This is a genomic window from Leeuwenhoekiella blandensis MED217, from assembly GCF_000152985.1.
GTDB lineage: Bacteria > Bacteroidota > Bacteroidia > Flavobacteriales > Flavobacteriaceae > Leeuwenhoekiella > Leeuwenhoekiella blandensis.
The window spans coordinates 3,778,866-3,894,208 of record NZ_CH672395.1; the positions used below are offsets into that span (position 1 = coordinate 3,778,866).

109 protein-coding genes, 1 tRNA gene and 2 pseudogenes are annotated in these 115,343 nt (G+C 41.3%); 51 read left to right on the top strand and 61 right to left on the bottom strand.

Going from position 1 to position 115,343, the window contains the following annotated elements; genetic code table 11:
- Positions 1-282 precede the first annotated feature (282 nt).
- Complete coding sequence (locus tag MED217_RS16245) at positions 283-720, bottom strand: retropepsin-like aspartic protease (protein ID WP_009781641.1); 438 nt, start codon at positions 718-720, stop codon at positions 283-285.
- 102 nt (positions 721-822) lie between these two features.
- Between MED217_RS16245 and MED217_RS16250 the strand changes: the two genes are divergently transcribed.
- The 9 genes from MED217_RS16250 to MED217_RS16290 all read left to right on the top strand — a co-directional run bounded on the left by MED217_RS16250 (position 823) and on the right by MED217_RS16290 (position 7,231).
- Positions 823-1,593, top strand: coding sequence for a TatD family hydrolase (locus MED217_RS16250; protein WP_009781642.1), 771 nt, complete (start codon positions 823-825; stop codon positions 1,591-1,593).
- A 45-nt stretch (positions 1,594-1,638) separates the two neighbouring features.
- Entirely contained in the window at positions 1,639-2,775 is a 1,137-nt protein-coding gene (locus MED217_RS16255) for a 1-acyl-sn-glycerol-3-phosphate acyltransferase (RefSeq protein ID WP_040532980.1), read from the top strand.
- Positions 2,759-3,784 (top strand): asparaginase, encoded by a 1,026-nt coding sequence (locus MED217_RS16260; RefSeq protein ID WP_040532982.1) that lies wholly within the window; start codon positions 2,759-2,761, stop codon positions 3,782-3,784. Before MED217_RS16255 ends, MED217_RS16260 begins: the two co-directional genes overlap by 17 nt.
- Positions 3,785-3,876: 92 nt before the next feature.
- A tRNA-Ser gene (locus MED217_RS16265) sits at positions 3,877-3,964 on the top strand.
- A gap of 74 nt (positions 3,965-4,038) precedes the next feature.
- Complete coding sequence (locus MED217_RS16270; protein WP_009781645.1) at positions 4,039-4,830, top strand: MotA/TolQ/ExbB proton channel family protein; 792 nt, start codon at positions 4,039-4,041, stop codon at positions 4,828-4,830.
- Positions 4,831-4,858: 28 nt separating this feature from the next.
- Positions 4,859-5,299 (top strand): hypothetical protein, encoded by a 441-nt coding sequence (locus MED217_RS16275; protein WP_009781646.1) that lies wholly within the window; start codon positions 4,859-4,861, stop codon positions 5,297-5,299.
- A 9-nt stretch (positions 5,300-5,308) separates the two neighbouring features.
- Entirely contained in the window at positions 5,309-5,914 is a 606-nt protein-coding gene (locus MED217_RS16280; RefSeq protein ID WP_009781647.1) for an ExbD/TolR family protein, read from the top strand.
- 21 nt (positions 5,915-5,935) lie between these two features.
- Positions 5,936-6,418 carry an ExbD/TolR family protein gene (locus tag MED217_RS16285; protein WP_009781648.1) on the top strand — a complete coding sequence of 161 codons (483 nt, stop codon included), beginning with the start codon at positions 5,936-5,938 and terminating at the stop codon, positions 6,416-6,418.
- Positions 6,419-6,520: 102 nt separating this feature from the next.
- Positions 6,521-7,231: a porin family protein gene (locus MED217_RS16290; RefSeq protein ID WP_009781649.1), complete on the top strand. Its 711-nt coding sequence runs from the start codon at positions 6,521-6,523 to the stop codon at positions 7,229-7,231.
- Here MED217_RS16290 and MED217_RS16295 read toward each other — a convergent pair.
- The 13 genes from MED217_RS16295 to pyrH form a co-directional block, all read right to left on the bottom strand.
- Positions 7,219-7,827: a hypothetical protein gene (locus MED217_RS16295; protein ID WP_009781650.1), complete on the bottom strand. Its 609-nt coding sequence runs from the start codon at positions 7,825-7,827 to the stop codon at positions 7,219-7,221. The genes MED217_RS16290 and MED217_RS16295 overlap by 13 nt on opposite strands.
- Complete coding sequence (gene rpoN / locus MED217_RS16300; RefSeq protein WP_040533778.1) at positions 7,827-9,281, bottom strand: RNA polymerase factor sigma-54; 1,455 nt, start codon at positions 9,279-9,281, stop codon at positions 7,827-7,829. Before rpoN ends, MED217_RS16295 begins: the two co-directional genes overlap by 1 nt.
- Before the next feature lie 147 nt (positions 9,282-9,428).
- Positions 9,429-10,064 carry a response regulator transcription factor gene (locus MED217_RS16305; RefSeq protein ID WP_009781652.1) on the bottom strand — a complete coding sequence of 212 codons (636 nt, stop codon included), beginning with the start codon at positions 10,062-10,064 and terminating at the stop codon, positions 9,429-9,431.
- Positions 10,065-10,067: 3 nt separating this feature from the next.
- Positions 10,068-10,826, bottom strand: a complete 759-nt coding sequence (locus MED217_RS16310) for a sensor histidine kinase (protein WP_009781653.1) — start codon at positions 10,824-10,826, stop codon at positions 10,068-10,070.
- A 2-nt stretch (positions 10,827-10,828) separates the two neighbouring features.
- Entirely contained in the window at positions 10,829-11,548 is a 720-nt protein-coding gene (locus MED217_RS16315) for a hypothetical protein (protein ID WP_154648966.1), read from the bottom strand.
- A 38-nt stretch (positions 11,549-11,586) separates the two neighbouring features.
- Complete coding sequence (locus tag MED217_RS16320) at positions 11,587-12,321, bottom strand: hypothetical protein (protein ID WP_009781655.1); 735 nt, start codon at positions 12,319-12,321, stop codon at positions 11,587-11,589.
- A 60-nt stretch (positions 12,322-12,381) separates the two neighbouring features.
- On the bottom strand, positions 12,382-13,101 hold the full coding sequence (locus MED217_RS16325) for a hypothetical protein (RefSeq protein WP_009781656.1): 720 nt from the start codon (positions 13,099-13,101) through the stop codon (positions 12,382-12,384).
- A 70-nt stretch (positions 13,102-13,171) separates the two neighbouring features.
- Positions 13,172-13,798, bottom strand: coding sequence for a hypothetical protein (locus MED217_RS16330; RefSeq protein ID WP_009781657.1), 627 nt, complete (start codon positions 13,796-13,798; stop codon positions 13,172-13,174).
- A gap of 157 nt (positions 13,799-13,955) precedes the next feature.
- Positions 13,956-15,395: an asparagine--tRNA ligase gene (gene asnS, locus MED217_RS16335; RefSeq protein ID WP_009781658.1), complete on the bottom strand. Its 1,440-nt coding sequence runs from the start codon at positions 15,393-15,395 to the stop codon at positions 13,956-13,958.
- Positions 15,396-15,515: 120 nt separating this feature from the next.
- Complete coding sequence (locus MED217_RS16340) at positions 15,516-17,927, bottom strand: efflux RND transporter permease subunit (protein ID WP_009781659.1); 2,412 nt, start codon at positions 17,925-17,927, stop codon at positions 15,516-15,518.
- Positions 17,928-18,060: 133 nt separating this feature from the next.
- Positions 18,061-20,208, bottom strand: coding sequence for a DUF5686 family protein (locus MED217_RS16345; RefSeq protein ID WP_009781660.1), 2,148 nt, complete (start codon positions 20,206-20,208; stop codon positions 18,061-18,063).
- 79 nt (positions 20,209-20,287) lie between these two features.
- Complete coding sequence (gene frr, locus MED217_RS16350) at positions 20,288-20,851, bottom strand: ribosome recycling factor (protein WP_009781661.1); 564 nt, start codon at positions 20,849-20,851, stop codon at positions 20,288-20,290.
- 48 nt (positions 20,852-20,899) lie between these two features.
- Positions 20,900-21,607: a UMP kinase gene (gene pyrH / locus MED217_RS16355; RefSeq protein WP_009781662.1), complete on the bottom strand. Its 708-nt coding sequence runs from the start codon at positions 21,605-21,607 to the stop codon at positions 20,900-20,902.
- A 244-nt stretch (positions 21,608-21,851) separates the two neighbouring features.
- Here pyrH and MED217_RS16360 point away from each other — a divergent pair, with 244 nt between their 5' ends.
- The 7 genes from MED217_RS16360 to MED217_RS16390 all read left to right on the top strand — a co-directional run bounded on the left by MED217_RS16360 (position 21,852) and on the right by MED217_RS16390 (position 26,852).
- Complete coding sequence (locus MED217_RS16360) at positions 21,852-22,340, top strand: hypothetical protein (protein ID WP_009781663.1); 489 nt, start codon at positions 21,852-21,854, stop codon at positions 22,338-22,340.
- A gap of 571 nt (positions 22,341-22,911) precedes the next feature.
- Positions 22,912-23,418 (top strand): hypothetical protein, encoded by a 507-nt coding sequence (locus MED217_RS16365; protein ID WP_154648967.1) that lies wholly within the window; start codon positions 22,912-22,914, stop codon positions 23,416-23,418.
- 597 nt (positions 23,419-24,015) lie between these two features.
- The gene (locus MED217_RS16370) at positions 24,016-24,246 is read left to right on the top strand and encodes a hypothetical protein (protein ID WP_009781665.1); all 231 of its coding nucleotides are present in this window, start codon (positions 24,016-24,018) and stop codon (positions 24,244-24,246) included.
- Between the two features lies 1 nt (position 24,247).
- Entirely contained in the window at positions 24,248-24,850 is a 603-nt protein-coding gene (locus MED217_RS16375; protein WP_009781666.1) for a hypothetical protein, read from the top strand.
- Between the two features lie 10 nt (positions 24,851-24,860).
- Entirely contained in the window at positions 24,861-25,508 is a 648-nt protein-coding gene (locus MED217_RS16380; protein ID WP_040532988.1) for a hypothetical protein, read from the top strand.
- Positions 25,509-25,805: 297 nt separating this feature from the next.
- Positions 25,806-26,267 carry a hypothetical protein gene (locus tag MED217_RS16385; RefSeq protein WP_154648968.1) on the top strand — a complete coding sequence of 154 codons (462 nt, stop codon included), beginning with the start codon at positions 25,806-25,808 and terminating at the stop codon, positions 26,265-26,267.
- A gap of 39 nt (positions 26,268-26,306) precedes the next feature.
- Complete coding sequence (locus MED217_RS16390) at positions 26,307-26,852, top strand: hypothetical protein (protein ID WP_009781670.1); 546 nt, start codon at positions 26,307-26,309, stop codon at positions 26,850-26,852.
- Positions 26,853-27,128: 276 nt separating this feature from the next.
- Here MED217_RS16390 and tsf read toward each other — a convergent pair whose 3' ends face one another.
- The 4 genes from tsf to rplM all read right to left on the bottom strand — a co-directional run bounded on the left by tsf (position 27,129) and on the right by rplM (position 30,010).
- Complete coding sequence (gene tsf, locus MED217_RS16395; RefSeq protein WP_009781671.1) at positions 27,129-28,094, bottom strand: translation elongation factor Ts; 966 nt, start codon at positions 28,092-28,094, stop codon at positions 27,129-27,131.
- A 96-nt stretch (positions 28,095-28,190) separates the two neighbouring features.
- The gene (gene rpsB / locus MED217_RS16400) at positions 28,191-28,976 is read right to left on the bottom strand and encodes a 30S ribosomal protein S2 (protein ID WP_009781672.1); all 786 of its coding nucleotides are present in this window, start codon (positions 28,974-28,976) and stop codon (positions 28,191-28,193) included.
- A 191-nt stretch (positions 28,977-29,167) separates the two neighbouring features.
- Positions 29,168-29,554, bottom strand: a complete 387-nt coding sequence (rpsI, locus tag MED217_RS16405; protein ID WP_009781673.1) for a 30S ribosomal protein S9 — start codon at positions 29,552-29,554, stop codon at positions 29,168-29,170.
- On the bottom strand, positions 29,555-30,010 hold the full coding sequence (gene rplM, locus MED217_RS16410) for a 50S ribosomal protein L13 (protein ID WP_009781674.1): 456 nt from the start codon (positions 30,008-30,010) through the stop codon (positions 29,555-29,557).
- A gap of 591 nt (positions 30,011-30,601) precedes the next feature.
- On the opposite strand from rplM, the gene MED217_RS16415 reads away from it, so the two are divergent.
- Positions 30,602-31,294 carry a hypothetical protein gene (locus tag MED217_RS16415; protein WP_154648969.1) on the top strand — a complete coding sequence of 231 codons (693 nt, stop codon included), beginning with the start codon at positions 30,602-30,604 and terminating at the stop codon, positions 31,292-31,294.
- A gap of 3 nt (positions 31,295-31,297) precedes the next feature.
- The gene (locus MED217_RS16420; protein ID WP_009781676.1) at positions 31,298-32,878 is read left to right on the top strand and encodes a hypothetical protein; all 1,581 of its coding nucleotides are present in this window, start codon (positions 31,298-31,300) and stop codon (positions 32,876-32,878) included.
- 154 nt (positions 32,879-33,032) lie between these two features.
- Here MED217_RS16420 and MED217_RS16425 read toward each other — a convergent pair whose 3' ends face one another.
- Both MED217_RS16425 and polA read right to left on the bottom strand, forming a co-directional pair.
- Positions 33,033-33,857 (bottom strand): DUF3667 domain-containing protein, encoded by an 825-nt coding sequence (locus tag MED217_RS16425; protein WP_009781677.1) that lies wholly within the window; start codon positions 33,855-33,857, stop codon positions 33,033-33,035.
- A gap of 56 nt (positions 33,858-33,913) precedes the next feature.
- On the bottom strand, positions 33,914-36,760 hold the full coding sequence (gene polA / locus MED217_RS16430) for a DNA polymerase I (RefSeq protein ID WP_009781678.1): 2,847 nt from the start codon (positions 36,758-36,760) through the stop codon (positions 33,914-33,916).
- A 149-nt stretch (positions 36,761-36,909) separates the two neighbouring features.
- Here polA and MED217_RS16435 point away from each other — a divergent pair, with 149 nt between their 5' ends.
- Positions 36,910-37,209, top strand: coding sequence for a hypothetical protein (locus tag MED217_RS16435; RefSeq protein ID WP_009781679.1), 300 nt, complete (start codon positions 36,910-36,912; stop codon positions 37,207-37,209).
- A gap of 65 nt (positions 37,210-37,274) precedes the next feature.
- Here MED217_RS16435 and odhB read toward each other — a convergent pair whose 3' ends face one another.
- On the bottom strand, positions 37,275-38,510 hold the full coding sequence (gene odhB / locus MED217_RS16440; protein ID WP_009781680.1) for a 2-oxoglutarate dehydrogenase complex dihydrolipoyllysine-residue succinyltransferase: 1,236 nt from the start codon (positions 38,508-38,510) through the stop codon (positions 37,275-37,277).
- A 48-nt stretch (positions 38,511-38,558) separates the two neighbouring features.
- Complete coding sequence (locus tag MED217_RS16445; RefSeq protein WP_009781681.1) at positions 38,559-41,327, bottom strand: 2-oxoglutarate dehydrogenase E1 component; 2,769 nt, start codon at positions 41,325-41,327, stop codon at positions 38,559-38,561.
- Between the two features lie 166 nt (positions 41,328-41,493).
- Here MED217_RS16445 and MED217_RS16450 point away from each other — a divergent pair, with 166 nt between their 5' ends.
- The gene (locus tag MED217_RS16450; RefSeq protein WP_009781682.1) at positions 41,494-42,009 is read left to right on the top strand and encodes a hypothetical protein; all 516 of its coding nucleotides are present in this window, start codon (positions 41,494-41,496) and stop codon (positions 42,007-42,009) included.
- On the opposite strand, the gene MED217_RS16455 is transcribed toward MED217_RS16450, so the two are convergent.
- Positions 41,993-42,331, bottom strand: a complete 339-nt coding sequence (locus MED217_RS16455) for a hypothetical protein (protein WP_009781683.1) — start codon at positions 42,329-42,331, stop codon at positions 41,993-41,995. The two genes, MED217_RS16450 and MED217_RS16455, sit on opposite strands and share 17 nt — an antisense overlap.
- 7 nt (positions 42,332-42,338) lie before the next feature.
- Positions 42,339-43,313, bottom strand: a complete 975-nt coding sequence (locus MED217_RS16460; RefSeq protein WP_009781684.1) for a polyprenyl synthetase family protein — start codon at positions 43,311-43,313, stop codon at positions 42,339-42,341.
- 162 nt (positions 43,314-43,475) lie between these two features.
- On the opposite strand from MED217_RS16460, the gene MED217_RS16465 reads away from it, so the two are divergent.
- From MED217_RS16465 to aspS, 5 genes are all read left to right on the top strand, one after another.
- Complete coding sequence (locus MED217_RS16465) at positions 43,476-44,081, top strand: TetR/AcrR family transcriptional regulator (RefSeq protein WP_040532990.1); 606 nt, start codon at positions 43,476-43,478, stop codon at positions 44,079-44,081.
- A complete protein-coding gene (locus tag MED217_RS16470) occupies positions 44,081-45,460 on the top strand; it encodes a TolC family protein (RefSeq protein ID WP_009781686.1) in 1,380 nt (459 codons plus the stop codon). Before MED217_RS16465 ends, MED217_RS16470 begins: the two co-directional genes overlap by 1 nt.
- A gap of 25 nt (positions 45,461-45,485) precedes the next feature.
- On the top strand, positions 45,486-46,661 hold the full coding sequence (locus MED217_RS16475) for an efflux RND transporter periplasmic adaptor subunit (protein WP_009781687.1): 1,176 nt from the start codon (positions 45,486-45,488) through the stop codon (positions 46,659-46,661).
- Position 46,662: 1 nt separating this feature from the next.
- Positions 46,663-50,172 (top strand): efflux RND transporter permease subunit, encoded by a 3,510-nt coding sequence (locus MED217_RS16480; RefSeq protein ID WP_009781688.1) that lies wholly within the window; start codon positions 46,663-46,665, stop codon positions 50,170-50,172.
- Positions 50,173-50,397: 225 nt separating this feature from the next.
- Complete coding sequence (gene aspS / locus MED217_RS16485) at positions 50,398-52,146, top strand: aspartate--tRNA ligase (protein WP_009781689.1); 1,749 nt, start codon at positions 50,398-50,400, stop codon at positions 52,144-52,146.
- A gap of 159 nt (positions 52,147-52,305) precedes the next feature.
- Here aspS and MED217_RS16490 read toward each other — a convergent pair whose 3' ends face one another.
- Both MED217_RS16490 and MED217_RS16495 read right to left on the bottom strand, forming a co-directional pair.
- Positions 52,306-53,523, bottom strand: a complete 1,218-nt coding sequence (locus tag MED217_RS16490; RefSeq protein WP_009781690.1) for a hypothetical protein — start codon at positions 53,521-53,523, stop codon at positions 52,306-52,308.
- A 38-nt stretch (positions 53,524-53,561) separates the two neighbouring features.
- Positions 53,562-56,348, bottom strand: a complete 2,787-nt coding sequence (locus MED217_RS16495) for a TonB-dependent receptor (RefSeq protein ID WP_009781691.1) — start codon at positions 56,346-56,348, stop codon at positions 53,562-53,564.
- 188 nt (positions 56,349-56,536) lie between these two features.
- Between MED217_RS16495 and MED217_RS16500 the strand changes: the two genes are divergently transcribed.
- The gene (locus MED217_RS16500; RefSeq protein ID WP_040533779.1) at positions 56,537-57,868 is read left to right on the top strand and encodes a deoxyguanosinetriphosphate triphosphohydrolase; all 1,332 of its coding nucleotides are present in this window, start codon (positions 56,537-56,539) and stop codon (positions 57,866-57,868) included.
- Here the strand turns inward: MED217_RS16500 and MED217_RS16505 are convergent.
- Positions 57,861-59,633: a 1-deoxy-D-xylulose-5-phosphate synthase gene (locus MED217_RS16505; protein WP_009781693.1), complete on the bottom strand. Its 1,773-nt coding sequence runs from the start codon at positions 59,631-59,633 to the stop codon at positions 57,861-57,863. The two genes, MED217_RS16500 and MED217_RS16505, sit on opposite strands and share 8 nt — an antisense overlap.
- A 96-nt stretch (positions 59,634-59,729) precedes the next feature.
- Between MED217_RS16505 and MED217_RS16510 the strand changes: the two genes are divergently transcribed.
- Genes MED217_RS16510 through MED217_RS16520 form a run of 3 tightly spaced genes read left to right on the top strand, consistent with a single transcriptional unit; the run spans position 59,730 to position 62,775 of the window.
- Positions 59,730-60,185: a nucleoside deaminase gene (locus MED217_RS16510; protein WP_009781695.1), complete on the top strand. Its 456-nt coding sequence runs from the start codon at positions 59,730-59,732 to the stop codon at positions 60,183-60,185.
- A 17-nt stretch (positions 60,186-60,202) separates the two neighbouring features.
- A complete protein-coding gene (locus MED217_RS16515) occupies positions 60,203-62,107 on the top strand; it encodes a DUF294 nucleotidyltransferase-like domain-containing protein (protein ID WP_009781696.1) in 1,905 nt (634 codons plus the stop codon).
- A gap of 2 nt (positions 62,108-62,109) precedes the next feature.
- Positions 62,110-62,775 (top strand): 3'-5' exonuclease, encoded by a 666-nt coding sequence (locus MED217_RS16520; protein WP_009781697.1) that lies wholly within the window; start codon positions 62,110-62,112, stop codon positions 62,773-62,775.
- Here MED217_RS16520 and MED217_RS16525 read toward each other — a convergent pair.
- The 3 genes from MED217_RS16525 to MED217_RS16535 form a co-directional block, all read right to left on the bottom strand.
- Positions 62,768-63,352: a hypothetical protein gene (locus tag MED217_RS16525; RefSeq protein ID WP_009781698.1), complete on the bottom strand. Its 585-nt coding sequence runs from the start codon at positions 63,350-63,352 to the stop codon at positions 62,768-62,770. The two genes, MED217_RS16520 and MED217_RS16525, sit on opposite strands and share 8 nt — an antisense overlap.
- The gene (locus MED217_RS16530) at positions 63,339-63,818 is read right to left on the bottom strand and encodes an ankyrin repeat domain-containing protein (RefSeq protein WP_009781699.1); all 480 of its coding nucleotides are present in this window, start codon (positions 63,816-63,818) and stop codon (positions 63,339-63,341) included. Before MED217_RS16530 ends, MED217_RS16525 begins: the two co-directional genes overlap by 14 nt.
- Positions 63,819-63,900: 82 nt before the next feature.
- The gene (locus MED217_RS16535; RefSeq protein WP_009781700.1) at positions 63,901-65,394 is read right to left on the bottom strand and encodes a catalase; all 1,494 of its coding nucleotides are present in this window, start codon (positions 65,392-65,394) and stop codon (positions 63,901-63,903) included.
- A 154-nt stretch (positions 65,395-65,548) separates the two neighbouring features.
- Here MED217_RS16535 and MED217_RS16540 point away from each other — a divergent pair, with 154 nt between their 5' ends.
- On the top strand, positions 65,549-66,712 hold the full coding sequence (locus MED217_RS16540; RefSeq protein ID WP_009781701.1) for a serine hydrolase domain-containing protein: 1,164 nt from the start codon (positions 65,549-65,551) through the stop codon (positions 66,710-66,712).
- Between the two features lie 322 nt (positions 66,713-67,034).
- Here MED217_RS16540 and MED217_RS16545 read toward each other — a convergent pair whose 3' ends face one another.
- From MED217_RS16545 to MED217_RS16575, 7 genes are all read right to left on the bottom strand, one after another.
- On the bottom strand, positions 67,035-67,499 hold the full coding sequence (locus MED217_RS16545; RefSeq protein WP_040532993.1) for a hypothetical protein: 465 nt from the start codon (positions 67,497-67,499) through the stop codon (positions 67,035-67,037).
- A 9-nt stretch (positions 67,500-67,508) separates the two neighbouring features.
- Entirely contained in the window at positions 67,509-68,507 is a 999-nt protein-coding gene (locus tag MED217_RS16550) for a hypothetical protein (RefSeq protein ID WP_154648970.1), read from the bottom strand.
- Between the two features lie 791 nt (positions 68,508-69,298).
- Entirely contained in the window at positions 69,299-70,138 is an 840-nt protein-coding gene (locus MED217_RS16555; protein ID WP_009781704.1) for an FKBP-type peptidyl-prolyl cis-trans isomerase, read from the bottom strand.
- Between the two features lie 1,041 nt (positions 70,139-71,179).
- Positions 71,180-72,025 (bottom strand): FKBP-type peptidyl-prolyl cis-trans isomerase, encoded by an 846-nt coding sequence (locus tag MED217_RS16560; RefSeq protein WP_009781705.1) that lies wholly within the window; start codon positions 72,023-72,025, stop codon positions 71,180-71,182.
- Between the two features lie 1,270 nt (positions 72,026-73,295).
- Positions 73,296-73,661 (bottom strand): hypothetical protein, encoded by a 366-nt coding sequence (locus MED217_RS16565; RefSeq protein WP_009781707.1) that lies wholly within the window; start codon positions 73,659-73,661, stop codon positions 73,296-73,298.
- On the bottom strand, positions 73,627-74,112 hold the full coding sequence (locus MED217_RS16570; protein WP_154648971.1) for a hypothetical protein: 486 nt from the start codon (positions 74,110-74,112) through the stop codon (positions 73,627-73,629). Before MED217_RS16570 ends, MED217_RS16565 begins: the two co-directional genes overlap by 35 nt.
- A 48-nt stretch (positions 74,113-74,160) precedes the next feature.
- On the bottom strand, positions 74,161-74,394 hold the full coding sequence (locus MED217_RS16575; protein WP_009781709.1) for a hypothetical protein: 234 nt from the start codon (positions 74,392-74,394) through the stop codon (positions 74,161-74,163).
- Between the two features lie 32 nt (positions 74,395-74,426).
- On the opposite strand from MED217_RS16575, the pseudogene MED217_RS19400 reads away from it, so the two are divergent.
- Positions 74,427-74,534 (top strand): annotated as a pseudogene (locus tag MED217_RS19400) (IS110 family transposase); the annotation flags it as partial.
- Positions 74,535-74,573: 39 nt separating this feature from the next.
- Here MED217_RS19400 and MED217_RS16580 read toward each other — a convergent pair.
- Together MED217_RS16580 and MED217_RS16585 are read right to left on the bottom strand one after the other, a co-directional pair.
- Entirely contained in the window at positions 74,574-75,623 is a 1,050-nt protein-coding gene (locus MED217_RS16580) for an LPO_1073/Vpar_1526 family protein (RefSeq protein ID WP_040533002.1), read from the bottom strand.
- Positions 75,610-76,068: a hypothetical protein gene (locus tag MED217_RS16585; RefSeq protein ID WP_154648972.1), complete on the bottom strand. Its 459-nt coding sequence runs from the start codon at positions 76,066-76,068 to the stop codon at positions 75,610-75,612. The genes MED217_RS16580 and MED217_RS16585 overlap by 14 nt, the downstream gene beginning before the upstream one ends.
- A 398-nt stretch (positions 76,069-76,466) precedes the next feature.
- Between MED217_RS16585 and MED217_RS16590 the strand changes: the two genes are divergently transcribed.
- The 3 genes from MED217_RS16590 to MED217_RS16600 all read left to right on the top strand — a co-directional run bounded on the left by MED217_RS16590 (position 76,467) and on the right by MED217_RS16600 (position 79,842).
- Positions 76,467-76,976 (top strand): DUF1440 domain-containing protein, encoded by a 510-nt coding sequence (locus MED217_RS16590; RefSeq protein ID WP_009781713.1) that lies wholly within the window; start codon positions 76,467-76,469, stop codon positions 76,974-76,976.
- Between the two features lie 160 nt (positions 76,977-77,136).
- Complete coding sequence (locus tag MED217_RS16595) at positions 77,137-79,305, top strand: FUSC family protein (protein ID WP_050759338.1); 2,169 nt, start codon at positions 77,137-77,139, stop codon at positions 79,303-79,305.
- 36 nt (positions 79,306-79,341) lie between these two features.
- Positions 79,342-79,842: a hypothetical protein gene (locus MED217_RS16600; RefSeq protein ID WP_009781716.1), complete on the top strand. Its 501-nt coding sequence runs from the start codon at positions 79,342-79,344 to the stop codon at positions 79,840-79,842.
- Here the strand turns inward: MED217_RS16600 and MED217_RS16605 are convergent.
- Together MED217_RS16605 and MED217_RS16610 are read right to left on the bottom strand one after the other, a co-directional pair.
- Entirely contained in the window at positions 79,839-80,975 is a 1,137-nt protein-coding gene (locus tag MED217_RS16605) for a methionine aminotransferase (protein WP_009781717.1), read from the bottom strand. The two genes, MED217_RS16600 and MED217_RS16605, sit on opposite strands and share 4 nt — an antisense overlap.
- The gene (locus MED217_RS16610) at positions 80,965-81,546 is read right to left on the bottom strand and encodes a DUF3109 family protein (RefSeq protein WP_040533783.1); all 582 of its coding nucleotides are present in this window, start codon (positions 81,544-81,546) and stop codon (positions 80,965-80,967) included. Before MED217_RS16610 ends, MED217_RS16605 begins: the two co-directional genes overlap by 11 nt.
- A gap of 204 nt (positions 81,547-81,750) precedes the next feature.
- Here MED217_RS16610 and MED217_RS16615 point away from each other — a divergent pair, with 204 nt between their 5' ends.
- Both MED217_RS16615 and MED217_RS16620 read left to right on the top strand, forming a co-directional pair.
- The gene (locus MED217_RS16615) at positions 81,751-82,323 is read left to right on the top strand and encodes a MarC family protein (protein WP_009781719.1); all 573 of its coding nucleotides are present in this window, start codon (positions 81,751-81,753) and stop codon (positions 82,321-82,323) included.
- Between the two features lie 9 nt (positions 82,324-82,332).
- Entirely contained in the window at positions 82,333-82,557 is a 225-nt protein-coding gene (locus tag MED217_RS16620; RefSeq protein ID WP_009781720.1) for a hypothetical protein, read from the top strand.
- A 26-nt stretch (positions 82,558-82,583) separates the two neighbouring features.
- Here the strand turns inward: MED217_RS16620 and MED217_RS16625 are convergent, their stop codons facing one another.
- The 4 genes from MED217_RS16625 to MED217_RS16640 form a co-directional block, all read right to left on the bottom strand.
- Complete coding sequence (locus MED217_RS16625) at positions 82,584-82,877, bottom strand: hypothetical protein (protein WP_009781721.1); 294 nt, start codon at positions 82,875-82,877, stop codon at positions 82,584-82,586.
- A gap of 2 nt (positions 82,878-82,879) precedes the next feature.
- Positions 82,880-84,469: a S41 family peptidase gene (locus MED217_RS16630; RefSeq protein ID WP_009781722.1), complete on the bottom strand. Its 1,590-nt coding sequence runs from the start codon at positions 84,467-84,469 to the stop codon at positions 82,880-82,882.
- The gene (locus tag MED217_RS16635; protein WP_009781723.1) at positions 84,470-84,910 is read right to left on the bottom strand and encodes a deoxycytidylate deaminase; all 441 of its coding nucleotides are present in this window, start codon (positions 84,908-84,910) and stop codon (positions 84,470-84,472) included.
- Between the two features lie 86 nt (positions 84,911-84,996).
- Positions 84,997-85,581: a HupE/UreJ family protein gene (locus MED217_RS16640; RefSeq protein WP_009781724.1), complete on the bottom strand. Its 585-nt coding sequence runs from the start codon at positions 85,579-85,581 to the stop codon at positions 84,997-84,999.
- 129 nt (positions 85,582-85,710) lie between these two features.
- On the opposite strand from MED217_RS16640, the gene MED217_RS16645 reads away from it, so the two are divergent.
- Complete coding sequence (locus MED217_RS16645) at positions 85,711-86,157, top strand: hypothetical protein (RefSeq protein WP_009781725.1); 447 nt, start codon at positions 85,711-85,713, stop codon at positions 86,155-86,157.
- Positions 86,150-87,154, top strand: coding sequence for a YihY/virulence factor BrkB family protein (locus MED217_RS16650; RefSeq protein WP_009781726.1), 1,005 nt, complete (start codon positions 86,150-86,152; stop codon positions 87,152-87,154). The genes MED217_RS16645 and MED217_RS16650 overlap by 8 nt, the downstream gene beginning before the upstream one ends.
- On the opposite strand, the gene MED217_RS16655 is transcribed toward MED217_RS16650, so the two are convergent.
- Positions 87,151-88,209, bottom strand: coding sequence for an endonuclease/exonuclease/phosphatase family protein (locus MED217_RS16655; RefSeq protein WP_040533006.1), 1,059 nt, complete (start codon positions 88,207-88,209; stop codon positions 87,151-87,153). The two genes, MED217_RS16650 and MED217_RS16655, sit on opposite strands and share 4 nt — an antisense overlap.
- 87 nt (positions 88,210-88,296) lie before the next feature.
- On the opposite strand from MED217_RS16655, the gene MED217_RS16660 reads away from it, so the two are divergent.
- The 9 genes from MED217_RS16660 to MED217_RS16700 all read left to right on the top strand — a co-directional run bounded on the left by MED217_RS16660 (position 88,297) and on the right by MED217_RS16700 (position 99,345).
- Positions 88,297-91,137, top strand: coding sequence for a TonB-dependent receptor (locus tag MED217_RS16660; protein ID WP_009781728.1), 2,841 nt, complete (start codon positions 88,297-88,299; stop codon positions 91,135-91,137).
- A gap of 36 nt (positions 91,138-91,173) precedes the next feature.
- Positions 91,174-92,580, top strand: coding sequence for a DUF5689 domain-containing protein (locus MED217_RS16665; RefSeq protein ID WP_009781729.1), 1,407 nt, complete (start codon positions 91,174-91,176; stop codon positions 92,578-92,580).
- A gap of 41 nt (positions 92,581-92,621) precedes the next feature.
- Positions 92,622-93,281 (top strand): peptide deformylase, encoded by a 660-nt coding sequence (locus MED217_RS16670; RefSeq protein ID WP_009781730.1) that lies wholly within the window; start codon positions 92,622-92,624, stop codon positions 93,279-93,281.
- 74 nt (positions 93,282-93,355) lie between these two features.
- Positions 93,356-93,943 (top strand): hypothetical protein, encoded by a 588-nt coding sequence (locus MED217_RS16675; protein ID WP_009781731.1) that lies wholly within the window; start codon positions 93,356-93,358, stop codon positions 93,941-93,943.
- Positions 93,943-95,805: a sensor histidine kinase gene (locus MED217_RS16680; RefSeq protein ID WP_009781732.1), complete on the top strand. Its 1,863-nt coding sequence runs from the start codon at positions 93,943-93,945 to the stop codon at positions 95,803-95,805. Before MED217_RS16675 ends, MED217_RS16680 begins: the two co-directional genes overlap by 1 nt.
- Positions 95,802-96,428, top strand: a complete 627-nt coding sequence (locus MED217_RS16685) for a response regulator (protein WP_009781733.1) — start codon at positions 95,802-95,804, stop codon at positions 96,426-96,428. Before MED217_RS16680 ends, MED217_RS16685 begins: the two co-directional genes overlap by 4 nt.
- A 108-nt stretch (positions 96,429-96,536) precedes the next feature.
- Entirely contained in the window at positions 96,537-97,853 is a 1,317-nt protein-coding gene (locus tag MED217_RS16690) for a DUF5723 family protein (protein ID WP_040533787.1), read from the top strand.
- 14 nt (positions 97,854-97,867) lie between these two features.
- The gene (locus MED217_RS16695; protein ID WP_040533008.1) at positions 97,868-98,941 is read left to right on the top strand and encodes a hypothetical protein; all 1,074 of its coding nucleotides are present in this window, start codon (positions 97,868-97,870) and stop codon (positions 98,939-98,941) included.
- Between the two features lie 89 nt (positions 98,942-99,030).
- Positions 99,031-99,345, top strand: coding sequence for a DUF1456 family protein (locus MED217_RS16700; protein WP_009781736.1), 315 nt, complete (start codon positions 99,031-99,033; stop codon positions 99,343-99,345).
- On the opposite strand, the gene MED217_RS16705 is transcribed toward MED217_RS16700, so the two are convergent.
- Positions 99,342-100,289 carry an endonuclease/exonuclease/phosphatase family protein gene (locus MED217_RS16705; protein WP_009781737.1) on the bottom strand — a complete coding sequence of 316 codons (948 nt, stop codon included), beginning with the start codon at positions 100,287-100,289 and terminating at the stop codon, positions 99,342-99,344. The two genes, MED217_RS16700 and MED217_RS16705, sit on opposite strands and share 4 nt — an antisense overlap.
- A gap of 78 nt (positions 100,290-100,367) precedes the next feature.
- Here MED217_RS16705 and hflX point away from each other — a divergent pair, with 78 nt between their 5' ends.
- The gene (hflX, locus tag MED217_RS16710; protein WP_009781738.1) at positions 100,368-101,588 is read left to right on the top strand and encodes a GTPase HflX; all 1,221 of its coding nucleotides are present in this window, start codon (positions 100,368-100,370) and stop codon (positions 101,586-101,588) included.
- A gap of 169 nt (positions 101,589-101,757) precedes the next feature.
- On the opposite strand, the gene MED217_RS16715 is transcribed toward hflX, so the two are convergent.
- From MED217_RS16715 to MED217_RS16765, 11 genes and pseudogenes are all read right to left on the bottom strand, one after another.
- Positions 101,758-102,642 carry a DUF3078 domain-containing protein gene (locus MED217_RS16715; protein ID WP_009781739.1) on the bottom strand — a complete coding sequence of 295 codons (885 nt, stop codon included), beginning with the start codon at positions 102,640-102,642 and terminating at the stop codon, positions 101,758-101,760.
- An 82-nt stretch (positions 102,643-102,724) separates the two neighbouring features.
- A complete protein-coding gene (locus MED217_RS16720) occupies positions 102,725-103,234 on the bottom strand; it encodes a DUF2480 family protein (RefSeq protein ID WP_009781740.1) in 510 nt (169 codons plus the stop codon).
- A 14-nt stretch (positions 103,235-103,248) separates the two neighbouring features.
- Positions 103,249-103,578, bottom strand: a complete 330-nt coding sequence (locus MED217_RS16725; protein ID WP_009781741.1) for a DUF59 domain-containing protein — start codon at positions 103,576-103,578, stop codon at positions 103,249-103,251.
- A 99-nt stretch (positions 103,579-103,677) separates the two neighbouring features.
- Positions 103,678-104,106, bottom strand: a complete 429-nt coding sequence (locus tag MED217_RS16730) for a SufE family protein (protein ID WP_009781742.1) — start codon at positions 104,104-104,106, stop codon at positions 103,678-103,680.
- Between the two features lie 11 nt (positions 104,107-104,117).
- Positions 104,118-104,513: an META domain-containing protein gene (locus MED217_RS16735; protein WP_009781743.1), complete on the bottom strand. Its 396-nt coding sequence runs from the start codon at positions 104,511-104,513 to the stop codon at positions 104,118-104,120.
- 65 nt (positions 104,514-104,578) lie between these two features.
- On the bottom strand, positions 104,579-105,817 hold the full coding sequence (locus tag MED217_RS16740) for an aminotransferase class V-fold PLP-dependent enzyme (RefSeq protein ID WP_009781744.1): 1,239 nt from the start codon (positions 105,815-105,817) through the stop codon (positions 104,579-104,581).
- 45 nt (positions 105,818-105,862) lie between these two features.
- Positions 105,863-107,176, bottom strand: coding sequence for a Fe-S cluster assembly protein SufD (gene sufD, locus MED217_RS16745; protein ID WP_009781745.1), 1,314 nt, complete (start codon positions 107,174-107,176; stop codon positions 105,863-105,865).
- Positions 107,177-107,206: 30 nt separating this feature from the next.
- Positions 107,207-107,605, bottom strand: a pseudogene (locus tag MED217_RS19060) (four helix bundle protein).
- 27 nt (positions 107,606-107,632) lie between these two features.
- Positions 107,633-108,385: a Fe-S cluster assembly ATPase SufC gene (sufC, locus tag MED217_RS16755; protein WP_009781747.1), complete on the bottom strand. Its 753-nt coding sequence runs from the start codon at positions 108,383-108,385 to the stop codon at positions 107,633-107,635.
- A 53-nt stretch (positions 108,386-108,438) separates the two neighbouring features.
- Entirely contained in the window at positions 108,439-109,884 is a 1,446-nt protein-coding gene (sufB, locus tag MED217_RS16760) for a Fe-S cluster assembly protein SufB (RefSeq protein ID WP_009781748.1), read from the bottom strand.
- A gap of 42 nt (positions 109,885-109,926) precedes the next feature.
- Positions 109,927-110,256 (bottom strand): HesB/IscA family protein, encoded by a 330-nt coding sequence (locus MED217_RS16765; RefSeq protein ID WP_009781749.1) that lies wholly within the window; start codon positions 110,254-110,256, stop codon positions 109,927-109,929.
- 239 nt (positions 110,257-110,495) lie between these two features.
- Here MED217_RS16765 and thiL point away from each other — a divergent pair, with 239 nt between their 5' ends.
- Positions 110,496-111,548, top strand: a complete 1,053-nt coding sequence (thiL, locus tag MED217_RS16770; protein WP_009781750.1) for a thiamine-phosphate kinase — start codon at positions 110,496-110,498, stop codon at positions 111,546-111,548.
- Here the strand turns inward: thiL and MED217_RS16775 are convergent, their stop codons facing one another.
- Positions 111,549-111,794, bottom strand: a complete 246-nt coding sequence (locus MED217_RS16775) for a hypothetical protein (RefSeq protein WP_009781751.1) — start codon at positions 111,792-111,794, stop codon at positions 111,549-111,551. It lies immediately after the preceding gene.
- A 198-nt stretch (positions 111,795-111,992) separates the two neighbouring features.
- Positions 111,993-112,766 carry an alpha/beta fold hydrolase gene (locus MED217_RS16780; protein ID WP_009781752.1) on the bottom strand — a complete coding sequence of 258 codons (774 nt, stop codon included), beginning with the start codon at positions 112,764-112,766 and terminating at the stop codon, positions 111,993-111,995.
- Positions 112,767-112,802: 36 nt separating this feature from the next.
- Here MED217_RS16780 and brnQ point away from each other — a divergent pair, with 36 nt between their 5' ends.
- Together brnQ and MED217_RS19150 are read left to right on the top strand one after the other, a co-directional pair.
- Positions 112,803-114,095 carry a branched-chain amino acid transport system II carrier protein gene (gene brnQ / locus MED217_RS16785; RefSeq protein ID WP_009781753.1) on the top strand — a complete coding sequence of 431 codons (1,293 nt, stop codon included), beginning with the start codon at positions 112,803-112,805 and terminating at the stop codon, positions 114,093-114,095.
- Positions 114,095-114,247, top strand: coding sequence for a hypothetical protein (locus tag MED217_RS19150; RefSeq protein ID WP_009781754.1), 153 nt, complete (start codon positions 114,095-114,097; stop codon positions 114,245-114,247). The genes brnQ and MED217_RS19150 overlap by 1 nt, the downstream gene beginning before the upstream one ends.
- Before the next feature lie 153 nt (positions 114,248-114,400).
- On the opposite strand, the gene MED217_RS16790 is transcribed toward MED217_RS19150, so the two are convergent.
- Positions 114,401-115,009, bottom strand: a complete 609-nt coding sequence (locus MED217_RS16790; protein ID WP_009781755.1) for a superoxide dismutase — start codon at positions 115,007-115,009, stop codon at positions 114,401-114,403.
- Positions 115,010-115,343: the final 334 nt, after the last annotated feature.

Genomic DNA, 115,343 nt, shown 5'->3' on the forward strand with positions numbered 1-115,343 from the left:
CTCCCCAGTTTTACAGGTATTTTAACGCTCTGAATTTTCAGAACGAAAAAAATACCTTAGCTTTGTTCGACGCCATTATGGTGAAAAATATATAAGATTGTTGTAATTGACTTGTAATAATCAATTATGATTTGGGGTGAAAGCCAGCTCTTGCAGCTGGCTTTCTTTATTTAGAATATTTTAGACTGAATAACATTAAATCATCTTTTAATCAGACGTTCAAGCTAACTTCCTACTGAAAAATAAAAACGGGGTGCAGAGCGAGGGGGTAAACGAAAATGCCTATTTTAAGTACAAGCAGTTGTATTGATAATCAATTACAGCCTTTCCTTTTTTTAAAATATCTGCACCAATGATTCCGCTTACAGGATTTGCTTCATGATTGATCAATGCTTGATTTACATGAGAGAGATCAAATAGGACAATAGAAACATCCTTTGTAGACCAGTTGTCGATTTCAATTAAATTATCTTGGGAGATCTGCGTAAGCATATCAATCGCACCGGCCCCGGCAGCTTTCACTTCGCTTTCTTCAGCAAAAAGTTTAAAATGCTCCAGATCCTCAAATCCGATACAGGTATTAGACGCACCGGTGTCTAAAATAAATTCACCCGAAACCCCGTTGATACGCGCTTCAAATTTAAGATGCCCCGTACCTACAGGATTTAGTTTAATACGCTTGTAGCCTTTTTTTGTAAGATGCTGTCGCAATGATGCCATAACAATAATTCTATTTTCAAACTTAAAGCAATTTAAATGGCAAGGCTTTAAATATTCTATAAAGTTTGGTGCACCAAGCCGGCTATTTTAAATTTGCAGACTATGTTTATAGATACACACACTCACTTATATAGTGATTCATTCAAAGAAGATCGTGACGCTATAATAGAGCGCGCTATCAATCAATCAATTAACCAATTTATACTTCCTGCAATCGACTCAACCTACACCGATTCTATGTGGGATTTAAAAGAAAAGTATCCTGAAGCCATGCATATTATGGCCGGTTTACACCCAACCCATGTAGATCCTTTAAGTGTTTCTGAAGAGCTAGATCACGTTAAAAAGCAACTCGAGTCAAAAGACTTATGTGCGGTAGGTGAAATTGGCGTAGACCTTTATTGGGATTCTTCAACTAAAGATTTGCAGCAGGAAGCCTTTGCACAACAAATACGATGGGCTAAAGAATATGACCTGCCAATAGCTATTCACTGCAGAGATGCTTTTAAAGAGGTTTTTGAAGTTTTAGAAGCCGAAAAAAGCGATAAACTAAGAGGCGTTTTTCACTGCTTTACAGGAACTATTGAAGACGCACACAAGGCCATTGGCTACAATCTCAAATTAGGAATTGGCGGAGTGGTCACTTTTAAAAATGGGAAAATCGATCAATTTTTGAACGAGATCGACTTAGAGCATATTGTTCTTGAAACCGATGCGCCTTATCTGGCACCAAAACCTTTTAGAGGAAAAAGAAATGAAAGCGCCTACTTGCTTCACATTGCCGAAAAGCTCTCTGAAATCTATCAAGTACCATTAGCAAAAATTGAAGAAACGACTACAAATAATGCTAAAAAGCTATTTAAACTTGATTGATCTTTAAAATATTTCGTTCTTTACGCCTCAACAAAAAATGAAATTGTGTCAAAATTTGACTCTATAAGGCCGTATCACGATTCTGAAGTTCACGAAGTGCTTCAAACGTTTCACCGGCACCCCATGTTTCAGGCGTTATTACAATTTACTTTTCCTGATAAATCAGCAGAAGAGATAAAGTCGGTCATAGACGAATGTTATTCGATCTTTGATTTTCAAAGTAAGGTTATTTACAAGTCGGTGCACAAGGTTATGGAAAAAAGCACCGATGGTTTTTCGACTTCAGGCTTTGACGAACTTGAGCGTGATAAACCGTATTTCTACCTTTCGAATCATAGGGATATCATTTTAGACACCTCGTTCATCAATGTAGCATTATACGATCACGAGTTGATTATGACCGCTTCGGCTATTGGAGACAATCTCGTGCAAAAATCGTTTTTGATGGCTTTAGCGAAACTCAATCGTAGCTTTTTAGTCGAACGAAGTCTTAGCCCTCGCGAAATGCTCCTCAGCTCTAAGAAACTTTCAGAATATTTAAAGTTTCTTTTAAGTGAAAACCAATCCATTTGGATGGCGCAGCGCGAAGGCCGCACAAAAGATGGTAGTGATAAAACTCAACAAGGTGTTTTAAAAATGGTTGCAATGGCTCGTGGTGAACAATCTGCGCTTCAGTATCTCAAAAGTTTGAATATTAGACCGGTTGCAATTTCTTACGAATTTGACCCGACCGATATTTTAAAAGTTCCTGAACTTATCGCCAAGAGTGAAGACACGGCCTATATTAAAAGCAACAACGAGGATTTCAACAGTATTCTAAGAGGAGCTCTAGGTACCAAAAAGCGCATACATATCGCCGCCGGTAAACTCAGCGAGGAAACCTTTGACGAGATCGAAGGTCTTGACCTTTCTGAAAATGACAAATTGCAAGAGCTTGCCCGACGTATTGATAAAGAAATCTATCGCATTTATAAATTGTGGCCCTCAAATTATGTGGCTTATGATTTATACTATAATACAGATCGATTTGCACACACCTATACCGATCGTGACAAGCGCAGTTTTGAACGCCGCTTTGAACGCAGAGTAGATCCTAATAGCGCGATTGCACGTGAGAGTTTCTTACTTATGTATGCTAATCCGGTCATAAACAAACTCAAAAGTATTGAGCAGACAGCCTAAAATACTACTCATATACACCGGTGGTACCATAGGAATGATCAAAGATTTTGAAACCGGTGCTTTGAAGGCATTTGATTTTAATGATCTACTCAAAAAAATTCCTGAATTACGCCTTTTAGACTGTGAAATAGAAACCACAGGTTTTGAACAGCCCATAGACAGTTCAAATATGAACCCAAAATTATGGGTAGCACTCTGCGACATCATTGAAGAAAATTACGAGCGTTGTGATGGTTTTGTTATTCTACACGGAAGCGACACGATGAGCTACACGGCTTCTGCGTTAAGTTTTATGCTCGAAAACCTTTCAAAACCTGTTATTTTCACGGGTTCACAGCTGCCCATAGGAGATTTGCGCACAGATGCCAAAGAAAATCTCATAACTGCAATTCAGATCGCTGCATTAAAAAAGAATAAACGTTCCTATATAAATGAAGTCGGTCTTTATTTTGAATACAAACTTTACAGAGGAAACCGAAGCTCTAAAATTAGTGCTGAGCATTTTGAAGCCTTCAAGTCTCCTAATTATCCTCCCTTAGCAACTTCGGGAGTACATTTAACTATAGAAGATGACAAACTTTTTCCGACAAACCGAAAGAAGCTTTTAGTCCATCGCAACTTAAAAACCGACTTATTAGTCATTCATCTTTACCCGGGAATCGATGAAAAACTATTGACTTCTACCTTTGAAAATACCGATTACAGCGGCGTTATTTTGTTAACATTTGGCTCCGGAAATAGCACTACAGTACCTTGGTTTACCCGTTTGTTGAAAAAAATTATTCAAAGAAACATTCCCGTTGTAAACATAACACAGTGCACTTGGGGCAGTGTTCAAATGGGTAATTATGAGACGAGTACAACCCTTAAAAATATAGGTGTTATTTCTGGAAAAGACCTCACTATTGAAGCTGCAATTACAAAAATGATGTATCTAAACAGTCAAAATTTGTCTCCAAAGGTCTTTAAGACTATATTTGAAACATCGCTAAGAGGAGAAATGAGTTAATGAGAAGAAGTTCATCTAAAACTCAAACCTTTTGGAAATCGATATTTTTTTTGTTAATTGGCAACCTTTTGAGAAAAGGCTTCGGCCTAAAAAGAGAGGTGGCCGAGTGGTCGAAGGCGCACGCCTGGAAAGTGTGTATACGTCAAAAGCGTATCGAGGGTTCGAATCCCTTCCTCTCTGCTATTTTTTAATAATTGAATAATTAATTTTATATCTTTATCCCTTTACTAACTAAATTTTTAAGATCAAAAGCAATGAAAAGAGTATTTTCTATTCTAGTTATCACAGCTGTAATCGCGTTAGGCAATCTTACAGCTCAAGCAAATACTGCACCTCTTATGACTGTTAACACAACAGCTATAGCAGCGGCAGTTCAAGAAGAAGCAGACGAGGCAGTAGCCGATGAGACTGAGTCTTTATCCTTTACACAAGAGTTAAAAAAGCGTTTTATAGAAGGTGGTCCTGGATTTATGGGTATCGTTCTTTTATGTCTTATTTTAGGTCTTGCAATTGCAATTGAGCGTATTATTTACCTAAACCTTGCAACTACTAACACATCTAAATTAGCACAAGACGTAGAAGATGCTCTTAACAGTGGTGGTATCGAGGCTGCTAAAGAAGTTTGCCGTAACACCAGAGGTCCTGTTGCTTCTATCTACTATCAAGGTCTTGACCGTGTAGACGAAGGTGTTGATGCTGCTGAAAAAGCTGTTGTAGCTTACGGTGGTGTTCAAATGGGTCTATTAGAGAAAAACGTTTCTTGGGTATCTTTATTTATTGCACTTGCACCGATGCTTGGTTTCATGGGTACGGTAATTGGTATGATCCAGGCGTTTGATAAGATTGAAGCTGCAGGTGATATGCAACCTTCTCTTGTTGCGGGTGGTATTAAAGTAGCACTTTTAACAACAGTATTCGGTCTTATTGTTGCGATTATTCTTCAAATCTTCTATAACTATATCATCGCTAAGATCGATAGTATCGTAAACGATATGGAAGATGCTTCTATCACTTTGATAGATATGCTTGTACGTTACAAGAAGTAATAATCCCTCATAAATACATAAACAGATTATGTTACATAAAATATTAAAAATTATTGCACTCATCCTGTCTGTTCTTGGAGCGATCTGGCTCGTGAGAATCATCCTTGCAGGTGATACCGCAATAACAGATTCAGCAGAATTACAAGATAGCTTGGTAACACCATTCATCTTGATCGCATATGCAACCATTGCAATAGCCATAGTATTCGTTTTAGTTTTCGTTCTTAAGAACTTATTCAGCAGCGGATCGTCTTTAAAAGGCACTTTAATAGGTCTTGGCGCGTTTCTTGCAGTAGTTGTCATATCATATGGTTTAGCTTCAGGAGAAGAAGTTCAGCTACGTGACGGTGAAGTACTTTCAGCAAGTGCAGTGCGCTGGGTAGAAGCAGGTATTTATGCGTTCTATATCTTGGCGATTGTTGCAATTGGTGCGATGGTATTTTCAGGTGTTAAGAAATTAGCTAAATAAAAAACTATTATGGCAAAAAGATCAGCTCCAGAAGTGAATGCAGGTTCGATGGCAGACATTGCCTTCTTACTCCTCATTTTCTTCCTGGTAACCACAACAATTGAAACCGACAGCGGTATTAGCCGTAAATTACCACCAGAGATGGATGAGAATCAACCACCTCCACCGGTAATTAAAGAGCGTAACCTATTTACAGTAATTGTAAACAGTAATGATGAATTACTTGTTGAAGATGAAGTAATGGAGCTTAAAGACTTGAGAGCTGCTGCGATTGAGTTCTTGGACAATGGTGCAGAAAACTGTTCTTATTGTCAAGGAGCAAAAGATCCTAATTCATCTGTAAATCCTACTAAGGCAGTTATTTCTTTGGTAAACAACAGAGGAACATCTTACAAGCGTTACATCGCCGTTCAAAACGAACTTGTTGCAGCGTATAACGAATTACGTAATCGTGTTGCTCAACAGCGTTTTGGCGAATCTTTCATTGAGATGGAAAACCGCTACAACGACGCCAGAACTTCTGATGCGAATAAAGAGAAACTTAAGCCAAAACTTGAGGAAATTAGAGATCTTTATCCAGAGAAATTATCTGAAGCAGAGCCTAAGAAGAGTTAACAACATTTAATACAACAATTTATGTCTAAGTTTAATAAGAAAAAAAGTGGTGATTTACCAGCTATTTCTACAGCATCGCTGCCGGATATAGTTTTCATGTTACTTTTCTTCTTTATGGTTGCGACTGTAATGAGAGAAAACACATTGATGGTAAAAAACAATTTACCTACTGCAAATCAAATTGAGAAACTTGACAAAAAAGACCTTGTAATGTACATCTATGCAGGTGAGCCTGTAGATCGCTTTCAAGGTACTTACGGGACTTCTGCTAAAATTCAGTTGAATGATAAATTTGCAGATGTTTCTGAAATTCAAGACTTTATTTATCAAGAGCGTGCAAGCAAGCGGGAGGAACTTGTTCCTTTCTTAACTACAGCGCTTAAAGTAGATGGAGATAGTAAAATGGGACTTATTTCTGATATCAAACAGGAATTACGTACCGCAAATGCTTTGAAAATTAATTATGTTACCAAGTCTGGTAACGCAGTTGAAAACAACAATTAATACTCTTTAGAGTTAATTGCATATCTCTTAAAATTTAAGAAAACGTCCTGAGCATTTCAGGGCGTTTTTTTGTTACTTTAAATCAAAATCCACTGCTCTTAGATGAAGCGTATCCTTCTCGTCATATTCGTACTCTTCGGTTTTTCTGAATTTGCCCAAGCGCAAGATTCTTTAGTAACCACCATAGACACGACTTCCTTATATTCTAAATACAGAGAAGATCAATTTTACCTTGGGCTTACCTTTAATCTCTTAACCAATAAGCCAGAAGGGATGGAACAAAACGGCTTTAGTGGAGGTCTACAGTTTGGCTATATACGTGATATGCCCATCAATAAACAGCGTAACTGGGCGATTGGTCTTGGTGCAGGTATTTCTATGAACACCTATAACCAAAATTTATTCGTTGGAGAAACGCCTTCTGAAGAAAGCATTTTTCAAGTCATAGAAAATCAAACCAATTACAATAAAAACTGGTTTACCACCTATTTAGTCGAAGCACCGCTACAGCTACGCTGGCGCACTTCTACGGCAACCACATACAAGTTTTGGAGGATTTATACCGGAGTTCAGTTAGGATACATGTATGCCTATAAATTTTACTTTGAGCAACCTAACAATCAAGTGACTCAAACAGACGTTCCGGAATTCGATCGTTTTAGAATGGGACTTACTTTTTCTTTTGGGTATGATACGTTCAATTTCTATTTCTACTACAATATCAATCCTATGTTTAATGATTCGGCTCAGATTAACGGAAGTCCGATAGAGTTGAACAGTCTCAAGCTAGGCTTGATGTTTTACATTTTGTAGAAATAAAACACGAGCAGTTGCGGCAAACCGCCTACCAAAACCCCAACTATCAACTCTGTCATAGTATGCGCCTTTAGCTCCAATCTGGAAGCAGCAGTTAAACCGATCGCAATTACCAGTGCCCCAATGATCATCAAGTAGTTTGCATTATAGATCATACTCAAGGCCATTACAAAAAACAGCACACCGGCAATGCCCACCATATGCAAACTGGTCTTGAAGTTCAATAAACTTAAAATAAAGGCTGTAGCGGCAGTAATAAGAATCCCCAAGAAGAATATATAAAGTTCCGGAAATTCGTAGCCATTGATAATGATACGCACAATGAGCAGCAGCAAACCTATTTGTACAAGAAGTGGGATACGACGCTCTTTCACTTCTTTTAAATGCACAGAACTCACCAGTTTTACACTTTCTAGTAAAAAGTAGAACAATACCGGCACAACGATCGTAAGTATGCTTATCGCAAATAATTTAGCATACATAAAAGATGGTGGTACAAACTTAGGCGTAACCGAAAAATAGATAACCACACCAAGCAACGGCATAAAAAGCGGATGCATTAGGACTGAAAAAAAGCGTAAAAAATACTTCATTAAATCTCTTTTCTTAGTCTGGCAACAGGAACATCTAACTGCTCCCGATATTTAGCAACCGTTCGTCGTGCAATAGGATATCCTTTTTCCTTCAAGATTTTCGCCAACTTATCATCGGTAAGCGGCTTACGCTTATCTTCTTCTTGTATTGTGATCTCTAAAATCTTTTTGATCTCACGCGTTGAAACCTCCTCACCCTGATCGTTAGTCATGCTCTCACTAAAAAATTCTTTGATCAACTTTGTTCCGTAAGGGGTGTCTACATATTTACTATTGGCCACACGAGAAACAGTAGAAACATCCATCTCGATCTCATCGGCAATATCTTTTAGGATCATCGGGCGTAAATTGCGTTCATCGCCGGTAAGAAAATATTCCTTTTGATACTCCATAATGGCGCTCATAGTCACAAAAAGTGTCTGTTGGCGCTGTCTGATGGCTTCAATGAACCATTTTGCAGCATCTAACTTTTGCTTAATAAACATTACCGCGTCTTTTTGCGCCTTACTCTTTTCTTTAGCAGCTTTGTATCCTTTGAGCATATTAGTATACTCCCGAGAAACATGCATTTCTGGTGCATTACGACCATTCAAGGTAAGCTCTAATTCACCATCCCGAATATTGATCGTAAAATCAGGAATCACATGCTCTACCACTTTTGTATTTCCGGCGTAAGAACCGCCTGGTTTTGGATTGAGATGTTCAATTTCATCAATCGCATCTCTCAATTGATCTTCAGTAATATCAAATTTTGAAAGTAAGCGTGAGTAATGCTTTTTACTAAAATGATCAAAGGCATCAGTCAAAATATCTTTGGCCAGCGCAACAGCTTCGGTCTCTTCTTTGCGTTTTAACTGAATCAATAAACATTCTTCAAGACTACGCGCCCCCACTCCTGCGGGATCGAGATTCTGCACGATCTTCAAGATCTTTTCGAGATCCTCTTCCGTAGTATAAATATTCTGTGTAAAGGCAAGGTCATCCATGAGATCGACAAGTTCACGCCTTAAATACCCACTCTCGTCTACGCTCCCTATCAAAAATTCTGCAATTTGCATTTGCTCCTCATTGAGTCGGTAGGTATGCAACTGACTCATCAAATGCTGTGTAAACGAAGTTCCCGATGCATAAGGCACTTGCCGCTCTTCATCATCTGCGCTATAATTATTGCTGTTTAAACGATAACTGGGGATCTCATCATCAGACAGGTAATCATCAACATCGATCTCGGTCTCGATTTTTTCAGAATCATAGTCCTCATCGCTGCTGTTATCAAACTCCTCAAATTCATCTTTAGCATTCTCTTTCCCGCTGTCGAGCGCAGGATTTTCTTCAAGCTCTTGCTTTACGCGTTGCTCAAAAGCCTGCGTAGGCAATTGTATTAGCTTCATCAGCTGTATTTGCTGAGGCGAAAGCTTTTGTGAAAGTTTAAATTTGAGTTGTTGTTTTAGCATAAAGAGTATAACATCGGTTATTACAAAAATAAAAAAATGCATCTACCGATGCATCAGAATGTTTTGTTAACAGAAATCAGGCTTAATTTTTGCTTGTATATAGCCTAGGTTTAAATCAACACCTGTCAAATAAGGCCTTAACCCACATTAAGGAATAAAAATATTATTCTTGATCGCATAGATCACGAGGCCGGTACGGTTTTTTAAACCCAGTTTTTGAAATACAGCTTCGCGATAACCTTCGACAGTTTTTGGACTTAAAAACATTTTTTCTGCAATTTGTTTGTAGGTCATTTCGGTACAAGCGTGCTTTATAAATTCGATCTCGCGCTCTTTTAGTACAATTTCCTCTTCGGTTTTACTTTCAGTTTTATTTACAATACGTTCTACTGTATTGGTATAATAAAAGCCTTGCGTCATCACTTCATTTAACGCCAGCTCGAGAATATTCTTTCGGGTATCTTTAAGCAAATAACCCTTGGCTCCGGCGCGAATCATTTGCAGTACGACACCTTCTTCTTCCTCAATAGATAGTGCCAAAACTTTAATCTCAGGATAATGTTTTTGTAAAAAAGTAGTCGCTTCTATACCTCCCATAACCGGCATCTTAACATCCATAAGCACGATGTCTGGACGATTATCTGGGTTAGCCTCTACAAAGTTTATAAACTCTTGCCCGTTTTGCGCAACATTGACCACTTCAAAATTTGAAAATTGACGCACCAATCCTGCGATAGCTTCAGAAAGCAAGGTATGATCATCTACAATAGCTACTTTATACATAATTTAATCTAATGGATAATTTAATTTTAACTGTGTTCCCGCTCCTTCTATCGAACTGATTCTCGCATGTGCTCCGATCAATTCTGCTCGTTTATCAATGTTACTCAAGCCAATTCCTTTTTGCAACAAACGCTCTGAATCAAAGCCTATTCCGTCGTCGAGAGCTGTAACCTCTAGCGCATCTGCTTTAAAATGAACGCGTATTTGCAATGTAGAAGCCTTAGAATGTTTCATCGTATTGCTCATAAATTCCTGTACAATTCTAAACAATACAATTTCAACTTTCGGGTTGATGGCAACAGGATCACCGATGACATCATAATCTGCCGAAAGAAATTTTAAGCGGTTAAAGCGAGCCACTTCGTTTTCTAAGGACTTTAGAAGCGACTGACCGTTAATCGCTTCCGGGTTGATTGATTTTGACAACGCCCTGAGCTCATTTAAGCCCGTTCCTATCGTTTCTGCAACTTCAAGCATTTCTTCCCCACCTTCTACATTTTGTGCTTTAATTTTGGCTAATGTGAGCAACTGACCAATATTATCGTGCAATTCCCAACTGATATTACGCAAAGTTTCTTCACGTATCTCTATTTGGGTTTCCGCAATGGCGCGTTCGTAGCGTTTTTCGGCTTCAATTTGCTCGCGCAGCAAACTGTTTTTACGCTTCATAAATACTGAAAACAGGACAAAAATGATCACCGCCAGTAAAAACAACACCAATAAGACCACTAGAATGACTAAAAGCTGCGTATCCTGATCCATAGTTATTGCATTAAATAGTTTGAAGATTTAGCTCTATAAAAACCGTAAGCAAAAATTAAATAAGAAATACAATAAGCCCAAAAGCTAGCATCTCTTATGATTTTATAAAATGCATTAAGACTGTCTGAAGCATCTGTTATTTTATACCAACCTACATATATAGCCACAGAAGCAGGGAGTTGAACAACCGTACTTATCACAAGACCAACACTTATATAAATCAAAACATGGTCTTGTATTTTGCTCAAATCTGCGCTATTTATTGTTTCAACCAAATATAAAAGAACAACCACAAGCAGAAGCATATCACCGGTTACTGCTGAAAATAGCGGTTTTTGATAAAGAAAATTACTTGTTGCTACAAAATAGATATACGTCAAAAGCCACACAGCATAAAAAGCGACCACTGTATTTTTGAATGAACGTTTATTCAAGTATTTGAAATACATCCAAAAGAGTGCTGAAAAATAAATCAAGTATCTCAGGTTGTAAAATGCGGTATTTCTCTCGGCAAGATTAGCAACCAAAACAAAAGCAGCCACTACCTCATTCAAGAAGTTATATCCCAAAAAAAGAATAAAAACGACGATTGGTGTTTTAGAGAACTTTTTCCAATAGCACAACCCAACTACAAACGAAAGCAGCTCGAGTGCAGTCATGGTCATCGTGGATGGATTGCTCAAAATGAACTCTAAACGTTCCTGTGATATTTCTAAATCCAATCTTCTCTAATTCTTAAATCCTAAATTAATTATTTGACCTACTGTGTTAAACTCATACTTGGTGCTTTTGCTCTATAGAAACCATAAGCAAAAATGAAATACATTAAAGCCCCAGCAAAAGTGCCCACATTTCTTAAAATCTGATAAAATTCCATTCTCGGTCCCGTATCCTTCCCTATTTTCTCCCACCCCACAAATGATGTAACTGAAGTTGGAATACTAATTACCAAATAAACCAAAAGCCCTAAGCCTAGATAAATAATCATGTTGTCTTGCAGCTTTGAAATAGTTGAAGCATTAATGACTTCTATAAAAACAAATAAAACACTGATCATCGTAAGAAAATCACCGAGAACCGTTGAGAACAATGCATATTCTAAAACTAGATTTTTGATAAATAACTGATACACAAAGCTTAGCGACCAAACACTATAAAAGAGAACAACGGCAAGTTTCAGCCTTTTTCGTATTAGGTATTTATAAAAAATGTAAAAATGAACACTAAAGTAAATGACTTGATGCACATTATAAAAAATGGTATTGTTATTACTCAAGCCACTAACGTAATAGGCTAAAGCAGCCATTTCGTTAAAGAAATTATATCCTAGAAATAGAATAAACCACCTTATAGGCGTTTGTTTAAACTTATTCCAATAAATCAATCCGAAAACGAAACTCAGCAATTCAGCAAAATCAGAAATCATTATTCCTGGATTTGTAACAAAGTACCCAATACGGTCTTGCCAATCAGCTATAATCAATAGTTCATTCAATCCTTTTAATTCTTTGATATTTTGCTAAAAATCAATCTTAACACTTTAGGCTCTTATAAATTAAGGACCCTTAGAACGATAAAACCCAAACATAAAAACGAAATACATTATGCAGGAAGCTACAAAGCTTACTTGCTTTATGGTATTAAAAAAGTCATTCCTAGAATCTGAATATTCTGTTATTTGCGCCCAACCTACGTGTATCGTAATCAGGACAGGAAGTTGCACCACAGCTTCTAAAAGCAAACCCAAACTGAGATAGGTAAAAAAATCATTTTGTATCCCTCTGACAGATCGCTGACTGATACTTTCTACAAAATAAAAAAGTATAATTCCCATTAGAAAAAAGCCTCCTAACACTCCAGGTACTAAAGCAAACTGAATCCAAAAATTAGAGACAGAAAGCCAGTAAACGTAAACGAACAACCAGATAACCGATAGTCCTATTATCGCCTTTCTAAACTTTGATCTTTCAAGTTTATTATAATAGAGACTAAATAACAGACCGAAATAAATTAGATAACGAAAATTGTAAAAAATCATGTTTGAATCGGCTACCCACTCCAATACATAGAAAACCGCCGCGGCCATTTCATTAAAAAAATTATAGCCTAGAAACAAAATAAACCATTTTACAGTTGAATTTTTGAATTTCCCCCAATAGATCAGCCCAACTGCAAAAGCAATTAACTCCAATGAATTCATAATCCAAAGCATTGGATTATCTAAAATAATAGACAGCTTTCTTTCTGAAACGGTCTGAGCGATTGCTATAATCAAAAACGATGATTTCAAGTTTTGAAAAACTAATTTGTTTGGCTGCACAAAAGAAGCCTGAACTTAATCTATATTAAAAATCAAACTCATTCGCCGGAGGTGGTGGAGCAAGCGTGCCTAAATCACCAGATAAGGACTCTGTATCTCCTTCTGCAGTCATTCCTCCAGAAGAACTTAGAACAGTCCCTACAGCTACTGCTTTCTTAGTTCCATCAGGTAGATTAAGAATAGCGAAGCTCACAGTATCTTTTGTACCATTAGGCAAATCAAGTAATGCGGCAGGATTGAAAAACACAGTTGCTTTGCCAGCATCTTTCTTAGCCGATTTTTTATTTTTACCAAAGTACACACGCAAATCTGTAATTTCAACACCTGCAGAATCAGCTTGTTGCTTAATATATGCCATATATTTTTGCATTTCTGAGAACGAAAAACTCACATAGCGTGTTGCCTTTTTGTACCTCACATCCTCTTCAGGGATGGTATCGCCTTCTTCGGTAATGTTTTCTGCAAGCTCGATAAGTTCAACACGACTGTTACCGTAATTTTTATATAAGGAATCTGCGCTAGCTAAAGGAATAATATTAGACGGAGCGCCTAGAATTGGTGCTTCATCTCCCTCGCAATCGCAAGGTTCATCACAAGAAGTCATTAAAAATGCAGCCGTAAGCACTGCTGCAACAAGGGTAGTTTTTTTCATAAATTGATTAATTGTTAGTTAGGTGTAAAATAGACATCTTTTTTTTCACTAGGAAAAAACTCCTTTAAAAAGGGTGTTTTTCCCCGTAGCTGATTGCAAAACAAAAAAAAGCCCGATTTAAAAATTAAATCGGGCTTTTTTGAATCTATTTATCTCCTTAGAATTCTGCGTTTTGAGGAAAACGTGGATAAGGTATCACGTCTCTAATATTAGTCATTCCGGTTGCGAATAATACCAGACGCTCAAAACCGAGACCAAAACCACTGTGCACACAACTACCAAAACGACGGGTGTCTAGATACCACCACAGTTCTTCTTCTGGGATGTCTAGCGCTGCCATTTTCTCTTGCAACACTTCTAAACGCTCTTCTCGCTGCGAACCTCCAACGATCTCACCAATTCCCGGGAAGAGAATATCCATCGCGCGTACGGTTTTACCGTCTTCGTTGAGACGCATATAAAAGGCTTTGATATTTGCAGGATAGTCAAATAAGATCACCGGGCACTTGAAGTGCTTCTCTACAAGAAAACGCTCGTGCTCACTTTGCAAGTCGGCACCCCATGCTTCAATAGGATATTTGAACTTTTTCTTTTTATTTGGTTTTGAATTCTTAAGAATTTCGATTGCCTCTGTGTAGCTCACGCGCTTAAAGTTATTCTCCAAAACAAACTTCAACTTCTCACGTAACGGCATTGGCGCACGCTCTGCTTCGGGCTTGCTCTTATCTTCCTGAATCAATCGGTTTTCTAAAAACTTTAGATCATCCTGGCAGTTATCCATCACAAACTGAATCACGTATTTGATAAAGTCTTCCGCCAGATCCATATTCATATCCAGATCGCAAAATGCAACTTCCGGCTCGATCATCCAGAATTCTGCAAGGTGACGGCTCGTGTTTGAATTTTCAGCTCTAAAGGTTGGTCCAAAAGTGTAAATCTGTCCCAGACCTAACGCATAGGTTTCTCCTTCTAACTGACCAGAAACCGTCAAATTGGTTTCCTTTCCGAAGAAATCCTTTTTATAATCAATGTTTCCGTCTTCATCCTTCGGCGGATTTTTCATGTCTAAAGCCGTTACTTTAAACATTTCACCCGCACCTTCTGCATCACTACCGGTTACAATCGGAGTATTTACATAATAAAAACCTTCTTTCTGAAAGTATTGATGCACGGCAAAACTCAATTGCGAACGCAAACGCATCACTGCTCCAAAGGTATTGGTACGTACGCGCAAATGGGCCTGCTCGCGCAACTTCTCTAACGTATGACGCTTAGGCGACAAGATGGTTTTCTTTACCTCTTCAGGATCTGCATCCCCAAGAATTTTAATTTCCTTAGCTTCAACTTCAACAGCTTGACCACCACCTTGACTTTCGATAAGATTTCCGGTCACGGCAATCGCAGCACCTACGGTAATACGTTTTAAAAGCTCAGGATCTGTATTTTCAAAATCAACTACACACTGTAAATTATTAAGCGTAGAACCATCATTTAGCGCAATAAAACGGTTGGCTCTAAACGACCTCACCCATCCTTTTACGGTAAGTTCGTGCCCCTTGGGCTCTTCTTTTAAAATGTGTACAATTGTTTTTCTCATAGTTATAGAATCAAAACGTCGCTAGACGTGATTTGCTTAGTTCTGTAATTAATCGTGATAAGCGACAAAGATAAATTTTACATCAGACTGGCACAAAACTGGCTAAAAATTTAAACAGAATTATTCTTTATCTAATTCTGCAAGCACTTCTTCATCTTCCACTTCGTCCAGAATCTGGATCGCCGGCTTTTTAAAGTCTTCTTTATTGGCAATATTTCGCTCTAGCGAAAGCAACAAAGAAGGAAGCAATAACAAGTTAGATAACATCGCAAAGATCAAGGTTACCGAAACCAGGCCTCCTAAGGCAACGGTACCACCGAAGCTACTGATCATAAATACCGAAAATCCAAAGAACAAGACGATAGAAGTATAAAACATACTCACGCCGGCTTCTTTTACCGAAGCATACACCGAACGCTTGATCTTCCACCCGCTACTTTTAAGTTCCTGACGGTATTTGGCCAAAAAGTGAATGGTATCATCTACCGAAATCCCAAAAGCAATACTAAATACCAAAATAGTTGAAGGTTTTATAGGCACGCCCAAAAAGCCCATCAATCCGGCGGTGATCAACAACGGCAGTAAATTTGGGATCAAAGAAACCAAGATCATTTTAAACGACCGGAACATAAAGGCCATAAATATGGAGATCAATAAAATGGCCAGCGACAAACTGATGATCAGGTTATTGATCAAATAATTGGTCCCTTTTTGAAAAACTAAAGCCTTTCCTGTCAAGGTAACGTCAAACTTATCTTCAGGAAAAAGAATACTTATTTTGTTGTATAAATTGTCTTCTACGATTTCCATACGATCGGTACCAATATCTTGCATAAAGGTCGTCATACGTGCATATTGACCGGTAGAATCTATGTAACTGTCCAGCAGCCCGGCTTCATTAGAGAAGCTTTGTGCGTAAGGCAAAATAAAGTTGCGCTCGTTTGAAGTGGGCAATTGATAATACTGAGGATCGCCATTATAGAATGCTTGCTTTCCATATTTTACCAGATTTACAATAGAAATAGGTTTAGAAAGCTCTGGAGTTTCTGAGATGGTTGTTGCCAGCTCGTCCATACGTTTTAATGTTGGCAACTTCATCACGCCTTTAGGACGCTTGGTATCGATCAACACCTCAAGCGGCATAATCCCGTCAAACTCGCTTTCAAAGAATTTAATGTCTTTGTAAAACGTAGTTTTCTTCGGCATATCTTCAATAAGACTTCCTGAAACTTTAATCTGATAAATACCTATCATACTTGCGATAAGCAAAATCACGGTGCTGATGTAAATCGTTATACGGCGATCGCGCACCATACGCTCAATCCAGTTTACAAAACCCTCGATCCAGGTTTTACCCAAATGTTTTAAATGACGCTCTTTTGGCGGCGACATGTAGCTGTAAATAATAGGAATAATGAGTAAACTCAGTAAAAATATCGCCAGGATATTTATCGAAGCGACGATACCAAATTCCTTAAGCAGCGAACTCTGCGTCAAAATAAACGTTGCAAAACCTGAAGCGGTCGTAATGTTGGTCATCAAGGTCGCGTTACCTACTTTGGTAATCACGCGCTGAAGCGCCTTGATCTTATTCCCATGATTTTTATATTCCTGCTGGTATTTATTGATCAAAAAGATACAGTTAGGAATCCCAATCACAATAATTAATGGCGGAATTAACGCCGTAAGCACGGTAATCTCATAACCTAATAAACCAAGAAAACCAAACGCCCACATCACCCCGATCACCACGGTGATCATAGAAATAAAGGTCGCGCGATAGGATCTAAAAAAGAAGAAAAAGATAAGTGAGGTTACCAGAAGTGCGCCACCTACAAACCAACCGATCTCACTTATGATCGTTGCACTGTTGAGTGTGCGTATATACGGCATCCCGCTGGTATGCACTGTGATGTCCGTTTCTTCTTCAAACTGATCGATCAACGGAATAAGATCTTCTACGATAAAATCTCGCCGCGCAGCGGTATTGACGATGTCTTTTTTGAGATAAACAGCACTGCGTATGGTACCCGTCTCCTTGTTATAGATCAAGCCCTCATAAAACGGCAAGTCTTTAAAAAGCTTTTTCTTTAAAGCTTCTGCCTGAACTTTAGTATTTACAGATCCTTCAACAAAAGGAACCATTTCAAAACGCTTAGGCTCCTCTTGCTTTTCAAGCAGCTTTAAATCCTTCAAAGAAACCGAAAGCGCAACCGCGTCAAAACTATTGATCGTATCGGAAAGCGCGTTCCACTTATTAAGCACTTCAGGAGTAAAAAGTGTTGAATCTTTTATTCCGAATACGATAAGGTTTCCTTCTTCACCAAACTGATCAAGAAATTTATTGTATTCCAGATTGACTTCGTGATCATCCGGCAGCAGGTTTGCTTCGGTATAGGTAAAGCGCATGTATTTCCATTGCGTTCCTAAAAACACCGTAAAACCGGCAACCAGAAAAAGAATAAAGAGTCTGTTGCGTAAAATGAGGCGTGCTACACCGTTCCAAAATCCGTAACCCAAAAGCTTGGTCATCGTCCTAATTTAAGAGGCGCAAAGATACTCATTTAAGAGCGAATAGCCTTTGCTATAAATCAAAAACAAAACCTACAAAGCAGTCAAGGCATTGACTTGAAGATTTCTATGGAATTTCTACCTAAAAATGAAGCTACAACTGAAGGTTGAAGGTAAACTTGAAGGCGATATTATCGGCAAAACTTGGCAAATGATAAGCCCCGTAGCGATAAGTTAAACTTGTTCCAAAACCAAAGAGGATCTTGTTGATCTCAAAACCGCTTTCCATAAAGCCTTTATCAAGTTTATTAAAACTCACCTCTTGATGGCGCTCGATATCAGAAATATCACCAATAGCATATCGCGTGATGAACACCATTTCTGGCTTAAATTTTTCACCTAAATTAAACGGTCGCAAATGATGCTTGATCTGTAAAGAGGCGATTCGATCTGAAAAAAACTCCCCGAAATACATCGTCTCAAAACTATTTACCCCCGCAACCGAAAAACGCTGCATAATGGTTTCTTTGGTGGGTGCATTGGGATACGCGTGAAAAAGATGAGTAAGCGGCACATCGCCAAACGCCATTTTTCCTTCTACTAAAAACTCGGTGGTAGATTTATTGAGTCGTTCTACCTGATAATAGAATTTGGCACCCACGCGAGTAAAATCAAAATCACCGTTGAATAAACCCGAAATTCCCTTAGATACCTGCGCAGTCACTTTAGGATAACCATCATAGATCTCAACGGTTCCCTTTTCTGAGCGCATAAACTTACTCGACGGACTCCAACGGACTCCAAAAGTAGCTTCGGTGATATCATACTCACTATACGATTCGTCTCCCAGCACAAAACGATAGGCTTCCGTTTGCAGTACATTGGTTTTGGCAAATTGAAATTCTGAAAGAATCTTTGGTGTGATTTGATATTCTTGATTCAGCCGATACGTTTTATAATCAAAAAATTGCGTGATGTTTACCAGACGCGGCTCAAACAAAGAATACACCCGGCGATCTGTCAAATAATTAAAGCTTCCTACTTCTTGCAAATCGTCGTTATAGGTAAAACTCAACCAGGCGCCGTGCGATTCATTCAACAGGATCCCACCTCCTATTCCATATTTTAAAACCTGATCTTTAAAACCATAAGCTGCATAACCTTCTAACCTAAAATTCTTTGAAAAATCAGCATTCGTAACTCCTCCTAAGCCTAACCGCAACCCTTCATAATTGTTATATTTTACGGGATAGGTAAGATCAAAATCAAAGAAATCTACCGTGTAATAGCCAATTCCAAAATTATTGATCACCGCCAGACGGCGTTCTATATTTTGGGTTTCGACAATGTTATTGAGGTAATCAAAACTATTAAGATCTCGCTGGGTTAAGGCTTGCTCCCGATAGCGTTTCCAAAATGTTTCAGGCTTCTTATCGGCATCTTCCATCACCTCGATCGCAAGATTGGGATGCTCCAACTTTTCTTTTTCTGAAAGATCAAAGTTGGCATTATAAGAAGTAGAAAGTAAGTAACGCCCCTCGATAGCTTCTTTTACCGGATTATTCTCAATCGTCCCTACGGAAACTTTTCCTCTAAAAAGTGACAACCTTTTTGAGGTTTCACCCTTTTCAATATACAATTTACTACTAAGCGGAAGGTAAACCTCTTCCTCTGGCAAGTATTTATAATACTGCTCGATGCGTGCTACCAGCTCATCATCTATGCCTATGTGCACTTTTTGAATCGCCAGAGTTTGAGTATCGAGATACAATATCCCTACAAGTCCGGGAATCGTTTGTGGCCGCTTAGGCTGAAAAGCAATTGCCAAACTCTTTCGATCTAAAATGGTCGTATCACCGACAAACTGATAGTTATAATTTTTAAGTCCGCGAGAAGATAAAGGCCCTGCATATCGATAATTGAAGATCACAAAATCCTCGTCATAGAAGGAACGTGACTGAAGCGTGATCCCTAAAGTCTCATACCGCGGTTCGTCAAAGCCCGCCATATTAAAACCAAGCACTTCTTCTTTAAATCCGTGATGAGCATTAAATGTATTTTTTGAAACTTTCTCGGTAAAAAAGGAATGCGCATTGGTCTCACGTTCTAGCGAGTCTGTGATAATGGTTTTCTCGTAGGTGGTATAGCTAAAATGATCAAGACGTTCCTGCGGATTATTTTTAGCAGCATTGCTTATTGCCAATTGCATCAGCGAATCTACATCTATGGTATTTTGCTGTCCAAATAAAGAATTTGAAAGCGCAAAAAGCAAAAACAAACAGAAAATAAGCGGTTTAGCCATTATCAATCAAGAACTTAAAATTAAAAATACTATAAAAAAAGCGACCCGAGGGTCGCTCTTAATAAGAGTTTAACGTCTGTTAGACCGTAAGTATTTCCTTTTCTTTAACTGCTAGAAGTTCATCTATCCTCTTGATGTATTTATCGGTTAGATCTTGCACGTCTACCTCTGCGTTACTGCAAATATCTTCAGCAAGACCATCCTTCTCTAATTTCTTAATATCGTTGTTGGCATTTTTGCGATCGTTACGCACGCCTACTTTTGCATCTTCAGCTTCAGCTTTAGCCTGCTTAACCAAATCTCTACGACGTTCCTCGGTAAGTGGCGGCACATTGATGATCACGCTTTCTCCATTATTCATTGGGTTGAAACCAAGATTAGCATTCATAATCGCTTTTTCGATCTCTTGAATCATCGATTTTTCCCAAGGTTGAATAGAAATAGTTCTCCCGTCTGGAGTGTTTACGTTTGCCACCTGTGCCAATGGCGTTTGACTACCGTAGTAATCAACCATCACACTACCTAACATTGAAGGGCTCGCCTTACCTGCGCGAATGTTTGCAAACTGTTTTTTCAAATGATTTACGGCATTTTGCATCGCTTCTTCGGTGCCGTCTAATATAAATTGAATGTCTTCGTTCATAGCCTTATTAATTCATTGATTTTTTTCAAACCAACCAAAAATACTAAATTATAAATTTACGGTAGTACCTATATTTTCACCATCTACAACCTTGAGTAAATTACCCTGTTTGTTCATGTCAAAAACAATGATAGGCAACTCGTTTTCCTGGCTCAACGTAAATGCAGTGGTATCCATAACCTTCAAACCTTTTTGAAGCACATCTTCAAAACTGATGAAATCAAATTTCACAGCTTCTTTATCCTTTTCAGGATCGCTGGTGTAAATACCGTCTACGCGTGTTCCCTTTAAGATCACATCTGCGTGAATTTCGATCGCTCTTAGAACTGCAGCAGAATCTGTAGTAAAATAAGGGTTTCCTGTACCACCACCAAAGATCACCACACGCCCTTTTTCCAGATGACGTATAGCACGACGTCTAATAAAGGGTTCTGCAACTTCATTGATCTTCACTGCACTTTGTAACCGGGTTTGAATCCCTGCTTCTTCAAGCGCGCTTTGCAATGCCAAACCGTTGATCACGGTGGCCAGCATCCCCATATGATCCCCTTGTACGCGATCCATCCCGCGGCTGGCTCCGGCAACACCTCTAAAGATATTTCCGCCACCAATAACAATAGCAACCTGCACCCCTTTATCAAGCACTTGCTTTATTTCTTCGGCATACTCTGCCAGTCTATCAGGATCTATACCGTACTGGCGTTTTCCCATTAATGCTTCACCTGATAATTTTAAAAGAATGCGTTTGTATTGCATGGCGTAGATAAGTTTTGGACAAATATAAGGTTAAATTGGTTTGTGGTAAAAGGTTAAAATACCTGTGTAGCTTATTTAAAAAAATAACAACTTTTAAAGCACTCCCTACAGCTTCATTTACAATTACGTTAAACGCTCATTATGATGAAAAAAAAATTACGTACAAGGTTTAAGCCTCATTTTACTGGTTTGCATAAGCTTTTGGCTCTTTCAAAGCTGTGAAAGGGACGACACATCGTATCCTTTGCAACTTGAACAAAAGGAGATAAAAACCGTTTCTCCTAAAAATGCCAGTGCCTATCTCAACGGTTTTAGGGAATCTAAATCTAAACATTCAGGTAACTATATAGTAGGTATTGCTGATACCGTCTTGATGGAGGACATTTCAAATACTTCTGAGCAACTTGCAGTAATTCCGGCTAAGACCGTTCACCGCAATTTAAAAAGCAGAATTCTTCTTTTGGAGATAGACGGAAAAGTTGAAAGTGTAGTTTTTAGCACACACGCTTATGACAGCTCAACAGCGGAGTTGTTCTCTGGCGAAATTTTGATCACAGATCTGGAAGGGAATTTTATTGACGCTTTTGAAATTATATCGGGAAAAATCAATGTTCAATATCTCAAAAGGAAAGCAGACAGCACTAAAGCATTACAGTCTAAAGGAATTGTAGATGATGAGAATGATGATTGTGGCGATGGGTGTCCATTTTCTGTTTGTAGTTGGTGCGGTTAACTTGAAGAAGTCGTTATTACATCATCACCATCATCTGATAATTACACCTTATCTATTGACTGGCTTTACTCACAAGGATCTAATGGCACTACTGATGCTGCTTGTGAAGTAGGCTGCGATAATTATTGGAGTTTTGGAGACGATAATGAAGGTGGTGGGGGAGGTTCTACCAGTAGTACTTGGAAAATAGTTGATCAAAAAAGAAATACACTTTGCGGTAAGAATACTTGGAGTAAAATTGGCGAGGCTTCGGTTGCCAATATAACGGGTTTAGGTTTACGAGCAAGTAATGGAAGAATAACCTACAACGTAGAATTACAAACTTTATGCATTACTATTCCAAATACAATTACTGCTCACGCATCAGATCGATTTAATAATGCGTGGAATTTAACAATGACCGAAATAAACACCTATCTACAGAATTTACGAGGCATTACCGTAATAAATGAAACAGTATTAAGAAATTTAATTCTAGAATTCTTACCTATAAATTTGAATATCAACCAACCTGGCAGTTCTTATAAAGTTGGCGGATGTTCTGGAGCACCAATAACTAAAGCTCAATACTGTGATTAAATCTTTAATTTTAATATTTTGTTTATTTAACCCTATACAAATGACATTGCTGCCCGAAGACTACCTAGGAGAAGGCGTAGATTCTTTTTCTCAATTTAAACACAAAAAGGAATTTTACGGTATACGCTCGTATTCAGATACACTATCCAAACATTATTTCGGGAAAGAAATTACTTCAATTACAGTTTCTACTGATATGAAAGATATCATTTACGCTGTAGATATATATCCCAAAGAATATCTTGACGGCAATTTTCTTAATCAGCTTATCAAAGTATATGGCCTTCCAGATTTGATTCAAAAAAGAAAAGTTATTAAATCAATCGAAACGAATGAAAATGATTTTATGAAATTTGAAAAAATACAATATAATATCATAAACTGTCAATTAGATGAAAAACCTAACGAAATAAAATGGACAAAATTAGGATTTGATATAATAGTTCACCCGGAGGGACTCAACGGAAATGGTACAATAAGGTTCATTACTACTAAATAAAAGTCAACAAAGGCTGCTAGTTGGCAGCCTTTGTATTACTAAAAAATTATTGACGCCTTAAAGATTGTACAGGGTAATGTCAGAGTTCAATTTTTGAACCCCGAAAAGAATAAAACTAAAAATTTATATAGTAAAATTACTGTTAACGAAGACTATAGCTGTTCTGATTGCACTTTTTCTGAATATGATTAGTATCAACTTGAAGAAGTCGTTATTACATCATCACCATCATCTGATAATTACACCTTATCTATTGACTGGCTTTACTCTCAAGGATCTAATGGCACTACTGATGTTGCTTGTGAAGTAGGCTGCGATAATTATTGGAGTTTTGGAGACGATAATGAAGGTGGTGGGGGTTCTTCGGATAATAATACTGCAGAAAACCCTCCGCCGAGTTGTAAGAGTTTTGATTTTAAGAAAGTCACTCAGAATAGTCAAGAAGCGAATGTTAGAAATATTCATTTTAATATCGTATTAGTAGAGGTTATAAATGGTGTCAAATTTAAATTTGACAAACATATCAGTCTATCTAAACCAACAAATTTCTCCGGTCCAATTTTTGACCGTTTTGATAATGAAATAAGTTTTAACTTAATGGCCACAGTATCAGCAAGAGCTTTAGCAGAAGCAATGGAAAATACTGTTGCAAAGTTTGCAGGTGCTGAGGTTTCTACTACTACCGTAGAATATTGGTTTCGTGATGAACTTAAACGGATTTATTCACTAGGTGTCCCCGGAGGACGAGTTAGATATAATCATAGCGCCAATCCCGGAGATATTAGTGAATATGTAGTTACAATAGGTGGAAAAGATTCTTGTTTATAATATGAATAAAATTCAAACTTTCAAGGAAAAATTAAATAAAAGCATTGAAACATATTATCCTTATAATATCGATTACTATACTCAAGAAATTGAATACAAAAATTCAATTGAATACAAAAATTTTGTAAAGAAAGTCGAAAACAGACCTAATGAAATTGGATTATCTCAAGAATTAGAGAAAATCACCTCTATGTTAAGGTCCTTTTACAATTTTAAATTTCAAGATATGACTATCCCACACCATCTTGACCCGTGTTTCAATTTTCAGATTTCTAAAATTACTAATGGTAATTATTATTTAATTATTTTACTTAGAAGTGTAATAAGTCCCATCTATTTTTTACGGGCTTTTACTTGTCGTGTAAACGCAGAAAAAAATAAATCAACATCGCCACTTATACAAATAGAAGATCCATTTGTAAGTGAAATAAGAAATGAATTTGAGGAGATTAATAATTATTTGTCAAACAATCTAAGATTAACACCTTTCCCTCCGAGTTATTATCACGTAACACTACCTAATTACTCTTCTCCTGAAAGGTCTATTGGAAATCTTAAAATATTCCAAGCTCTTTTTATTGACCAGGATATATATTTTGAATAAAAAACAAACTATGAAAATAATATATTTTATTCTTATTATGTCTACTTCACACAATTTGTCAAGTCAAAACTTAGAAGGTAAATGGCTACTAGTGGTTGATGAAACCACCTATACTGTTCCCTCTTGTATCATACTAGAATATGAAAATAATACAGAAAGAGTATACGAATTTAACAAAGTCATAAATGAATTCCCAGTTGAGATAGACTCTTTAAAGAAGACCATCAAAAAAGATAGCCAAACAGAATTTTACAGAATCATTGACAATAATTGTTTAGAAATTATTACAGAAGAAAACGGCAGTACGAAATATAATCCACGATTTGTAAGAATAACTCCTACTGTTTTGCTAAATCCTTTTGACCTTACAAAAACACTTTCTTTTAAAGAAATTTCAGGAAACTCAAAAAATATTAAGGATACCATAACGATAAACAAGTCTGATTTATCACCGAGAGCTAAAACATTTTCCAATTACAAGTTTGAGGATTCATTTTTAAAAATTGTAAGCTGGCAAAACACTTACTTTTTAGCACTTAAAAAGGGAAAAAAATATCAAAAAATATGGCCTCTTCAAGAAATTGGCGAAGATTATTTCATTTTATACGGAAAAGCAAATGCTAAGGCACCTATAAAATATATGCTAATTAAAAATTAAACTGCTCCAAATTCATAAACACAGAGGGTTATTTTATAAATCGTCTAAACCTCAAAAGGAAAGCAGACAGCACTTAAGCATTACAGTCTAAAGGAATTGTAGATGAAGAGAATGATGATTGTGGTGATGGGTGTCCATTTTCTGTTTGTAGTTGGTGTGGTGAACTTGAAGAAGTCGTTATTACATCATCACCATCATCTGATAATTACACGTTATCTATTGACTGGTAATACTCTCAAGGATCTAATGGCTCTACTGATGCTGCTTGTGAAGTAGGCTGCGATAATTATTGGAGTTTTGGAGACGATAATGAAGGTGGTGGGTTTTTTTAATTGTTACATCCCCGGGGATTTAAACGGCGATTGCGTTATTAATGAAGAGGATGAGCGAATTCTATTTGCAGATTGTTCAAGTTGGGAATATTCACTTATAAATGGTGTTAGAGCAGCTGCTATTGATAGCATTAACGATATGTGGGTAACTTCATTTAGTGGTGAAGTTCACATAAATTGGCTTGACAGTCCAATTCTATACTCTACCATGCCATTAGGAATGACAAACGCAAGAGCCCAAACTCTATCTGCTGAAGCAGCAGATCTTGCTGGGGACGATTTAAGCGCATGGCTTGAGAGTTCTCCTAAAAAAGACGATACACAAGTATATTACAAGTGGTTGGAATTTTCACAAGCTCGCATGAAAGCTAAAGGAGGGTCAGTCTCATCTAACAATTTATATAATCTTTCGATTGAGCCTAAGTAGTTTAGAACTACTTTATTATCGATCAAAACGTGCGACTAAATGATTTATTTTTTTATTTATTTCAATATGATGTTCATCAATACACCTGAAGCTTTAATTGGTAAAAACCTTAAAACATTGAAGCATTATGAAGAAGTAGAAACTTCAGACGAGAATATTAAATCAGGAATCAGGCGTTTTAGATCTGAGGATGAGTTATTTTTTTTAGATGAAAAAATAGAAGAGTTTCATTGCGAAGTTGACACTGATAGTAAAATTATAAGTGTAAAATTTCGAATAAAAGAGGCTATTCTACAAATGAATTATAGAAATAAATTTATAGATGTATTTGGCGAACCGGATGCAAGTTTTTGTATAGGTGAAATAGCTAAATCTTCGGAAACGAAATTATCTAACGGTGCCGTAAGCAGCAGTGCAGTCATAATTCCGAAAAAGTGTGATTTCTTTGATAATTCCGTATTAGCTACAGTTTGGAAGCTAGATAATAATGTATTCTTAGAATTTACACATCCACAATCAAGATCTACATTTCCAAGAGCCTATATTAACATTACTAAATCTAGCAAATGGGTTGAAATGAAATAATTGCCATTTACTTGATAATGATTCATCAGCCTGTTTTAGTGATTTTGGAAAGAGTAAACTACCTCAAGGCAAGCTTATGAGGCAGTAGTTGGAAACGAATTTCCAATTTCAAAGCAAGCCTCGGAGTATCAAACCCTTTGGCGGAGCCAATAATTTAAAATATGTTCCTTGCAACTGTTTACATCAAGGAAATTAGCAATAGTTTTTAGTTATTTCTAAGCATAAAAAAAGGCTGCCAATGGGCAGCCTTTTAAATTTTTTGAGTGGATAAAACCCTTAAGCTAAGCTTACGCGTTTAAATCCTACTACTCTTGCATCACCTTTGCTCTCTACATATTTAGCAACGTTCAAGCTTTCATCCATGATGAATACCTGATCTAGTAATGCTTTCTCATTATCTAGCGTAGTATTGTCTGAAACGAAACGCTCTAATTTACCAGGAACGATACGATCCCAGATTTTTTCTGGCTTTCCTTCAGCTTTAAGCTCTGCTTTGATATCTTCTTCTGCCTTAGCCATAACTTCTGGAGTTAATTGAGACATAGAGATGTATTGTGGTACGTTCTTTTGGGTTTTACCTAAACGACCTAACTCGATATTTTCTTTTTCGATCTCAGCGATACGCGCTTCAGTTTCTGAAGCAACAAATTCTGGATCAAAATCTTTGTAAGATAACGTAGTTGCTCCCATAGAAGCTACCTGCATAGAAACCGCTTTAGCAACTTCTTCAGCGTTATCTGTAGCTTCAGATAAACCAGTTAAAGCACCAATTTTGTTACCGTGTACATAAGCACCGATGAATGCTGCTTCTAACACTTCAAAACCACCTATTTCTAGTTTCTCACCAATAACACCGGTTTGCTCGATCAATTTTTCTTCAACAGTCATCCCTTTAAAGTCTGCTGCTAAGAATGCTTCTTTTGAGTCAAAGTTGATTGCGATATCTCCAAGTTCGTTTGCTAACTCTACGTAAGAATCATTTTTAGCAACGAAATCGGTCTCACAGTTTAATGAAAACACAACACCTCTGGTATTTGCATCATTAATTTTTGCAATTACAACTCCTTCACTAGAGTCGCGATCTGCTCTTTTTTCTGCAACTTTTTGTCCTTTTTTACGAAGAACTTCAATTGCTTTGTCAAAATCACCTTCAGCTTCTACGAGTGCATTTTTACAATCCATCATACCAGCTCCGGTAGCCTTTCTCAGTTTATTTACATCTGCGGCTGTTATTTTTGCCATTTTAAATACGTTTTATGAGTTAAAACAAAAGTCGTTTAGTTTAGTGCAAAATTGCAGTATACTAAACGACTTTACTTATTATCAAATTGTTAAATACTATTCTTCTTCGTCGTTAGCTACAGCTTTAGCTTTTGCCTTAGCAGGCTTAGCCGCTTTATCTTTCTTACCTTCTGCAGATTTTTCTTTACCTGCTTTACGCTCAGAAAGACCTTCTACGATAGCATCAGCAACGTTAGAAATGATTTTCTCAATAGATTTTGAAGCGTCATCATTAGATGGGATAGCATAATCAACCTGACGTGGATCAGAGTTGGTATCAACCATCGCAAAGATTGGAATGTTTAATTTTTGAGCTTCTTTAATCGCAATGTGTTCACGCTTGATGTCAACTACAAATAAAGCACCCGGAAGACGTGTCATATCCTCGATAGAACCTAAGTTCTTCTCAAGCTTCTCACGCATACGGTTCATTTGTAATTGCTCTTTTTTAGACAAGCTATCAAAACGACCGTCTTGTTTCATACGATCTACAGTTTGCATTTTCTTAACCGCTTTACGTATAGTTACGAAGTTGGTTAACATACCTCCAGGCCAACGCTCTGTGATGTAAGGCATTTTTGCACGAGTTGCTTGCTCAGCAACAATTTCTTTAGCTTGTTTTTTGGTAGCTACAAAAAGTATTTTTCTACCTGAAGCTGCAATTTTACTCAAAGCTTCTGAAGCTTCGTTAAGTTTTGCAGCAGTTTTGTATAGATTGATGATGTGGATACCATTGCGCTCCATGTAGATGTAAGGCGCCATGTTTGGATCCCATCTTCTGGTAAGGTGACCAAAGTGTACACCTGCATCCAGTAAATCCTTTACATTTTCTGTTTTTGCCATTTTGACTTTAGTTTACGTTCCCGTTGTAGTAGCAATATGCAAGTGGTCTTCTAGTGAATCGCCAAGCACATTTAGATGCTAAACTAATTTCCTGATCACTCAGGACAACGACTTAATTTTTAATTAATTTCTTTTCGCTTTCAAAAACTGAATGAAAAATAAATTCCATAAAGATTGAAACACGATTCTTGTTAACGTTTTGAGAATTGGAATTTCTTACGCGCTTTCTTCTGACCGAATTTCTTACGCTCTACCATTCTTGGATCTCTTGTTAACAAACCTTCAGGCTTAAGGATAAGTCTGTTTTCTGCGTCTACTTCGCACATCGCTCTAGAAAGAGCTAGACGTACAGCTTCTGCCTGACCTGTGATACCACCACCATATACATTTACTTTTACGTCAAAGTTTTTGTCGTTTTCAGTCATTACTAATGGCTGATTAACTTTGTACTGTAAAGTTCCTGTAGTGAAGTAGTTATTAAGCTCACGCTTATTAACGGTAATATTACCAGAACCAGGAGCTAAATAAACACGAGCAACGGCGGTCTTTCTACGACCAATTTTGTGAATTACTTCCATTTACTTGAGTTCGTTAATGTTAATTGCTTTAGGTTTTTGCGCTTCCTGCCCGTGTTCTGCACCGGCATAAACCTTTAAATTGCGATAGATCGCACTACCTAATTTGTTTTTAGGCAACATTCCTTTTACTGCATTCTCAACAAGACGCGCAGGGTCTTTGCTGTACAATTCTTTTGCAGTAAGGCTTCTTTGACCACCAGGATAACCCGTATGACGGATGTAAGACTTCGCGTCCCACTTTTTACCTGTTAAGTTGATTTTAGAGGCGTTGATAACAACAACATTGTCTCCGCAATCAACGTGTGGTGTGTAGTTAGGCTTGTACTTCCCGCGCAACAATTTTGCCACGATGGTAGACATACGACCTAACGTTTGTCCTTCAGCATCAACAACAACCCACTCTTTGTTTACGGTGTTTTTGTTGGCAGATACTGTTTTGTAACTTAATGTGTCCACACTGTTTTATTTAATTATTAAACATTCCATTTCCTGCCTTCAAGCACTCGCGCGTGAAAACAGGGGTGCAAATGTACAATTATATATTTATATAGCAAACGGTGGTTTACGAATAATTTTTAGCCTTAACATTCAGCTAGATAAGCGCTTAAGGAAGCCGTACTGAAAACTCTGGTTAACGTTCATTCGTATCGGACTCACCCCTCCTTAAACATGCTTGTTTCTATTTAAGTAAATCTTTAAAGGTTTCTCTCTTAAATCTGGATTTTAAGTCAAACAAAGCAACTGTCTCAATACTTATTTTCATCAAACACTTGCGCTTTTATAAGACCTCCTATTATAAAAAGCTTAAAATCAACACATCTGGTAGTTTTTTGAATTATCAACAATTACAAAGACTCTAATTATCTATCTCACAAATAAGCCAACACAAAAAAGTGGTTATTTGTGAAATTGTCAATTTCCATAGGATAACTACACTCATAAAAACTTGATTATCAACATGTAAAATACCCTTTATTAGGTATTTCTTAACAAAAAAGCACCTTCTACTTTTGAAAGAGAATCAACTACTCACTTAAAAAACAGACCGTGAAAAAACTATTATTAACCTTGCTGCTATGCATCCCGCTATTTACTAATGCTCAAATGAGTATAGCCTTATTAGACCCTAGCGCTTCTGAATTTGAACCCCGGTATGCATTAGCAATAAATGGGTCGAGCTTAGGAGGTGGATTAGAAGTTGCCCGCTCCATTTCTGAAAAATTCAATCTTAGAATACGCGCTAATAGCTTTAATTTTAAAAATCTAGACTATTCTGTAGACATTGGCAATACAGGTACATTAGACCTTAGTGGGAATGCCCGTATGTTAGAGACAGACTTGTCTTTAGAATTTCTTCCTTTTAAAAAAGCCAGTTTCAAACTTGTAGGTGGACTAGGCTATTTTTTTAATGCGCTCGGCTCGGTAAATGCCTTATACGCCCAGCCTGTAAATTTTGGTCAAATTACAATCACACCTGACCAGTTTGGCACCGCTGACCTCAAACTGGATTACAGTGGTCTATCTCCATATCTGGGTTTAGGATTTGGGAGAGCTGTACCTAAAAACCGAGTTGGCTTAAGCGTTGAGCTAGGCACATTTTATTTATCTGAGCCGGACCTCATTATAGATGCTACAAAAATGTTATCGCCTCTTGCCGATCAAGCACCCAGCATAGAACTAAACATCTCCGACTATCGCTGGTATCCATTTTTAAACTTAAAACTTGCTGTAAAAATTTAAATCATGAAGTACATTAAACTACTCTTACTCACTCTCATTCTAAGTCATATCATCTCTTCTTGTGAAAAATCACCCGAGGAAATTTTTGATGATATCACAGTTACCATCAATCCTGATTTTATAGAATATTCTTTACAGATTCAATTTATTGATGCTGCTGACCCTGCAAAAACAATTGAAGACCTCTCAATTACTATTTTAGGTGCTAATAAAGACGCTATTTTAGAATCTTCTGGAGAACAAAACTTTCAAGTAATTGACGGCAGAACGTTTCTAACCCTAAAACCTGAGCTCGCTCCCAGTGGACCTGATGCACAAATATTCTTCCAAATTCTAGCTGAAGCACCGGGATACTTACCCGTAAACACTGACGCATTTTTTGATTATGACGAAAAAGATAAAAACCTAATCGTTACTATGATCAATACCGAAAATCCGCCAGAAGGTGTTGGATATATAAGCACACAGGTTACATTAGAAGGAAACGCGCTACCTGAAGATTTTGACCTTACTCTTGATCCAGGTAGCTCTAAAGCAACTGGCGCCACACTTGTACTTGAAGAAGGCACTCAATTTAAGGATGCATCCGGATCTGTGCTTTCAGGCAGTAATCTACAAATACAACTCACCCATTTTGATCCTTTTGGAGATGCAGCTTTAAATGCTTATCCCGGTGGTTTTACTCCCGAATCAGTCATAGGGCCAAGCGGATCATCAGAAGATATCGTTTTTGATACCGCCGGTTTTGCATCAATCAATATGCAGGTGGACGGAACCAAAGTCAAAGAATTTACAAAGCCTTTAAAAATTATAATGGACATAGACGAGGAACTGAATATGTTCAACACAGACACACCTCTTAAAACCGGAGACCAAATCCCTGTATGGAGTTATGAGATTGAAGATAACACTTGGCAATTTGAAAAGAACACTACAATACAGGAGGATTCAGGAAAATTAAGCGCAACATTCACTACTACGCATTTATCGTGGTATAATCTTGATTTTTATGGAAGCAGATGTAGATATGCAAATCCTATCAAAATAAATGCTCCTAATCTTTCTAGCACGTATTTTTATATCGAATTAGTCTCTCCATACACTCAGCGTACCATAAAAGCAAGATCAGTATATTTGAGAGATGGACAGAATCTTAACTTTAGGAATTGTCCCAATTTCCCAGTTATTTATAAGGTTTACTCACGAAACGGATGGTACAACAAAGGGGACCTCTTATTTGAAAGTGATGCCACCAATTTATGTGCACAAGAGCTTACCATAACTATTCCTCCGGAATCAATTCCTACTCCAGTAAGCATCGATCTCACCTTCACCTGCAGTGATAAAAACTTTGCGATTAAACCTTCCTATGGGTTTTATTACAAAGAGGTGGGGACACGGTACTGGAACTACGCTTATATGACTAATGGGAAAGCATCAAGTTCACTTATCAAAAAAGGAGATGTCGTTGAGTTTTGGATCTATATTGCAGGGCGCGTTGTGCGCTTTGAGCAAACAGTTGGAGAAGAAAATACTATTATCAATCACGAAATAGACGCAGCAATTTGTGATCAATACCTATAAGTATTGTAGTTGTTTTATATTTGGAGTGCTTCAAATAAGTACTCCAAATTTTAAATTCTCTATATTATTTTTGTCAGACAAGGGTGAACATAAATTAAAATCTGAAGCTCAAAACATTTTCAAATATTAATTCATTTACTTCAAACTAGATATTTTATACTGTTTGCTGCTGCTGAATCATTTCTTTAAAAAGTTCCGGATCGATAAGCAAGGTGAGAACCACAACAGCCACGCTTATTACCACATACAGCACCAAGAGCAACAGTAAGAAGAAAAGCGTTCTCAAAATAATTCCCTTAATGCTTAATTGATATAGCCTTTTATAAACATAAGCATTGTAGCCAATGTAAATAAGCACCGTAAACAGTCCAAATGACAAGTAATCTCCTCCAGCAATCAAAACGGTAAGTCCTATCAGGGTGGTTACAATAGAAAGATGCGAATACGTGTATAACTGAATGATTAAATGCTCGGTATAATTATGTTTACGCAAAGTCAAAAACGCTACAAATCCCATTAAAGCAAGAAAGGGTATCGTAGCAAACATAATCAAAGGCTGGTACTCCATGGTAGAGTCTTGAATCGCCTGAGAAATAGCATTGGGGTTACCTCCTATAGCACCCATTTGCTCAACCACTTCAGGGTAAAACTTTTTAAGTACAAAGACCTGTAATCCTGAAATAGTAATCGCTATTGTAAAATAGCTGAAGGCATTAAAATATCTTTTACGCAATCCGGCTAAAAACCCATCGATCACTTTTTCCGGTCTTACAAACAAGTCTTTGAAGGTACGCAGAAAGGTATTATCAATATTGAAAACCCGTTCCCCGGCTTCTTTCACAATACGCTTTGGAGTAAACCGTTCTTCAATTTTTTTGGCACCACAAATATTACAGAAGAAGTCTTTATCAGTTAAAGGGTTCCCACAATTCAAACAAGAAGTAACAGGCGTAAACGTGACGTTTTTTTCGGGCAGCATGAGTTCTGTATTATTTTAGAAAATTATTAAAATTTCCTAACACTCACTATACTTAATTAATGCGCATCCAACCAGTTATCGCCAAGACCTACTTCCACATCAAGAGGAACATCTAGTTTGAATGCATGTTCCATTTCAGATTTTATAAGTTCCTGTACTTCCTCCAATTCTGATTTGTAAACATCAAATACCAATTCATCATGAACCTGAAGTAACATTTTGGTTCTTAATCCTTTATCCTTGAGTTTATGGTGTATTTTGATCATTGCGATTTTAATGATATCTGCAGCGCTCCCTTGAATAGGTGCATTTACCGCATTACGCTCTGCAGCACCACGTACCACAGCATTGCTACTATTAATATCTTTTAAATAACGACGACGACCTAAAACCGTAGACACATAACCATTCTCGCGTGCAAAGTCTACTTGCTCGCTCATATAATTGCGCAATTTAGGGTAGGTCTTATAATAGGTATCTATAAGCTCTTTACTTTCGCTACGGGTAAGATCGGTTTGATTGCTCAACCCAAAAGCTGAAACACCATAAATAATCCCAAAATTCACGGTTTTTGCATTACTACGTTGTTCTCGCGTCACCTCATCAATAGGCACATTAAAGACTTTTGCAGCAGTAGATGCGTGAATATCTTCTCCTTCTTGAAAGGCCTTCATCATCGTTTCTTCCTGACTCAACGCAGCGATAATGCGCAATTCAATTTGTGAGTAATCGGCAGCAAGTAGAACGTAGTCTTCATTGCGCGGCACAAAAGCCTTACGCACCTGACGCCCGCGTTCGGTACGGATAGGAATATTCTGCAAGTTTGGATTGTTTGAACTCAGTCGGCCGGTTGCTGCTACGGTCTGCATATAATCGGTGTGTACGCGGCCGGTTTTTGCATTTACCTGTGCAGGCAGCGCATCAACATAGGTACTCTTAAGCTTAGAAAGTCCGCGGTAATCAAGTACGTGCTGCACGATCTCGTGGTCTGGAGCTAAATAAGACAGCACATCTTCTGCAGTAGAATATTGCCCCGTACGGGTTTTCTTCGGTTTATCTACCAACTTTAATTTGTCAAATAAAATTTCACCCAATTGCTTTGGCGAACCAATATTGAATTCTTCTCCCGCTTCTTCATAAATGCTTTTCTCCAGCGAAGCGATATCATTATTAAGCGCTTCAGAAAGACTGCCTAAAAATTCTTGATCCAGATTGATTCCCTCTAATTCCATATCTGCTAAAACCTGCACTAACGGAATTTCGATCTCGTCAAACAGCTTTTGCGTATTGGCCTCACCCAATTCTTTTTGAAAATGCTCTTTCAGCTGAAGCGTTACATCTGCATCTTCAACGGCATATTCAGTTTGCTGATCAACAGGTACGTCGGCCATCGACTTTTGATTCTTCCCTTTTTTACCGATCAATTCTTCAATAGAAACCGGCGTGTAATTGAGATAGGTTTCTGCAAGCACGTCCATATTGTGACGCATATCAGGATTGATCAGGTAATGCGCGATCATCGTATCAAAGAGCTTCCCTTTAACCTCAACATCATATTTGGCCAACACTTTGATGTCATACTTAAGGTTTTGCCCTATTTTCTCGATTTCTTCCGCCTCAAAAAACGGACGCAGCGCTTCGATCAGTTTTTGAACTTCTTCTTTTTCTGATGGAAACGGAACATAAAATCCCTTCGTTTTTTCCCAACTAAAAGCGATCCCGACCAATTCTGCCTGCAACGGATCTAGATCTGTAGTTTCAGTATCAAAACATACCGAAGTTTGCTTCATCAAGTTTTTGATGAATAAATTCATCGCCATTCCGGGAGCTACACTTTGGTAAAAATGCTCGGTATCCTTTATGGTTTTCCGGGTATTGCGCTCTTCTATAGCAGGCTCATCACCTCCAAAAAGATTGTATTGCCCCGCTCCCGCGTTCGCTGCTTTTTCAGCAGAACTCACTAGTTTTTTGGCGGTTTCCGTTCCGCTTACTGCGGCTCCGGTATCGCTATCGGCTTCACCGGAAAATATCTTGATAAACTGATCTTTAAGCCTACGGAATTCGAGTTCGTCAAAAATCTCCTGAACTTTGTCGGCGTCCGGCTGCGAAAGTTCGTACTGCTCAGCATCAAATTTCACATCGCAGTCGGTCATTATCGTTGCCAACTTTCTGGATAGACGTCCCAGCTCGGCGTTTTCGATCACCTTCTCTTTCATCTTCCCTTTGAGCTGATCTGTATTTTCTAACAAACCTTCTAAGCCACCGTACTGTTTGATAAACTTCTTAGCCGTTTTATCTCCCACTCCCGGCAATCCCGGAATATTATCAGACGCGTCACCCATCATTCCTAAATAATCGATCACCTGTTCCGGACGCTCCACTTCAAAACGTTTTTGCACTTCAGGAATTCCCCAGATCTCGATCCCATTACCCATTCGTGCCGGTTTGTACATAAAAATATTTTCCGAAACCAGCTGTGCATAATCCTTGTCTGGCGTCACCATAAAAACCTGATAATCCTCTTTTTCTGCCTGCTTGGCCAGCGTACCGATCAAATCATCTGCTTCCACGCCTTCGATCTCAATACACGGCACGTGCATCGCTTTAAGAATCTCTTGAATAATAGGCACCGCAATACGTATCGCCTCTGGAGTTTCATCACGATTAGCCTTATAATCCTCATACATTTCAACCCGTTCAGAACTTCCACCTTTATCAAAAGCTACCGCAAGATGATCTGGCTTTTCGCGCTTGATCACATCAAAAAGCGAATTAACAAAACCCATTATTGCAGAAGTATCCTGCCCTTTTGAGTTCACTCGAGGATTTTTGATCAATGCATAATAACCGCGAAAAATCAATGCATAAGCATCTAAAAGGAATAAGCGCTTTTGAACAGCCATATTGGGAATTTTTTAATCAATAAAAGAAGTATCAAAAATAGGAATTAGTCTTATGATAAAAGTTTTTAGCCGGAGACATTTTGACAAAAACAGTACAACCTATTTTAAACCGGATTACTTATCTTTCTTAAAACTGAAACTTAAATTCTATGAGCACGCCGCAATCCTATACGGAGTTTGAAGCCACACTAGACCAAAGCAATCCGCCGTCACATTGGCCCCAAGCCTTGCAAGCGCTTTGGCACCAAACGAAAGGCAATTGGGAAGCTTCACATAATATCGCACAAGACCTACATAGTGAAATGGGAAGTTTGATTCACGCACATTTACATCGCGATGAAGGTGATGATTGGAATGCAAAATACTGGTATCGCCAAGCCGGAAGAGCTTTTCCTCAAGTTTCACTAGCCGAAGAATTAAAACAATTGGTAAACGAAGTCATCACTTAAAATAACGCCAATAAAAAACCCGCTGAACATCAGCGGGTTTTTTGCTTATCTATATCTTGTACTAATTACAATTCTAAAGCTTTAAGCACATTGTTATCCATCAATAATTCTTCAGGATTTTCTAGTGCTTCTTTAACCGCTACTAAGAATCCTACAGATTCTTTACCATCAATGATACGGTGATCGTAAGAGAGTGCCACATACATAATAGGCGCAATAGCGATTCCGCCGTCGCGTACGATAGGACGCTCTACAATGTTGTGCATTCCTAAGATCGCAGACTGAGGAGGGTTGATGATAGGTGTAGAAAGCATACTTCCAAACACACCACCGTTTGTGATGGTGAAAGTTCCACCGGTCATTTCATCAACAGTAATCTGACCATCACGCGCTCTTAGCGCCAGACGCTTCACTTCAGACTCTACACCGCGGAAACTTAAGTTTTCAGCATTTCTAATAACAGGAACCATCAATCCTTTAGGCCCAGAAACAGCAATAGAAATATCTTTAAAGTCATAAGAAACCATCTCCTTACCATCGATCATCGAGTTTACCGCCGGGTACATTTCTAAAGCACGCACACAAGCCAACGTAAAGAATGACATAAACCCAAGGCTCACCCCGTGTTTTGCTTTGAAATCTTCTTTGTACTTACTACGTAGATCAAAAATTGGCGTCATATCAACCTCGTTAAAGGTGGTAAGCATTGCAGTTTCATTCTTTACAGAAACCAAACGCTCTGCTACTTTACGACGTAACATAGACATTTTAGAACGGCTTTCTCCACGACTTCCGGTTCCCGGAGTTCCCATAGAAGGCTGCGCATTTACTGCATCTTCTTTAGTAATACGACCGTCACGACCAGTACCTTTTACATCTTTAGCATCGATTCCCTTTTCATCCAAGGTCTTTTTTGCTGCCGGAGAAGGTGATCCTGAAGCATAGGTCTTTTTATCTTGAGCTTGCTCAGGAGTGCTCGATTTTGAAGGTGCTTCTTTTTTAGGTTCGGCTTTTTCTTCTTTTTGCTCTTCTTTGTCGCCACTGCTATCGCCTTCTGGTTTTGCAGCGTCGGTATCGATTAAACAAACAACTTCGCCTACAGCAACAGCATCACCTTCTTCTGCTTTAAGCGTAATAATTCCGCTCGCTTCAGCAGGCAACTCAAGGGTTGCTTTATCACTATCAACTTCGGCAATCGCCTGATCTTTTTCTACATAATCCCCATCTTCAACAAGCCATTGGGCGATTTCAACTTCGGTGATCGATTCTCCCGGCGAAGGGACTTTCATTTCTAAAGCCATAATTCTCTATTGTTAACTTTTATTCTTTAGTTAAAACTAAAATGTTTTTTATTGGTTATTTGAATTTTTATCAAAAACATCATCAATAACACGCTGATGTCTTCTTTTGAATCGTACAGAACTACCTGCGGCTGGTGCCCCGTAGAACTTACGACTGCACACTCTGAATTTTTGCGCTTCGGGAAGATGCATCAATAAGTGCCCGTAAGCTCCCATATTGCGTGGCTCTTCCTGAGCCCAAACCACATCGTCTGCATTTTTATATTTGTCAAGCGCTGCTCTGATTTCCTTTTTAGGAAGCGGGAACAATTGTTCAACACGTACAAGCGCCACATCTTCACAACCTAATTCTTCACGCTGCGCAAGCAAGTCGTAATAAAACTTACCGGTCACAAATACCAGTGTTTTTACCTGATCTGCTTTTACACTGTCATCATCAATCGTCATCTGGAAGCTGCCGTTTGCCAATTCTTCTTTGGTCGAAATTACTTTAGGATGTCTCAACAAACTTTTTGGCGTAAAAACGATAAGCGGTTTTCTAAAATTGGTCTTTAATTGACGACGCAATAAATGGTAGAAATTGGCAGGTGTAGTACAATCTGCAACATACATATTATCTACTGCACAAAGCTGTAAATAACGCTCCATACGCGCCGAAGAGTGCTCTGCTCCCTGACCTTCATACCCATGTGGCAATAACATTACCAGACCGTTTTGAAGCTTCCATTTATCTTCTGCTGCCGAAATATACTGATCCAGCATAATCTGCGCTCCGTTGCTGAAATCTCCAAACTGTGCTTCCCAAATAGGAAGTGTTTTAGGACTCGCCATCGCATAACCATAGTCAAACCCAACAACACCATACTCTGATAACAGCGAGTTGAAGATGTACATATGTCCTTGCTCTCCTTTAAGATTGTTGAGCAACACGATCTCTTCTTCACTCTCTTCAACTTTGGTCACTGCGTGACGGTGTGAGAACGTACCACGCTCTACATCCTGACCGGTCATACGCACATCAAAACCTTCTTTAAGCAAAGAACCATACGCCAATAATTCGGCAAGACCCCAATCGATCTTATTATCATCAAAGTACATCGCGCGACGCCCTTCAATGATCTTGTTTATTTTTCTTAAGAACTTTTTCCCTTCCGGAAGTTTAGTGATCGCTTCAGCGATTTCAGTTAAGGCATCCAGATCAAAAGTCGTATCTACCGGCTGCATCATCGCATCTTCGGTAGCAGGTTCAAAACCTTCCCATTCATCCTGCATAATTGCAGTAATACGAGTAGTTTCTTCCTCTCTAGACTTTTCTAATTTTTCTTCAAGCTTCTCTTTATATTCGTTCTCCAGTTGCTTTACATAACTGTCGTCGATCACGCCTTCTTCGATAAGCTTTTTAGCATAAATATCTCTCGCGTTATCGTGTTTTGCGATCGCTTTATACAATTTAGGCTGTGTAAAACGCGGCTCGTCACCTTCGTTATGACCATATTTACGATATCCTAAAAGATCGATAAATACATCACGACCAAAAGTCATTCTAAAATCTAAAGCAAATAAAGCTGCGTGCACAACCGCCTCGGCATCATCTGCATTCACGTGCAATACCGGAGACAATGTCGTTTTAGCCACATCGGTACAGTAGGTTGAAGAACGCGCGTCGAGATAATTGGTCGTAAACCCGATTTGGTTATTGATCACAATATGAATGGTACCCTTGGTAGTATAGCCATCTAATTGTGCCATCTGGATCACCTCGTACACCACGCCTTGACCGGCGATCGCCGCATCTCCATGTACCACGATAGGAAGCACCTCCTGCGGATTGTCAAAGTAATGACGATCTTGTTTTGCACGCGAGATCCCTTCTACCACGGCACCTACAGTTTCTAAGTGAGACGGGTTAGGTGCGATGTTGATATTGATCTCTTTTCCGCTGTCTGTAAGTCGGCTTGAGGTCCATCCCAAGTGATATTTAACGTCTCCATCAAACACCTCCTGATCGTAATCTTTACCATCAAACTCACTAAAGATATCTTTAGCATTTTTTCCAAAGATATTGGTCAGTGTATTCAGACGGCCACGGTGTGCCATTCCCATCACAAAATCTTTCACGCCTCGGTCTGCAGCCGCCTCAATTATAGCGTCTACCGCCGGAATAAAACTTTCTCCACCTTCGAGCGAGAAACGTTTTTGACCAACGTACTTGGTGTGTAAAAAGGTTTCAAAAGAAACTGCTTCGTTTAATTTTCTAAGGATTTTCTTCTTTTCGTCTCCAGAAAAGTTAGGGTGATTATCATTGATATTCAGTTTATCTTGAATCCACTGAATTTCTTCAGGCTTTCTGATAAACATATATTCAACACCAATCGAATCACAGTAGATTTTCTCAAGGTGGGTAATGATATCCCGCAACGTGTTGGAGCCTATTCCTAGAATTTCACCTGCGGTAAATGTCGTATCAAGGTCTTTTTCACTAAGACCAAAGTTCTCTAAAGCCAGGGTAGGCTCATATTTTCTACGTTCACGTACCGGGTTAGTTTTTGTAAATAAATGACCTCGTGTACGGTAACCATCAATAAGTTTAACAACCTGAAATTCTTTCTGTAAGTTTTCAGGCACGGCAGCATTGGTATTTCCGCCGGTTATTACAGTAGCATCAGGCTCAATCCCTAGCTCTTCTAAACCAAAATCAAAACCTTGAAAAAAAGCTCTCCAACTGGGTTCTACGCTATCAGGATGCTGTAAGTATTTATCGTAAAGTTCTGCGAAGTATGCAGTGTTTGCTGCATTGAGAAATGAAAATCTATCCATTTTATAAGTTAAATCTGTCGATTTTTTAAGCAATAATTTGTCAAAAATACAATAATTACTGCGCACCAACTGTGTGCATTCACAATTTTATGGTTATCATTAACATTTTAAAATACGTATTTAACACCTTGCTAACAAAGTAAGTGCAATCCTAAACCATCTTATTATGAAATCGATTGTTTCCACACTCATCCTCACCGTAATTTTTACGTGTTTTACAGCTCAAAGTCATGCGCAATTTCGTTCGAGTTCCTTTTGGGACCGTGTGAGTTTTGGAGGCGGTCTCGGACTCAATTTTGGTGATGATTATTTTGCTGCAAATATCGCTCCCAGTGCGGTTTACAATTTCAACCCGTATTTTGCATTAGGCCCCGGGCTGAGTTATTCTTATGTGAAAAATGGAAGTTTAAGGTCTTCGGTAGCCGGAGGAAGTATTATCGCTCTTGCAAACCCATTACCTATCATTCAACTTTCGGCGGAGTTTGAGGAGCTGTACGTATCTCAACGCGCCGATTGGGATGGTGGCACAGTCACAAATGATTTTTGGAATTCTGCTTTATTTCTTGGAGCCGGTTATCGCAGTGGCCCTGTAACTATTGGCGCGCGCTACAATGTGCTCTTTAATGACAACGATTCGATTTACACAAGCGCCATTATGCCTTTTGTCAGGTTCTATTTTTAAACTGCACCTTTTTAAATTCGCGCTCCAAAATAAGTACGCTTACGCGTTGCACAAATTCGTGTACTTCACTATCAGGCAAGGCTTTGATCTTAGCTTCAGAAACATCAATCGCGTACAACAAGGTAAGGTAGTTTTCAAAATCAGAGAGCACCAGTTCGTACAAAGCAGCTTCCAGATCTCTCAGAAATTTCTCTGACGAACTCACTTGATCAAATGTGCTGTCTAAGCCGGCACGCTTAAAGTCTTTATTAAGCTGTGACACCAGAAATGCATACAATTTCTGCTCGCGTGCCGCTTCTAAAACTTGCGTGCCATTTGTCATAATTGAGTTATACTTTTCTACGCATTAAGGCTTGCGCAAACTCCTTCAAAATTGTTTTGTTCTCTTCTTTTACATCAAGACAATCTAAATGCTCCAATGCAGTATTTGTATATTTCTCGATCTCCTGCTGGGTAGCTTCGGCCGCACCGGAATCGATAAAAAGCTGCTTTACCGTTTCTATTTTTTCTGAAGGATCTTGCGGATTGATACTGAATAAATGCTGAAGCTGTTTGCTATGTACCTCATCTAAACGTTCAAGCGCCGTAAGATATAAGAAGGTTTTTTTGTTTTCAATAATATCACCTCCTACTTGCTTTCCAAAGGTTTTAGGATCACCAAAAGCATCTAAATAATCATCCTGAAGCTGAAACGCGATTCCTAAATCACGCCCGTATTCATAAATACGGTTTGCATTTTCAGCAGAAGCATTGGCCACAATAGCACCCATCTTTAAAGCAGCACCTACCAAAACGGCAGTTTTGTATTCGATCATTTTAAGATATTCGGGGATCGTGACATCATCACGGGTTTCAAAATCTACATCGTACTGCTGCCCTTCACACACCTCGATCGCAGTTTTACTGAAGAGTTTTGCCAGCGCTCTAAACGTCTCTCCTTCATAATTCTCAAAAAGCTGATAGGCACGTATGAGCATAGCATCACCAGAAAGTATCCCGGTGTTTACATCCCATTTCTCGTGTACGGTTTCCTCACCGCGGCGCAATGGGGCATCGTCCATAATATCGTCATGCACCAGCGAAAAATTATGAAATACTTCTACGGCCAGCGCCGCATCTAAAGCCTTTTGATGATCTGATTCAAAAATATCGGTTGCCATTAGGGTCAATACCGGTCGCAACCGCTTGCCTCCCAATTGCAAAATATAATGAATAGGCTCATAGAGATTTGCAGGCTCTTTTATAGCGAGCTTGTCATTTAAATAAGCAACAAAAACTTCAGTGTATTGATCAATGCGCAGCATACTTCAAAATTTTCGGCTAAAATAAGACACTATTTCTGAACATAAGGCTCCAAGCATCAGAAGCTGAGCTCAGGATCGCATGTTATGTCAATATTAAATATGCTAAAAACTTAGGAAACTTTTTTCGTTTTTAAAGTTTCCGTCCTATATTTGCCGCGCTTTATGAAAACCGAAATATTAAATAACGCCACTCAACTTTTTTTAAATCAAGGATTTAAAAGCGTTACTATGGATGATATCGCCACGCATATGGGGATATCAAAAAAGACCATTTATGCCAATTATGCGCATAAAACCGAATTGGTAGAAGCGGTAGGCCATCATTTATTGAACAACGTGCAATGCGCTGTTAAAGACATGGTTGATGAACATATGAACCCTATCGAAGAGCTTTATGAGATCAAAAAGTATGTGATTCAACATTTACAGGGAGAGAAAACCTCATCCATTCAACAAATGATGAAATACTACCCAAAGATCTTTACCAAGCTGCGCGCATCGCAAAACGAGTTTATGCGCGGCTGTATGGAAAAAAATATTTCCCGCGGTATAGAACTCGGCCTTTTTAGAGACAATCTCGATGTTGAATTTGTTTCTAGAATGTATCAAATTGGCATCACCAACATTAAAGATGAAACCATTTTTCCTTCAGATAAGTTTCCGCAGATCGCCCTGTATGAGACCTATTTAGAGTATCACTTACGTGGGATTGTCACTCCGGAAGGAAGAAAAATTCTCAATCAAATAATTCATTCAAATCAAGACTAATGCGAAAAACAATTTTCCTCTTAATATGCGTTTTAGGCTCTCTAAACACAAGCAAAGCCCAAGACAGTACAGAGGTACAATCTTATGCACTAAGCCTTCAGGAAGCCATAACTTATGGTCTCGAGAATAGCTATGATGCAAAAAACGCGTACACCGATGTAGAGATCGCCCTTAAACAAAAATGGGAGATCATTGCACAGGGACTTCCTCAGATTTCAGGCGAGGTGACGTACCAAAATCAGTTTATTCAACCTACCTCCTTTATTCCGGCGGTGGTTTTTGACCCCAGCGCAGACCCCGGTGATTTTATCCCGGTGCAGTTTAGCCAGAAGCAAAATGCTTCGGCCGTAGCGACCTGGAATCAGTTGATCTTTGACGGCTCGTATATCGTAGGCGTACAATCGGCAAAAACCTTGCTTCAGATTTCTGAGAACGCCAAGGTTAAAACCGATCTTGAAGTAAAACAAGCAATCATTGAGGCCTATGGCAATGTATTGCTTGCTCAGGAAAGTGTTGCCATTCTTCAGAAAAACATAGAAACCGTAAACAAAAATCTAAACGACACCCAGAAGATTTTTGAAAACGGACTAGGAGAAGAAGAAGATGTAGAACAACTTCAAATCACTGCTTTAAATCTTGAAAGCCAACTCAACAGCACCGTGCGTCAATTGGCGATTGCATACGATATGCTCAAATTAACCTTAGGCATCCCGATTGACAGTAAACTGGTGGTGACAGATGCGCTTGAAGATTTGACGATGCAATATTATGATCTCAATTTGCTTGCAAGAGATATCAACCCTGAGAAGAATATAGATTATCGCATTGCCGAAGATCAAGCCAACCTTGCCGAAACCGAAGTAAAACTTGAAAAAAGTAAAGCCTTACCAACCTTAAGCGCCTATGTGAATTATGGAGCAGCAGGAGCGAGTAACTCCTTCACCTTCTTAAGTGATGAGCAACGTTATTTTGAGCAATCTATCTTAGGCGTTTCCTTGAGCGTGCCCATTTTCAGCAGTGGGATGCGCGCAGCGCGAACTGCTCAAAAAGAGCTGGCTTACAAACAGAGTCTCGAAGATCTTGAGCGCGCCCGCAATCAGGTAAAGCTAGAGATCGCTTCTGCACGTAATGATTATCAATTTGCGCTTGACAACTTTGCCACGCAAGAAAAAAACCTCGACCTGGCAGAGCGTATTGAAAATAAAAACTCCATCAAATTTTTTGAAGGTATCGCCAGCAGTTTTGAGTTGAGTGAAGCACAAACACAACTTTACCAGGCACAACAAGATTATTTACAAGCTATGTATGAAGTGATTGCCAACAAAGCAGCACTTGAAAAAGTGCTTGACACTTCAGTTTATAAACCAAAAGAAGACTAACATCCAGACATATCCTACACGCATTATGAAAAATATAATAACCCTAATAGCCGCAGCATTCCTAATCATTTCCTGCGGAAACAAAGAAGAATCTGTTGAGAGCGTCATTGAAAGTGGTGATCTAACCGCGATTCGCGCAAAGAAGACCGAACTGGTAAATGCTCAAAACGAACTTAAGACCGAGATCGATTCGCTTAACGCTGCTATAGATAAATTAGACGTTAAGAAAAAGGCAGCCTTAGTTACTGCTGAAACTTTACAAGACACCTTGTTCAAACATTATTTTGAAGTACAAGGAAATGTAAACACAGACCAAAACATTGTGCTGTATGCAGAATATACCGGCGTACTGACTCAGCTTTATGTCAAAGAAGGGCAGCGCGTTGCAAAAGGACAACGTCTTGCTAAAATTGATGATGGTGGTTTAGGAAGTGAACTTGCCCGCCAGGAAGCGCAAACGGCTTTAGCAAAAACAACTTATGAGCGTCAAAAACGCCTTTGGGATCAAAAAATTGGTTCAGAGATCAATTATCTGGAAGCAAAGACCAACTACGAAGCGATGCAGGCTGCAACAGATCAGTTGCGTTCTCGTGTGGGAAAAACGGTGATCACTGCGCCGTTCTCAGGAATTGTAGACAATACCTTAGCAGATCAAGGACAAGTGGTAAATGCAGGACAAACCGGAGTGTTACGTCTGGTAAACCTGAGCGATATGTATGTAGAAGCTTCTATTCCTGAAGCCTTTTTAGGTAAAGTTTCTGAAGGTACCGATGTTAAAATTAGACTGGCTTCAATAGGCAAAACCTACGACGGAAAGATCAGACAAGTAGGCAACTTCGTAAGTCCTGACAGCAGAACCTTTGATGTAAAAATTTCGATACCAAACCCAGACAACACCATCAAGCCCAACTTGATCGCTACGGTTATGGTTAATGATTATACTTCAGAAAACGCCATTGTCGTACCTGAAAATGTGGTTCAGCAGAATGCGTTGGGCAACAGCATCACCTATGTTTATGAAGAACAAGCTGACGGGACCGCAATTGCAAAACAAGTACAAATAAAAGAAGGTTACAGCGATGATCAGCGTATAGAGATCACTTCTGGACTTAGTGCCGGAGACCGACTGATCATTGAAGGAGCGCGCTCTCTTAGAGACGGTCAAGCTGTAGAATTAAAAGAATCTTCAAACAACCAATAAGATGGCCAAAAACACTTATAAAGAATTTAGCATATCGTCTTGGGCAATAGACAATAAGATGACGGTGTATGTGATCACCGCGATCATCTTACTCAGCGGTCTGTTTGCCTACTACAGTATGCCGCGTGAAGCATTCCCAGAGATCATAGAAACCAAGATCTATGTGAGCTCTGTAAATCCCGGGAATGCTGCAGAAGACGTAGAAAAATTTATTACCGAGCCGCTCGAAGAAGAATTCAACGACATCGCCGGGATCAAAGAGATCACTTCTACCACGCTTCAGGACTACAGTATTATCATTGTAGAATTTGAAGAGGATATCGATGTGAACGTTGCAAAAACCAAGGTTAAAGATAAAGTTGACTTGGTAAAGGCAGAAACAACCTGGCCTACGCTAGACAACGGTGCCAAGGTAGAACCCAACATTTTTGATCTTAACATTTCTGAAGAGCAGCCTATCTTAAACATCAACCTTACCGGAGATTTTCAGGTACAGCAGTTGAAAGATTATGCCGAGCATCTTCAGGATAAGATCGAATTGCTTCCGCAGATCAAAGAAGCGACCATTCGTGGTGCTGAAGAACAAGAGGTAGAAGTCGCTGTCGACATTTATAAGATGACTGCTTCTAAAGTGAGTTTTGACAACATCATCAACGCGATACGCTCAGAGAACAACACGATCTCTGCAGGTAACGTGATCACCGATGGTTTGCGTAAAAACATCCGAGTTTTAGGAGAAATTCAAGACCCTAAAGAGCTAAATAATATAGTAGTAAAACGCGATGGCGGAAACATTTTTCTTAAAGACATCGCAACAGTACGCTTTAAAGAAAAAGATCCTACCACTTTTGCCCGCGAATACGGTCAACCGGTGGTGATGCTTGACGTTAAAAAACGGGCAGGTAAAAATATGATCGAAGCGGTAGAGTCGATCAAAAAGATCGTTGCCGAAGAAGAAGCCAATTACTATCCAGAGTCGTTACACATCAGCCTTACCAATGACCAGTCGATCAAAACGGCAAATCAGGTAGACGACTTGGTAAATAACATCATATTTGGTGTTATTCTGGTGGTTGTGGTTTTGATGTTCTTCTTAGGATTTAGAAATGCACTATTTGTAGGTTTTGCGATTCCGCTTTCAATGTTTATGTCGCTTACCATTTTATCTAGTTTAGGTTTCACCCTGAATACGATGGTACTTTTTGGTCTTGTAATGGGACTGGGAATGCTGGTAGATAATGGTATCGTGGTGGTTGAAAACGTATACTCCTTGATGGATCAAGGAATGCCGCGCATCAAAGCTGCAAAGCAAGGTCTGGGTGAAATCGCCTGGCCTATTATCGCTTCTACAGCGACCACACTTGCTGCCTTTTTCCCCTTAGGATTGTGGCCGGGAACCATTGGTAAGTTTATGATCTATTTCCCGATCACACTTTCGGTGGTATTGAGTTCGTCTTTATTTGTGGCGCTCATCATCAACTCGATGTTGACCTCACGCTTTATGAAGACCGAAGAGGAAGATATGAGCAAAAAGAGCCTTATACGCAACAGCCTTATCCTCTCAATTATTGGGGTAATAATGCTCATTGTAGGTTTTGTGATAGATTCCGGAGGTTTTAGAGGTATTGGTAACTTGCTGTTATTGCTCGCGATTATGCTTTGGGCCTATAAATATTTCTTAGCAGGAGCCGTGCGTTATTTCCAGTTTGAATCACTTCGAAAATTAGAGAACACCTACGAGCGTTTCTTAAAGTACGCGCTGCGCGGAAAAAAAGCGTATGCCTTTTTCTTCGGGACCGTAATTATGCTGTTCTTATCCTTTGTTCTGGTAGGTATTGCACAGCCTAACGTGCTGTTTTTCCCGGAAAACCAGCCCAATCAGATCATTACTTATATAGAATATCCTGAAGGGACGGCGATCGAAAAAACCAATCAGCTTACTAAGCAAATCGAGCAACGCATCTTTGACGCGATCAAGAAATATGAAGATGCAGACGGATATAACTTTATGGTAGAGAGTGCCATCTCTCAGGTAGGTCAAGGTGCCGGAAACCCACAAACCGATGGTGGCCAGAGTAATGAAATGCCGCATAAAGGAAAGGTCACCTTATCTATGCGCGATTTTAAACTGCGCCGTGGCGTAAAAAGTAGCACCGTACTTTCTGAAGTGCGTGAGGCTGTTAAAGGCTTTCCGGGAGCTTCGGTAATTGTTGAGAAAGATGCTGCCGGTCCTCCGGTAGGTTATCCTATCAATATCGAGATCAGTGGTGAAGATTATGAAGAAATGCTTCTTGCCGCAGAGAATATGCGTACCTATATCGAAGGCTTAGGCATTGGCGGTATTGAAGAACTCAAACTTGACGTCAACAAATCTAAAGCAGAACTTGGTGTTACGGTAAGCCGTGAAAAAGCAGGTCAGTTAGGTATTTCTACTGTAGCTGTTGGGCAGACCTTGAGACGTTCGGTTTATGGTGAAGAAGCTTCTACTTACAAAGAAGGCGATGATGACTATGAGATCAATGTGCGTTTTAATGAAGATTACCGTTATGACGAGAATGCATTATTCAATCAACCGGTAACCTTTAGAAACAATCAAGGTCAGATCATCCAAGTGCCTATTTCGGCTTTGGTAGATAAAAAATCTTCTTCCGCTTTTAGCGCAATAAAACGTAAAGACCTTAAACGGGTAATCACACTGTATTCAAACGTGCTTACCGAGCAAGGTTTTAACGCCACAGAAATTGTAGGGCAATTGAAGAACGAACTTGCAGGCTACGATTTGCCTAGCGGAATTTCATATAGTTTTACCGGTGAACAAGAAGAACAAGCAGACAATATGAGCTTCCTGTTGATGGCATTAGGTATTGCGATGGGTTCTATCCTACTTATTCTGGTAGCACAATTCAACTCGCTTTCTAAGCCGGTGATCATTCTTATGGCGGTAGTCTTAAGTTTGGTAGGTGTGTTCTTAGGTTTGATCATCTTCCAGATGGACTTTGTGATCCTGATGACGATGATGGGTATTATTTCGCTTGCGGGTATTGTGGTAAACAATGCGATCGTTCTTATCGATTACACGCAGATCCTGATCGATCGTAAGAAAGAAGAATTAGGTGTTGAAGACGATGACTATCTTACTAAAGAAGAATACTTTAAACTTACCGTTGCCGGTGGTAAATCGCGCTTAAGACCGGTATTGCTTACGGCGATCACTACGGTTCTTGGTTTGATTCCGTTAGCAGTAGGACTTAATATTGACTTCTTTGGATTGTTTACAGATTATGATCCTGCGATTTACATTGGTGGGGATAACGTGATCTTCTGGGGACCGCTGGCGTGGACGGTGATCTTCGGGTTGGTATTTGCTACCTTCCTTACCTTAGTGATCGTACCGGTGATGTTTTACTTAACCAACCGTGCTAAAGTAAAATTTGCCGATAAACGCAAAGCACGTGAAGAGCAAAAGAAACAAGCTAAACTAGCCGCAGCTTCTGAAACTTCAGAAAGCTAGAAAAGCTTTTCATTTTAATTAGACTTAAAAGCAGAAGGACAACCTTCTGCTTTTTTGTTTTTCTAGGGTTGAATCCCATAAAAACGGAAAGCTTTACGCCTAAGTAAACTACCTCTTGGCAAGCCTCGGAGTATTTAACCCTTTGGCGGTGCCAATAAAATAACCTCAAAACAATAGGTGGTGACTTGCTTTAACTTCTTAAATTTGCACCTCAAATAATCAAGCATGTACAGAACGCATAATAACGGAGCTTTACGCGCCGAACATATAAACGAAACGGTTACTCTTGCCGGCTGGGTTCAAAAATCCAGAGACAAAGGTTTTATGATCTGGGTAGATCTACGCGATCGCTACGGCATCACCCAACTTATTTTTGACGAAGAACGCACCCCTAAAGCGGTGATGGATCTTGCCAAAACTATGGGGCGTGAGTTTGTGATTCAGGTTACCGGAAAGGTAATCGAGCGTGAATCTAAAAACCCAAAAATGCCTACCGGGGATGTAGAGCTTTTGGTTGAAAAATTAGAGATCTTGAACGAGGCCAAAACGCCTCCGTTTACTATTGAAGATGCAACCGATGGCGGTGAAGATCTCCGTATGAAATACCGTTATCTGGACATCAGAAGAAATCCGGTGAAGGAGAAACTCATCTTTAGACATAAAGTGAGTATTGCCGTGCGCAACTATTTATCGGAGCAAGGTTTTATTGAAGTGGAAACGCCCTATTTGATCAAATCTACTCCGGAAGGTGCCCGTGATTTTGTGGTGCCTAGCCGAATGAACGAAGGTCAATTTTACGCGCTTCCACAATCGCCACAAACGTTTAAGCAATTGCTTATGGTGGGCGGTATGGATAAGTATTTTCAGATTGTAAAGTGTTTTAGAGATGAAGATCTACGTGCAGACCGCCAGCCGGAATTCACACAGATCGACTGCGAGATGGCTTTTGTAGAACAAGAAGACATTCTGAACATTTTTGAAGGCTTGACCAAGCATCTTTTAAAAGAAGTGGTAGGTTTTGAGATCGAAAGTTTCCCAAGAATGACCTATGACGAGGCGATGGCAAAATACGGTAACGACAAGCCAGACATTCGCTTTGGGATGGAGTTTGGCGAACTCAACGCAGTAGCGCAGCACAAGGACTTTAAAGTATTCAATAGTGCTGAGTTGGTTGTAGGTATCGCGGTTCCGGGAGGAGCGAGTTATACCCGAAAAGAGATCGATAAGCTTATCGATTGGGTGAAGCGACCACAAGTTGGTGCTTTAGGAATGGTGTATGTAAAATGCAATGAAGATGGAAGTTTTAAATCTTCAGTAGATAAATTTTACGATCAGGAAGATCTTGCTAAATGGGCAGAAGCTACCGGCGCACAACCCGGAGATCTGATCTGTGTACTTTCTGGAGAAACATCAAAAACCCGCGCGCAATTGAGCGCGCTGCGTATGGAATTGGCCACACAATTAGGCTTGCGCAAGTCAGACGAATTTGCGCCGCTTTGGGTAGTTGACTTCCCGCTTTTAGAATGGGATGAAGAAACCGAGCGTTACCACGCGATGCACCACCCGTTTACTTCTCCTAAACCCGGACAAATGGAATTGCTAGACACCAAGCCCGGCGAAGTAAAAGCAAATGCTTACGACCTTGTATTGAACGGAAACGAAATAGGCGGTGGTTCTATACGTATTCACGATAAAGAGATACAATCTAAGATGTTTGATTATCTAGGCTTTACCAAAGAAGAAGCACAGGCACAGTTTGGCTTCCTGATGGATGCGTTTCAATACGGTGCGCCACCACACGGTGGTTTGGCCTTTGGTCTAGACCGTTTGGTAGCGATTTTAGGCGGACAAGAAACGATAAGAGACTTTATTGCATTCCCTAAAAACAATGCCGGCCGTGATGTAATGATCGATGCGCCTGCAACAATTGATGCAGCACAATTAGAAGAATTGAATTTGAAAGTTACTTTATAAGTCTCAGTCTTTATAAATTAAGAAAGCAGCCCGATGTGGCTGTTTTTTTATGGCTCCTACCGAAAGGCTTACTTTTAAGTAGTTTATTCCACAGGTATGAAAACAAAAAAAGGTCCGGACAATGTCCAGACCTTTTTTTATCGCTAATTCAAAATAAACTTATTCAACAGTCCAGCCTGCTTTCCAAGTATCATAATCTGTACCGGTAGCATCACCTTCATTCATAATGAAGTCACTTTCGTCAAATTCGTAACCTGTATCGTTCTTCATTTTTAAAGTAACATCATCAAAGTTTACAGTGTCTACAAATAACAATCCGTCTAAAACACCTTGACCTGTTGGGCTGTCTCCAGAATCACCATCAAGATCAAAACCTTCTTCGTATCCTTGAATAATTACGTTGTTGAACTCCCCTTGAGTACCCGCTCTTAAACGTACAGCTTCAGTACCTTCAGTATTTCCTTGTCCTACGATCAATACGTTGTTAAGGGTTGGAGCAGAGAAATAAACAGGGTTAGAGTTGTTACCTATATCGGTGTTAAATCCGTCAGCTTCAATAGCTTTATCGTGAGACACACCTTGTTTGATGTATACGTTGGTTAAAGTTCCTGAGTATCCTTCTGTCCAGTCTACAGAATCATCCTGAGCATTTACTACAGAAAGGTAACTAGCATTTACAGTACCTCCAAAAAACTCGATACCATCATCTTTACCTTCAAATGCTTGAATGTGATCTACAGTAGTACCATTACCTACACCGTAGAAAGAGAAACCGTTGTTTTCAGATTGTCCATCTGCTGCTCCACCTGAATACTCTACACGTACATAACGAATAACACCTGAGAAGTCAGATACATCGCTACCACCGTAAGGAAGACCACCAATTTCTGAAGTTGAAGTTGCAGAACCTCCGGTTGTAGAGTTGATAGGTGCACGTCCTAATAAGATAAGACCACCCCAGTCTCCAGCTGCAGGAGAAGAAGCTGCAGAAGTAAGTACGATTGGGTTTGTAGAAGTACCCTGAGCATCAATTACCGCATCCTGAGAAATTGCGATGTAAACATTAGCACCACTAGCAGCTCTGATAGTCATACCTGCAGGGATCGTAAGTTTTGTGTTAGGAGCCATTACTAAAGGTCCTGTCAATGTATATGTATTGTTGCTATCTAATACTAAATCACTTGTCATAGTACCTTGTAGATCAATAGCCTCTCCTGTTGGTTCTTCAGGCTCATTGGTTCCACCATTATTAGTCACGCTGTTGTCAACACTGTTATCAGTATTGTTAATTACAATTTCTGCAGTATCATCAGCTTCACAAGAGGCAAATAAAAGTGCCGCCGCAGTCAAGCCAGTAAGTAAATAATTTGTCTTCATTGCATTTAAAGTATTTAATTAATTTTCTATCGTTTTTATTAAAATTTATATTTTACGTTTAATCCTACGTTAATCCCTCTACGGTAGATAGAGGTGGTATAGTCTCCAAAAGAAGTACCTTCACGCACATACTCAATATCTGGATCAAGCAAGTTCTTTGCACTGGCGTTGATCTCCCAGTTATCTCCAAACTCGTTTCTCCAAACAAAGTCAAGCGTACCGTATCCTTTCTCGACTATATTTCCTAATTGACCAGATCCTAAAGCATCGATACGGTCTGCGAAATAAGAATAGATCAAGTTGGCTACAGGTTTATAATTTTCAAAAGAGGTCGGGCTATAGTTGATGTCTGCATTGATCAAGAACGGTGAAGCACCTTGCAACTCATCATCACGATCTAATGTAGAAGAGAACAGCCCGTTTGAACTTCTTAAGTCTTGTTGCGTATGCATATAAGTCCCGTTAATTCCCGCAGAAACTACGGCGTTCTCATCTGCATCGGTTACCAAGTTTTTACGTACTTCTAATTCAACTCCGTAAACATTAGCTTTCTCACCGGTTCTAAAATAACGTCGGGTACCGGTTGCGTCATTTGCGATCACAAGGTTAACAGGGTTTCTGATCTCCTTTGCAAAACCTGCGATCGATAGCAATTCAGATTTACCAAAGAACCACTCGTATTTAAGATCAATGTTATAAACGTCTGAGAATGATGGATCATTTAAAAGGTCTGGGTTACCTCCTACACGCTTGGTTACATCTTCGTAAACAAACGGCGCTACCTCTTTGAATTCTGGGAAAGAAACCGTTTTTGCAAAAGAGAATCTCAAGTTAGAATCGTCATTAAGCGCATAGCGTACGTTTAAACTTGGTAAGTAAAAGTTCTCGTAGCTTTCTGCATAGCCGCTCGCATCCGGAGGAAGGTTAATCACATCATAAGTGATCGACTGGTTAAAAGATTCTACTCTAAACCCGGGAACAAACAACCAGTTCCCTGTGGTGATCTCTGCATTGATGTATCCTGCGTGAATATCAAGATTACCGGTATATCGGTTCTCATCAAGACCTGGATAGTTACGGTTATCAATACCTAGCTCAGGAGCAATCGCTCTAAAAACGAACGTATCATAAACCGTCCCTAGGTTAGGTACATTAAAAATACTATCAAGATTGTTTATATCTTCAACCGGAGTGTTTGGCGCGATAAGGTCATATCCATAACGGATGTTCTTAAAGAAACGCTCCTTAGTTCTTCCGTTGTATCCAAAATTCAATTTGAAATTATCAGAAACGGTGTATTCCAGATTTAAACGGCTGTTAAGCTCTTCATCTTCGATATTCTGAAAATAACGCTGATTGTCAAAGTTGGTGTTGTTATAAAAAGAGGGATTCGTAGAAGGATCGTTATCTAAAGCTAAATTGTAATTCTCTAAAGCAAAACGCTTACGGTCTGGCTGATTAGAAAACACTTTATTATATCCTACACCCCAAGTCAATTCAAACTCCTCATCAAAAGTATGTAAGCCAGACAATTGATTTACAAAGATCATATCCTGATTAAACTGAATGTTCTTAGTAAAAAAGCCGCTGTCTGTATTTAAGATCGCATCACGGTTTCTACCATTACCATCAATACCAAAATTCCCAACCTCATCAGAAGAGCTGTTAAGGAATAAAGAGTTGAAGGTGATCTTATGTCCAGAATTTAAGCTGTAGATCGCGTTAAGCATCGCTGTAGTTGTTGTTGAATATTCAAACTCTTCAACATCGTCGTATACTTGCTTTTCTACCGTAGTAAAATCTGCTGCAGATCCTCTGCGATACTCATAATCGTTAGCAAAAGAAGCCGTAGCAAAAAGGCTTAATCTACCGCCTTCTCCCATTTCAAAAGACTTTCCGCCAGAAATAGATCCGTTTACATTAATAGGTGTTCCTCCATCTACAGGATCTACAGGATGCGATAAGATCACCGCAAACGGGTTGTTGTCATATCTATTATAAAAACCGAAATATCCGGTACCTTCACTACGGGTAAAATCCTGACCGATCGCTCTGGTATTGATACTAGAACCCAATTGAATATCTAAGAAGAATTTCCCCTTATAATCTTTAGAGATCACATCGATATTACTCGCTGCGAAATCTCCGTAAAACTTAGTAGAATAAGCTTTACTTACCGCTACATTCTGAATAATGTCTGAAGGAAAAAGGTCAAGATCCATGTTCTTTTTCTCAATATCATTTGAAGGAAGCGTCAATCCATTATAGGTGGTATTCAAATAACGGTCACCAAGACCACGCACATATACATTACCTGCTCCGCCTGACTGTTTTGAAACTCCAGAAATCTTAGCGATCGCTGCTGCTGCATCACTTACCCCTTTTCGGGCAAGTTCATCTGCTCCAATGCTCTGCTGGATACTTACTGCTTTCTTTTGTTCTAATAATAAGGCTACTTCAGATTCGCGAGAAACGGTAGTTGTGATCACCACCTCATCGAGTGCGGCTGCTGTAGCTCCTAATCCTGCGTTTATCGTGGTTACTTTATCTGCCTCAACAACAACATTGGGGACTTCTACAGTTTCATAACCCACAAAGCTAAAAACCAAGGTATACGTCCCGGCTTCTACATTTGAGATCTCATAAAGACCATCAAAATCTGTAGTCGTTCCTTTGCTCGTATTCTTGATCTGAACCGTTGCAAAAGGTAAAGGTTCATTATTAACTTCTTTATCACTTAACACTCCAACAATACTACCGGTTCCTTGTGCCCAAGTAGCTGCTGAAAATATAATACCTATTAAAAACAGATAAAATTGTCTCATTTGCTTGCATTTATTTTACGCTGCAAATATGTTGCGAAAGAACTGCTAGCCGGTTAATCCAATGTTATGAATTCGTAACCCAAGGGTTACTTCATGGTTACCTTAATGTTAACAGATTTTTGAGTCAGCTGGGTTTCATTAGATTAAAATTTGGCAAAGATGTATCTTGCCAAAAATTGCACGTCATGATGAATTGGGAGCATTTACTATCCTTAAAAAGACAAGGCGATACCGCCAAAAGACTACGTATAGAACAGGACGACACGCGCCTGGGTTTTGAAGTTGATTATGACCGTATTATCTTTTCGGCGCCTTTTAGAAGCTTGCAAGACAAGACCCAAGTCATCCCACTTTCTAAAACCGATTTTGTTCACACGCGCTTAACACACAGTCTCGAAGTCTCAGTTGTGGGACGCTCGTTAGGACGTATGGTGGGCAAAAAACTGTTAGAAAAATACCCGCACCTCGAACAAGTCTATGGTTACAAATTCAATGATTTTGGTGCCATTGTAGCTGCGGCAGCGCTGGCACACGACATTGGGAATCCGCCTTTTGGACACAGCGGCGAGAAAGCCATAGGCGAATTCTTTAAAAACGGCTACGGAAAACGCTATAAAGACAGCCTCACGGCGAAAGAGTATCAAGACCTCATCAAGTTTGAAGGTAATGCCAATGGTTTTAAGGTGCTTTCTCAAAGCAAACCGGGAGCGCAGGGCGGCTTGCGTTTATCCTATGCTACTTTAGGCGCTTTTATGAAGTATCCTAAAGAATCGCTTCCGCACAAACCTTCTGATCATATTGCCGATAAAAAATATGGCTTCTTTCAGTCTGAACGAGCGCTCTTTGAAGATGTCGCTCAAGAACTGGGACTTTTAAAGCGCAGCACTACAGATGATGTAAGTTGGTCAAGGCATCCGCTTGCCTATCTCGTTGAAGCTGCAGACGATATTTGCTACACCATCATCGATTTTGAAGACGGTATAAACCTGGGGCTCATCCCTGAAGAATATGCCTTAGAATATATGGTAAAGCTCGTAGGGCAAACCATAGACCGCAATAAATACAATGCGCTTCAAGAGACTTCAGACCGCGTGAGTTACTTGCGCGCACTGGCGATAGGCACGCTTATTAATGAGAGTGTGGATACTTTTATGAAATACGAAGAAGAGATCCTTGCAGGTACTTTTGACCAATCGCTTATCGACAAAAGCAACTATCAGGCGCAAATAACAGACATCATTAACTTAAGCATTGAACGTATTTACAACAGCCGCGAAGTGATCGAAAAAGAGATCGCCGGCTATGAGATTCTGTCTACCTTATTAGAAGCGCGTTGTCGTGCTTTAGACAATAACGACACGCATTACAATCAATTGATTCAGCAATTGCTAGCGCCCAATGATCATTCTGAAAAGAGCTTGTATGAAAACCTCATCCAGATCTGCGCTGAAGTCTCTACCATGACCGATGGTAAAGCCTTACGTAATTATAAAAAGATTAAAGGCCTCGATGTTAAATAAGCGTTAAGTATGACGCTAATTGTGCTTTCAAGCTTTCAAAATCCAGACCCACCGAAGTCTTCAGTTCTTCGGTGGTTCCTTGTTCGATAAAGCGATCGGGAATTCCCAGAAGTTCGAGTTTGCCTGTGTAGCTTTGACGTATCGCTTCTTCAGCGATTGCGCTACCAAAACCACCGGAAACGACACCATCTTCAAGGGTAATTATTGTAGAATAGTTACTGAAAACTTCTTGCAGCGCTTCAAGATCCAGCGGCTTGACAAAACCAAAATAATACACTGCAATTGCTTCGGGATAAACTTCAGCAAGCTGTAACGCCGTTTCCGTCAAGCTACCGGTTACCAAAACCGCGATTTTATCTCCTTCGGTTAACTTTTCAGCTTTACCGATTTGTAGCTCTTGAAACGAAGTTTTCCAGTCGATCGTAGTACCCCGACCGCGCGGATAGCGAATCGCAATAGGTTGTTCTAAACCAAGTTGTGCGGTATACATAATATTCCGCAGACTTTCCTCATTCCGCGGAGCGAAAAGGATAAGATTAGGAATGCAGCGTAAGTAGGCCAGATCAAAAACCCCGTGGTGCGTGGCCCCATCGGCACCTACCAATCCGGCGCGATCTACACAAAAAATAACCGGAAGCTTTTGCAAAGCCACATCGTGAATCAATTGGTCGTACGCCCGCTGTAAAAAGGTAGAATAGATCGCACAAAAAGCGACTCCGCCTGCGGCTGCGATACCGGCAGCAAGGGTGACGGCGTGCTGCTCGGCGATCCCCACGTCAAAAGCCCGCTCCGGGAACTCCTGCATCATATACTTTAACGAACTCCCGGTAGGCATTGCCGGCGTGATGCCCACGATCTTCTCGTTCTTTTTAGTCAACTCTACTAAAGTCAGCCCAAATACATCCTGATATTTTGGAGGTTGGGGAGTGGTACTTTTAGGATTGAGTTCTCCGGTTGCCGCATCAAACTTCCCCGGTGCGTGATAGAGTACCTGCTCCTTTTCGGCTTGCTTTAGTCCTTTACCTTTGGTGGTGATCACGTGTAAAAACTTAGGGCCTTTGATCTTTTTCAGCGTTTTAATGATCTCCAGAAGCTTGTCGATATCGTGCCCGTCAACCGGACCAAAATACTTAAAGTTTAAGGCCTCAAAAATATTCTCCTGCCGCTGACTCCCGGTCTTTACATTGGTCAGGTAATTTTTCAAGGCGCCCACACTCGGGTCGATTCCTATCGCATTGTCATTCAGGATCACGAGTAAATTGGCATCACTATCACCGGCGTGATTCAAAGCTTCAAAGGCCATCCCGCTTGCAATAGACGCATCGCCGATGACCGCGATATGCTGGCGCCGGGTGTTTCCTTGAATCTTTGCTGCGATCGCCATACCCAAAGCCGCAGAGATCGACGTGCTCGAGTGCCCGGTCCCAAAAGCATCATAAACACTTTCTTCCCGCTTAGGGAATCCGCTCAATCCTCCTAACTGGCGGTTGGTCTCAAAAATGTCCCGTCTTCCGGTAATGATCTTGTGACCATACGCCTGATGTCCCACATCCCAGATGAGTTGATCATCGGGAGTATTGAATGCATAATGCAGGGCCAGCGTGAGTTCTACCACACCCAGGCTTGCTCCCAAATGCCCTTCTTTGGTAGCGACAATAGCAATGATAAAACGGCGCAATTCTGCAGCAAGCGTATTCAGTTCTGCTACCTGAAGTTTACGTAAATCCTGAGGGTCATTAATGGTTTCTAAAAGCGGGTAACTCATAAAACAAAGGTAGCCGAACTTCCAGAAATAATTAGTTGGTCTTTTAAAAATGATACTGCAAAAAACTTTTTATCTTCAAGCTTTAAAACCAACCGCATGGCGCTTATCGAACCTTTTGACGATCACTATTTTATGAAAAAAGCCTTGCAGGAAGCCGAGACTGCTTTTGAGCTCGGTGAGATTCCCGTAGGCGCCGTTGTTACGGTAAACAACAGGATCATCGCACGGGCACATAATTTAACCGAACGTTTACACGATGTGACCGCCCACGCCGAAATGCAAGCCATTACTGCCGCAGCCAATTTTTTAGGCGGAAAATACCTAACCGATTCCACGCTGTATGTTACGCTTGAGCCTTGCCAGATGTGTGCTGGCGCCTTGTATTGGAGCCAAATCAGTCGAATCGTTTTTGGGGCGGCAGATACTACCCGCGGCTATCAAAAAATGGGAACGCAACTGCACCCTAAAACGCAGGTAACTTCAGGCATTATGGAAACTGAAGCTGCTCAATTACTGAAGCGCTTTTTTATCGAGCGCCGCAACCTCAACTAACGCTAAACACTAAACCTTTGAAAAATACCATTGCAGAACGTGTAGCCGACTTTTTAAAACGCTATCCTCCTTTTCAGTTTTTGGCCGCCGACAGCCTATTGCAAATCGCCGCACAGGTTCAAGTGCTTTATTTTGAAAAAGACAAGGCCATCTTTAAAGAAAAAGATACCAACCACAGCATGTTTTATGTGGTTAAAGATGGTGCCGTACGCGTTTTTAGAACGGTAGACAATCAACCCAAGATCGCCGATATCTGTGATGAAGGAGACATTTTTGGTTTACGCCCGCTTATTACGAAGGAAGATTATGAACTTTCAGCTTCTGCCAATGAAGAGTCTATTATTTACGGGATTCCTATCGATCTGTTTTTACCCATCGCATTAGCGCATAAAGAGGTGAGTAATTTTCTTATTGCCAGTTTTGCATCTAATGTAAGCGATCCCTACTCGCTAGAAGAAAGCGGCAAGCTGTTTACCGAATATTCTGTAGAGCGCAACAGTGAGATTTTTGACCTGCAAAAAGCACGGTATTCTAAAAATATACTCACCTGCTCCCCCGATACGACGATCAAGGTGGCTGCAAAAAAGATGAGTCACCGCGATGTAGGTTCTATTGTGGTAACGCACGAAGAAAAACCGGTGGGAATCATTACCAATCGGGATCTGCGTGACCGCATTGCGACAGGTGATTTTGACATTTCAGATTCGGTGGATAAGATTATGAGCAAGCCGGTGAAGTGTTTTCAGAAAGATCCCACGGTGGCGCAAGCCCAACTGATTATGCTGAAAAACGAGGTCAATCACTTGTGCATAACCGAAGACGGTACGCCAGACACCAAGCTTCTCGGACTCATCACTGAGCACGATATTGTGGTTTCGTTTGCAAACAACCCGGTGGTCTTACTGAAAGAAGTAAAACTCGCCAAACGTACTAAACGCCTGCGCGATGTGCGACTTAAGGTTTCGCGATTACTCAAAAAGTATTTAGATCAAAACCTTCCGGTATCTCAGATCCTCAACATTCTTAACGAGATCAACTATGCCATCGCCGTACGCGCTTTGGAGCTTTCGCTCTTAAAAATGGAAACACCGCCGCCGTGTAAATTTGCCTGGCTGGCTTTGGGAAGTCAGGGACGTAAAGAACAATTGTTGTTCACCGATCAAGATAACGCCATTGTTTTTGACAACGTGCCTGAAGAAGAATATGAAGCGACCCAAGCCTATTTTATAAAGCTGGCGCGCATCACCACGCGTGCGATGCATAAAGTAGGTTATGCCTACTGCCCTGCCGATATGATGGCGAGCAATCACCGCTGGTGCCAGTCGCTTTCTGAATGGAAAAAACAATACCACATCTGGATCACCGATCCTTCCCCGGAAACCCAGCTGCTCTCTGCGATCTTCTTTGACTACAGTTATGTTTTTGGCGATACACAATTGGTGACCAAACTTTCAGACAGTATTCTAGACACCTTAGATGCCAACCCGATGTTTTACCGGGTGATGGCCAAAGATGCTATTAGGAGTCCGTCGCCTTTAGGGTTCTTTAGACAGTTTCTTGTAGAAGAAGGTGGTGACCATAAAGATTTCTTTGATATCAAAGCACGGGCTTTAATGCCGCTTATTGACGCAGCCCGGGTACTGAGTCTTAATCATAAGCTGCGCAACATCAACAATACCGCAGGCCGTTTTGAACGCCTTGCCGAACTGGAACAGAACAACAAAGAGATCTATGAGAACTGCTCGTATGCCTTTAAAGCCTTACTGAAATTCAGAACCAAGCAGGGAATTTTACACGATGACTCCGGAAGGTTTATTGAACTGGCAACTTTAAGCAAAGCAGAAAAGCTGAAGCTGAAGCGTTGCTTCAAATCGATTCACGATATTCAAGAATTGCTCACCCTTCGATACAACCTCAAATAGCTATGCACATTCCATTTTTCAGTAAAACGCCTGAGCCGCCAGAATTCTACAAGCAGTATGCTGCGCAATTCGCAAGCAAAAGCCTTCCCGAACTTGAGGAGGCGCGTTTTGTGGTTTTTGATACTGAAACTACAGGAACCAACGCGCGTGAAGATCGTATGCTAAGCATCGGCGCTTTAGAACTTAAGGGAAACAAAATAAGCTTGTCAAGCAGTTTTGAACTTTACGTGAAGCAAGAGGTGTTTAATGAAGAGGCCGTGGCCATTCACGGTATTTTAAGGGAGAACCGCAAGTATAAAAAAGTAAGTGAAGAAGAAGCCGTAAAAGCCTTTTTAGAATTTATAGGAGACGCTATTCTGGTTGGGCATCACGTAGGCTTTGACATTGGTATCATCAATTATGCGCTCAAACGCCTGGGTGCTCCTAAACTGAAAAATAAATTTACAGACACCGGAGTATTGTACAAACGCACGGTACATCTGGTCAATATCACAGATCCCAATAAGGTCTACACGCTGGATGATCTTTGCGAAGAATTGAATATAGCCAAGACCGACCGACATAAAGCCATGGGCGATGCGTATATCACTGCGCTGGCATTTCTAAAGGTTATGTCTAAACTAAAGACCAATAAGAAGTTAAAGCTGAAACAGATCCTGCTCAATTAAAGTTCCCTGCATTCTTCAGCTGATGCGCTAATCGGTCTACATCATCAAAATATTTATAGTCAAACAACTCCGACTCGTTAAGCATTTTAATGATCTTTTTGGTGTACGGAACTTCAGCATCGGTGATCAATTCCTGCAAGTGCGATTCAAAGGTGCTGTAGAGCAACTGCAATAAGCGTGTCTTGATCATCGCATCTTTATAATACTGCATAAACTTCTTGCAACAGGATAAAAACAACTGTGGGTGAGAGATCAAACTATCTACAACCGTGTTGAAATAATCGAGTACTTCAGGTCCGTGCATTGCTGCCACAAAATGCCGCTCGGTAACGATATCGTTTGCGGGTTTAAACAACCAAAGGTTGCTCTTTATGAATTCGGTATAATCTTGCGTACTGCTATAGTACACATCCAGTCCCAGACCGGTACTTATGACAAAAACATCATGTCCGATAGCATTGATCAAGAAACGGTTGAATTGGCGCTCGGCCTGTGGATACAGTACCGGCTTGCGCTTAAAACCAACGTTTCTAAATCGTACCGAATGTAAGTTCTGTACTACTTTAGGGTGTAGCATGCTTTAGAAGGTTTTCTATTTGATCAAGACCTTGCATACGCGCATGGTCTTCGGCTTTTAGATCTCTTGAATCTCTAAGATCAGGATTGGCACCACGCTCCAGCAACAGCTCTACGAGCTCTTTTTGGTTAAAGGTTGCTGCATAGATCAATGCAGTAGCCCCGTTAAAATTCTGCACATTCACATCGGCGCCCTCGTCGATCAACAGCTTAGCTACTTCTACATAACCTTTAAAGCACACGCCCATCAAAGCCGTATTGCCCGAAGCATCTTTTGCATTAAGATCTGCCCCGGCAGCAATGATCGTTTTACTGATTCCCAAATGCCCGTAATAGGTCGCCAGCAATAAAGGCGTAGAACCACGCTGGTCTTTTTCATTAAGCAGTTCGGGGTGCTCTGCCAGTAAACTGGCTACGGTTTGCTCGTCTTCAGAGCGAATGGCATTAAATAGAGATTCTGATTTCATCTAGTTAAAATACTATATTTTTTCAAAAAAAAGCGAGGCAGCCTAAATTTTAATCTGCCTCGCATTATCAATTTTCAATTACTTAAACTTCCTCCGGAAGCACGTTAGAGTTGGGATCAACGCCGGTTTTATTAGCTTCAATAGCATCTTCTACACCTTTTCCATACGCAGGATCTGCCTTGTAAAAATGTGCTAATTGACGCTGTACGATCTCTTCTGAAACACCATCAAGTGCCGTAGCGATCGTTACAAACATACGCTCTTTCTCATCCTGTGGCATCAAACGAAACAGATCTCCCGGTTGCTTATAAATACCGTAAGTATCGTTCTCTTCATAGCGTTTTACGTCACCACTGATGCGCATAGGCGGTTCTTCAACTTCTGGAACTTCAACTGCACCGCCTTTGGAGTTCGGTTCATAATAAGCATCAGGATTACCAAAGTCGTTAGTAAAGAAACGCATCGGCCCGTCTTTGTGATAATGATTCACCATCGCGTTTTTAGGCGCGTTGGCCGGTAATGCTTCATAGTGCGTTCCCAAACGATAGCGGTGTGCATCGGCATAAGAGAAAATACGCGCTTGCAATACCTTGTCTGGTGAAAAACCAATTCCCGGCACTACATTAGATGGAGAGTAGGCTGCATTCTCAATATACTGAAAGTAATTCTCCGGATTCTCGTTCAGCTCTAGTTCGCCGACTTCGATCAACGGATAATCATCATGCGACCATACTTTGGTCAGGTCAAACGGATTGAACGGCAGATTTTCTGCTTCGGCCTCCGGCATCACCTGAATTTTCAATGTCCATTTAGGGTAGTTTCCTTCGTCAATGGCTTTATACAGCTCTTCCTGATATTTTTCCCGAGTTTGCCCGATAATGTCCGCAGCTTCGTCGTTAGTATAATTCTTAATTCCTTGTTGGGTTTTGAAGTGAAATTTCACCCAAAAACGTTCTCCGTCCTTATTCCAAAGACTGAAGGTATGCGATCCATAACCATTCATGTGCATTGGCGTCATTGGGATCCCGCGGTCAGACATCAAGATGGTAACCTGATGTAAACTTTCCGGAGAAAGCGACCAGTAGTCCCACATCGCTTCCGGAGAACGCAGGTTGGTTTTAGGATGACGCTTTTGTGTATGTATAAAGTCGGGGAATTTATACCCATCACGAATAAAGAACACCGGGGTATTGTTTCCTACCATATCCCAGTTTCCATCTTCGGTATAAAATTTTAAAGAGAATCCGCGCACGTCACGCTCGGTATCTGCAGCGCCGCGCTCCCCGGCCACGGTAGAAAAACGAGACAACACCGGTGTTTGCTTGCCTACCTCAGAGAACAATTTGGCACAGGTATATTTGGTGATATCATGCGTTACCGTAAACGTACCTTTGGCGCCCCAACCGTTGGCATGCACCGTACGCTCAGGAACGCGCTCGCGATTTTGATGCGCCAATTTTTCAAATAATTTATAGTCCTGCATTACTACAGGTCCGCGCTCACCGGCCGTTTGCGACTTTTGATTGTTTGCAACCGGAGCTCCGGCTGTGGTGGTCATTTTCTTTTTCTCTGCCATGATATCACTATTTTTTTGGTAATTTTCCTCTCAAAGGTATCTAATGAGAATCCTGATTTTGTTAGAAAAGGATTAAAAGATCGCATCAAAGCATTATCAAAAGCTATTTAACTTTTGTTTACCATAATTTTTAACAATAATATTAACAACCTTAATGAAAAAGCACTACCCCTTCGTCCTCTTTGTTTCTTGCTTCCTTATTCTAGTACTCCCTAAGCTTACAGCACAGGAGGTTTATTTTCCCGAATATCAAGCCGAATGGAAAACCACAACCGAAACTTCCGGGAAGTTCACCAAAGCTTCGCTACAGGCTGCTGTTGATTTTGCCTTGGAACATGAATACACCGGCTCTCGTGATCTGCGCCAGGCGATCCTTAAAGGATTTGAGCGCGAACCCTTTCACCACATCGCCGGACCTACCAAAAAACGGGGCGGACCTGCAGGAATGATCTTAAAGAATGGCTATCTCGTGACCAGCTGGGGCGATACGCAACGGGTAGATATGACCTTTAGTGTGACCAAAAGTTTTCTTTCTACCACTGCCGGACTCGCAGTAGACGCCGGGATCATCACCGATGTTAATGATCCTGTTGGAAATTACATCTGGGACGGAACCTTTGACGGTGCACACAACAGCCAGGTGACCTGGAAGCATCTGCTGGAACAAAACTCCGATTGGAGCGGCGAACTCTGGGGCGGAAAGGACTGGGCAGACCGCCCGCCACGTGAGGGCGGACTTGACGATTGGAAAAACCGCGAACTGCGTACCCCCGGAACCTTTTTTGAATACAACGACGTGCGCGTAAATGTATTGGCTTATGCTTTGACGCATACATGGCGTAAACCGCTTCCGCAGGTATTGAAAGAACACATTATGGATCCTATAGGCGCTTCTACCTCGTGGCGCTGGTTTGGTTACGACAATGCCTGGAGTACCATAGACGGACTCCAAATGCAAAGCGTGACCGGCGGCGGACATTCCGGTGGTGGGATGTTCATTAGTGCAGAAGATATGGCGCGCTTTGGTCTTTTATTTCTTAATGACGGTGTCTGGGACGGAAAGCGCCTGCTTTCTGAATCCTGGGTACAAGCCGTGCAACAACCTTCTACGCCTAACCCCAATTACGGCTATATGTGGTGGTTGAATCAACAAGGTGCACGTCACTGGGAAAACCTCCCCGAGCATTTATACTATGCTGCCGGTTTTGGCGGAAACTTCATCGTCATCGACCAGGAAAATGATCTGGTCATCGTACTCCGCTGGCTAGAACCTAGTCAGATCGAAGCCTTTTTAGAGTTGGTCTATGGGGTGGAGTGAGACTTGAGATTTTAGACTTGAGATAAGAGATAATAAAATAGAGAGAAAAGAAATACGCAGCACGCTGTCCTTTCGAGCGCATACTAAAATTCGGCAGTAGCAGTCTTCAGTTTGCGGTTTGCGGTTTGTGGTTTGTGGTTTGTGGTTTGCAGTATTAATTACTCATACCCGAAGGGTTTAGTTCCCTTTTGGTCAGTATAGCAAGCGTATCCCGCTAAAAATTTCTGAAGCCTTGGAAGAAATTTAGGGATGCGCTTGCGGTTTTTGCGATAGCAAAAAACACCTATCCAAAAGACGTCGTTTCTTTTAATTTAATGAATACTTATTCTCTTTTAAAAATCCATCGTATAGGATCTTTAGTTTTAGGTTCAAAAGAGGTGCAGGTTGCGCCCTGACAAAATCCTAAAATCCACCCCGAAGGTAACGGAATAAAATAGCCAAAACCTGGTTCTTTATACATTAATTCTCTGTAAGAATTCTGAACCATCCCTATTGAATCTCCTATGCTATAGCCTTCAGGAGTTTCAAATACTGAATCCCGCGTACCTCTATAGATCGTATCCCCTTGCTGATCTTGAACTATATTAAAAGTTATACCATCCAAGATTACAGCCGTTGAGGGCTTTAAGGATCCGCTACTCGTCATCACGAAACGTGATGCTTTTGCGCCACTTTGAGCAAACTCAGATTCCATCAAAGCATCTTGAGAAACATTATCCTTTGGAGCAGACTCTTGATTACAAGAGGTTAGTACTAGTAAAACCAAAGCTAAGCTAGTGTTTTTCATAAGTACAGATCAATATCGAATGGCACTAAAAAAAGTATCAACTAGTACTTTTTTTGAATCTTGATCACAAATCACAAACACTTCATTAGGCTTCTCTTTATACAGAAACTGTATTGCATAGACCACATCGCCTACAGCTATATTTTTACTAAGGCTCACCTGAGCGGTAAGTCGTTGGTTGCGCAACTGCGCTAAGAGGATGCGTTGTTGCGCTTCAAGAGGTAATTCTTCTAATGCTTTTTTTTCGGTGACAAACACCTGAATATAATCCTCCGACAACGGACCTAAGGCATAGGTCTCAAAATTCTTCTGCGCCCTACCCTTTATGTAGTTAGGTGAACCATCAGACGAATATCCTTTTTGCTCAGTAAACTCTTCTTTTTGCATACTGCTGTGATACGTAAGTTCTAAAGTATCAATATTAAAATCTTGATCTACTAATTTTACAACAGCATCCTTGAAGGCTGGAGTATACCACTCCGGTTTAGGGTCTATATTTAGAATAGGGTCATAGGTATACTCGGGCAAAAGCGTCATACGCACTTTTGCTTTTTCGCCATTTGCAGAAGACCTAGAGGACTTCCTCATATTCATACCTAAGCTTTGATTGCTGGTAAAATAGTTACGGTACCTGTTCAAGGCAGCACGATCTTCAATCACTTCTTTAAAGGAATAGCCTTTCAGTTTAAAGTCAGCGGCATTAACTATTGGTGCTGTGTCCCAGTTCTGAAAGAGATTCTTAAAATTGGTTTCAAAATCACGTATGGAATCCCCTTTTTCATAAATAGTACGTTCGGGTGGTGAAATACGCTCCGGTGTACTGGGAGTTGTTGGATAATATTGAGCCTGATCCTTTCTCGAGTGTTCTTCATGCTTACAAGAAGCACAACACAATACTGCACAAACCAAAAGCACAACTGCGTGTATTATAGGGCGCACCCTAAAAGACCACCAACCAAAATTTGACCGGCAACTCGTTAAACTCCCTGATTTGATTAGGTTTAGCATCTTTACAAACTTAATCAAAAAAGAATGAAGTCGCTTTATTAATCTGATAATCATTTCTTTGGCCTCAGATTCTCGATTCAGAATTGCTGAAGGAAGCTTGTGATTAAGTCGGCAGTAGCAGGTTACAGTGAGCAAGGGTTGTTTTTAGACTTGAGACTTGAGATTTTAGACAAGAGATAATAGAACAGAGAGAAAAGAAGCGTTTTAAATACGAAATACCTAGCACCCTGTCACGGTTATCGCGCTGCCTGTCCCAATATATATAGGAAATTGTACTACCGTTGCCGCGCGATTGTATCGCGTGCTCAAGCATAATTTTAAAATTCCCTTTTGTAACTCAATAGTAACGCCCTTAGAAGGAGGGGTTGCGGATGGATGTTTTCAGAAGAAACCTCAACATCCCTCTAAATCTCCCTTCAAAGGGAGATTTAAGATGATAGACAAGAGAACAATGACAAATTCCCCATACCCGAAGGGTTAAACGAATCTAATATTCCCTCGGTTCAGAATAGCTGTAGGAAGCTTTGGAGTAAGTCGGCAGTAGCAGTTTACAGTATTCAGTTTTCTGTTTGCGGTATTGAATATTCATACCCCAAGGGTTTCCGCTTCTTTTTCTTCAGTATAGCGAGAAGGCTCCGTTAAGAATTTCTGAAGCCTTGGAAGAAATTTAGGAGCCTTCTTGCGGTTTGCCTGATAAGGCAAAATACCTAAGAAAAAGGCTCTTTTCTTTTGTTACTTTTCTTTGGAGAGGCAAAGAAAAGTAAGGAACAAGAATTGAAAAAAATAATCTTCTATTCATCTACTAAAGCTTCTAATTCTGCTAATCTATTTTGCCAGTAGGCCTCATTTTCAGCATCGGTGTTTGCAGCATAGGTTTGTGCTTCAGCCAAGGCTTCCTCTAGTTTCCCTTGCATTTGTAGGGCATACACCTGTACCCTTTGTAACATGAATAAAGTATTGGGGTCTGAAGTTTCGGCTTCCATGTAGTCGGCTACTTGCAGTATTTCGGTGGCTAGAGAATCTTGTACCAGCTCCGTCAGCAGTCCCATATAGATCAGGTCAACATCGGTATGAAAAGAACCCTGCGCTGCCTTATCGCGTTCCTCCTCATAAAAACGCAATGCGTCATCCACCTTTTGGGTCTTTATGATTTGCACCAGCGTATCGGTGATGTCTTCCTTTTTTGGAGTTACTTTCTTCACCACATAAGGATCATACACTAAGGTAGAGCCTCCCGGGAGTCCGTTGTGATCTTCTTTTCCGTAAGCGATAGAATCGGGCAACACGGCCACCACCTCATCGCCTTCAACGAGATAGGAGTTCAATTCGGTAAAGCCTTTGATCATCGTTTCTTTCTCCTGAATGAATTTAAAAACCGAATCATGCATCGTGCTGGTCGTCCATAATAACGAGTCGAGCTCTTTGATGTACAAATCGGTATAACTCACTACCATAGAACCCATTTCTATTTTCTGGCCGTTACCTTTTTTAAGATACAGGTACTTCAACCCGCTGGAAGTGGTAATGGTATCTCCCAGAGCGGTAGCATCGTCTGCTGTAGTTGGTTTTTCTTTACAGGAAGCAAGAAGTATAAAAATACTGAGTAGTGTAAATCGAAGCGTGTATTTCATGGTTGTTGGTTTAGGTGTTCTAAAGATACTTCTTTTCAGGCACCAAAAAAATATAATCAACTGTTTTTCAGTATTTTAATATATAAACTTTATTATACCCATAGCTATAACGATTGATCCTAAAGAACCACCCCTGCCCAGCTACGCGGGCTTTCCCCTCATCCCCAACCCTTCTCCTCCCGAAGCTTCGGGAGAGAAGGGAGTCAGCAACTTGTGCGACCTCTCCTAAAGTCGAGGTGACTGAATGTATTCATACCCGCAGGGTTTTCACTTCTTTTTCTTCAGTATAGCGAGAAGGCTGCGTTAAGAATTTTTGAAGCCATGAAAAAGTCGGCAGTAGCAGGTTACAGTGAGCAAGGGTTGTTTTTAGACTTGAGACTTGAGATTTTAGACAAGAGATTTTAGACAAGAGATAATAGAACAGAGAGAAAAGACAGTTTAAAATACGAAAGTAGAAATACAAAATATGTAGCAGCTTGTCACCGTTCCCACGCTGCCTGTCCCAATGCATATAGGGAATTGTATCGCGTGCAGTTCACATTGTCGTTTAGTACTGATAATATAAGCTATTTACACTATCTCAGCTCCCCTCCTTGTTGAGGAGGGGTGGCAGAGCAAGCACAAAGTGCGCAGCAGCTGACGGGGTGGTGCTTATACAAATTTACTGAAACCACCCCTGCCCAGCTACGCGGGCTTTCCCCTCATCCCCAACCCTTCTCCTCCTGAAGCTTCGGGAGAGAAGGGAGTTAGCAACTTGTGCGACCTCTCCTAAAGTCGAGGTGAATGAATGTATTCATACCCGCAGGGTTTCTGCTTCTTTTTCTTCAGTATAGCGAGAAGGCTCCGTTAAGAATTTTTGAAGCCTTGGAGAAAATTTAGGAGCCTTCTTGCGGTTTGCCTGATAAGGCAAAATACCTAAGAAAAAGGGTCTTTTCTTTTGTTACTTTTCTTTGGACAAGCAAAGAAAAGTAAGAAACATTGTTAATAAATAAAATTTCTCAATCCAGGAATTCAAAGCCGATAAAAACATTTAAACCAGCCTTACTCCCCTTCAGCTACTAAAGCTTGTAATTCCGCTAATCTATTTTGCCAGTAGGCCTCGTTTTCAGTATCGGTGTTTGCAGCGTAGGTTTGTGCTTCAGCCAAGGCTTCCTCTAGTTTCCCTTGCATTTGTAGGGCATACACCTGTACCCTTTGTAACATGAATAAAGTATTGGGGTCTGAAGTTTCGGCTTCCATGTAGTCGGCTACCTGCAGTATTTCGGTGGCTAGAGAATCTTGTGCCAGCTCCGTCAGCAGTCCCATATAGATCAGGTCAACATCGGTATGAAAAGAACCCTGCGCCGCCTTATCGCGTTCCTCTTTATAAAAACGCAATGCGTCATCCACCTTTTGGGTTTTTATGATTTGCACCAGCGTATCGGTAATATCTTCCTTTTTTGGAGTTACTTTCTTCACCACATAAGGGTCATACACTAAGGTAGAGCCTCCCGGGAGTCCGTTGTGATCTTCTTTTCCATATGCGATAGAGTCAGGCAACACGGCCACCACCTCATCGCCTTCTACAAGATAGGAATTCAATTCGGTAAAGCCTTTGATCATCGTTTCTTTCTCCTGAATGAATTTAAAAACCGAATCATGCATCGTGCTGGTCGTCCATAGTAATGAGTCGAGCTCTTTGATGTATAAATCGGTGTAACTCACTACCATAGAACCCATTTCTATTTTCTGGCCGTTGCCCTTTTTAAGATACAGGTACTTCAACCCGCTGGCAGTGGTAATGGTATCTCCCAAAGCGATAGCATCGTCTGCTGTAATTGGTTTTTCTTTACAAGAAGCAAAAAGTATAAAAATACTGAGTAGTGTAAATCGAAGTGTATATTTCATGGTTGTTGGTTTAGGTGTTCTAAAGATACTTCTTTTCAGGCACCAACAAAATATAATTCACTGTTTTTCAGTATTTTAAATCAAAATCTTTATTGTACCCATAGCTATAACGATTGAGACTAAAGAACCACCCCTGCCCAGCTACGCGGGCTTTCCCCTCCTTCAAAAGGAGGGGAGCTTTGGTGAGAAAAGTTTTTTGAAGTCGGCAGTAGCAGTTTACAGTGAGCAAGGGTTGTTTTTAGACTTGAGACTTGAGACTTGAGATTTTAGACAAGAGATAATAGAACAGAGAGAAAAGACAGTTTAAAATACGAAAGTAGAAATACAAAATATGTAGCAGCTTGTCACCGTTCCCGCGCGATTGTATCGCGTGTTCCTGCATAACCCGAAGGGTTAAACGAAATCATAATTCCCTCGGTTCAGAATAGCTGCAAGGGCAGAGCGTTAAGGAAAGGTCTAGTAGACCTTTTTAGCGAATGAGCCAGGTGGCGCGTTGGCTTTGGTATGGATTACTTTACTTCAAGTAAGAACTACTCTTAGAAAAACGTAAGTAGCGACGCGGAGCTGACAAGGCGGTTTTTGCCTGATAAGGCAAGAAATTCCTAAGAAAAAGGGTCTTTTCTTTTCTGCATCCGACGACCGCAGGGAGAGGAATGCACCTGTTGTGCTATGTAATAATATTAGTCGAATTAGTAATAGCAAATCGACGCTAGGAGATTCACGAGCTCCCGTGAACTTAAAATCACGCGAGTAAAGAAAATGAACAGAACATCAATTGAAAAGATAAACTTCAATTTATACCCCTGTTCTTTTGCCTTGATGCCAAAGAACCAAAAAATCAAGGCTTATTTTTAGATCCTTGAAAACTACGCAAACGCCTTTGCCTGCGGATAGCAAACCGCTGCGCTAGGCTATCCTCCACTGCCCACCGCTGCGGCGCCTGCTTGTTTTACTACAGATCTAAAAAGTAGGCCGGTGCTGATGTCAAAATAGAATTTAGATTTTAGAAGTGAGACAAAAAACAAATTACCCATACCCGCAGGGTTTCTGCTTCTTTTTCTTCAGTATAGTAAGAAGGCTCCGTTAAGAATTTCTGAAGCCTTGGAAGAAATTTAGGAGCCTTCTTGCGGTTTTCGTCCATAAGGCGAAAAATACCTAAGAAAAAGGGTCTTTTCTTTTGTTACTTTTCTTTGGACAAGCAAAGAAAAGTAAGGGACATGATTAATTAATAAAATTACTCAATCCGCAACGCTACCCTATTCTCCAATCCCTACCTGCGTTGTCTTAACTTTTGAATTGACCTATCAAGCAACATAGGATTCACATAACCAAAAAAGCTTATCGTACTATCTTGTTTGTGCACCAAAACTATAAAGCGATCACCGGTTTTAAGCGTTGTGTGTATGTTGCGCTCATAGCCCACTAAAGGTGTCTCTTGATCTAGGAAGTATTCATAGTTTAGCACCCGATTTCTTGACAATGAAAAATCCAACAGATTGCTAAGCACCCTACCTTCTACTTCATAGAATTCCTCAGGTTCAAAATCAGCATACGACAAGCCTTTGTTATTCGTAGAAGATCTACACCCCATCACCAACACACTAACGAGCATTAAAAGTGCAACTATACTTTTCATAACACAGCGTTTTATTAAAAAACAATCGAAGACTACTTTCCATTTTATTTAAATATGCTCGTGCATCCCGCAAATTCAGTGCATTATCATCTGCTGCACGACTGCTTCGTGTTCTAGGAAATACCGGTTCATCCAAACGATCAAGAGCAACTAAGAGCTGAAAAAGTACAGTGTCACAGTTTGCAGCCACTTCGCTACGCAACCAACGCCTAAATACCGGTATAAGCTGCCTGTTGTTGCTTTTTGATAATGCCCAATACACACCAACCCGTTCCTCATCATTTGTATACACGCCAGCATCCACACCCTTGATGAGCAGCTGTTCTAATTTGGCAGGCTGGTAGTCCTTAAGTTTAGAGAATGCGATGAGGTCGTTTTCATAATCACCGTGCCTAACACCATTATGGCGTTCAAAGATAAATGCAGCTTCTAAAACTTGATCGTTATTCAAAAACATACCCTTCTTTAGTACTCCTTCCTCTTTTAAGACACACTTAAATTAAGCAAACTCCCCAATGGGTAGTCTTCCTGTTAATACCCGATAGCCCAAATACGTATTGAGCAAACCGAGGCCTATGTTTAAAAAGAGCACCCAATCGGGATACCTAAAAGCAAAAAGAAGATCGGTATAGTGGTACTGGTAATACAGCCAACCCATCCTAAAAACCCAAACCTCCGACAACAGCATTTGAACAAAACATAGGATAAGTTGTACTTTTCTTTGGAGTAGCATGGGTATATTATGAAGTTAAGATCTGTTATTTTAAAAAGCTAGCACCAAATGCTGTGATAAATAAGCTAATAAAACAAGCTCTTGCAATCGCAAAGAGCGGCCTGCCCTATGACCCAAATTATGCAACAAAATTGAACTAAATGCTCTTGGATTTTAACTCAATTCCTCATTGTATGCAGTTATTTTATCCAAATTGATAGGTCTAAAGTCTCTCCAGTTTTTCTTCTAAAATTTGCATGAGCAATTGATATTCCAACTCCACTTAATTCAAATTTTTTCAATGAAGAATTGTTCCATAAATCAAATAAACTTTCCATTTTAGGGTCTATTGAAATGATATATTTTCTTATCTCATTATTATTCATTGTAGTTTTATTAAAGAAGGCCTTTAATTTGTTTTTATCCTGCTGATTAATATTTCTATTTGTCATTTGCTCTTCTAATACTGTATCACTTAAAGTATTCATTTGGAATTTACTTCTGTCATGAAGGCAAGGCATTATAAAAGTCTTTGAATTTTCAAAATCTCCAACTTCATTTTCAAAATCTTCTAAAGAGAATCCTTTTGAAAACATAGCTTTATATTGCCTTTTAAAACTTTCTTCAAGTTGACCATAATCACCAACTCTTATATGACCACAACCTAAATATTCTAAATGATTAAAAGTGGTTCTTTCATTTCTTAAATCATCTGCAAATGGGATAATATGTTTCTTTATGTATATTGTAAATGATTCGAGGTTTCTAATTCGTTGGTTAACTGTTTGAGCAAGTAAAAAATTAAGTGTTAAAAGGTCAAAGTGCTCAACTGTAAGTTTTGGTGCTACCAATAGCGATTCATCGAGAACCAATTGAAGCATATTTCTTTCTTGAGTTTTTGCTCTATCTACCAAAATATCAACAAGTAAATTGCCAAGTTCTTCATCACCACTTTTTGCATATTCTTTTTGGGTTTGAAATAAGGCGTCTTGCATTGCAGGATTTTTGAATTCTTCTAATGATTCTGGGCTTTTTTCGTTCAGTTCTTTTACTATCTTTTCTGTTATTTCTTCCGCTCTTTCTGCTGCAATTTGTGCAGCCTCACTTTTTAGCCTTATAAAATTAGAGTTGAATACATCTAAGGCTATCTCTTTGGCATCTTTGTATGTTATACCGTTGTAAACATTAACGTTTTCTGCTTGAATATTGGATGAGCCGTCTCCTCCTTCTTGTTTTTTATCTTTCATCATAATTGGTAATGTTAATGTCTCCCTTCGATTGATAGTTTTTAGAATTTTTACCTCCTTTTTGAATCATTTTAGTATTCGAAAAAATTGGCGAACCATTTCTTTCAAAAAAGTCTAAAATTAAAAGGACAACACATAGAACAATTAGACTAATATTTAAAATTGACGAAGTTGTACCTATACTCGCTTCAATATCATTAATAGAATTTTCGGTAAAAAAATTTGATACAAATTTCAATGACATTGAATTAAGAGTTATCAAAAGAGAAAACACGGACCAAAAAGCTTTCATGTATCGTCTTATCGGATTTAAACTTAATGTGATTAAACCACTAATAACTGCTACAATTAATGAAACTTTCCAATATCCCAATAATAACCAAGATATTATAAAAGCTATTGTTGCTATTCCTAGAGAAATTAATATCCAACTATTCTTTTTACTCATTTTTTTTTAATTGCATACTACTTATAACATCAACATTAAACGTATTTATATCTTCCAAAAACTCACGGTATATCAACATAATAACAGTTCTGTATAAATCTACCCCAAAATCCCCACACTATTTTACGCAATTCCATAATTATCAATAATCAACCTGCAATTAGGGGGTATTTCCCCTCGGGGATGCTTCGGGCTTTATCCATTGTTTGACCATAGTTTATCCGTTGTTTTACCATTAAACCCCAGTGTTTATGGGCAAACTATGGTTAATTAACGGATAATCTATGCATTATCCCCCTGTCAAACCCGTTTAACGCCCCTGCCACAGGTGTCAAAAAGCTGTTAAACCCAAAGGCCTTTTTTTACATACTTGTTACCTTTAAACCAAACATCCTATTATGAGCAACAGCCTTGAAGCCTGGTTAGAAAAAGACAGCCTCACCTCTAATGTAAGCCGCGGTTTGATCTCCGGTGTCCTGGGCGGTATTGCCGGTACGCTGGTAAAGACCGCGATCGAGAAAGTACTTCCGGTACGCAAGCCCAATACCCGTTCGGCACAAGTGAAGATGATAGACGACCTCTCGATGAAGATCACCGGGGAGCGCATCAGCGAGAGCAACCACGAGCTGGCAGAGCAGTTGGTCAATGTACCTTTTGGCGCCAGTCTGGGAGCAACCTACGGCTATGCCAAACGCGATAAGCTGGATACCAATGTGTTTGAAGGCGCGGCCTATGGTGCGACCACCTGGGTGGGGACGCACGAAACCTCGTTGCCGCTTTTAGGGCTTAAAGACAATCCTACCGAGATCCCTGCAAAAATTCAGATCAACGAACTCCTGGCACACGTGGCTTTTGGGGTTACGACCGAGCTGGTACGTGGCTATGTAGCCAAAAAATTACGCGAATAAGCGCTCCAAGACAACACCCGGCTTCTGTTTGAAGCTCTTTTATACCTTAGGGCGATCTGCAGCGCATGCAAGCTCGATCATCGCGTAACCGCCGCGCTTTGGGTAAAAAGCCGCACCTTTACCGTGCGGGAGACCGGCTTCCCGTACCAAATTGTTTACCGTGAACCTCAGGCAGTACCATACCCAAACGACCCGGTTTTTTAACAGTACCGATTTTGCTAAGGCTGTACTCATCACCTTTGGGGTGGTGACGCCTATGCTTGCGGGGTATCTTCTGGGCGCGCTCAACATCGGGCTGGCACTGGGCACCGGCGTATTGTTCGTTTCGCCCAGTACCGTATCGGGTAGTCTTAAAAACAAACGCATCGGGATCTTGCTTTCGGCAGCTCTGGGCGGGGTCATCAGTCTGCTGGGGGCCTACATTCCAGATACGCTTTGGGTGCAATTGCCCTATCTGGGCATCACTGTATTTTTACTGTCCATGCTTTCGGTCTATGGGTTTCGGGCTTCGCTGATCGGCTTTGCGGGCTTGTTTGCCGTAGTGCTCAGCTTTGCCAATCTTTCGGCATCCGGGCTCTTACCTTACGAACGCAGTGGCCTTATCGTTTTGGGCGGCATCTGGTATTTGCTGCTGACTATGCTCTACGACCTGCTGGCGCCGAAGAAGCAGATCGAAGAACTCTTTGAGACCGCGCTCAACCTGAGTGCCGATTATATCGCCGCCCGCCGCGAATTTCTACAACAAACGACCGACCGGGATACGGGGCTGACAAAGCTGTTCAGTATTCAAAGCGAATTCAACGAGCATCTGGAAAAACTGCGCGAGATCTTGTTGCAGGCGCGTCACGCTTCGGGCACCTCAAGTTATTACCGCAAGCGCTTTCTGGTACTTGCCGAACTGGTAGACCTTTCAGAACTTTCGTTAACGAGCCCCGTACCGCCCGGAACCATGCACGAAGTCTTGCAGCGTTATCCCGAGCAGCTGGAGGCGTTTATTCAGCTGAATATGGCGCAAAGCGAAAGCCTGAAACGCATTGTCACCACCAACCTGCAAAAGCATGACCTCGACCTTAATACGCTCGACCGCCGCTTGCAAAGCGCCAAAAGCAAATTGCAACTGCTGAAGCAGGAAACCAGCCCTTCAGACCGTATGGTGCTGCACAACCTGTATGAACTGCAGGAAAAACAGGCGCAGCGTATTTTGAGTATCGCTGCCCTGCTCGACCGCAAGCAAAGCATCAAAGACACCAATACCGATTCGCCTAAGGAGCTGGAAGGTTTTATCACCAAGCAGGATTACAGCAGCCGGCTCCTGCTGGAGCATCTTAACCCGGATTCACCCATCTTCAGGCACGCGTTGCGCCTTGCCGTGACCGCGGTTGCCGGGATCGCACTTGGCAATCTATTTTCGGTACAAAACCCGTACTGGATCTTGCTCACCATCGTGGTGATTATGCGACCGGGCTACGGCCTTACCAAAGAGCGTTCTAAACAGCGTATTCTGGGGACCTTGATAGGTGCCCTAGTAGCGGGTGGGATCGTATACTTTTTTGAGAATGACAAGATGCTTTTTAGGGTGCTGGCGATTTTCAGTTTTATCGGGGCACAAGCCTCCCTGCAAAAGAACTACCGCACCGGTGCCTTATTCATTACCCTGAGTATCATTTTTGCCTATGCCCTGCTGCGTCCCGATGTGCTGGCGGTGATCCAATTCCGCGTCATCGATACCGCCGTAGGTGCAGCCCTGGCCGCCCTCGCCAATGCGGTGCTCTGGCCTACCCGCGAAGCCAAAACCCTCAAACAGAATTTAGCCGACAGCCTGCGGGCACACCGCAATTACCTCGAGGCGATCGAGCGGCATTATGATACCAAAGAGGAGCTGGCGCTCGCCTATAAGCTGGCGCGAAAGAAAGCCTTTATCGCCACCGCCGGACTCAACAGCGGGGTGCAGCGCTTGTTGCAGGAGCCTAAAGGCAACGACAAGCTTACCGGAAAGCTGTACGAACTCGCCGTACTCAATCACGCGTTTTTAGGAGCGCTGGCCTCTATAGGTGCTTATTTGCGCACGCATAACGTGACCCGCCGTAGCGAAGCCTTTCATCAGGTGACCGCGCCTATTTTTAAGAATATTGACAATGCCTTGTTGTTGCTAGAAGCGCAAACCCCACAAACTATTTTGGAGGAAACCGAGATCCTTCCTTTTGAAACCCAAACGGCTGAAGAACCCGATGAAGCCTTGCTGGAAACCCATATTTTAAGCGAGCAACTCACCTCCCTCAAACGCCTGAGCGAGCAATTCAACAAGCAGTTGAAAAGTCTGCATACATAACCGAAGAAGACTTAACTTTAGCTAAACACCTCGTGTATGTCTGATCTAAAACTGAGTTCGAGTTCGTCTAAAGGCGATTTTAAAGTGCTTGAGGGTACGCGTGTGGTCTGCGAGGTGGTGTATAAAAACTGGTTTTCGAGCAAAGCCACCACAAACCTGAATCAGGCGGTGCTTGAGATCCAACCCAAGAACATCTGGACGAGTAAAGTAGACTTATTTAAAAACGACCGCAATGTGGGCGACATCACCTTCAATCTTAAAGGGCAAATGGTGATTCGTTACATCAACCCCGATCGTACCGAAGTGAATTATATTCTGAAAAACACCTCCGGTCTAAAGCTGAAGTTTGAGGTTTTTAATGCGGAAAAAGCACTGCAGTTTAAACTGGTATGCACCAGCAAATGGCATCAATTGCGTTACCATTACGACGTGGAACTTGCGGAATTTGACGGGCAAACCGAGCTGCACGAACTCCTCGTCTATTGCGGGTATGCGGCCAACCTCTACCTGTCGATTATCAGCGCTGCGGCGCTTTAAAGGCTATTGAGAATTGCTGCGGCTTGCAGTAGGGTATCTTCATTTTTGGCAAAGCAAAAACGCAAGAGTTGATCATCGCGATTATCCTTATTGAACACCGATACCGGTATGCTCGCCAAGCCTTTTTCTTGGGTAAGGTATTCGGCAAAGGCAACATCGTTCAGGTCACTGATCGCGCTATAGTCTAGCATTTGAAAATAGGTACCTTCTGAAGGCTTAAATTGAAAGCGCGAATCTTTGATCGCGTTTAAGAACACATCCCTTTTCTGCTGATAAAAACTACCCAGATCTAAATAATGTTTGGGTTCCTTTAAATATTCGGCGAGGGCGACTTGGGTAGGATGATGCACACAAAACACGGTGTTTTGATGCACTTTGTTGAACTCCGCCATCAGCGCCTTAGGCGCAAGACAGTAGCCCATTTTCCACCCGGTGGTGTGAAAGGTTTTTCCAAAAGAAGCCGTCACCAGCGCACGTTCTTTCAAACCGGGGTAAGACGCCACACTGCGGTGTTGCTGCGCATCAAAAATAATATGCTCATACACCTCATCGCTCAGGATCAGGATATCGGTATCTTTTACCAATTCCTCCAGGCGTTTGAGGTCGGCATCCTTCAGTACCATTCCGCTGGGATTATGCGGATTGTTGAGAATAAGCATCCTCGTTTTGGGCGTGATGGCTGCGGCTACCGCATCCCAGTCTACCTTGGTATAGGGTGCGTCGAGTTGTACCGGTACGGGAATTCCGCCTTGCAATTCGATCGTAGGCTCATAAGTATCATACGCCGGCTTCAAGACGATGACTTCGTCCTCCCGATGTACAAAAGCCGTGATCGCCACAAATAAAGCTTCCGAAGCGCCTACGGTAACACAGATCTCCTGCTCGGGATCGTAAGCAGCACCGCGCAAGTCCTGTACCAGTGCGGCAATGTTTTCGCGTAGCGGAAGATGCCCCGCCAGCGGCGCATATTGGTTGGCCCCGTTGCGCATGGCTTGCGTCACCAGATCGATCAGCTTAGGATCGGTATTGAAATCAGGAAAGCCCTGCGACAAGTTGATGGCGTTGTACTGTGCCGCCATTTTGCTCATCACAGCAAAAATAGAGAGTTTGTTTTGAGGCAGTTTACTTCGCATCACCCTTTTTATAAAGCTCAGCTACATCTTCCAGTTCCTGATACCACTGCTCCCCGAATTTACGAATGAGGGCATCCTTTGTAAACTTGTACACGGGCACCTGCAGTTCTTTCCCGAGGCTGCAGGCATCATCACAAATAGGCCAGCGCTCGTAGTTCACCGCGGTAAACTTGGAGTACTTCTGCAAGCGCACAGGATATAAGTGACACGAGATGGGTTTTCTAAAAGCTACCTCACCCGCATTGTACGCATCCTCGATTCCACAAGAAGCCACCCCGTCTTTAGTAAAGGTCACATACGCACACTCGGCACCATTCACCAAAGGTGTTTCCAGTTGGTCCAGATCGGTCTTGATATGTGTGCCTTGCGCTTCGATCGCGGCGATACCTTCAGGGCGTAAAAAAGGCTTTACTTTAGGATAAATTTCCTTTAAGATCTCAACTTCCTGAGGTTCTACCGGCGCTCCTGCCTCTCCGGCGATACAACATTCTCCTTTACAAGCAGACAAATTACACACAAAATCTTTGTTGATAACGTCTTCTGAAACTATGGTTTGGTCTATTTGAAACATAGCGCAAAGATACATGTTCTGCCGCTGAGCACCGAGTATTTCTGTGTTCATGTTTCTTGGGAATCTTTTACCATTTACGAGGTTTTTGGCTGTGTTTTGGCAGGGTTTTCTGCAGATTATCTAATCGTTAAATTTTGGGGTTTTATTGCTTATAAATCAAAGAAATAGACGTAGTTTTGCGCCCTCTTAAAAAAAAGCATAGTTATGGCATTTGATATTAAGGAAATCGTAACGGCAACAATGATCTTATTTGCGATTATAGACATCATCGGCAACATCCCCATCATCATTGGGCTGCGCGAAAAGGTAGGGCATATTCAAAGCGAAAAAGCCTCGATCGTAGCAGCGCTTTTAATGGTGGTATTTCTCTTTATAGGTAAAGAGATCCTGAACCTCATCGGTATCGACGTCAACTCGTTTGCGGTGGCCGGTTCGTTCATACTTTTTTTCCTCGCTTTAGAAATGATCCTGGGCATCTCCTTATACAAAGATGACGCGCCTGAGACGGCCAGTGTGGTACCGCTAGCCTTCCCGCTCATCGCAGGAGCAGGGACCATGACCTCATTGTTGTCGCTGCGTGCAGAATATGCTGTGGAGAACATTATCGTAGCGATCTTCATCAATATCGTGATCGTCTATGCGGTATTGAAGGCTTCGGGTAAAATCGGAAAAATCCTAGGAAAACAGGGAATTAACATCATACGCAAAATCTTTGGCGTAATTTTGTTGGCCATGGCAGTAAAGCTGTTTACTACAAATATTCAAGGACTCTTTTAAAACCCACTCATGAAAGTTGCATTGTATATCATACTCGCCCTTGCCGGCGCCCTTTTTATCTTTAACCTCACGCAAGTAGATTATAGTGCACCCTTGACCGGTGACAGTACGGTAGCGGTTATTTCGGTAGTGGCATGTTTGTGTGCGATCCTTTTGGTGCTCATCTTAATGATCTCCAGAAAAATTGCTGAAAAGAGTAAAGGGAAGCAAAAGCAAACCAAGCGCCAGCTTTAAGCAGCCTTGGTCAGGTTCACCTGCTATTAGAGTAATTTGATCAGGCTGGGATTGTAAAACTCATAAACGATCCCGGCAATAAAGGTAAGGATCGCCAGTACCAAAAAGATCTTGTGCAGCTTTTGAAAGATCAAGGTGCGTTTTAGTTTTTTGCGCAGCTGACGGTCTTTGATCTGGTCCATCTGCTCTTTGATCTCGGTATCCTTGAGGTAGAACGGACTTACCGATATGCCGTTAGAGATCAACAGCCCGGCAGAATTGTCTAGCAGACGAAATACTGCGGCAATGCAAAAAACAAATATGGAAGCTATTATTACCATAACTATTCTTCTCGGCTCAAGGCTTTAATTTTTATGATGGCGGGGTCTTCTTCGTTGACCAACTTTTCAAAGATGGTATTCCCAAAAAGCTGTTGCGCCATGACGGCCTTAAGATAACGCTTTAAATCGGCTTTATAATCGCGTATTCTAATTTTTAGATTACGTGCATTCAGATAGGCTACAAAGTCGTTCATCTGTGCATCACTAATGCTTACCTCTTCCTGAAATTGCTCGTATGACAGGCTGTTGAAATACGGCCTGCGCTGCTCGATGATCTCAAAGATAAAACGGCTCATATAACCTGCACGCAAGGCATAGGTAATGGCTTCCTTCTCATAATTGGTATCCTTAGGGATAAACACATCAGGAATGATCCCACCGCCGCCGTAAACTACGTTTCCGCCCGGCGTTACATAACGCAGACTGTCGGCTACTGCGATACTGTCGGCACTTTGCATTTCTCCGTTTTTATAACGTGACAGGTAATCTTCATAATAGGCTTTGTTACCTGCATCATAAGGGCGTTGTATGCTTCTACCCGTAGGCGTATAATAGCGCGCAATGGTCAAGCGCACCGCGCTCCCATCACCCAGTTGCATCTCGCGTTGTACCAGACCTTTCCCAAACGAACGGCGTCCTACGATCACCCCACGGTCATTATCCTGAATAGCACCGGCTACGATCTCACTGGCAGAAGCCGAATTCTCATTGATCAACACATACAGCTTTCCGGTTTCAAAGTTGCCTTCATCGGTAGCATAGGCGTTCTCGATCTTTCCGGTTTTGTTTTTGGTGAAGAGGATGAGTTGGTCTTCTTTCAAAAACTGATCGGCGATCTGCTCTGCTGCCGAAATATAACCGCCGGGATTGCCGCGCAGGTCAAGTACCAACTGGCGTGCGCCCTTCCGTTTTAAAGACAATAAAGCCTTTTCAAATTCTTCAGGCGTACTTTCGGCAAAGCGGTTGATCTTGATATAGCCCAGCGTATCGGTCGCCATATACGACGCATCTACACTTTTAAGTGGCACCACCGAGCGGGTGACTTTAAAGTCGAGCAAGCCGTCTACCCCGGGACGTTTTACCTTAAGAGCTACTTTGGTATTGATCTGGCCTTTGAGTTGGTTGGTGATCGAGTCGTCAAGCACATCGGCACCGGTAAGCGACTGGTCGTCTGCTGCCACGATGCGGTCGCCCCCGCGTATTCCCGCCTTTTCACTTGGTCCGCCGGGAATGGCCTGAATGACCGCAATGGTGTCGTTAAAGTTGTAAAAACTGATCCCGATACCTACAAAATCACCCTTCATACTCTCACTCACTTCCTGCAATTCACTAGGTGGGATATACACCGAATGCGGATCGAGATTCTCAAGGATTCCGTTTACGGTCACCTCGACAATACTATCGGTATTGATGGGATCTACATACTCATAATCGATGTAATCGATAAGGCGGTTGAGCTTTTCCTTTTTGGCATTGCCTCCCAACAGGTTGGTGGGGTTGCTGCTGTAGTTGAGGGTACTCCCAATAAAAATACCCAGGGCTACTGCCACACAGAAAAAGATAGGAAGGTATTTTTTTTGGTAACCGGCCATTTATTCGTCTATAGTTTCTATACAATCTACGCTTACGCCGGCACGACGTAAAAAATCAATTCCGCTAGGGTCTTTATACGCTTTATTAAAAACCACACGTTTGATGCCGGCTTGATGTATCAATTTACTGCATTCGGTACACGGAGACAAGGTGATGTATAAAGTAGCACCTACACAGGATTGTGTAGAGGCCGCTACTTTTAAGATCGCGTTAGCCTCTGCGTGAAGCACATACCACTTGGTATAGCCTTCTTCGTCTTCACAGATATTTTCAAAACCTGTTGGCGTGCCGTTATAGCCGTCTGAAATGATCATCTTATCCTTAACGATCAATGCGCCAACTTGTTTTCTTTGACAATACGAAAGTTTTGCCCATTCCCGCGCCATGCGTAAATAAGCGATATCATAAACCCGCTGTTTATCTGATGAGATCTTAGACATACTCTTGAATACTGTAGCTGAGCTACAAGCTGTTAAGTTTGCGAAGATAAAAAACTTGGCTCGCTTCTCATCCTATAAAACGTGCTTTACCACGGATAATTTTCTATAAGCATCGGAATTACCATACCAATAACCACTGCAGATATGAACATCATCCAGTCTCTGCGAGAGAACCTGAAAATGGTTTGGCAAATGAAGCCTATGATCAATACGATAAGCGTGATGATGATCTGCGCTGCTTCAATACCCAAAGCAAATTCTGCCAGCGGCAAGAGCTTGTTAGACGTATGCGCGGTCAATTGCTCAAAAAAGCCGGAAAAGCCCAACCCGTGTATGAGGCCGAAGAACAAGGCGGTGATCAACAGTACACCCAGTTTGTCTTTATTGGCTCCTCTCCCTGCGGTAAACACATTGTACAAAGCGGCGATAAAAATGGTCACCGGTATGAGCCACTCGACCAGTCCCCGGTTGATGCGCACCACCCCATATACCGCAAGCAGCAGCGAGGTCGTGTGTCCCAGGGTAAACAGGGTCACCATCAACAATACCCGGCGCCAATCTTTAAAGACATAAGGAACCGAAAGTACAATGAGAAATAAAACGTGGTCGTAAGCAGTGTAATCTAAAACGTGATCTAAACCAATTTTGAAGTAGAACCAAAAATCTGACATAAGGGGAACTTAGTATTTTCTCAAAACTACAATTATTTCCCAAAGTTGTACTGTTAAACGTTAAACTATGTCTAAACAGAAATCGCAAAAATGCCGGCTTTTGTAATTTAAGCCTTAAAAGAATTGACTATGCCTCGTATCGCCGCTGTTCTTGTTGCTTTTTTAATGCTTAGCCTGAGTGTAGGTTGTAAAACCGTACCCGCGTTGACCACTGCCAAAACTACACTTCCCAACGCCCCGCAGTACACCTATATCGATACCCGTGGCAACACCTATAATTTGAGTACTAAAAAGCTGATCTACGATCCGGTTTCGGCAGATAATACGATTGACGGACTCGACGATGAGGGCCGGCATCTGGAACTGAATATCGAACTCAACGATTATACTAAAATGGCTGCGGAATGCGAGCGTCAATTCAACACCACCCAAAAAGAACTACCGGCCAATTATTCCGGCTACGTGATCCCTACGCTTACCCGCAAAGACAGCATTGAAACCCGCAGTATCGACTTGAGCATAAAAGCGGTAGACGAACTCGACTATGTCATTAGACCCTTTCTAGGCGATGAATAGTCCTAAAAATCCCATACTTAAGCAAGGCTACAGGCTGTTTATCTTTTTGAAAAACACCTACCTCGCCTGGGACCGTAACGATCCCTTTGCCAAGAGCGCCATTATTGCTTATTACACCTTATTCTCACTGCCTTCCCTGCTGATGATCGTCACCAGTATCGCCAGTGCTTTTGTTGGCCCGGAAGCCGTACAGGGACGTATTCATGATGAGATCGCGCGTTTCATCTCGCCCGAAGTAGCCATTGCTATTGAACAAATGATAGGAAAGGTCACGGTAGAGAACGACAACTGGATCACGCTGATCATCAGCATTGCCGCACTGATCTATGGTGCGACAGGGGTTTTCTTTCAGATGAAGAAAACCATGAATACCATCTGGAACGTCACCGAAAAGAAATCAAACTTTAAGCGGATGCTCATCAACCGCGCCATTGCTTTTGGGATGGTGCTCGTGCTGGGCTTTATGCTGCTTGTGGCCTTTGTGATCACCGTACTACTGAATTTACTAACCGATTACCTCTCTCAATTTGCGCCGTCGATCACCGTCGTCTTTGCCGATGCCTTGCGTTTTCTCATCTCGTTTCTCTTTATCGCCTCGCTGTTTGCTGCGATATTTAAAATACTCCCCGATGTCAAAATGGGGTACAAGACCACCGTCTTGGGCGCTAGCATTACCGCGATCCTGTTTCTTATAGGGGAAAGCATTTTGGGCTACTACTTTGCCAGCAGCAATCCCGCCTCAGTATATGGGGGCGCTGCTTCTATCGTATTGATCTTGCTTTGGGTGAATTACACCTGCCTGATCCTGTTCTTTGGTGCTGAGATCACCGTGCAGTATGCGATCGCTAAAAAACATAAGATCGTTCCCAACAGCCACGCCAAGCTTGCCCATACCGAAGAGATGGAAGCCTTACGCAAAAAACAAAAGCAAGTAGAAGCCGATAAAAAAAAAGCAATAAAATTAGCCACCAATCCTGAAGAGTCTAACACCCCTTAATCGGCTTTACGCAGCAAACACACATAGACCGGAAAGTGGTCGCTATAACCGCCGGTATACTTTCCGTTAGCAAAACTTCTAAAGGGATAGCCTTTGTAGGGACCTTCGGGCGTTTGTAAAAAGCGCTTATTAAAGATCCCGGCTTTATAGTATTGAAAGTGTTCATAATCCCGTTGCAGCCAAGCCGCAGAAAGCAAGAGCTGATCAAAAAGATTCCAGCTGTCGCGATACGCGAGAGTGCCTTGTCCGCGTTTAGCCATCCGCTCCATAGGGTTGTAGATCTCTTGAAGCCCTACCTGCTCCGGGCGGGCTTTGGTCTTTAAGATCTTTTTGAGGCTTTTATCTTTAGGATCATCATTAAGATCGCCCATACTGATGATCTTGGCATACGGCTCTTCACTCAAAATAGAATCGATGATGCGTTTGTTAAGCGCTGCTGCTGCCATACGTCGCGGTCGCGTAAGTGCTTCTCCTCCACTGCGCGACGGCCAGTGATTGACCAGAATATGCATCCGTTCTCCGGCAAGATTTCCGCTTACTAAGAGTTGGTCGCGGGTATAGATCCGTCGGTTTTCACGCTCCGGATCGTAAAGTTTGAGTTCGTATACCTTACTGCTCACCACCTGAAAAAGCTTAGGATCGTACAACAGCCCCACATCGATCCCCCGCCGGTCTGGCGAGTCGTAATGCACGATCCCATAGTGGCTTTGTTTCAGTGGAGTTTGATTGACCAGATCTTCTAACACCTTGCGGTTCTCGATCTCTGCCACCCCCACAAGTGCCGGGGCGGTGGTTGCTTCCGGCGGACCGATTTGCGCGATCACCGAGGCCATTTTCAGCAGCTTATCGGCATAGATCTCCTGCGTCCAACGGTCCTTGCCTTCGGGCGTGCGGTCGTCATCAAAGGTGATGGGATCGTTTTCGGTATCAAACAGGTTTTCCAGATTGTAAAAGGCCACCGTAACCAATTGGTATTCTTGCTTTTGCATCGCAAAAATGCACAGCATCGGGTTAACTAGGAGCACCCACAACACCTTTAATCGAATATTTCGCATAACACACCTAAAATCAGATCGTTAAGTTACATTAAATTCTAATTTAGAACATCCCTCCCCCGTAAAACTAGTTCTAAACCTGCTGCTATGAAGAAGTTTACGCTCTTTATCTGGATGCTGGGGAGTGCCTCGCACCTGATCGCACAACAGGTGAGCATCCGTGGGACGGTAAAAGATGTGTCTACGGCTGCCCCGCTTCCGCAGGTGGAGGTACGCATCCTCACCACGCCACTGCAAACCACTACCGATGAGACCGGAAGCTTTACCTTATCTCCGGAACTCGCACCGGGCAGCTACCAGCTCGAACTGCGTAAATCGGGTTACCTCGAGCTACACCTTCCCATCACGATCACGCCCAATACACCCATCGTTTTTGATTTTATCCCGATGGAAATCGATCTGGCAGAAGCCAATGAAAACCTAACGCGCATCAGCCTCTCTGATGTACAACTGAACAGCGATGACGCACTACAGGATAATGTGATTTCGGGATTGCTCGGCGCCACCAATGATGTATTTAGCAATGCGGCAGCTTTTGATTTTAGCGCTACCTTTTTTAGACCGCGTGGGCTGGACAGCAAATACAGCCGGGTACTCATCAACGGAATCACCCTCAACAAACTCAACAGCGGGAGACCGCAGTGGAGCAATTGGGGCGGACTCAACGATGCGATGCGGAATCGGGAATTCAGTATGGGGTTTACGCCTTCGGCCTATAGCTTTGGCGCGCCTGCCGGAGCCTTGCATTTTAACATGCGCGCTACCGCCTACAGACCCGGGGGTCGCATTTCGTATGCAACAGCAAACCGCACCTACACCGGCAGGGTGATGGGCAGCTACAACACCGGGATGACCAAATCTAATTGGGCCTTTGCGGTTTTGGCTTCCCGACGTTTTGGGCAGGAAGGCGCTATCGCCGGGACCTTCTATGATGCCAACAGTCTGTTTATCGCTGCTGAAAAACTGCTTTCGGAAACGCACAGCATCAATCTCGCACTGCTTTACACCCCCAACCGCCGCGGAAGAAGTACCGCACTCACCCAGGAAGTGATCGACCTGAAAGGAGCAGACTACAATCCCAACTGGGGCTACCAGAACGACACACCCCGTAACGCCCGCAACCGGGAGATCGAAGAACCCCTGGCAATCGTATCGCACTATTGGAAGTGGAACGACCACAGCAGTCTCAATACCAATCTTGCCTACCAGTGGGGAACTACAAAAAATTCGCGCATCGACTATACCGGCAATACGCTGGTCATCAATCCCAATGGCCAGGAAAGTTTTATAGGCGGCGCCCGCAATCCCGCACCTAACTATTATCAAAAATTACCTAGTTATTTTCTCAGGTTTGAGAATCCCACGGCAGCCCAATACCAGCAAGCCTATCTCGCCGAACAGGCATTCATGGAAGATGGCCAACTCGACTGGCAGGCCCTGTACCGCGCCAATCAAACCGCCACGGCAAGCGGACTCAACAGCATTTATGCCGTGCAGAACGATGTCACTAAAGACCACCTGTTTAAAGCTTCAAGCCTGTTGAAAAGCCGATGGTCTGAGCAGTATGAGCTACAAGCAGGGGTTAGCTTCACCCACCTCAACAGTGAGAACTACGCAGAGCTAGACGATTTATTGGGTGGCGCGGCCTGGCTGGATATCGACAGCTTTGCGGAGGATGACAACACCACCGGTGGTGACCTCGCTCAGAGCGACCTTCAACACCGAAATCGCCTCGTGGGTATTGGTGATGCCTACAAATACCGTTACGGCTTAGTGACCCGGGAAGCTGCTGCCTTTGCACAACTTGAAGCTACCCACAAACATCTGGATTGGTATTTAGGGTTGCAGATACAAAACACAACCCATCGCCGCGAAGGCTATTATGAAAACGGATACTACCCCGGTGACGCTTCTTTGGGACGCAGCGCATCGGTAGATTTTACGACCTATGGTGCCAAAGCCGGCCTTACCTACAAGCTCAACAGCAAGCATTTTCTGCAGGTCAATTCGGCAGTGCTTACCCAGCCCTTACCCACACAAACCCTGTTTACCAATGCCCGGCAAAACAACGCAAGCATCGCAAGTCCCGAAGCAGAGCGCATCCTCAATCTGGATGCCAGCTATATCTTTAGAGGTAATGCCTTCAAAGCGCGGCTCACGGGATATTATCTCAACTTCTCCAACGGAAGTGAAGTCTCCTATTTCTATACCCAATCGATGCAAACCCCTTTGATCGACCAAGGTAATGCGCTGGTACAAGAGGTCACAACCGGCATCGGTAGACAAAACCTGGGTATTGAATTGGGTGCTTCGTATCAGGTGCATCCTACGCTAACGTTTAAAGCGGCAGCAGCTGTAGGACAGTATCGGTATACCAGCGATCCACAGGTATATTACACAACCACTTTAGCCCCAGAGCCCATACGCTTTGGGGATGGTGCTGTACAACTCACCAACTACCGGGTGGCGGGAGGTCCCGAGCAAGCCTATCAATTAGGCTTTGATTACAGAGATCCCGATTTCTGGTGGTTGGGCGCAAGCGTGAATCGGTTTTCAAACGCGTATGTAGATGTGAGTTATTTGAGGCGTTCGGGGGCTTTTGCAAGAGCCGGAGACGGACAGCCTTTAACTACCTATGACACCAATACTGCACGTGAGCTGTTACAGCAAGAACAGTTACCGTCCTATTACCTGGTCAATCTGGTAGGCGGTAAATCCTGGCGGGTCAAGCAGTATACCTTTGGATTCTTCGGGCTGATCAACAACGCGCTCAACACCCGCTATAAAACCGGTGGTTTTGAAGATTCCCGCATCGGTGATTATCAAAAACTCACCGAAGAACGCTCCCGGCAAACTCCGCTTTTTGGAAACCGGTATTTTCTGGGATACGGCACCACCTTTTATCTCAATTGCTATGTACGCTTTTAAACCGTTCGCTTTCGCGAAAGCAAAAAAATAAGTCTTATGAATGCAAAACCTATACTTCTCGGTCTTTACGCATGTTGCCTCTGCGGATGTATCACTCAGGAATTTGAAGTTCCAGAAACCGAAGCGACTACCGTAACTCCCACCGGCACCGAAATAGCACTCAACGCCGTACTCAACAGCTTAAGACAAAGCAGCGAACCTGTGGTAAGCTTTGAAGCCACAGACACCTATTTTACCGGTTATGTGATAAGCAGTGATGTGGCCGGTAACTTTTATCACGAACTCCTCTTGCAGGATGCACCAGAAAACCCAAGTAGTGGCATTACGCTGCAACTCAATGAAAATGCCTTGTACACTACCTATGAGCCGGGCAGAAAAGTCTATGTGTATGTAGACGGGCTAGCCATCACTACAGAAAATGGCGTCATGCAACTGGGGATTAGAGACGGCAATGGCATCACCGATATTCCGGGCAGTCTTATCAACAGTCACGTTGTGCGGGACGCTGAAGTAGCCGAACTGGTTCCGTTACCGCTTTCCATTTCGCAGTTTTCTGAAGCTTATGAGAACGTATTGATTCAGCTCGATCAGGCGCAGTTTAGTCAAAGCGAGGTTCTGGGTGCCTTTCCCAAAACCTTTGCCGGAGAAGTCACCGATGCGTTTGATGGCATTCGCCTTTTAGAAACCTGCGACCCCCGTGGCAGAACTTTGGTAAGCACCAGCACCTTTGCCAGTTTTAAGTCGGTTGCACTTCCGTCAGGAAAGGGAAGTATTAGCGGTATTCTGAGCAGAGACTTTTATGACGATTTCTACATCCTACGCATCAACACCACTCAGGCGATCGACTTTTCAAGTGACGACCGCTGCGATCCCGAAGTATATGGATGCGGACAAGCAACAACCGAAGGGGAAACACTTCTCTTTACTGAAGATTTCAGTGAACAATCCCGCAACAATCCTATTGAAGGCAACGGCTGGACCAATTATATAGAATACGGGGTACAAGCTTGGGAAGCCTACAACGCCAGCGGAACCAATTCCTCACAGGGCGTTTCTGCGCGTATCGATTCGTACCAGTCGGGAGACGCCTTGAGTGTGTGCTGGTTGATCACTCCGGCTATTGATCTGGCCAACAATACACAGGTGCGACTGCGTTTTGAAACCAGCAGCAGCTTTGCAGATGGCAGTGACCTTGAGGTGCTTTTCAGTACCGATTGGGATGGAGACCCAACGACCGTTACGCAAGCCCGGTGGCAGTTGTTGCGCGACGCCTTTGTGATACGCGATCAGGATTTCTTTGGCGATTGGTACAGCAGCGGAATCGTGAACCTCTCCTGCACTCCTGCAGAAACAGGATATGTTGCCTTTAAATATACCGGCAGTACGCAGGAAGCCTTTGACGGCACTTACCAACTGGACAACATCAGCATTACCGCCGACTAAATAATAAAATGTTATTTTTAGGAAACTAAAACCGACACCACTTGATCAAAACTACCCTACTCAGTTTGCTATTGGTTTGTTTAATCGCCTGTAGCTCTAAAAATGAAAAAGCAACACCTCAAGCGCAGTTCACCGATGAGCAAGCCCAGTTGATTATGGCTGCAGATTCTGCCACGCCGATGCGTGTTTTTAAGATCACTAAAGAAAGTGACTCGCTTTTACTGCGCACGCCCAGTGAAGCAGTAACCGTAGACCCTAAAGACACGGTGCTGATGAACCTCATCGATCGTATGTATACCACGGTGCGCGACAGCCTCTCGCTGGGTGCGGGTATTGCCGCTCCTCAGGTGGGTATCTTAAAACGCATCGCCTGGGTACAGCGCTTTGACAAAGAAGGCTTCCCTTTTGAAGTGATCATCAATCCTGTGATCAAACAATACTCTAAGAAAAAACAAGATTGTCCTGAAGGTTGTTTGTCGATTCCCGGCAGACGCGACACCCTCTCTACACGAGCGTATGCCATTCTCGTGGAATACGATAAGCCCGACGCCTCGCACGAGATCGAAATGGTAGAAGACTTTACAGCGGTGGTGTTTCAACATGAGATCGACCATTTGAATGGGATTCTCTATCTCGATCATTTAAAACAAGAGATCAAAGACGCCGAAGGCTTAATGACCTTAGATACGCTCAGCAATTAAAATACCGGGTATCAGGTATTTAAAACAATTCAAATTAATGCTAATATCACCTAAACTAATAAAACTTATAACTTATGGAAACTCAGACGCGATTTAGTCCGTTAGAAGCGGCTCCGGGACTAATTTACCTTGGATCTAAAGCTAAAAAATACAAACAGGTTGTCTACGCCTCGCAAATCTACGGTAGCTTTTTCTTAGTTAACGGAACCTTCAGTACCGAACCCAGTAGCGAAGAAGGATATCAAACAATAACAACAGTTGAATTTGAACTGGTCAATTACAAAGGGCTTTTCAACATAGGACTTGAAGATGTAAGCTTTGACGAAGCTAAGAATTGCTTTCATTTACATCTTGAAGCCCTTTCAAATGCTACAAAAAAAACCGTGAAAAATATCAAAGTTGATTGTAGCAAAGATTTATACTTTATTCGTGAGTTAGCTGAAATTAAAGATGCATTCAAAAAAGGCGTTCACGACGATGAGTTTTTCTACAGAGATGGTGCGTATACGGCCAGACGCATTCCACATCATACTTTAGAAATGGACCAAGCTGAAGATATCGTTAAATGTATTGAAGGCACTTCTTCTACTACAAGCTCTGAGAAAGCAGGCTTTGCTCCGGGAAAACGCTGCATGATGTCTGAATTGAAAATTTTGATTTAATGCGTATAAGGCTGCCCGGACTTCTGTTGTTCTTTTGGTGTAGCCTGGCGTTAGGGCAGCACACCGACCTTTCCAAGTACGATGCGTATTTTCAAGCATTAAAAGCCTTGGAGCATCAAGAAGCGCTATCGCATTTGGAGCGCATCGACGACACTCAATATACGCAGCCGCTTGAGGTTTTTGCCCAACTCACCTACGAAGGTTTTTTGGGCAATTCTAAGCGCTATCAAGCGGATTGTGTCGTGCGCACCAGTGACGATCCCTTTTTAAATGCAGTGTACCTACTGAATACCGGGTATTATAAATTTTACTTTTTACAAGACCGTACGGCAGCCTATCCGCATTTTTATTCAGCACTAGAAAGTGCTAATGAAACAGCGTATGCTCCCTTGCAGCGTCGTGCCCTGCGTGCCATCTTACAGTATTTTCATCATGAGATCGCGCGCAACAACAACAACTATGAGGTGTTTCTGGATCAATACCAGAAGTTGATCGCAGACATTCACGATCAGGTGTATTTTCAGATCTATGAGGTTATTTTCTATTCTTCAGAGATCGACATCAAATCGGTTTATCATACCAAAGCCGCCCTGCTTGAAGGCTTGATCGCCCAGCTGGAGCCCGACTGTAAGCTCCTGCCTAAACTCTATCTGGAAGTAGCCTTGTTTTATGAATTGCGCGAACAGTACGATCAGGCAGCACTGTATTATCAAAAGGTCTTTGACGAAGGAAAAGACCTCCCGTATTACAACGACAACAGGTTTTCTGCCATTACCAAATTGGCTTACATCCAACATCTCAAGGGCAACTCTGAACAAGCGCTTGAAAAACTGAAAGAGATCACCTGCTGTTTCAATCCGCAAGATGCGTTAAAGAACACCTTTTTTGTAGAGTACTATACTTCTATGTTTTATGAAGGTATGGGAGCAGACTCGCTGGCGCTGGCGCATTATAAAACCTATGTAGAAGCCGGGCACAATATCAACTTTAGAGACAACTCACTAGAGATCTCCCGACTTCAGGTAGAATTAAAAGCTGAAAAAAATGCTAACGCACTTCTTGAAGAAAGACAAGCTAAAAAACGCTTTCTGTTCATCGCCGGAGGTTTAAGTATCCTCTTGATCATAGCAATTGTAATCGCCTATTTAATACTCAACAACAGTAAAAAAAGACGCAAACTGGCCGAGCAGGAAAGCGAGTTAGAAAAAGAACGCGTGGCCAATCTTTTAAAAGATCAGGAACTCGCCAGTATCGACGCAATGATCGCGGGACAAGAAAAGGAACGCACCCGTATTGCCGGAGAACTCCACGACGATCTTGGCGCTTTGATGACCAATGTGCGTATGCATTTTGAATCTTTAAAAGCCTCTCAGGCCCCCGACCTGTTTGATAAAACCGACACCTTGCTGCAGGAAGCCTATCAAAAAGTACGCAGTATTGCCCACGCAAAAAACTCCGGAGTGATTGCCAACCAAGGCTTATTGAAAGCGGTTAAAGATCTGGCTCAAAAAGTATCGCAGCTCAACGGGCTCGAAATACAAGTGGTACATCACGGCATGACCAACCGACTTGAAAACAGTCTCGAACTGAGTATTTTCAGGATCATTCAAGAGCTCATTACCAATATTATAAAACACGCACAGGCCAAAACAGCAACCATCCACTTGATCAATCACGGAGATTCGCTCAATATCATGGTTGAAGACGATGGTCTAGGATTTAATCCACAACACATAAGTGCGCGCAGCCAGGGAATGGGCATCAGCAGCATAGACAAACGTGTAAATCACCTTGACGGCAGCTTGACTATTGAGTCGGCACCCGGCGAAGGCGCCACCGTCATCATAGACATACCCATATGATACGTATCGCAATAGGAGAAGATCATCAATCCTTAATCGACGGCATTGCGCTTTTGATCCAGGATATAGCACATATTCAACTGGTGTGCAGCGCTACCAACGGTTTAGAACTGGTAGAAGCCGTACGCAAACATCAACCGGATGTGATCATTACAGACATAAGAATGCCCAAGATGGATGGGATTCAGGCTACCGAAATCATCAAGAAAGAGTTTCCTAAGATCGCCGTAATTGCCTTTACAATGTTTGACCAGCAAGATGCGGTACAGCAAATGCTTGATGCCGGAGCTTCGGGATACATTCTAAAAAACTCCAGTTTACAAACCTTAAAAAACGCCATAGAAACTGTAGCTGAGGGAACGCCTTTTTTTGATTCTCAAATTGATCTAAGGGCTTTTGAAGAAAATCACAGCGCAACCTCCAAAAGCGGTTTACTTACCAAGCGCCAACTCGAGATCCTTCGCCTTATCGCTCAGGGAAAAACCTCTCGGGAGATCGCAGACGAATTGTTTATCGGGGTGCATACCGTAGACACGCACCGTAAAAACATGATGCGTATTCTCGAACTCAAAGGAAAAGGTGAACTGCTTCGGTATGCACTCGACCGAAAATATGATTTTTAAAATCCCGGTCAAACGTAGCTGATGCTACTCAAGAATACCCCTTATCCGGTATTTAATTCGGTTTTTCATTTCGCTAGCTTTGAACCTATTAATCTTAAAACTAGTCCTTTGAAAAACATTACATTTCTTTTTTTAACTGCTTTCAGCAGTCTTTCGCTTACTGCACAAAACTATATTGGGCATCGCATAGACAACTATTCTGGTATACATGGCGTGATGTACAATCCGGCTTCGGTTTTTGACTCAAGGATGCGCGCAGATATCAACCTGATCTCTTTTGGCGTTTCCGCAGGAAACGATTATGCCGGTCTCAATCTAACGGAGTTAGGCTCTGGGGAAGAAGGTTTTGATTTTGAAGAAGAAGTGAATCAAAACCCAACCGATGCCAATAACTTCTATATCAATACTGATGTGATGGGACCTTCATTTATGTTCAATCTTTCTCCTAAAAGCAGCATTGGCCTGATTACCCGTGTGCGTGGAATGTTCAACATCAACAACATTAGCGGGACACTATATGAGAACGTCACCAATGATTTTGACACCGAGCAGGATTTTGATTTTGCTATTGAAAACTTAAGCGGAACCGCTCATATTTTTGCAGAAATAGGAGTCGCCTATGGAAGACAATTGCTGAATAAAGAACAACACTTTTTAAAAGGTGGAGTCACCTTGAAATACCTCAACGGCGCCGGCGGACTCTTTATTCATAGTCCTAATTTAAATGGAAGCTATAATGCTGCTCAGGAAACACTCACTACAACAGGAAGCTTAAACTATGGCACCACTGTAGATTTTGACAACGAAGACATCAGCTTTGAAAGTCTGTCTTCGGGCTTTGGGGCCGATGTAGGTTTTATTTATGAATTCCGTCCTGAAACTCAGGATATGAGTTTGCGCAGTCAAAACAAATACAAACTGAAACTGGGTGTATCTATTACAGACTTAGGTGCTTTACGTTATGATGAGAGTACCATCAATCACTATGAAGTCACCGGAACGGTAAACACGCAAGAGTTTGAAGACGAAGATGTAGAAACCGTTTTAGATGAAAACTATACAGGCACCGAAACCCTGGAAACGGTAAAACTGAGCCTGCCTACCGCCTTGCACCTAATGGCCGATTATCATTTGAAGAATAAATTTTACGTAAACCTACAAACTTCCTTATCGATGATCTCTAACACGCAAGAGCGCGCAAATCGTATTACCAATAGCCTCACGCTTTCTCCAAGAATCGAGACCAAGTGGTTTAGCGCCTATATGCCGCTAAGTATACGTCAATATGCCGGTTTTTCGTGGGGTGTAGGGCTACGTGCCGGGCCTTTTACTCTAGGTTCTGCTTCTGCTTTAAGCAATTTGATGTCAAGCAATTCTAAAGCTGCAGACGTCTATTTAGGTTTAAAAATTCCAATATATCAATAATTAAAATTAAATTCATGAAAACAAGTACTCAAAAACTAGGCGTAATGCTAATGGTATTTGCGTTGATTTACAGCTTACAATCCTGTTCAACATCTGATGACTCCACTGAGGAAGCATCTGTAGAAGAAACTCAGGAAGAACAAGCGAGCATACCTCTGGCTGATTTAGAGTCTGGCATCTCTATCCCAGATGCAGCATACATTGCTGGTGCTCCTCCCAGCCCAAACAGCTCTATTCTTTTTAAAATTAATACCGATGGCCAATCTGGGTATTTGAATACCGGCTATACAGTTCCTTTTACAGCAAATGATGACATCGCGGGAGCTTACTTAAGAATCCTTGAAAAAGATGGTGAGACTGCAGGTGGTTATTTTGACATACCCGCTTCTTCATTTGAAGAAAAGAGACCCTTAAGAACTAAGAAAGAAAATGAATTTGCTCAGCATAAATTACTTGAAGAGAATGACTATGAGATAAACGTAAAATTTTCAAACACAATTCCCGTAGGTACATTTTGCTATGAGATTTGTATTTATGACTCTGATAATAATATAAGTCAGCCAAGTACTGTATGCGTAACAGTACAAGAATGGGGTGGCCCTGAGAGCTTGACTGGCAGTTGGTTGTTTGACCGCTATGATCCTGCAAATCTTGATGAAGACCGTACCACAATCAATTGTAACACCGGAGGCTCTTTTGAAGCCGATTATCAATTAAATGAAAAAGAGGATTGGGTTTTAACTCTTGAGAGTAACGGAAACTACAATGAAGTTTACGATGATGTTTATAGAACCATAGACTACGATGCATCAGCAGCTGACTGTGAAGCAGTCTATGGAGATACAGAAAGTTATAAGGAACAATATTTAGGAAAATGGACCTATAACGCTAGCCAAAAGACCATCAGCATCGTAGACTTTGAGTATAAAAACCTATTGGATTCTTCTGAAAACGAGACCTTTGAAAACGGGATATTATATGTAGAAAATGCTTTGGTAGAAGTTATCTCGGGAGAACTTGTACTAACGGAAACTTATATAGAAGATGGTAAAGAAGTAACCGTAAAAGGGATTTTTAAAAAGCAATAGAATTTATTTGAATTAGCCATTCTTATAAAAAACGCTTCAGTAGTTCTGAAGCGTTTTTTATTTCTAACTTTACCTTCTAATTTTCTACTATGGCTTTATCTAACAACGACATCTTTAAAAAATTACGTGTAGCGCTAAAACTGCGTGATGACGATATTGTAAAAATATGTGCGTTGGTAGATTTTGCAGTGACCAAGAGTGAATTGGGCGCTATTTTCAGAAATGAAAACCATCCTAAATATGTAGAATGCGGAGATCAATTTCTTCGGAATTTCCTCAACGGACTCGTCATACATATGCGCGGCCCTATGCCCGAAAAGAAAGCCGGTAAACCGGCCCTTAAAAAAGACGGGGATAAAAAGAAAAATACGAAGAAGAAAGGTTCTCCTAATAAAGCAGACTAATCTTCCAGTTTAAAAATCGTATATACCGGAAAGTGATCGCTTAAGCCGCCCAGATACTTGTCACCGGCATAGGTGCGTAATGGGTTGCCGCGGTATTTCCCTTCCTGCTCTTTTAAATACTCCGGATTATAGATCGCAGATTTCTCATACTCTAGCGGATTGTCATAGGCTTTCATCCAGTTGGGCGACAAAATGATCTGGTCAAACAAATACCAGTCGCCGCGATGGTTTAAGGAGCCGGCATAACGCGTTAATAAAAAGACCATCGGGTTGTAAAAATCGGTGGATACCAGATGATCACGCACCGCGATACTCTGCGGGTCGTCATTAAAATCTCCCATTATAAGGATTCGAGCTTCAGGATCGCGTGCCTGAATATCTTGAATGATTTCACGGTTACGCTCGGCCGCAGCAATACGTTTGGGTTCAGAAATTGCCACACCTTCTCCCCGTGAGGGCCAGTGATTGACCAAAACAAAAACAGGTACACCGGCGAGTTTTCCTTCTACATAAAGAATATCGCGCGTAAAATCGCGTACCCCTTGAGCCGTTTGAAGATGTAAAGAATAGCTCCTGCTTTCAAGCACTTCAAAGCGGTTTTTATCATATAGTAACGCCGTATCAATACCGCGCTCATCCGGTGAATTGTGATGTATAAAATCATAATTCATTGTATGTAATGCTTCGGTTTGTAGAAGATCGTTGAGTACTTTTTTATTTTCAACTTCGGCCACGCCAATAAGTGCAGGCGCTTGTCCCGTTTCGGCTTTGCCCACTTGAGCAATGGTTTTTGCGAGTCCGTTTAACTTTTGCGTGTACCGCTCGTGATTCCATTTGAGACCGCCGTGCGGCGTAAAATCAGCATCCAGAATATTGGGGTCCTTTAGGGTATCAAAAAGATTTTCAAGATTGTAAAAAGCAAGGGTAAGTTTGGTTGAGGGCATTTTGAAACATATTTTGTAAACAGCAATTTAAGAAAGCCTTAGCTTCTAAATCCGTATCTTTGCAGCTTACTTTTATTTATGATTGAAGAGACTAAAATAGAATATGAAAAAACCGTATTGATCGGTTTAATTACACAGTTTCAGGACGAGGATAAAGCGACGGAATATCTTGACGAACTCGAGTTTCTCGCGTACACCGCAGGTGGTGAAGTGCTCAAACGCTTTACCCAAAAGATGGATACGCCCAATCCCAAAACCTTTATTGGTAGCGGGAAGATGGAAGAAGTGCGTGCGTATGTAGACCAGTATGAAATAGGTACTGCCATTTTTGATGATGAATTGAGCCCTGCGCAACAGAAGAATATTGAAAAGATCTTAAAGTGTAAGGTCATTGACCGAACCAACCTGATCCTTGATATTTTTGCACAACGCGCACAAACGAGTTATGCGCGTACTCAAGTAGAGCTGGCGCAATATGAATATTTACTACCACGCCTTGCCGGGATGTGGACGCACCTTGAGCGTCAACGAGGAGGTATCGGAATGCGCGGACCGGGTGAAACCGAAATTGAAACCGACCGCCGTATTGTGCGTGATCGTATTTCGTTACTTAAAAAGAAACTTGAAAAGATCGACAAGCAACAAGCCATACAGCGAGGAAACCGCGGCGCTTTGGTACGTGTCGCTTTGGTAGGATACACCAATGTTGGGAAATCTACATTGATGAACACGATAAGTAAAAGTGAAGTTTTCGCAGAAAACAAGCTTTTTGCTACGTTGGATACTACCGTGAGAAAAGTGGTTATTCGCAACCTTCCGTTTTTATTGAGTGATACCGTAGGATTTATTAGAAAACTGCCTACGCAGCTGGTAGAATCGTTTAAAAGCACCTTAGACGAGGTGCGCGAAGCCGATCTATTACTACACGTTGTTGATATCTCGCACCCACAATTTGAAGATCACATCGCTTCGGTGAACCAAATTATGGATGAGATAGGGGGTTCAGACAAGCCGATGTTGATGGTCTTTAATAAAATAGATCAATACACGCATAAAACCATTGATGAAGATGATCTAGTTACCGAACGTACAGAAGAGCATTTTACTTTAGAAGAATGGGAACGTACCTGGATGTCCCGTGTAGACGGCGATGCCATTTTTATTTCGGCATTGAATAAAGATAATATGGAAGCGTTCCGCAAGAAGGTTTATGATCGCGTACGTGAAATTCACATTACGCGTTTTCCTTACAATAATTTCTTGTATCCTGAGTACGACGCTTACGGCGAAGAAGAATAGCGCACTTTAGATTTTAATAAATTACCTCAAGGCGAACTCGCGAGATATTGGTTGGAAAAGAATTTTCAATTTCGAGAAAAATCTCAGCGTATTAAAGCCTTTGGCGGTGCCAACAAAAAACCCGATGCTTTCTGCATCGGGTTTTTTGTTATTTAAACTTCCGCTTTGCTTAAAAGGTATACGTAAGTCCGGCACCCAATACTTCCCGTATTTGAAATGCTCCAACGGCATTATCGTCGTAAATAGCTTGAAAAATAAAGTTGGTTGAGATAAAGTCATTCACTTTCATTACCAGATTTCCGGTGTAGTCAATATCTACATTCTGCGGATCTTCAAGGTAGTTACTGTATAAATTGAGGGTATTGCTCAAGGTCACGTTTTCCATCAAGGTGAATTTTGCAAAAGCATTTACAGAAGCACCCAATTCAAAACGCGAACTTTTACCGGCATCCACACCAAAATACTTTCCGTCAACATAATCGGCACCGCTAGTGAAGCTTGGATCTACAAAGATAAAACGTGCTGTTGCAGGCGCAATGTTTACTTTAAAATTGTCGTTTTTCTTCCACAACATACCCGGACCAAATTGCAAATAGGCCGGCGAGAAAAAATGCGTTCTTTCAGTTCGTGTAGTATTTCCATCGGCATCTTCCCCATAGGTATATCCTTTTGCAAACTGCGTACGCATATTGGTAAAAAAGGAATAATACCAATTGCTTTCTTCAATTTGCTTCCCTAAGGTAGACGTAAACTCAAGTCGGTCGTTTGTTTTTCTGGTAAACTCCTGGTCTTTTACTTTGGTCAGACCAAAATCTCCAATGATCTTATTATCCCAGGTAAGATCGCCTTTGCGATAGTTAAAATCATAATTAAGACTGATGTTTCCGCCGTAGTTGGAGGTCCCTCCGCCTTGCCATTCTGCGTTAAACGCAGCTTGATTGAATAATAGAGAAATGTTTCCTTCTTTGGTCCAACCCTCTTTAGGTTCGTCTTCCTGAGCCATTACTACGCCAGTGGTAAGTGCCAGCAAGAATAAAAGACTTCTTTTTTTCATTGTTTGGTTTTAAGTGTTGCAGCAAAGATACCGCACTCAAAAAAATAAACAGGATGCCTTTTTAATAAATCTGAAAACTCCCTTAATGCTTCTTTTTCTTGAATAAAGGTACAGACGAGCACGCCTCGCCAAACATCAAACTTTTGACTTCCTTTTGCAGTTTTTGCGTAAGTAAAATATATGCGTTTTGAGGTACCGGTTTATCTGAACAACCTTTTACGATCACAAATTCATCTTTAAATTCTGAAAGATCCAGCTCTTGAATAATTTCAGCATAAAGAATACTTTCAAGATCGGTAAGTGAACCGATTACCACTTTCTTGGCTACAGGTTCCAGATAGGTCGTTACTAACATAAAAGCCCACGCCGGCACGATCGCATCGGTACTGCAATACAGCGCCACATACGCATCTTCATAAGCTTCCCAATCGTATGCTTTTAGGCTTGCTCTAAATTCTTTTTCGCGCAGCAGAAAACCTTCCGTCAACCACTGTGCGATATCTATAGTTTCCCGTCTTCCGGCGGGATATAATTTTTCTAGATCAAAGGTCTTAAGCTTGCTGTTGGCTACCCGGTTAACAATCTCTTCCATAGCACTATTTTAGATTAAAGTAATCCCAGCTCCAGTTTTGCTTCTTCACTCATCAGATCCTGGCTCCACGGCGGGTCAAACGTAATTTCAACCTCACAGTCTTTAACCATATCGATGGTTTTTACTTTCTCTTCAACTTCTACCGGAAGCGTTTCTGCAACGGGACAGTTGGGCGTAGTAAGCGTCATTAGGATCTTAGTCTCATAATCTTCGTTTACAAATACGTCATAAATGAGTCCCAGTTCATAAATATCTACCGGGATTTCCGGATCGTAAATCGTCTTAAGTACGCGAACTACTTTTTCGCCTAACTCTTGTGTATCTATCTCTTTTGTATCGCTCATAATATTAATCTTTAAATCGTTTGTCTAGGGCGCTTGGTATGCCTCTATATCAATAGACTACAGATTCCTGCTGTTAGTGTTAAGCCATTTCTCAATTCATCAGGATTCTGCTTTTGCCTGATAGGCCACTGCATATAATTTTATCTGCTTGATCATACTCACCAAACCATTAGCACGGGTTGGCGACAAATGTTCTTTTAAGCCGATTTTATCAATAAAAGAAGTGTCGGCATCCAGAATAGCTTGCGGCGGTTGATTAGAAAAAGAACGAATCAAGATCGCTATGATCCCTTTGGTAATTATTGCGTCACTATCTGCAGTGAATTCAATATTCCCTTCATTAAAATCTGCGTGAACCCAAACTTTACTTTGACAGCCTTTGATGATGTATTCGTCGGTTTTATATTTATCGTCAATGAGTGGTAGTGATTTTCCCAACTCGATCATATATTCATAACGCTGCATCCAGTCGTCAAACATCTCAAATTCTTCAATGATCTCTTGTTGTATTTCTTGAATACTACTCATAGTAGTTTGCTTTATTTTGCTGTTAAAATCAATTCTTCGTCCGCGTTGTAAAGTTCTAATACACTCTTATCAAAGCTAAAGTTACTCGCTTTGAGTAAGGCCTGAAAAAAGTTGTATTCTACAGAAGTTCCTTCGGGACACATCATTTTTGTCGCCATAGCCGGTGAAAACTTAATATTATTTTCACTTACCACATAGGTCGCACTATAGCTGTTGCACACGCCTTTACCGCTAACCTGACCTTTTTCCGGATCAAAGATCAAGGTGATCTTTTTATCAGAGACTGTATCGCCTTGAACAGCCTGCACAACGTATTCTCCTTTTGGACCCTTAATTTTCTTATCTGCTGACTTACAAGCATTAAAACTCACAAAGGCCAGTAACAATACGATAGCAAATGTTTTCATAGTTGAGTATTTTAATGTGAAAATACTAGGAATCAATAAAATATGCAGCGGCCTAAAGGTTAAAATTAGCCCAACATGCTTACTGCCTTTTTTACCGCAGCTACAAAGACATCAATTTCTTCTTTGGTGTTGTAAAAAGAGAACGAAGCTCTTACCGTTCCCGGAATTTTATAAAAATCCATTATAGGTTGTGCACAATGATGTCCCGTGCGTACCGCAACTCCCAATTTATCTAAAATGGTCCCGATATCATAAGGGTGAATAGATCCCACGTTAAACGAGATCACGGCGGTTTTATCTTTTGATTCCCCGTAAATACGTAAATCTTCTATCTCTAGAAGCTGTTGGGTAGCATAGACGAGCAGCTCGTGCTCATACGCAGCAATAGCATCAAAACCAATCGCATTCATATAATCGATGGCAGCACCAAAGGCAATACCCCCACAGATATTTGGAGTTCCTGCTTCAAATTTATGAGGTAATCCCGCATAGGTCGTTTTTTCAAAAGTAACCTGATCGATCATCTCACCACCTCCTTGATACGGAGGCAATTTTTCTAGCCACGCTTCTTTTCCATAAAGCATTCCCACTCCTGTAGGACCACACATCTTGTGTCCTGAAACCACATAAAAATCAACGTCCAAAGCCTGAACATCTGCCTTGATATGTGGTGAAGCTTGCGCCCCATCTACCAAAACAGCGCCTCCGACTTGGTGGGTTTTTGCAATTATTTCTTCAATAGGGTTTACGGTACCGAGTGCATTACTCACGTGGTTCACAAAAACCAGTTTTGTCTGCGCAGAAAGCAACGCGTCAAAGGCATTCATATCTAATTCCCCGCTGTCAGTCATCGGAATGACTTTAAGCACTGCTCCTGTTTTTTCACAAAGCATTTGCCACGGCACAATATTAGAATGATGCTCTAATGCCGAAACAATGATTTCGTCACCTGCCTTTAAAATTTCAGAAAAACCTGAAGCTACAATATTGATCCCGTGCGTGGTTCCTGAGGTAAAAAGCGTTTGATACGCCTGCGGAATATTGAAATGCTTTTGCAGTTTTATGCGCGCTTGCTCGTAAGCATCTGTTGCTTCTTGCGATAACGCGTGTACACCACGATGAATATTGGCATTATAATTTGAATAATAATCCACGATCACATCGATCACCTGTTGCGGCGTTTGTGAAGTCGCTGCATTATCAAAATAAACCAAGGGCTGCCCGTTAACCTTGCGGTTTAGAATAGGAAAATCTTCGCGTATTCTTAAGACATCAAAGGTTGATGTGGTACTAGCAGTAGCCATATGTACAATTTTTGACGATTTAGTCGCAAGACGAATAGGTCTTGCCTAGAGATCAAAACCAATATTAACGCCAAGTTTTTCGGCGATAAGATTGGTAATACGTGCTTTTAACTGTGGTATTTTTACACTTTCTAAAACATTATTCGCAAACGCATACATCAACAAAGCACGACCTTCTTTTTTACCGATTCCGCGGGTACGCATATAGAATAGAGCATCTTCATCAAGCTGCCCAATGGTACACCCATGAGAACATCTCACATCATCTGCAAAAATCTCAAGCTGCGGTTTAGAATTGATCGAAGCTTTATCACTTACCAAAATATTGTTATTAGACTGGTAGGCATTGATTTTCTGAGCGATATCGTCTACAACCACTTTACCATTGAATACTCCGGTAGCTCTGTCGTCAAAAATCCCTTTGTAGTCTTGGTGACTTTCACAATTAGGCTGTCTGTGATGCACAAGGGTATTGTGATCTACGTGCTGTTTATCTTCAATGATGGTAACCCCTTTTAGAATAGAGTTGATGTGTTCACCATTTTGATAATAATTCAGATTATTACGCGTAAGCTTTCCTCCGAAAGAAAAGGTATGAACCGATACTTCACTTGATTCCTGCTGATCGATGTGTGTATTATCGATTAGTGAAGCATTTTCTTTGTCGTTCTGAATTTTGTAGTAATCTACACGCGCGTGCTTACCGGCATAAATTTCGGTAACCGAATTGGTAAATACTGCATTTGAACTCAAACTCTGGTGACGCTCTATAACCTGAACTTCTGCATTCTCTTCAGCAACAATTAAGTTACGCGGCTGAAGCATTAAATTTGCTTCGCTTCCGGTAGATAAATGCACGATCTGTATAGGCTTGTTTACTGCGCGACTCTTGGGCACATAGATGTAAGCCCCTTCTTTTGCAAAAGCCGTGTTTAATGCTGTAAGGCTTTCCTTTTTTGCAATTTTATTGAAGTATACATCAATGACCTGCTTAAATTTAGGCTTTGTAAGCGCTGAACTCAACAGACAAACATCAACACCATCGTGTGTAGTTTCTGAAAGGTACGAACTGTACACCCCATCGATAAAAACGATCTTAAAGGTGTCTATATCATTTAGAAAGTATTGCTTTACGTCTTTGAACTCAATAGCATCATCAGCGTGCGATACCAAGCTGTAATCAGGTTTGGTAACGCTGTTTAAAGAAGTGTATTTCCAGTTTTCATCTTTCTTACTTGGGAATCCCTCAGTCTCGAAAACTTTTATGGCTTGATCTTTTATATCAAGAATACTGTTGTCAAATGACGTATTCTCTTGAAAGGTCAAGTATGATGATAATAATTTATCTTTTAAACTCATAATTAAATTTAATATTCAAAGTTTTAGAATTCAAGATTTAGCCTGAAACTTACTTCCTTTGAGTTCTGTTTTGTTCAAATAGTTTATAAAACCAGCTATCTGTTTACTTAATTGTTCGCACTTTGATGTTAGCGCTTCCAATTGAGGCTTGTCGATATAATCCCAGTCATAAATTCTATATACTTGAGATCTAACTTCTCCACAAGAGCCTTTTGCAATTGATAAAAATTGCCTGAATTCTAAATTACCATTGCGTTAAAATCCTTCGGCGATATTATCCATTACGCTTCCAGATGAACTAATAATCTGATCCCTTAATTTAAAATTAGTACAGAGCTCTGTACTTTTTATAATTTCAATGATATCCTGCGCCAAAACTCGTGCATCCAGCCAGATCTGCAAATCTTCAAATCGCTTTATAGATGCCATAATTTTGAATTTTGAAGCTTGAATCTTCTAAGCTGTAAGTTCAGCTTTTACCCAATCGTATCCTTTCTCTTCCAGTTCGAGCGCTAACTCTTTACCTCCGGATTTTACGATTTTTCCGTCTACTAAAACGTGTACAAAGTCTGGGACGATGTATTCTAAAAGACGCTGGTAATGCGTGATTACAATAACCGCATTGTCTTTGCTTCGCAATTTGTTCACACCATTAGAAACGATACGCAATGCATCAATATCCAAACCTGAATCCGTCTCATCAAGAATGGCCAATTTTGGCTCTAACATCGCCATTTGGAAGATCTCATTACGTTTCTTCTCACCACCTGAAAACCCTTCATTAAGCGAGCGCGATAAGAACTTGCGATCGATCTCTAACAACTCAGACTTTTCACGAATCATCTTAAGCATATCGCTAGCGGGCATATCTTCTAGACCTTTAGCTTTACGCGTCTCATTGATCGCCGTTTTGATAAAGTTGGTAACAGAAACACCAGGGATTTCAACAGGATACTGAAACGATAAGAACACGCCTTGGTGTGCACGTTCTTCTGCATCTAATTCTAAGATAGACTCGCCTTCAAAAATGATATCACCACCATTCACTTCGTACTCTTCTTTCCCGGCAATTACAGAAGACAATGTACTTTTACCCGAACCGTTAGGTCCCATTATGGCGTGTACTTCACCTGCATTTACCTTAAGGTCAATACCTTTAAGGATATCTTTATCTTCTATACCTGCATTAAGATTTTTTATCTCTAACATATTCTCTATTCTTTGGGGCTAAATGCCTTTTTCTGATGTTCTTTATTTTGTTTTTATCCTACGGAACCTTCTAATGAAATCTCCAATAATTTTTGTGCTTCTACCGCAAACTCCATCGGAAGCTTATTCAATACTTCTTTACTGAAACCATTTACGATCAATGCAATTGCTTTTTCGGTATCAATTCCGCGCTGGTTGCAGTAGAAGATCTGATCTTCACCAATTTTACTGGTAGTCGCTTCGTGCTCTACTTTAGCAGATTTGTTCTTGGCTTCGATATACGGGAAGGTATGTGCGCCACACTTATTCCCCATCAAAAGTGAATCACATTGCGAGAAGTTACGTGCATTTTCTGCTCTACCATTAATTTGAACTAAACCGCGATAACTATTTTGCGACTGTCCTGCTGAAATACCTTTTGAAATGATCGTACTCTTTGTATTCTTACCTAAGTGAATCATTTTGGTTCCTGTATCTGCCTGCTGAAAGTTATTAGTCACCGCGATCGAGTAAAACTCTCCGATGGAATTATCACCTTTCAATACACAACTTGGATATTTCCAGGTAACGGCACTACCGGTTTCTACTTGTGTCCAGGAAATCTTGGCGTTTTTCTCACAAAGTCCACGCTTGGTCACAAAGTTGTAAACTCCACCTTTTCCTTCGTCATTACCGGGATACCAGTTTTGAACGGTAGAATATTTGATCTCTGCATCATCAAGAGCGATCAACTCTACCACGGCAGCGTGCAACTGATTCTCATCACGCGAAGGTGCAGTACATCCCTCAAGATAACTTACATAACTTCCTTCATCTGCCACAACCAGCGTACGCTCAAACTGACCGGTTCCCGCTTGATTGATTCTAAAATAGGTTGAAAGTTCCATTGGGCAACGCACGCCTTTTGGAATATAACAGAACGAACCGTCACTAAATACAGCGCTGTTTAAAGCCGCGTAAAAATTGTCGGTTTTAGGTACAACTGTACCAATGTATTTTTTCACCAATTCCGGATGCTCTTTAATCGCCTCAGAAATTGAACAGAAGATAATTCCTTTTTCTGCTAAGGTTTTTTTGAATGTTGTAGTTACCGAAACAGAATCCATAACCACATCTACAGCTACTCCCGCAAGTTTCTTTTGCTCATCAAGAGAAATACCAAGACGTTTAAAAGTATCTAGCAATTCTGGATCAACCTCATCAAGACTATCGTATTTCGGCTTTTTTGAAGGTGCCGAGTAGTACGAGATATTCTGAAAATTAGGTTTTTCATAATGCACATTAGCCCATTCTGGCTCTTCAAGTGTTTGCCAGTGTCTAAACGCTTCAATACGCCATTCGGTCATCCACTCCGGCTCTTCTTTTTTCTTAGAGATCGCGCGAACGATATCCTCGTTAAGCCCCACCGGAAAAGTTTCAGATTCTATATCGGTATAAAAGCCGTACTTATATTCTTTGGTAGCTAATTCTTTTTCTAAATCGTCTTCTGTATATGCCATATACTGTTATCTATGCTGTTTTAAAAAACAGATTTTATCTTATTACAATGAAAAACTCTCTCCACAACCGCATGTACGTTGTGCATTGGGATTGTTAAAGACAAAGCCTTTACCATTCAATCCACCACTATACTCCAAGGTTGTTCCTATCAAGTAGAGAAAACTGCGCTTATCTACGATCAACTTAATGTTGTTATCCTCAAAGAGTTTATCTTCTTCAGCGATACTTTTATCAAACTTCAAATCATAGGATAAGCCGCTACACCCGCCACTCTTCACGCCTACCCTAACATAATCTGTATTAGGATCATAACCATCCTCTGTCATAAGGCTGGCTATCTTCTTTTTTGCGTCTTCACTTACTTTAATCATAATTCAAATTAATTAGTGCAAATATACCATTTAAGTAGGGTTTTACCATACATCCTTACATTAAACTATCTTATCCTTCAATAGGAGAAATATATCAATTTTGAAGCCCCTGCTATAGCTCCCACGCTGCCTGAAACGACCTCTATTTCAGTTAAAAGATCTTCTCCTCATTTTAAAGCTGCGCTTTCTGCGTGGTTTCAAGTTATTCCCATTAAATTTGCACTTTAAAACAACTTGTTATGTTTGAAAACAAAGATGAATCGCGCACCTCGCTTGGTGAATTAGGCGAATTTGGACTTATAAATCACCTTACACAAACCTTTAAAATCAAACAATCGAGCACCGTTACCGCCATTGGTGATGATGCCGCTGTGATTGATCCTGACGGAAAACAACTTGTAGTAACCACAGATTTACTTGTTGAAGGGGTGCATTTTGATTTGAGCTTTATGCCACTCAAGCATCTTGGCTACAAAGCTGTAATGGTCAATTTATCTGACGTTTATGCCATGAATGCCGAAGCGACCCAGATCACGGTTTCTATCGCTGTTTCAAACCGATTTCCGTTAGAAGCGCTAGAAGAATTATATGCCGGGATCGAACTGGCTTGTTCTATTTACAATGTAGATCTTATTGGTGGCGACACCACCTCAAGCACTACCGGACTTCTTATAAGCGTGACTGCTCTGGGACAAGCTGAACCTGCTACACTCGTAAAACGCGACGGTGCAAAAGACGGCGACCTCCTTGTGGTTTCTGGCGATTTGGGTGCTTCGTATATGGGACTTCAAGTCTTAGAACGTGAGAAACAAGTATATAAAGTAAATCCCAACGCACAACCCGATCTTGAACCTTATGCCTATCTCGTAGAACGCCAACTTAAACCTGAAGCGCGTAAAGATGTTGTTGAACTCCTGAAAAAAATTGAAGTACAGCCTACAGCAATGATCGATATTAGCGACGGACTTTCTTCGGAAATTATTCACCTGTGCAAAAGCTCTAAAACCGGAGTACGCCTTTATGAGGAAAAGATCCCATTGGATCCACAATTAATTCAAGTATGTGAGGAGTTTGAATTAGATAGCACCACGGTAGCGCTAAGCGGTGGTGAAGATTATGAATTGCTGTTCACAATTAAGCAAGAAGATTACGAAAAAATCAAAGGCAATCCACATTTGACGGTGATAGGCCATATCACTCCAGAAAATGATGGATTGAATTTAATCACACGCGCAAACACCTCTATCCCTATTGTAGCACGAGGTTGGAATGCATTAAAAGATGAAGAATAGTTAAGCCGATTGACGTCTGGCTGACTTGAAGATGTAAAACTTTTCCATCACTTCATTAATGCGACGCAGTTTTGGAGTTAATGGCGCAAGTTGGCCATATTCATCTTCAGTAAATTGTTTTTTACAATGCGTGCACTCATACTCCTTTTGATCTGTTTGATAATGGCGCAACACGGAGTAGGTGTGTCCAAAAATTTTGCATTGCATTCTTTTAAGTGGATTTCTCGTAGGGCTTTGTAAACTCATTTTAAGGGAATTTTATGAAGTTAGGTTGCCGAATTTAACAAAAAAAACGTTAAAAAGCATTTTTTAGACGCCAAAAAACACTATGACAAAAATTCATTGAAAGAATTATACTATTCTGAATATTTCTATGATTTTTTACGAAATATTCGATTTTAAGCGTTTTTAAATCAAAACCTTACAATCCTTTATTCTTGGTTTTCACTCGCAAAACACCTGAAGCGAAGACAAAACACCTTCAAAATTTTCAATATGAAGCATATGACCTCCTTTTAAAACTTCAATTTTTATCGATTCTGATTTCAATTCCGCTCTTAGACCTTGCGCATCGATCAACGTATCTTGAGCTCCTAAAAGCATCCATTTTTTAAACGAGGCTTCCCGCCACAATGCGGTCGCATCAAAGCGCAACATCATCCCTTTTTGCGCTTCAACATATCCTTCAAGCGGCGTTTTTAAAGCTTCTTGTTTTGTATGCGCAATAACTTCAGCTAAATCCTTCCGTAATTCTTTTGAAAAAAGATTAGCTACCGACATAGACACCAAAGCTTCATAATTCTTTTCAGCAACTTGAATCCCGTGCTTTCGAAGCGCTACGCGTTCTTGCGTATCCGCTTTGGGTGTAGAATTTAATAAGCAAATTCCGTTGACGTACTGCGTATATAGCTTGGCAAACGCAAGTGCTACATAACCACCCATAGAATGCCCAACTAACGAAACTTCGTTCAACTGATGGTGCTGCACAATCTTAAATACTTGCTGCGCCATCCTATCCATCGTAGTACTCCCTTCTAAAACCGCACTTTGGCCGTGACCGGGTAAATCAACGACAAACACGTGATTGTGTGCACTTAAATGCGCAATAAAGGGTTCCCACATCGTTCGGTTTTCCAAAAATCCGTGTAATAAAAACAAAGGTTTCCCTTTACCAAACTCCTCATAAAATAAGGTTTGTTCTTCTGTAGTTGGTCTCATTTTAGCTTAACTTACGGCTCGAAAGTTACAAGGTATATGCGTTTAAACAAAGAGGTTTTAATAACAGGGTTTGCGATTTTTTCACTCTTTTTTGGTGCGGGAAACCTTATTCTCCCGCCTTATTTGGGTTATACCGGTGGCGATGAGTGGTTTCTAATCGCTTTGGGCTTTATACTTTCGGCAGTAGTGATCCCAATCTTGGGGATTTTTGCTTATGCACGACTACAAGGCACTATGCTTGATTTTGGAAAAAAAGTACATCCTGTATTTAGCACCGTGTTTTGTATTCTTGTCTATCTTGTTGCCGTAACCTTGCCGGGACCACGCACCGCCTCGGTCACACACGAGATGTCTATCGCGCCTTATTTTGATGTGAGTTCGCTCACGACCAGCGCCATCTATTTTGGTCTGATATTAATTTTTGCCTTAAACCGATCTAGGATTCTGGATATCCTTGGCAAATACATCACACCGCTGTTATTACTCATTCTCATCACGATTATCGCCATAGCCAGCTTTTCTGAACAACCGGAAGCCACACGTTCTTTTATTATAAACCCTATACGCACCGGCATACTTGAAGGATACCAAACCTTTGATGCTATTGGCGCTGTGGTTATTGGTGCTGTTGCCATCATTTCGCTCAACTTAAAAACATACAGCGATGCTAAGCACAAAAAAACAGTATTAGTCTGGGGTGCGATAATCGCTGGGTCTGGCTTATTGCTCATTTATACCGGGCTGATCTATATAGGTTCGCTGCACAATAATGGCCTGAGTGATCCGTCGCGCACCGAATTGCTCACCTTTTTAAGTTATGAAACGCTGGGAAGCACAGGCAACATCTTGCTCTCCATTCTAGTCGCCTTAGCCTGTTTTACCACTGCCACAGGGATCGTCACAGGAACTGCAGACTTTGTAAAAGGCTTGTTGGGAGGTTCTAAGTTAGCATACACGATAACCGTCATCGCCGGCTGTCTTATTGGGGTGATCATTGGACAAACAGGCGTCGCGTACATCATTCAAATTGCCGTACCTGCGTTGAATTTTATTTATCCTATTGTGATCGTCCTGATCCTTCTCAATGCCTTGCCCGAGCAATACACTTCAAAAAGGGTCTTTAGAATTGTAGTGATCACCACGCTACTTTTTAGCATTCCAGACTTTTTAAAAAGCATCAATATAACAAACCTCGAGCCGCTTAAGGCATATATTCCACTTGCCGAATATGGTATTTCTTGGTTTTTGCCTTCAGTAGGTGCTTATGTTATAGCATTACTTATCGAACGCTTCACACAGCAAGCCGAACCCTTACAAACAGAACAATAATGGCAAAGAAAGGAACTCCGAAGAATGGAAAAAACAAGGCCAAACACACCAAACTGCTTAAGCAGAAGAAGGAAAAATTGCGCAAGGAAAAAGAAGCACGCGCTGCAAAACTCAAAGCCATAATCGAAGCTTCAAAAGCAGATAAAGATTAAACTCCTACATATCAAGAGCTCAATGCAGGAAAAGTAGAAGCCAAATACCGTTTGGGCATTCATTTAAATTATAGTTTATAAACTTAAAAACCGCCGAAAGCGCAATGCTTTCGGCGGTTTTAATTTACAAAAGGTTGATTTCGCCTTAATTTTTTATTTGGTTGCGGCGCTGTAACGTGCTGAAACTTCGTCCCAGTTTACTACGTTCCAAAAGGCACTGATATAATCTGGGCGCTTGTTTTGATAGTTCAAATAATAAGCATGCTCCCAAACATCAAGTCCTAAAATAGGAGTTCCTTTTACCTCAGCAGCATCCATTAATGGGTTGTCCTGATTAGGCGTTGAAGTCACTTTTAAGTTTCCTTCAGCGTCAACCACAAGCCAAGCCCAACCTGAACCGAACTGTGTTGCAGCTGCTTGGTTGAATTCGTCTTTCAACGCTTCAAGCGAACCAAAAGTATTAGTAATCGCTTCTGCTAATGCGCCTTCAGGAGCCTCTTTAGCATCTGGCGTTAAAACCGACCAGAATAATTTGTGGTTATAAAATCCGCCACCGTTATTTCTGATCGCAGGTGATAATGTTGAGATTTTAGAAAATAAGCTTTCCAGATCTTCAGTAATTCCTGCACTTTCTAAAGCAGCATTTAATTTTGTAGTATACCCTTGGTGGTGTTTTGTATGGTGAATTTCCATAGTTTTTGCATCAAAATGAGGCTCTAACGCATCATATGCATATGGTAATTCTGGCAATTCGTAACTCATAACGTGTAGTTTTTATAATTAAACGTTCATTTGCTCTACAAAGGTAACAGGTTTAATTAATTAAAAAAATAAACACTTGGTTTATTATGAATATTTTATAATTACGACTTCCTTGGCGGTGCCTGTAGACTACCTCAGGGCAAGCCCAAGAAGCAATGGTTGGAAACAAATTTTCAATTTATGACAGATCTCGGAGTACTAAACCCTTGACGGTGCCAATAAAAAACCCCTACCCGATGATGCGATCCCTACTTCACATCGATCAGGGTAAGGGTTTTAGAAGTAATTTAATTCAAAAAAAGAGAGAAAACGCTCATTAACAGAAGATTCCAAA

What these genes read in the sequence shown, in the direction of transcription:
- MED217_RS16245 (WP_009781641.1), bottom strand. Translation starts at nt 720, where the DNA reads ATGGCATCATTGCGACAGCATCTTACAAAAAAAGGCTACAAGCGTATT.
- MED217_RS16250 (WP_009781642.1), top strand. Translation starts at nt 823, where the DNA reads ATGTTTATAGATACACACACTCACTTATATAGTGATTCATTCAAAGAA.
- MED217_RS16270 (WP_009781645.1), top strand. Translation starts at nt 4,039, where the DNA reads ATGAAAAGAGTATTTTCTATTCTAGTTATCACAGCTGTAATCGCGTTA.
- MED217_RS16275 (WP_009781646.1), top strand. Translation starts at nt 4,859, where the DNA reads ATGTTACATAAAATATTAAAAATTATTGCACTCATCCTGTCTGTTCTT.
- MED217_RS16280 (WP_009781647.1), top strand. Translation starts at nt 5,309, where the DNA reads ATGGCAAAAAGATCAGCTCCAGAAGTGAATGCAGGTTCGATGGCAGAC.
- MED217_RS16285 (WP_009781648.1), top strand. Translation starts at nt 5,936, where the DNA reads ATGTCTAAGTTTAATAAGAAAAAAAGTGGTGATTTACCAGCTATTTCT.
- MED217_RS16290 (WP_009781649.1), top strand. Translation starts at nt 6,521, where the DNA reads ATGAAGCGTATCCTTCTCGTCATATTCGTACTCTTCGGTTTTTCTGAA.
- MED217_RS16295 (WP_009781650.1), bottom strand. Translation starts at nt 7,827, where the DNA reads ATGAAGTATTTTTTACGCTTTTTTTCAGTCCTAATGCATCCGCTTTTT.
- rpoN (WP_040533778.1), bottom strand. Translation starts at nt 9,281, where the DNA reads ATGCTAAAACAACAACTCAAATTTAAACTTTCACAAAAGCTTTCGCCT.
- MED217_RS16305 (WP_009781652.1), bottom strand. Translation starts at nt 10,064, where the DNA reads ATGTATAAAGTAGCTATTGTAGATGATCATACCTTGCTTTCTGAAGCT.
- MED217_RS16310 (WP_009781653.1), bottom strand. Translation starts at nt 10,826, where the DNA reads ATGGATCAGGATACGCAGCTTTTAGTCATTCTAGTGGTCTTATTGGTG.
- MED217_RS16330 (WP_009781657.1), bottom strand. Translation starts at nt 13,798, where the DNA reads ATGAAAAAAACTACCCTTGTTGCAGCAGTGCTTACGGCTGCATTTTTA.
- asnS (WP_009781658.1), bottom strand. Translation starts at nt 15,395, where the DNA reads ATGAGAAAAACAATTGTACACATTTTAAAAGAAGAGCCCAAGGGGCAC.
- MED217_RS16340 (WP_009781659.1), bottom strand. Translation starts at nt 17,927, where the DNA reads ATGACCAAGCTTTTGGGTTACGGATTTTGGAACGGTGTAGCACGCCTC.
- MED217_RS16345 (WP_009781660.1), bottom strand. Translation starts at nt 20,208, where the DNA reads ATGGCTAAACCGCTTATTTTCTGTTTGTTTTTGCTTTTTGCGCTTTCA.
- frr (WP_009781661.1), bottom strand. Translation starts at nt 20,851, where the DNA reads ATGAACGAAGACATTCAATTTATATTAGACGGCACCGAAGAAGCGATG.
- pyrH (WP_009781662.1), bottom strand. Translation starts at nt 21,607, where the DNA reads ATGCAATACAAACGCATTCTTTTAAAATTATCAGGTGAAGCATTAATG.
- MED217_RS16370 (WP_009781665.1), top strand. Translation starts at nt 24,016, where the DNA reads ATGGCCACAGTATCAGCAAGAGCTTTAGCAGAAGCAATGGAAAATACT.
- MED217_RS16375 (WP_009781666.1), top strand. Translation starts at nt 24,248, where the DNA reads ATGAATAAAATTCAAACTTTCAAGGAAAAATTAAATAAAAGCATTGAA.
- MED217_RS16380 (WP_040532988.1), top strand. Translation starts at nt 24,861, where the DNA reads ATGAAAATAATATATTTTATTCTTATTATGTCTACTTCACACAATTTG.
- MED217_RS16390 (WP_009781670.1), top strand. Translation starts at nt 26,307, where the DNA reads ATGATTTATTTTTTTATTTATTTCAATATGATGTTCATCAATACACCT.
- tsf (WP_009781671.1), bottom strand. Translation starts at nt 28,094, where the DNA reads ATGGCAAAAATAACAGCCGCAGATGTAAATAAACTGAGAAAGGCTACC.
- rpsB (WP_009781672.1), bottom strand. Translation starts at nt 28,976, where the DNA reads ATGGCAAAAACAGAAAATGTAAAGGATTTACTGGATGCAGGTGTACAC.
- rpsI (WP_009781673.1), bottom strand. Translation starts at nt 29,554, where the DNA reads ATGGAAGTAATTCACAAAATTGGTCGTAGAAAGACCGCCGTTGCTCGT.
- MED217_RS16420 (WP_009781676.1), top strand. Translation starts at nt 31,298, where the DNA reads ATGAAGTACATTAAACTACTCTTACTCACTCTCATTCTAAGTCATATC.
- MED217_RS16425 (WP_009781677.1), bottom strand. Translation starts at nt 33,857, where the DNA reads ATGCTGCCCGAAAAAAACGTCACGTTTACGCCTGTTACTTCTTGTTTG.
- polA (WP_009781678.1), bottom strand. Translation starts at nt 36,760, where the DNA reads ATGGCTGTTCAAAAGCGCTTATTCCTTTTAGATGCTTATGCATTGATT.
- MED217_RS16435 (WP_009781679.1), top strand. Translation starts at nt 36,910, where the DNA reads ATGAGCACGCCGCAATCCTATACGGAGTTTGAAGCCACACTAGACCAA.
- odhB (WP_009781680.1), bottom strand. Translation starts at nt 38,510, where the DNA reads ATGGCTTTAGAAATGAAAGTCCCTTCGCCGGGAGAATCGATCACCGAA.
- MED217_RS16445 (WP_009781681.1), bottom strand. Translation starts at nt 41,327, where the DNA reads ATGGATAGATTTTCATTTCTCAATGCAGCAAACACTGCATACTTCGCA.
- MED217_RS16450 (WP_009781682.1), top strand. Translation starts at nt 41,494, where the DNA reads ATGAAATCGATTGTTTCCACACTCATCCTCACCGTAATTTTTACGTGT.
- MED217_RS16455 (WP_009781683.1), bottom strand. Translation starts at nt 42,331, where the DNA reads ATGACAAATGGCACGCAAGTTTTAGAAGCGGCACGCGAGCAGAAATTG.
- MED217_RS16460 (WP_009781684.1), bottom strand. Translation starts at nt 43,313, where the DNA reads ATGCTGCGCATTGATCAATACACTGAAGTTTTTGTTGCTTATTTAAAT.
- MED217_RS16465 (WP_040532990.1), top strand. Translation starts at nt 43,476, where the DNA reads ATGAAAACCGAAATATTAAATAACGCCACTCAACTTTTTTTAAATCAA.
- MED217_RS16470 (WP_009781686.1), top strand. Translation starts at nt 44,081, where the DNA reads ATGCGAAAAACAATTTTCCTCTTAATATGCGTTTTAGGCTCTCTAAAC.
- MED217_RS16475 (WP_009781687.1), top strand. Translation starts at nt 45,486, where the DNA reads ATGAAAAATATAATAACCCTAATAGCCGCAGCATTCCTAATCATTTCC.
- MED217_RS16480 (WP_009781688.1), top strand. Translation starts at nt 46,663, where the DNA reads ATGGCCAAAAACACTTATAAAGAATTTAGCATATCGTCTTGGGCAATA.
- aspS (WP_009781689.1), top strand. Translation starts at nt 50,398, where the DNA reads ATGTACAGAACGCATAATAACGGAGCTTTACGCGCCGAACATATAAAC.
- MED217_RS16490 (WP_009781690.1), bottom strand. Translation starts at nt 53,523, where the DNA reads ATGAAGACAAATTATTTACTTACTGGCTTGACTGCGGCGGCACTTTTA.
- MED217_RS16495 (WP_009781691.1), bottom strand. Translation starts at nt 56,348, where the DNA reads ATGAGACAATTTTATCTGTTTTTAATAGGTATTATATTTTCAGCAGCT.
- MED217_RS16500 (WP_040533779.1), top strand. Translation starts at nt 56,537, where the DNA reads ATGAATTGGGAGCATTTACTATCCTTAAAAAGACAAGGCGATACCGCC.
- MED217_RS16505 (WP_009781693.1), bottom strand. Translation starts at nt 59,633, where the DNA reads ATGAGTTACCCGCTTTTAGAAACCATTAATGACCCTCAGGATTTACGT.
- MED217_RS16510 (WP_009781695.1), top strand. Translation starts at nt 59,730, where the DNA reads ATGGCGCTTATCGAACCTTTTGACGATCACTATTTTATGAAAAAAGCC.
- MED217_RS16520 (WP_009781697.1), top strand. Translation starts at nt 62,110, where the DNA reads ATGCACATTCCATTTTTCAGTAAAACGCCTGAGCCGCCAGAATTCTAC.
- MED217_RS16525 (WP_009781698.1), bottom strand. Translation starts at nt 63,352, where the DNA reads ATGCTACACCCTAAAGTAGTACAGAACTTACATTCGGTACGATTTAGA.
- MED217_RS16530 (WP_009781699.1), bottom strand. Translation starts at nt 63,818, where the DNA reads ATGAAATCAGAATCTCTATTTAATGCCATTCGCTCTGAAGACGAGCAA.
- MED217_RS16535 (WP_009781700.1), bottom strand. Translation starts at nt 65,394, where the DNA reads ATGGCAGAGAAAAAGAAAATGACCACCACAGCCGGAGCTCCGGTTGCA.
- MED217_RS16540 (WP_009781701.1), top strand. Translation starts at nt 65,549, where the DNA reads ATGAAAAAGCACTACCCCTTCGTCCTCTTTGTTTCTTGCTTCCTTATT.
- MED217_RS16545 (WP_040532993.1), bottom strand. Translation starts at nt 67,499, where the DNA reads ATGAAAAACACTAGCTTAGCTTTGGTTTTACTAGTACTAACCTCTTGT.
- MED217_RS16550 (WP_154648970.1), bottom strand. Translation starts at nt 68,507, where the DNA reads ATGCTAAACCTAATCAAATCAGGGAGTTTAACGAGTTGCCGGTCAAAT.
- MED217_RS16555 (WP_009781704.1), bottom strand. Translation starts at nt 70,138, where the DNA reads ATGAAATACACGCTTCGATTTACACTACTCAGTATTTTTATACTTCTT.
- MED217_RS16560 (WP_009781705.1), bottom strand. Translation starts at nt 72,025, where the DNA reads ATGAAATATACACTTCGATTTACACTACTCAGTATTTTTATACTTTTT.
- MED217_RS16565 (WP_009781707.1), bottom strand. Translation starts at nt 73,661, where the DNA reads ATGAAAAGTATAGTTGCACTTTTAATGCTCGTTAGTGTGTTGGTGATG.
- MED217_RS16575 (WP_009781709.1), bottom strand. Translation starts at nt 74,394, where the DNA reads ATGCTACTCCAAAGAAAAGTACAACTTATCCTATGTTTTGTTCAAATG.
- MED217_RS16580 (WP_040533002.1), bottom strand. Translation starts at nt 75,623, where the DNA reads ATGATGAAAGATAAAAAACAAGAAGGAGGAGACGGCTCATCCAATATT.
- MED217_RS16585 (WP_154648972.1), bottom strand. Translation starts at nt 76,068, where the DNA reads ATGAGTAAAAAGAATAGTTGGATATTAATTTCTCTAGGAATAGCAACA.
- MED217_RS16590 (WP_009781713.1), top strand. Translation starts at nt 76,467, where the DNA reads ATGAGCAACAGCCTTGAAGCCTGGTTAGAAAAAGACAGCCTCACCTCT.
- MED217_RS16600 (WP_009781716.1), top strand. Translation starts at nt 79,342, where the DNA reads ATGTCTGATCTAAAACTGAGTTCGAGTTCGTCTAAAGGCGATTTTAAA.
- MED217_RS16605 (WP_009781717.1), bottom strand. Translation starts at nt 80,975, where the DNA reads ATGCGAAGTAAACTGCCTCAAAACAAACTCTCTATTTTTGCTGTGATG.
- MED217_RS16610 (WP_040533783.1), bottom strand. Translation starts at nt 81,546, where the DNA reads ATGTTTCAAATAGACCAAACCATAGTTTCAGAAGACGTTATCAACAAA.
- MED217_RS16615 (WP_009781719.1), top strand. Translation starts at nt 81,751, where the DNA reads ATGGCATTTGATATTAAGGAAATCGTAACGGCAACAATGATCTTATTT.
- MED217_RS16620 (WP_009781720.1), top strand. Translation starts at nt 82,333, where the DNA reads ATGAAAGTTGCATTGTATATCATACTCGCCCTTGCCGGCGCCCTTTTT.
- MED217_RS16625 (WP_009781721.1), bottom strand. Translation starts at nt 82,877, where the DNA reads ATGGTAATAATAGCTTCCATATTTGTTTTTTGCATTGCCGCAGTATTT.
- MED217_RS16630 (WP_009781722.1), bottom strand. Translation starts at nt 84,469, where the DNA reads ATGGCCGGTTACCAAAAAAAATACCTTCCTATCTTTTTCTGTGTGGCA.
- MED217_RS16635 (WP_009781723.1), bottom strand. Translation starts at nt 84,910, where the DNA reads ATGTCTAAGATCTCATCAGATAAACAGCGGGTTTATGATATCGCTTAT.
- MED217_RS16640 (WP_009781724.1), bottom strand. Translation starts at nt 85,581, where the DNA reads ATGTCAGATTTTTGGTTCTACTTCAAAATTGGTTTAGATCACGTTTTA.
- MED217_RS16645 (WP_009781725.1), top strand. Translation starts at nt 85,711, where the DNA reads ATGCCTCGTATCGCCGCTGTTCTTGTTGCTTTTTTAATGCTTAGCCTG.
- MED217_RS16650 (WP_009781726.1), top strand. Translation starts at nt 86,150, where the DNA reads ATGAATAGTCCTAAAAATCCCATACTTAAGCAAGGCTACAGGCTGTTT.
- MED217_RS16655 (WP_040533006.1), bottom strand. Translation starts at nt 88,209, where the DNA reads ATGCGAAATATTCGATTAAAGGTGTTGTGGGTGCTCCTAGTTAACCCG.
- MED217_RS16660 (WP_009781728.1), top strand. Translation starts at nt 88,297, where the DNA reads ATGAAGAAGTTTACGCTCTTTATCTGGATGCTGGGGAGTGCCTCGCAC.
- MED217_RS16665 (WP_009781729.1), top strand. Translation starts at nt 91,174, where the DNA reads ATGAATGCAAAACCTATACTTCTCGGTCTTTACGCATGTTGCCTCTGC.
- MED217_RS16675 (WP_009781731.1), top strand. Translation starts at nt 93,356, where the DNA reads ATGGAAACTCAGACGCGATTTAGTCCGTTAGAAGCGGCTCCGGGACTA.
- MED217_RS16680 (WP_009781732.1), top strand. Translation starts at nt 93,943, where the DNA reads ATGCGTATAAGGCTGCCCGGACTTCTGTTGTTCTTTTGGTGTAGCCTG.
- MED217_RS16685 (WP_009781733.1), top strand. Translation starts at nt 95,802, where the DNA reads ATGATACGTATCGCAATAGGAGAAGATCATCAATCCTTAATCGACGGC.
- MED217_RS16695 (WP_040533008.1), top strand. Translation starts at nt 97,868, where the DNA reads ATGAAAACAAGTACTCAAAAACTAGGCGTAATGCTAATGGTATTTGCG.
- MED217_RS16700 (WP_009781736.1), top strand. Translation starts at nt 99,031, where the DNA reads ATGGCTTTATCTAACAACGACATCTTTAAAAAATTACGTGTAGCGCTA.
- MED217_RS16705 (WP_009781737.1), bottom strand. Translation starts at nt 100,289, where the DNA reads ATGCCCTCAACCAAACTTACCCTTGCTTTTTACAATCTTGAAAATCTT.
- hflX (WP_009781738.1), top strand. Translation starts at nt 100,368, where the DNA reads ATGATTGAAGAGACTAAAATAGAATATGAAAAAACCGTATTGATCGGT.
- MED217_RS16715 (WP_009781739.1), bottom strand. Translation starts at nt 102,642, where the DNA reads ATGAAAAAAAGAAGTCTTTTATTCTTGCTGGCACTTACCACTGGCGTA.
- MED217_RS16720 (WP_009781740.1), bottom strand. Translation starts at nt 103,234, where the DNA reads ATGGAAGAGATTGTTAACCGGGTAGCCAACAGCAAGCTTAAGACCTTT.
- MED217_RS16725 (WP_009781741.1), bottom strand. Translation starts at nt 103,578, where the DNA reads ATGAGCGATACAAAAGAGATAGATACACAAGAGTTAGGCGAAAAAGTA.
- MED217_RS16730 (WP_009781742.1), bottom strand. Translation starts at nt 104,106, where the DNA reads ATGAGTAGTATTCAAGAAATACAACAAGAGATCATTGAAGAATTTGAG.
- MED217_RS16735 (WP_009781743.1), bottom strand. Translation starts at nt 104,513, where the DNA reads ATGAAAACATTTGCTATCGTATTGTTACTGGCCTTTGTGAGTTTTAAT.
- MED217_RS16740 (WP_009781744.1), bottom strand. Translation starts at nt 105,817, where the DNA reads ATGGCTACTGCTAGTACCACATCAACCTTTGATGTCTTAAGAATACGC.
- sufD (WP_009781745.1), bottom strand. Translation starts at nt 107,176, where the DNA reads ATGAGTTTAAAAGATAAATTATTATCATCATACTTGACCTTTCAAGAG.
- sufC (WP_009781747.1), bottom strand. Translation starts at nt 108,385, where the DNA reads ATGTTAGAGATAAAAAATCTTAATGCAGGTATAGAAGATAAAGATATC.
- sufB (WP_009781748.1), bottom strand. Translation starts at nt 109,884, where the DNA reads ATGGCATATACAGAAGACGATTTAGAAAAAGAATTAGCTACCAAAGAA.
- MED217_RS16765 (WP_009781749.1), bottom strand. Translation starts at nt 110,256, where the DNA reads ATGATTAAAGTAAGTGAAGACGCAAAAAAGAAGATAGCCAGCCTTATG.
- thiL (WP_009781750.1), top strand. Translation starts at nt 110,496, where the DNA reads ATGTTTGAAAACAAAGATGAATCGCGCACCTCGCTTGGTGAATTAGGC.
- MED217_RS16775 (WP_009781751.1), bottom strand. Translation starts at nt 111,794, where the DNA reads ATGAGTTTACAAAGCCCTACGAGAAATCCACTTAAAAGAATGCAATGC.
- MED217_RS16780 (WP_009781752.1), bottom strand. Translation starts at nt 112,766, where the DNA reads ATGAGACCAACTACAGAAGAACAAACCTTATTTTATGAGGAGTTTGGT.
- brnQ (WP_009781753.1), top strand. Translation starts at nt 112,803, where the DNA reads ATGCGTTTAAACAAAGAGGTTTTAATAACAGGGTTTGCGATTTTTTCA.
- MED217_RS19150 (WP_009781754.1), top strand. Translation starts at nt 114,095, where the DNA reads ATGGCAAAGAAAGGAACTCCGAAGAATGGAAAAAACAAGGCCAAACAC.
- MED217_RS16790 (WP_009781755.1), bottom strand. Translation starts at nt 115,009, where the DNA reads ATGAGTTACGAATTGCCAGAATTACCATATGCATATGATGCGTTAGAG.